At 70.5% G+C, this 113010-nt stretch carries 109 protein-coding genes, 1 tRNA gene and 1 other RNA gene (1 of these 111 only partly in view); 44 read left to right on the forward strand and 67 right to left on the reverse strand.

Translation table 11 applies throughout. The features are described from left to right. Window positions 1–242: 242 nt before the first annotated feature. From ACIA5G_RS06250 to ACIA5G_RS06275, 6 genes are all read left to right on the forward strand, one after another. A complete protein-coding gene (locus ACIA5G_RS06250; RefSeq protein ID WP_395921914.1) occupies window positions 243–1994 on the forward strand; it encodes a glycoside hydrolase family 3 protein in 1752 nt (583 codons plus the stop codon). Then, on the forward strand, window positions 1991–3277 hold the full coding sequence (locus ACIA5G_RS06255; protein ID WP_395921118.1) for an exo-beta-N-acetylmuramidase NamZ domain-containing protein: 1287 nt from the start codon (window positions 1991–1993) through the stop codon (window positions 3275–3277). The genes ACIA5G_RS06250 and ACIA5G_RS06255 overlap by 4 nt, the downstream gene beginning before the upstream one ends. Before the next feature lie 46 nt (window positions 3278–3323). Beyond that, window positions 3324–5048: a serine hydrolase gene (locus ACIA5G_RS06260; RefSeq protein ID WP_395921916.1), complete on the forward strand. Its 1725-nt coding sequence runs from the start codon at window positions 3324–3326 to the stop codon at window positions 5046–5048. Window positions 5049–5259: 211 nt separating this feature from the next. Then, entirely contained in the window at window positions 5260–6261 is a 1002-nt protein-coding gene (locus ACIA5G_RS06265; protein WP_395921119.1) for a MurR/RpiR family transcriptional regulator, read from the forward strand. Between the two features lie 23 nt (window positions 6262–6284). After that, the gene (locus ACIA5G_RS06270) at window positions 6285–7214 is read left to right on the forward strand and encodes an N-acetylmuramic acid 6-phosphate etherase (RefSeq protein WP_395921120.1); all 930 of its coding nucleotides are present in this window, start codon (window positions 6285–6287) and stop codon (window positions 7212–7214) included. A gap of 61 nt (window positions 7215–7275) precedes the next feature. Further along, window positions 7276–8364, forward strand: coding sequence for a HoxN/HupN/NixA family nickel/cobalt transporter (locus ACIA5G_RS06275; protein WP_395921121.1), 1089 nt, complete (start codon window positions 7276–7278; stop codon window positions 8362–8364). Here ACIA5G_RS06275 and ACIA5G_RS06280 read toward each other — a convergent pair. Then, on the reverse strand, window positions 8361–9083 hold the full coding sequence (locus ACIA5G_RS06280; protein ID WP_395921122.1) for an oxidoreductase: 723 nt from the start codon (window positions 9081–9083) through the stop codon (window positions 8361–8363). The two genes, ACIA5G_RS06275 and ACIA5G_RS06280, sit on opposite strands and share 4 nt — an antisense overlap. After that, complete coding sequence (locus ACIA5G_RS06285) at window positions 9080–9577, reverse strand: phosphoribosyltransferase (protein ID WP_395921123.1); 498 nt, start codon at window positions 9575–9577, stop codon at window positions 9080–9082. The genes ACIA5G_RS06280 and ACIA5G_RS06285 overlap by 4 nt, the downstream gene beginning before the upstream one ends. A gap of 113 nt (window positions 9578–9690) precedes the next feature. Between ACIA5G_RS06285 and ACIA5G_RS06290 the strand changes: the two genes are divergently transcribed. The 3 genes from ACIA5G_RS06290 to ACIA5G_RS06300 all read left to right on the forward strand — a co-directional run bounded on the left by ACIA5G_RS06290 (window position 9691) and on the right by ACIA5G_RS06300 (window position 13013). Then, window positions 9691–10293, forward strand: coding sequence for a GNAT family N-acetyltransferase (locus tag ACIA5G_RS06290; protein ID WP_395921124.1), 603 nt, complete (start codon window positions 9691–9693; stop codon window positions 10291–10293). Between the two features lie 100 nt (window positions 10294–10393). Next, the gene (gene acs / locus ACIA5G_RS06295; protein ID WP_395921125.1) at window positions 10394–12376 is read left to right on the forward strand and encodes an acetate--CoA ligase; all 1983 of its coding nucleotides are present in this window, start codon (window positions 10394–10396) and stop codon (window positions 12374–12376) included. A 142-nt stretch (window positions 12377–12518) separates the two neighbouring features. Further along, complete coding sequence (locus ACIA5G_RS06300) at window positions 12519–13013, forward strand: DUF6319 family protein (protein WP_395921126.1); 495 nt, start codon at window positions 12519–12521, stop codon at window positions 13011–13013. Window positions 13014–13206: 193 nt separating this feature from the next. On the opposite strand, the gene ACIA5G_RS06305 is transcribed toward ACIA5G_RS06300, so the two are convergent. Further along, on the reverse strand, window positions 13207–13548 hold the full coding sequence (locus ACIA5G_RS06305) for a cupin domain-containing protein (protein WP_395921127.1): 342 nt from the start codon (window positions 13546–13548) through the stop codon (window positions 13207–13209). Between the two features lie 131 nt (window positions 13549–13679). On the opposite strand from ACIA5G_RS06305, the gene ACIA5G_RS06310 reads away from it, so the two are divergent. Next, window positions 13680–14396: a VIT family protein gene (locus ACIA5G_RS06310; protein WP_395921128.1), complete on the forward strand. Its 717-nt coding sequence runs from the start codon at window positions 13680–13682 to the stop codon at window positions 14394–14396. Here ACIA5G_RS06310 and ACIA5G_RS06315 read toward each other — a convergent pair. Beyond that, entirely contained in the window at window positions 14393–15850 is a 1458-nt protein-coding gene (locus ACIA5G_RS06315; RefSeq protein WP_395921129.1) for a peptide MFS transporter, read from the reverse strand. The genes ACIA5G_RS06310 and ACIA5G_RS06315 overlap by 4 nt on opposite strands. Window positions 15851–16036: 186 nt before the next feature. Between ACIA5G_RS06315 and nhaA the strand changes: the two genes are divergently transcribed. The 3 genes from nhaA to ACIA5G_RS06330 are packed head-to-tail and all read left to right on the forward strand — an operon-like array spanning window position 16037 to window position 18700. Continuing rightward, a complete protein-coding gene (gene nhaA, locus ACIA5G_RS06320) occupies window positions 16037–17215 on the forward strand; it encodes a Na+/H+ antiporter NhaA (protein WP_395921130.1) in 1179 nt (392 codons plus the stop codon). Between the two features lie 59 nt (window positions 17216–17274). Next, complete coding sequence (locus tag ACIA5G_RS06325) at window positions 17275–17769, forward strand: phage holin family protein (RefSeq protein WP_395921131.1); 495 nt, start codon at window positions 17275–17277, stop codon at window positions 17767–17769. 4 nt (window positions 17770–17773) lie between these two features. Then, a complete protein-coding gene (locus ACIA5G_RS06330) occupies window positions 17774–18700 on the forward strand; it encodes an alpha/beta fold hydrolase (protein ID WP_395921132.1) in 927 nt (308 codons plus the stop codon). On the opposite strand, the gene ACIA5G_RS06335 is transcribed toward ACIA5G_RS06330, so the two are convergent. After that, complete coding sequence (locus ACIA5G_RS06335) at window positions 18687–19775, reverse strand: FAD-dependent monooxygenase (protein WP_395921133.1); 1089 nt, start codon at window positions 19773–19775, stop codon at window positions 18687–18689. The genes ACIA5G_RS06330 and ACIA5G_RS06335 overlap by 14 nt on opposite strands. Before the next feature lie 109 nt (window positions 19776–19884). Here ACIA5G_RS06335 and ACIA5G_RS06340 point away from each other — a divergent pair, with 109 nt between their 5' ends. After that, window positions 19885–20766, forward strand: coding sequence for a GntR family transcriptional regulator (locus tag ACIA5G_RS06340; protein ID WP_395921134.1), 882 nt, complete (start codon window positions 19885–19887; stop codon window positions 20764–20766). On the opposite strand, the gene ACIA5G_RS06345 is transcribed toward ACIA5G_RS06340, so the two are convergent. From ACIA5G_RS06345 to nth, 4 genes are read right to left on the reverse strand one after another with little or no spacing between them, the layout of a single operon-like run. Continuing rightward, complete coding sequence (locus tag ACIA5G_RS06345; RefSeq protein WP_395921135.1) at window positions 20763–21947, reverse strand: MarP family serine protease; 1185 nt, start codon at window positions 21945–21947, stop codon at window positions 20763–20765. The two genes, ACIA5G_RS06340 and ACIA5G_RS06345, sit on opposite strands and share 4 nt — an antisense overlap. 4 nt (window positions 21948–21951) lie before the next feature. Further along, window positions 21952–22650: an NUDIX hydrolase gene (locus ACIA5G_RS06350; protein WP_395921136.1), complete on the reverse strand. Its 699-nt coding sequence runs from the start codon at window positions 22648–22650 to the stop codon at window positions 21952–21954. Next, a complete protein-coding gene (locus ACIA5G_RS06355; protein ID WP_395921137.1) occupies window positions 22647–23246 on the reverse strand; it encodes a TlpA family protein disulfide reductase in 600 nt (199 codons plus the stop codon). Before ACIA5G_RS06355 ends, ACIA5G_RS06350 begins: the two co-directional genes overlap by 4 nt. Beyond that, entirely contained in the window at window positions 23243–23926 is a 684-nt protein-coding gene (nth, locus tag ACIA5G_RS06360; RefSeq protein ID WP_395921138.1) for an endonuclease III, read from the reverse strand. Before nth ends, ACIA5G_RS06355 begins: the two co-directional genes overlap by 4 nt. A gap of 225 nt (window positions 23927–24151) precedes the next feature. On the opposite strand from nth, the gene ACIA5G_RS06365 reads away from it, so the two are divergent. From ACIA5G_RS06365 to ACIA5G_RS06380, 4 genes are all read left to right on the forward strand, one after another. Further along, window positions 24152–24403 carry a hypothetical protein gene (locus tag ACIA5G_RS06365; protein WP_013230551.1) on the forward strand — a complete coding sequence of 84 codons (252 nt, stop codon included), beginning with the start codon at window positions 24152–24154 and terminating at the stop codon, window positions 24401–24403. A gap of 147 nt (window positions 24404–24550) precedes the next feature. Then, window positions 24551–25225 (forward strand): Crp/Fnr family transcriptional regulator, encoded by a 675-nt coding sequence (locus tag ACIA5G_RS06370; RefSeq protein ID WP_003081747.1) that lies wholly within the window; start codon window positions 24551–24553, stop codon window positions 25223–25225. Between the two features lie 404 nt (window positions 25226–25629). Beyond that, window positions 25630–26886 (forward strand): MFS transporter, encoded by a 1257-nt coding sequence (locus tag ACIA5G_RS06375; RefSeq protein ID WP_395921139.1) that lies wholly within the window; start codon window positions 25630–25632, stop codon window positions 26884–26886. A 63-nt stretch (window positions 26887–26949) separates the two neighbouring features. Beyond that, entirely contained in the window at window positions 26950–28014 is a 1065-nt protein-coding gene (locus ACIA5G_RS06380; protein ID WP_395921140.1) for a DNA polymerase III subunit beta, read from the forward strand. A gap of 76 nt (window positions 28015–28090) precedes the next feature. Here ACIA5G_RS06380 and ACIA5G_RS06385 read toward each other — a convergent pair whose 3' ends face one another. Then, the gene (locus ACIA5G_RS06385; protein ID WP_395921141.1) at window positions 28091–29056 is read right to left on the reverse strand and encodes an Lrp/AsnC family transcriptional regulator; all 966 of its coding nucleotides are present in this window, start codon (window positions 29054–29056) and stop codon (window positions 28091–28093) included. Window positions 29057–29139: 83 nt separating this feature from the next. Between ACIA5G_RS06385 and ACIA5G_RS06390 the strand changes: the two genes are divergently transcribed. After that, window positions 29140–29958, forward strand: a complete 819-nt coding sequence (locus ACIA5G_RS06390; RefSeq protein WP_395921142.1) for a VOC family protein — start codon at window positions 29140–29142, stop codon at window positions 29956–29958. Then, complete coding sequence (locus tag ACIA5G_RS06395) at window positions 29958–31148, forward strand: carboxylesterase family protein (protein ID WP_395921143.1); 1191 nt, start codon at window positions 29958–29960, stop codon at window positions 31146–31148. Before ACIA5G_RS06390 ends, ACIA5G_RS06395 begins: the two co-directional genes overlap by 1 nt. Here the strand turns inward: ACIA5G_RS06395 and ACIA5G_RS06400 are convergent. The 7 genes from ACIA5G_RS06400 to ACIA5G_RS06430 all read right to left on the reverse strand — a co-directional run bounded on the left by ACIA5G_RS06400 (window position 31129) and on the right by ACIA5G_RS06430 (window position 35509). Next, a complete protein-coding gene (locus tag ACIA5G_RS06400; RefSeq protein WP_395921144.1) occupies window positions 31129–31380 on the reverse strand; it encodes a glutaredoxin family protein in 252 nt (83 codons plus the stop codon). The two genes, ACIA5G_RS06395 and ACIA5G_RS06400, sit on opposite strands and share 20 nt — an antisense overlap. Continuing rightward, window positions 31377–32147, reverse strand: a complete 771-nt coding sequence (locus tag ACIA5G_RS06405; RefSeq protein WP_395921145.1) for an MBL fold metallo-hydrolase — start codon at window positions 32145–32147, stop codon at window positions 31377–31379. The genes ACIA5G_RS06400 and ACIA5G_RS06405 overlap by 4 nt, the downstream gene beginning before the upstream one ends. Beyond that, window positions 32144–32962 (reverse strand): NUDIX hydrolase, encoded by an 819-nt coding sequence (locus tag ACIA5G_RS06410; RefSeq protein ID WP_395921146.1) that lies wholly within the window; start codon window positions 32960–32962, stop codon window positions 32144–32146. The genes ACIA5G_RS06405 and ACIA5G_RS06410 overlap by 4 nt, the downstream gene beginning before the upstream one ends. Window positions 32963–33071: 109 nt before the next feature. Further along, a complete protein-coding gene (locus tag ACIA5G_RS06415) occupies window positions 33072–34223 on the reverse strand; it encodes a hypothetical protein (RefSeq protein ID WP_395921147.1) in 1152 nt (383 codons plus the stop codon). A 37-nt stretch (window positions 34224–34260) separates the two neighbouring features. Continuing rightward, entirely contained in the window at window positions 34261–34887 is a 627-nt protein-coding gene (locus ACIA5G_RS06420; RefSeq protein WP_247058879.1) for a hypothetical protein, read from the reverse strand. Then, a complete protein-coding gene (locus ACIA5G_RS06425) occupies window positions 34887–35342 on the reverse strand; it encodes a RidA family protein (RefSeq protein ID WP_395921148.1) in 456 nt (151 codons plus the stop codon). Before ACIA5G_RS06425 ends, ACIA5G_RS06420 begins: the two co-directional genes overlap by 1 nt. 5 nt (window positions 35343–35347) lie before the next feature. Beyond that, a complete protein-coding gene (locus tag ACIA5G_RS06430; protein ID WP_020642049.1) occupies window positions 35348–35509 on the reverse strand; it encodes a DUF4177 domain-containing protein in 162 nt (53 codons plus the stop codon). Window positions 35510–35614: 105 nt separating this feature from the next. Between ACIA5G_RS06430 and ACIA5G_RS06435 the strand changes: the two genes are divergently transcribed. Genes ACIA5G_RS06435 through ACIA5G_RS06445 form a run of 3 tightly spaced genes read left to right on the forward strand, consistent with a single transcriptional unit; the run spans window position 35615 to window position 37998 of the window. Then, entirely contained in the window at window positions 35615–35863 is a 249-nt protein-coding gene (locus ACIA5G_RS06435; RefSeq protein ID WP_395921149.1) for a hypothetical protein, read from the forward strand. Between the two features lie 21 nt (window positions 35864–35884). Next, a complete protein-coding gene (locus ACIA5G_RS06440; protein ID WP_395921150.1) occupies window positions 35885–36892 on the forward strand; it encodes an ArsA-related P-loop ATPase in 1008 nt (335 codons plus the stop codon). A gap of 20 nt (window positions 36893–36912) precedes the next feature. After that, entirely contained in the window at window positions 36913–37998 is a 1086-nt protein-coding gene (locus tag ACIA5G_RS06445; protein WP_395921918.1) for an ArsA family ATPase, read from the forward strand. Window positions 37999–38081: 83 nt separating this feature from the next. Here ACIA5G_RS06445 and ACIA5G_RS06450 read toward each other — a convergent pair whose 3' ends face one another. Further along, window positions 38082–38378: a WhiB family transcriptional regulator gene (locus ACIA5G_RS06450; RefSeq protein WP_395921151.1), complete on the reverse strand. Its 297-nt coding sequence runs from the start codon at window positions 38376–38378 to the stop codon at window positions 38082–38084. Between the two features lie 345 nt (window positions 38379–38723). On the opposite strand from ACIA5G_RS06450, the gene ACIA5G_RS06455 reads away from it, so the two are divergent. Next, a complete protein-coding gene (locus ACIA5G_RS06455; protein WP_395921152.1) occupies window positions 38724–40901 on the forward strand; it encodes a transglycosylase domain-containing protein in 2178 nt (725 codons plus the stop codon). 63 nt (window positions 40902–40964) lie between these two features. Here the strand turns inward: ACIA5G_RS06455 and ACIA5G_RS06460 are convergent, their stop codons facing one another. Beyond that, window positions 40965–41435: a hypothetical protein gene (locus ACIA5G_RS06460; protein WP_395921153.1), complete on the reverse strand. Its 471-nt coding sequence runs from the start codon at window positions 41433–41435 to the stop codon at window positions 40965–40967. Window positions 41436–41937: 502 nt separating this feature from the next. Between ACIA5G_RS06460 and ACIA5G_RS06465 the strand changes: the two genes are divergently transcribed. Further along, window positions 41938–45822, forward strand: a complete 3885-nt coding sequence (locus ACIA5G_RS06465; RefSeq protein WP_395921154.1) for an SGNH/GDSL hydrolase family protein — start codon at window positions 41938–41940, stop codon at window positions 45820–45822. A 51-nt stretch (window positions 45823–45873) separates the two neighbouring features. Beyond that, a complete protein-coding gene (locus tag ACIA5G_RS06470) occupies window positions 45874–46308 on the forward strand; it encodes a hypothetical protein (RefSeq protein ID WP_395921155.1) in 435 nt (144 codons plus the stop codon). Window positions 46309–46315: 7 nt separating this feature from the next. Here ACIA5G_RS06470 and ACIA5G_RS06475 read toward each other — a convergent pair whose 3' ends face one another. Beyond that, window positions 46316–48121: a protein kinase gene (locus ACIA5G_RS06475; protein WP_395921156.1), complete on the reverse strand. Its 1806-nt coding sequence runs from the start codon at window positions 48119–48121 to the stop codon at window positions 46316–46318. 181 nt (window positions 48122–48302) lie between these two features. On the opposite strand from ACIA5G_RS06475, the gene ACIA5G_RS06480 reads away from it, so the two are divergent. Beyond that, complete coding sequence (locus ACIA5G_RS06480; RefSeq protein WP_395921157.1) at window positions 48303–49283, forward strand: metallophosphoesterase; 981 nt, start codon at window positions 48303–48305, stop codon at window positions 49281–49283. A 29-nt stretch (window positions 49284–49312) separates the two neighbouring features. Further along, window positions 49313–49386: transfer RNA gene (locus ACIA5G_RS06485), tRNA-Pro, on the forward strand. Window positions 49387–49435: 49 nt separating this feature from the next. Here ACIA5G_RS06485 and ACIA5G_RS06490 read toward each other — a convergent pair. Then, entirely contained in the window at window positions 49436–50206 is a 771-nt protein-coding gene (locus ACIA5G_RS06490) for a methyltransferase domain-containing protein (protein WP_395921158.1), read from the reverse strand. A gap of 39 nt (window positions 50207–50245) precedes the next feature. Between ACIA5G_RS06490 and ACIA5G_RS06495 the strand changes: the two genes are divergently transcribed. Beyond that, on the forward strand, window positions 50246–52096 hold the full coding sequence (locus ACIA5G_RS06495; protein WP_395921159.1) for a prolyl oligopeptidase family serine peptidase: 1851 nt from the start codon (window positions 50246–50248) through the stop codon (window positions 52094–52096). A 63-nt stretch (window positions 52097–52159) separates the two neighbouring features. On the opposite strand, the gene ACIA5G_RS06500 is transcribed toward ACIA5G_RS06495, so the two are convergent. Next, complete coding sequence (locus ACIA5G_RS06500; protein WP_086859558.1) at window positions 52160–52345, reverse strand: tautomerase family protein; 186 nt, start codon at window positions 52343–52345, stop codon at window positions 52160–52162. A 10-nt stretch (window positions 52346–52355) separates the two neighbouring features. After that, entirely contained in the window at window positions 52356–52982 is a 627-nt protein-coding gene (locus ACIA5G_RS06505) for a TIGR03085 family metal-binding protein (protein ID WP_395921160.1), read from the reverse strand. 74 nt (window positions 52983–53056) lie between these two features. Between ACIA5G_RS06505 and ACIA5G_RS06510 the strand changes: the two genes are divergently transcribed. Further along, on the forward strand, window positions 53057–54118 hold the full coding sequence (locus tag ACIA5G_RS06510) for an NADH:flavin oxidoreductase/NADH oxidase (protein ID WP_395921161.1): 1062 nt from the start codon (window positions 53057–53059) through the stop codon (window positions 54116–54118). A 196-nt stretch (window positions 54119–54314) separates the two neighbouring features. Here the strand turns inward: ACIA5G_RS06510 and ACIA5G_RS06515 are convergent, their stop codons facing one another. From ACIA5G_RS06515 to ACIA5G_RS06530, 4 genes are all read right to left on the reverse strand, one after another. Beyond that, window positions 54315–55703 (reverse strand): glutamate decarboxylase, encoded by a 1389-nt coding sequence (locus tag ACIA5G_RS06515; RefSeq protein ID WP_395921162.1) that lies wholly within the window; start codon window positions 55701–55703, stop codon window positions 54315–54317. Window positions 55704–55775: 72 nt separating this feature from the next. Beyond that, window positions 55776–56252 (reverse strand): Dps family protein, encoded by a 477-nt coding sequence (locus ACIA5G_RS06520; protein ID WP_395921163.1) that lies wholly within the window; start codon window positions 56250–56252, stop codon window positions 55776–55778. Between the two features lie 35 nt (window positions 56253–56287). Beyond that, window positions 56288–56710, reverse strand: a complete 423-nt coding sequence (locus ACIA5G_RS06525) for an organic hydroperoxide resistance protein (protein WP_395921164.1) — start codon at window positions 56708–56710, stop codon at window positions 56288–56290. A gap of 135 nt (window positions 56711–56845) precedes the next feature. Next, window positions 56846–57418 (reverse strand): NADPH-dependent FMN reductase, encoded by a 573-nt coding sequence (locus tag ACIA5G_RS06530; RefSeq protein WP_395921165.1) that lies wholly within the window; start codon window positions 57416–57418, stop codon window positions 56846–56848. Window positions 57419–57544: 126 nt separating this feature from the next. On the opposite strand from ACIA5G_RS06530, the gene ACIA5G_RS06535 reads away from it, so the two are divergent. Beyond that, complete coding sequence (locus ACIA5G_RS06535; protein WP_395921166.1) at window positions 57545–58597, forward strand: alpha/beta hydrolase; 1053 nt, start codon at window positions 57545–57547, stop codon at window positions 58595–58597. A 109-nt stretch (window positions 58598–58706) separates the two neighbouring features. Here the strand turns inward: ACIA5G_RS06535 and ACIA5G_RS06540 are convergent, their stop codons facing one another. The 3 genes from ACIA5G_RS06540 to ACIA5G_RS06550 all read right to left on the reverse strand — a co-directional run bounded on the left by ACIA5G_RS06540 (window position 58707) and on the right by ACIA5G_RS06550 (window position 61737). After that, the gene (locus ACIA5G_RS06540) at window positions 58707–59237 is read right to left on the reverse strand and encodes a hypothetical protein (RefSeq protein WP_395921167.1); all 531 of its coding nucleotides are present in this window, start codon (window positions 59235–59237) and stop codon (window positions 58707–58709) included. Window positions 59238–59630: 393 nt separating this feature from the next. Continuing rightward, entirely contained in the window at window positions 59631–60230 is a 600-nt protein-coding gene (locus ACIA5G_RS06545) for a TetR family transcriptional regulator (RefSeq protein ID WP_395921168.1), read from the reverse strand. Continuing rightward, window positions 60211–61737 carry a DHA2 family efflux MFS transporter permease subunit gene (locus ACIA5G_RS06550; RefSeq protein WP_395921169.1) on the reverse strand — a complete coding sequence of 509 codons (1527 nt, stop codon included), beginning with the start codon at window positions 61735–61737 and terminating at the stop codon, window positions 60211–60213. Before ACIA5G_RS06550 ends, ACIA5G_RS06545 begins: the two co-directional genes overlap by 20 nt. Before the next feature lie 184 nt (window positions 61738–61921). Here ACIA5G_RS06550 and ACIA5G_RS06555 point away from each other — a divergent pair, with 184 nt between their 5' ends. Beyond that, window positions 61922–63076, forward strand: coding sequence for an MFS transporter (locus ACIA5G_RS06555; RefSeq protein WP_395921920.1), 1155 nt, complete (start codon window positions 61922–61924; stop codon window positions 63074–63076). Here ACIA5G_RS06555 and ACIA5G_RS06560 read toward each other — a convergent pair whose 3' ends face one another. From ACIA5G_RS06560 to ACIA5G_RS06575, 4 genes are all read right to left on the reverse strand, one after another. Further along, on the reverse strand, window positions 63077–63460 hold the full coding sequence (locus ACIA5G_RS06560; protein WP_395921170.1) for a hypothetical protein: 384 nt from the start codon (window positions 63458–63460) through the stop codon (window positions 63077–63079). It abuts the gene before it with no gap. A gap of 17 nt (window positions 63461–63477) precedes the next feature. Beyond that, window positions 63478–64659, reverse strand: a complete 1182-nt coding sequence (locus tag ACIA5G_RS06565) for an RtcB family protein (protein ID WP_395921171.1) — start codon at window positions 64657–64659, stop codon at window positions 63478–63480. Window positions 64660–64753: 94 nt separating this feature from the next. Further along, window positions 64754–65794 carry an aspartate-semialdehyde dehydrogenase gene (locus ACIA5G_RS06570; RefSeq protein WP_395921172.1) on the reverse strand — a complete coding sequence of 347 codons (1041 nt, stop codon included), beginning with the start codon at window positions 65792–65794 and terminating at the stop codon, window positions 64754–64756. After that, the gene (locus ACIA5G_RS06575; RefSeq protein WP_395921173.1) at window positions 65794–67059 is read right to left on the reverse strand and encodes an aspartate kinase; all 1266 of its coding nucleotides are present in this window, start codon (window positions 67057–67059) and stop codon (window positions 65794–65796) included. Before ACIA5G_RS06575 ends, ACIA5G_RS06570 begins: the two co-directional genes overlap by 1 nt. A 229-nt stretch (window positions 67060–67288) precedes the next feature. Here ACIA5G_RS06575 and ACIA5G_RS06580 point away from each other — a divergent pair, with 229 nt between their 5' ends. Continuing rightward, window positions 67289–67879 carry a nitroreductase family protein gene (locus tag ACIA5G_RS06580; protein WP_395921174.1) on the forward strand — a complete coding sequence of 197 codons (591 nt, stop codon included), beginning with the start codon at window positions 67289–67291 and terminating at the stop codon, window positions 67877–67879. Between the two features lie 188 nt (window positions 67880–68067). On the opposite strand, the gene ACIA5G_RS06585 is transcribed toward ACIA5G_RS06580, so the two are convergent. Further along, window positions 68068–68439, reverse strand: a complete 372-nt coding sequence (locus tag ACIA5G_RS06585) for a hypothetical protein (RefSeq protein WP_395921175.1) — start codon at window positions 68437–68439, stop codon at window positions 68068–68070. Between the two features lie 236 nt (window positions 68440–68675). Between ACIA5G_RS06585 and leuA the strand changes: the two genes are divergently transcribed. Both leuA and ACIA5G_RS06595 read left to right on the forward strand, forming a co-directional pair. Continuing rightward, a complete protein-coding gene (gene leuA, locus ACIA5G_RS06590) occupies window positions 68676–70439 on the forward strand; it encodes a 2-isopropylmalate synthase (RefSeq protein ID WP_395921176.1) in 1764 nt (587 codons plus the stop codon). After that, the gene (locus ACIA5G_RS06595) at window positions 70436–71413 is read left to right on the forward strand and encodes a helix-turn-helix transcriptional regulator (RefSeq protein ID WP_395921177.1); all 978 of its coding nucleotides are present in this window, start codon (window positions 70436–70438) and stop codon (window positions 71411–71413) included. The genes leuA and ACIA5G_RS06595 overlap by 4 nt, the downstream gene beginning before the upstream one ends. On the opposite strand, the gene ACIA5G_RS06600 is transcribed toward ACIA5G_RS06595, so the two are convergent. Next, window positions 71404–72306, reverse strand: coding sequence for an SDR family oxidoreductase (locus ACIA5G_RS06600; RefSeq protein WP_395921178.1), 903 nt, complete (start codon window positions 72304–72306; stop codon window positions 71404–71406). The genes ACIA5G_RS06595 and ACIA5G_RS06600 overlap by 10 nt on opposite strands. A gap of 130 nt (window positions 72307–72436) precedes the next feature. Here ACIA5G_RS06600 and ACIA5G_RS06605 point away from each other — a divergent pair, with 130 nt between their 5' ends. Beyond that, window positions 72437–72988, forward strand: a complete 552-nt coding sequence (locus ACIA5G_RS06605; protein WP_395921179.1) for a DedA family protein — start codon at window positions 72437–72439, stop codon at window positions 72986–72988. On the opposite strand, the gene ACIA5G_RS06610 is transcribed toward ACIA5G_RS06605, so the two are convergent. After that, window positions 72975–73595 carry a peroxiredoxin-like family protein gene (locus ACIA5G_RS06610; RefSeq protein ID WP_395921180.1) on the reverse strand — a complete coding sequence of 207 codons (621 nt, stop codon included), beginning with the start codon at window positions 73593–73595 and terminating at the stop codon, window positions 72975–72977. The genes ACIA5G_RS06605 and ACIA5G_RS06610 overlap by 14 nt on opposite strands. Window positions 73596–73654: 59 nt before the next feature. Between ACIA5G_RS06610 and ACIA5G_RS06615 the strand changes: the two genes are divergently transcribed. Beyond that, entirely contained in the window at window positions 73655–74260 is a 606-nt protein-coding gene (locus tag ACIA5G_RS06615) for a TetR/AcrR family transcriptional regulator (protein WP_395921181.1), read from the forward strand. Here ACIA5G_RS06615 and ACIA5G_RS06620 read toward each other — a convergent pair. After that, the gene (locus ACIA5G_RS06620; RefSeq protein ID WP_395921182.1) at window positions 74250–75155 is read right to left on the reverse strand and encodes a LysR family transcriptional regulator; all 906 of its coding nucleotides are present in this window, start codon (window positions 75153–75155) and stop codon (window positions 74250–74252) included. The two genes, ACIA5G_RS06615 and ACIA5G_RS06620, sit on opposite strands and share 11 nt — an antisense overlap. An 86-nt stretch (window positions 75156–75241) precedes the next feature. Between ACIA5G_RS06620 and ACIA5G_RS06625 the strand changes: the two genes are divergently transcribed. After that, window positions 75242–76150 carry an EamA family transporter gene (locus ACIA5G_RS06625; protein WP_395921183.1) on the forward strand — a complete coding sequence of 303 codons (909 nt, stop codon included), beginning with the start codon at window positions 75242–75244 and terminating at the stop codon, window positions 76148–76150. On the opposite strand, the gene ACIA5G_RS06630 is transcribed toward ACIA5G_RS06625, so the two are convergent. The 4 genes from ACIA5G_RS06630 to ACIA5G_RS06645 form a co-directional block, all read right to left on the reverse strand. Continuing rightward, the gene (locus ACIA5G_RS06630) at window positions 76147–76791 is read right to left on the reverse strand and encodes a DedA family protein (RefSeq protein ID WP_395921184.1); all 645 of its coding nucleotides are present in this window, start codon (window positions 76789–76791) and stop codon (window positions 76147–76149) included. The genes ACIA5G_RS06625 and ACIA5G_RS06630 overlap by 4 nt on opposite strands. A gap of 104 nt (window positions 76792–76895) precedes the next feature. Continuing rightward, a complete protein-coding gene (locus ACIA5G_RS06635) occupies window positions 76896–77537 on the reverse strand; it encodes an SDR family oxidoreductase (protein ID WP_395921185.1) in 642 nt (213 codons plus the stop codon). 725 nt (window positions 77538–78262) lie between these two features. Continuing rightward, window positions 78263–79441: an RNA polymerase sigma factor gene (locus ACIA5G_RS06640; protein WP_395921186.1), complete on the reverse strand. Its 1179-nt coding sequence runs from the start codon at window positions 79439–79441 to the stop codon at window positions 78263–78265. Continuing rightward, complete coding sequence (locus ACIA5G_RS06645; protein WP_395921187.1) at window positions 79438–79809, reverse strand: YciI family protein; 372 nt, start codon at window positions 79807–79809, stop codon at window positions 79438–79440. Before ACIA5G_RS06645 ends, ACIA5G_RS06640 begins: the two co-directional genes overlap by 4 nt. An 85-nt stretch (window positions 79810–79894) precedes the next feature. Here ACIA5G_RS06645 and ACIA5G_RS06650 point away from each other — a divergent pair, with 85 nt between their 5' ends. Next, entirely contained in the window at window positions 79895–80326 is a 432-nt protein-coding gene (locus tag ACIA5G_RS06650) for a YybH family protein (protein ID WP_395921188.1), read from the forward strand. A gap of 42 nt (window positions 80327–80368) precedes the next feature. Here ACIA5G_RS06650 and ACIA5G_RS06655 read toward each other — a convergent pair whose 3' ends face one another. The 9 genes from ACIA5G_RS06655 to ACIA5G_RS06695 form a co-directional block, all read right to left on the reverse strand. Next, the gene (locus ACIA5G_RS06655; RefSeq protein ID WP_395921189.1) at window positions 80369–81481 is read right to left on the reverse strand and encodes an ABC transporter ATP-binding protein; all 1113 of its coding nucleotides are present in this window, start codon (window positions 81479–81481) and stop codon (window positions 80369–80371) included. Further along, on the reverse strand, window positions 81478–82473 hold the full coding sequence (locus ACIA5G_RS06660; RefSeq protein WP_395921190.1) for an ABC transporter ATP-binding protein: 996 nt from the start codon (window positions 82471–82473) through the stop codon (window positions 81478–81480). Before ACIA5G_RS06660 ends, ACIA5G_RS06655 begins: the two co-directional genes overlap by 4 nt. A 6-nt stretch (window positions 82474–82479) precedes the next feature. Continuing rightward, the gene (locus tag ACIA5G_RS06665; protein WP_395921191.1) at window positions 82480–83403 is read right to left on the reverse strand and encodes an ABC transporter permease; all 924 of its coding nucleotides are present in this window, start codon (window positions 83401–83403) and stop codon (window positions 82480–82482) included. Next, a complete protein-coding gene (locus tag ACIA5G_RS06670) occupies window positions 83400–84401 on the reverse strand; it encodes an ABC transporter permease (protein WP_395921192.1) in 1002 nt (333 codons plus the stop codon). The genes ACIA5G_RS06665 and ACIA5G_RS06670 overlap by 4 nt, the downstream gene beginning before the upstream one ends. Before the next feature lie 86 nt (window positions 84402–84487). Next, on the reverse strand, window positions 84488–86158 hold the full coding sequence (locus tag ACIA5G_RS06675) for an ABC transporter substrate-binding protein (protein ID WP_395921193.1): 1671 nt from the start codon (window positions 86156–86158) through the stop codon (window positions 84488–84490). Between the two features lie 228 nt (window positions 86159–86386). Continuing rightward, window positions 86387–87022 carry a uridine kinase gene (locus ACIA5G_RS06680; RefSeq protein ID WP_395921194.1) on the reverse strand — a complete coding sequence of 212 codons (636 nt, stop codon included), beginning with the start codon at window positions 87020–87022 and terminating at the stop codon, window positions 86387–86389. A 4-nt stretch (window positions 87023–87026) separates the two neighbouring features. After that, entirely contained in the window at window positions 87027–87461 is a 435-nt protein-coding gene (locus tag ACIA5G_RS06685; protein WP_395921195.1) for a DUF2304 domain-containing protein, read from the reverse strand. Window positions 87462–87475: 14 nt separating this feature from the next. After that, window positions 87476–88177 carry a glycosyltransferase family 2 protein gene (locus ACIA5G_RS06690; RefSeq protein WP_395921922.1) on the reverse strand — a complete coding sequence of 234 codons (702 nt, stop codon included), beginning with the start codon at window positions 88175–88177 and terminating at the stop codon, window positions 87476–87478. 113 nt (window positions 88178–88290) lie between these two features. Beyond that, window positions 88291–90222: a DUF6541 family protein gene (locus ACIA5G_RS06695; protein WP_395921196.1), complete on the reverse strand. Its 1932-nt coding sequence runs from the start codon at window positions 90220–90222 to the stop codon at window positions 88291–88293. Between the two features lie 190 nt (window positions 90223–90412). Between ACIA5G_RS06695 and ACIA5G_RS06700 the strand changes: the two genes are divergently transcribed. After that, window positions 90413–92461, forward strand: a complete 2049-nt coding sequence (locus ACIA5G_RS06700; RefSeq protein ID WP_395921197.1) for a DUF6541 family protein — start codon at window positions 90413–90415, stop codon at window positions 92459–92461. A gap of 297 nt (window positions 92462–92758) precedes the next feature. Here ACIA5G_RS06700 and ACIA5G_RS06705 read toward each other — a convergent pair whose 3' ends face one another. Then, window positions 92759–94033: a hypothetical protein gene (locus ACIA5G_RS06705; RefSeq protein WP_395921198.1), complete on the reverse strand. Its 1275-nt coding sequence runs from the start codon at window positions 94031–94033 to the stop codon at window positions 92759–92761. Between the two features lie 8 nt (window positions 94034–94041). Beyond that, window positions 94042–95064 carry a glycosyltransferase family 2 protein gene (locus tag ACIA5G_RS06710; RefSeq protein WP_395921199.1) on the reverse strand — a complete coding sequence of 341 codons (1023 nt, stop codon included), beginning with the start codon at window positions 95062–95064 and terminating at the stop codon, window positions 94042–94044. 84 nt (window positions 95065–95148) lie between these two features. On the opposite strand from ACIA5G_RS06710, the gene ACIA5G_RS06715 reads away from it, so the two are divergent. Both ACIA5G_RS06715 and ACIA5G_RS06720 read left to right on the forward strand, forming a co-directional pair. Next, the gene (locus ACIA5G_RS06715; RefSeq protein WP_395921200.1) at window positions 95149–96246 is read left to right on the forward strand and encodes a UDP-N-acetylglucosamine 2-epimerase; all 1098 of its coding nucleotides are present in this window, start codon (window positions 95149–95151) and stop codon (window positions 96244–96246) included. 59 nt (window positions 96247–96305) lie between these two features. Next, window positions 96306–96860 (forward strand): glucosaminidase domain-containing protein, encoded by a 555-nt coding sequence (locus ACIA5G_RS06720; protein WP_395921201.1) that lies wholly within the window; start codon window positions 96306–96308, stop codon window positions 96858–96860. Here ACIA5G_RS06720 and ACIA5G_RS06725 read toward each other — a convergent pair. The 3 genes from ACIA5G_RS06725 to ACIA5G_RS06735 form a co-directional block, all read right to left on the reverse strand. Further along, entirely contained in the window at window positions 96817–97203 is a 387-nt protein-coding gene (locus ACIA5G_RS06725) for a hypothetical protein (protein ID WP_395921202.1), read from the reverse strand. The genes ACIA5G_RS06720 and ACIA5G_RS06725 overlap by 44 nt on opposite strands. 115 nt (window positions 97204–97318) lie before the next feature. Further along, complete coding sequence (gene recR, locus ACIA5G_RS06730; protein ID WP_328612972.1) at window positions 97319–97915, reverse strand: recombination mediator RecR; 597 nt, start codon at window positions 97913–97915, stop codon at window positions 97319–97321. A 5-nt stretch (window positions 97916–97920) separates the two neighbouring features. Then, on the reverse strand, window positions 97921–98283 hold the full coding sequence (locus ACIA5G_RS06735; RefSeq protein WP_395921203.1) for a YbaB/EbfC family nucleoid-associated protein: 363 nt from the start codon (window positions 98281–98283) through the stop codon (window positions 97921–97923). Between the two features lie 78 nt (window positions 98284–98361). Here ACIA5G_RS06735 and ACIA5G_RS06740 point away from each other — a divergent pair, with 78 nt between their 5' ends. Then, window positions 98362–99213, forward strand: coding sequence for an N-acetylmuramoyl-L-alanine amidase (locus ACIA5G_RS06740; protein WP_395921204.1), 852 nt, complete (start codon window positions 98362–98364; stop codon window positions 99211–99213). Window positions 99214–99365: 152 nt separating this feature from the next. Here ACIA5G_RS06740 and ACIA5G_RS06745 read toward each other — a convergent pair whose 3' ends face one another. Beyond that, window positions 99366–101609, reverse strand: a complete 2244-nt coding sequence (locus ACIA5G_RS06745) for a DNA polymerase III subunit gamma and tau (protein WP_395921205.1) — start codon at window positions 101607–101609, stop codon at window positions 99366–99368. 43 nt (window positions 101610–101652) lie between these two features. After that, window positions 101653–103212 carry an ALF repeat-containing protein gene (locus ACIA5G_RS06750; RefSeq protein WP_395921206.1) on the reverse strand — a complete coding sequence of 520 codons (1560 nt, stop codon included), beginning with the start codon at window positions 103210–103212 and terminating at the stop codon, window positions 101653–101655. Window positions 103213–103298: 86 nt separating this feature from the next. Between ACIA5G_RS06750 and ACIA5G_RS06755 the strand changes: the two genes are divergently transcribed. Continuing rightward, the gene (locus ACIA5G_RS06755) at window positions 103299–104150 is read left to right on the forward strand and encodes a spermidine synthase (RefSeq protein ID WP_395921207.1); all 852 of its coding nucleotides are present in this window, start codon (window positions 103299–103301) and stop codon (window positions 104148–104150) included. A 148-nt stretch (window positions 104151–104298) separates the two neighbouring features. On the opposite strand, the gene ffs is transcribed toward ACIA5G_RS06755, so the two are convergent. The 9 genes from ffs to ACIA5G_RS06800 form a co-directional block, all read right to left on the reverse strand. Next, window positions 104299–104393: signal recognition particle sRNA small type (gene ffs, locus ACIA5G_RS06760), an RNA gene on the reverse strand. A gap of 43 nt (window positions 104394–104436) precedes the next feature. After that, complete coding sequence (locus ACIA5G_RS06765; RefSeq protein ID WP_395921208.1) at window positions 104437–105036, reverse strand: GTP-binding protein; 600 nt, start codon at window positions 105034–105036, stop codon at window positions 104437–104439. Next, window positions 105014–105361: a DUF742 domain-containing protein gene (locus tag ACIA5G_RS06770; RefSeq protein ID WP_395921209.1), complete on the reverse strand. Its 348-nt coding sequence runs from the start codon at window positions 105359–105361 to the stop codon at window positions 105014–105016. The genes ACIA5G_RS06765 and ACIA5G_RS06770 overlap by 23 nt, the downstream gene beginning before the upstream one ends. Further along, window positions 105361–105795 (reverse strand): roadblock/LC7 domain-containing protein, encoded by a 435-nt coding sequence (locus ACIA5G_RS06775; protein WP_364378792.1) that lies wholly within the window; start codon window positions 105793–105795, stop codon window positions 105361–105363. The genes ACIA5G_RS06770 and ACIA5G_RS06775 overlap by 1 nt, the downstream gene beginning before the upstream one ends. Next, on the reverse strand, window positions 105792–108476 hold the full coding sequence (locus tag ACIA5G_RS06780; RefSeq protein WP_395921210.1) for a nitrate- and nitrite sensing domain-containing protein: 2685 nt from the start codon (window positions 108474–108476) through the stop codon (window positions 105792–105794). The genes ACIA5G_RS06775 and ACIA5G_RS06780 overlap by 4 nt, the downstream gene beginning before the upstream one ends. A gap of 25 nt (window positions 108477–108501) precedes the next feature. Beyond that, entirely contained in the window at window positions 108502–109290 is a 789-nt protein-coding gene (locus ACIA5G_RS06785; protein WP_395921211.1) for an ABC transporter ATP-binding protein, read from the reverse strand. Further along, entirely contained in the window at window positions 109287–110228 is a 942-nt protein-coding gene (locus ACIA5G_RS06790; RefSeq protein WP_395921212.1) for an ABC transporter permease, read from the reverse strand. Before ACIA5G_RS06790 ends, ACIA5G_RS06785 begins: the two co-directional genes overlap by 4 nt. Further along, the gene (locus ACIA5G_RS06795) at window positions 110225–111238 is read right to left on the reverse strand and encodes an ABC transporter substrate-binding protein (RefSeq protein ID WP_395921213.1); all 1014 of its coding nucleotides are present in this window, start codon (window positions 111236–111238) and stop codon (window positions 110225–110227) included. The genes ACIA5G_RS06790 and ACIA5G_RS06795 overlap by 4 nt, the downstream gene beginning before the upstream one ends. Before the next feature lie 544 nt (window positions 111239–111782). Beyond that, window positions 111783–113010: the 3' portion of an ArnT family glycosyltransferase gene (locus ACIA5G_RS06800; protein ID WP_395921214.1), read on the reverse strand. It continues 647 nt past the right edge of the window; the window shows 1228 of its 1875 coding nt (coding positions 648–1875); its start codon lies beyond the right edge, outside the window — the gene reads right to left on this strand; the stop codon is at window positions 111783–111785.

Below are 113010 nucleotides of genomic sequence, written 5' to 3' on the forward strand. Positions count from 1 at the left end.
GGTCCGCCCACCCATCCGGGGCAATCGCACGGTGCGAACGGCAACTTTCCTACCGATCCGGGTACGACTGGACCGTTGGTGCGGTCGGTCGATGGACATCGACGGATTCGGTGAGTAGCTTCCCGATACTGACGCTTCCGAGTGGACTTCTGACGTCCGCCGAGCGTCCGCAACTTTCTGGGAGGCTGGTCGTGACGACCCGAAATCGGAGGTTCCATGCGCTCGCCCTGCCCGTCGCGGGGGTGCTCGCGCTCACCGGTGTGGGTGTCGCGACCGCTGCGAGCGCACCGGCGAGCGCACCGAGGGTGAGTGCGGACGCGCAGGCGGAGGCCGCGGCGACACAGGCGCTGCGCGGGCTGACGCTCGAGCAGAAGGTCGGCCAGCTGTTCGTCACGTGGGTGAACGGCAAGACCGCCGACGAAGTGAACCCGAAGAACCAGACGGACTTCGGCGTCGACACCCCGGCCCAGGTCGTCCAGAAGTACCACCTCGGCGGTGTCATCTACTTCAACAACGACACCCGCGACAACTTCGACGACCCCGTCCAGGTCGCGAAGCTGTCGAACGGCCTCCAGAAGGCCGCCATCCTGAGCGGGGCGCACATCCCGCTGCAGATCGGCGCCGACCAGGAGGGCGGCACGGTGACCCGGATGGGCGCGCCGGCCACCGAGTTCCCCAACGCGATGGCCATCTCGGCCGGGCGTGACACCGGGCGCGCGACGAGTGCCGCGACGATCCTCGGCCAGGAGCTGCGGGCCGTCGGCATCAACCAGGACTTCGCGCCCGACTCGGACGTCAACTCCAACCCGGTCAACCCGGTCATCGGCGTCCGGTCCTTCGCCGGGCAGCCCGGCCTGGCCAGCGACTTCGTCACGGCCGAGATCAAGGGCTTCCAGAAGTCCGTGGCCGCGACCGCGAAGCACTTCCCCGGGCACGGCGCCGCGCCGACCGACAGCCACACCGGGCTGCCGCGGATCGACAGCACCGAGGCGCAGTGGCGGGCCACCGACGTGCCGCCGTTCAAGGCCGCCATCAAGGCCGGCATCACCTCGATCATGACCGCGCACATCCAGTTCCCGAGCCTCGACCCGTCGCTGGAGCCGGCAACCCTGTCGAAGCCGATCGTCACCGGCAAGTTGCGCAACGAACTCGGTTACAACGGCGTCGTCATCACCGACTCGCTGGAGATGCAGGGGGTGCGCGAGCTGCACAGCGACGCCGAGATCCCCGTCCTCGCCCTCAAGGCGGGTGTCGACCAGCTGCTCATGCCGGTGCACCTCGACGTCGCGATCAACTCGGTGCTCAACGCCGTGAAGACCGGGGACATCCCGATGCAGCGGATCGACCAGAGCGTGCTGCGCGTGCTGAAGCTGAAGTTCAAGAGCGGCATCCTGTTCTCGCCGTTCAACGACCCGAACCGGGTGATGAAGACCGTCGGCATCCCGGCGAGCCTCAAGACGGCGCAGGACATCGCCGACCGCGGCATCACGGCGGTCGCGAACGACGCCGGCCTCCTGCCGCTGAAGCAGAAGCCCGCGACGGCCCTCGTCACCGGCTGGGGCGTCTCCACGACGACGACGCTCGCGCAGAAGCTGACCGCCCACGGCACGGCCGCGACGGCGTACCAGACCGGCCAGGCCCCGACGGACGCCCAGATCACGCAGGCCGTCGCCAACGCCCAGAAGGCCGACCTGGTCGTGGTGCTGACCAACAACATCGGTGGCTTCCCGCTGCAGACCAAGCTGGTCGACGCCCTGCAGGCCACCGGGAAGCCGGTGATCGCGGTCGCCGCGCAGATCCCCTACGACGCCGGGTATCCCAGCAAGGTGCAGACCTGGCTGGCCACCTACGGCTACATCACGCCGACCCTGGAAGCGCTGGCCAAAGTGATCCTCGGCGAGACGAAGCCGGTCGGGAAGCTGCCGGTCGACATCCCGGCGGGCGCCGACGTGCAGACCGTGAAGTACCCGTTCGGCCACGGGCTGACCTGGTGAACCTGAACCGGCGCCACTTCCTCGGCGCGAGTGCGCTCGCGGTCCCGGCTCTGGCGGGCGGCTCCGCCGTAGCCGGGGCCCAGCCCGAGCAAGCCGGGCAACCCGGACAAGCCGCGCAGGCGCACGGCCGGGTGCTGACCGGCGCGGAGCAGCTGGCCGCGCAGGGCTGGCGGTCCTTCAAGGGCCGCAAGCTGGGCGTCCTGTCGAACCCGACCGGCGTGCTGCTGAACGGCGACCACATCGTCGACTCGATGGTCGAGGCCGGTGTGAAGCCGGTCGCCGCCTTCGGGCCCGAGCACGGCTTCCGCGGCAGCGCGCAGGCCGGCGGCTCCGAAGGCGACTACACCGACCCGAGGACCGGCGTACCGGTTTACGACGCGTACGGCGTTGACGCGACGAAGCTCGCTTCGCTGTTCACCAAGGCCGGCGTCGACACAGTCGTCTTCGACATCGCCGACGTCGGCGCGCGTTTCTACACCTACATCTGGTCGCTTTACACGGCGATGGTGGCCGCGGCGCAGGTCAAAGCCGCCTTCGTCGTCCTCGACCGGCCGAATCCGGTCGGCGGACGCGCGGCCGGGCCGCTGCTCGACCCGAAGTTCTCCTCGGGAATCGGGAAGAAGCCGATCGTCCAGCAACACGGCATGACCGTCGGCGAGCTCGCGCGCTTCTTCGCCGAAGAGTTCCTACCCGCCGAAGGCGTGAAGCTCGACCACCTCGACGTCGTCCAGGTACGCGGCTGGCAGCGCGACACGCTCTTCGCGCAGACCGGGCTCAACTGGGTGCTGCCGAGCCCGAACATGCCGACACCGGACACGGCGCTCGTCTACCCCGGCACCGGCATGTTCGAAGGCACGGTGTTCTCCGAGGGCCGCGGCACCACCCGGCCGTTCGAGATCATCGGCGCGCCCGGCCTCGACTGGCGCTGGCGCGAGAAGCTCGAGGACCTTGCGCTGCCCGGCGCCCGGTTCCGCGAGATCTACTTCGTCCCGACGTTCAGCAAGTTCGTCAACCAGACCTGCGGTGGTGTGCAGGTCAGCGTCGAGGACCCGCGGGTCTTCGACGCGATCCGGACCGCGGTCGCCATGCTCGTCACGGCGAAGGCGCTGCACCCGGACGTCTTCGCCTGGCGCCCCGACAACTACATCGACAAGCTCTCCGGGTCCGACCGGCTGCGGACCATGGTCGACGCCGGTGCGGGTGTCGACGAGGTCACCGGGGCCTGGCGCGCCGAGCTCGCCGAGTTCGACCGGAAACGTCGTCGCCACCTGCTCTACCGCTGAGGGGGAACTCGTGCGTGCTAGGAAGGTCATCGCCGCGGCCACCGGAGTGCTGGTCGCGCTGACCACCTTGACTTCGGGAGCCAGCGCCATCACGGGACGCCACGACGACGCGGGCCGCTTCGACCGGCCGCAGCAGGGGTTCGCCGCGCCGTGGACGACCCTGCGCGACGGCCGGCCGGGAGAGGTCGGCCTCGACCCGGCGCCGATCAAGGCCGCCGAGGACTTCCTCGCGAGCTGGACGAAGCCGGACGCCACCGGGCACCCGCACTTCTCCGGCGCGGTCGGCCTGCTGGCCCACGACGGTGTGGTCGTCGACCGGTACGCCGTCGGCGGCGCGCTGCGGTACGCCGATGCTGCGGGTACCGAACTGCCCACCGACCAGCAGGTCCCGATGCGCACCGACACCATCTTCGACATGGCGTCGATCTCGAAGCTGTTCACCTCGATCGCCGTGCTGCAGCTCGTCGAACGCGGCCGGCTGACGATCGACACCCCGGTGTCCCGCTTCTTCCCGGAGTTCGCGACCGGTGACAAGGCCGCCATCACGATCAAGATGCTGCTGACGCACGTCTCCGGGTTCGACGCCGACCCGATCCCGTCGCTGTGGGCCGGCTACCCGGACATCCCGTCGCGCCGGCAGGCCGTGCTCGACAGCCCGCTGAAGAACAAGCCGGGCACGACGTACCTCTACTCCGACATCAACCTGCTCACCCTCGGCTTCATCGTCGAGAAGCTGACGGGCCAGTCACTGGACAAGGTGGTCCACGACCGCATCACCGCGCCGCTCGGCATGGTCGACACGGGGTACAACCCGCCCGCGTCGAAGCTGAACCGGATCGCCGCGACGGAGTTCGAGGCGAACCCGCCGCGCGGGATGGTGCGCGGCAGCGTGCACGACGAGAACGCGTGGTCGCTCGGCGGGGTCGCCGGGCACGCCGGGGTGTTCAGCACCGCGAACGACATGGCCACCCTCGCCCAGACGATGCTCAACGGCGGCAGCTACCGCGGGCACCGGATCCTCGGCGAGGACACCGTGCGGCAGATGATGCTGACGAACTACAACCAGCAGTTCCCGGACGACGCGCACGGCCTGGGCTTCGAGCTCGACCAGCCCTGGTACATGGGCGCGCTGGCCTCCCCGGTCACCGCCGGGCACACCGGCTTCACCGGGACGACGCTGGTCATCGACCCGGAGTCGCGGTCGGTCGCGATCCTGCTCACCAACCGCGTCCACCCGACCCGGAACTGGGGCTCGATCAACACCGCCCGGCAGGTGTGGGCGACGTCGCTGGCCAGGGCCATGGCCGTGAAACCGGCGGCCGGGAAGGACGCGTGGACGAGCACGCTGGGTAACGCCGCCGTCGCCACGCTGAGTACGCGCCCTTTTACTACACAAAGTGATCAAGCGCGCGTGTCCTTCTACGCCTTCGTGGACACCGAGGGAAGTACTGATCCATTACAGCTGCAGGCGACCGCCGACGGGGTGAACTGGCAACCGATCACGCTATCGGTAACCGGGCCGGGAGCACCCTCCGGAGATGTGACGTCGCTCTCCGGACACGGGCACCGTGCCTGGTGGAAGGCGACTGGCGTGCTGCCGCAGGGTGCGGCGGTCAGCCTCCGGTGGCGTTACAGCACCGACCCGAACTACACGGGCCGCGGAGTTTCGGTAGACGGTGTGAAAGTCACCGAGAGCGGCCGATCACTCCTCGACGGTGAACGGAATCCGGCTGCTTTTGTCGCAGAGGGTTGGCAATTGAGCACTCGGTGACCCTCCGGTCGCTCGTTGTCGACTTTTGCCCCGACTCAGCCGTCCGCCCACCGTTTGCACCGCGACACTAAGTTGCCAAGTCGTTAGCTTGACCTCGTTAACAAGAGCGACCTGGTTGGCGACTTTCTGGTCAGTGATTAATCGCAAATCCAGATCCGCAGACACGGACGGGTTGCGATGAGACTGAAGGGTGTGGGTAGCCTTGTCGCAAATGCCAACGGTTAGTAACTTTCCGACGGTGAGTGATACCGAATCCGTAGTCGGCACGGCACCGTCCGAGCCCGTATCGGTCCAGACGACCGTGCGGGACGCGGACGCCAGCCCGCTGGTCCGGATCCGGTCCCTGCTCCCCGGCCTGGCCCGCGCCGAGCAGCGCGTGGCCAAGGTGGTGCTGGAAGATCCCGCGAAGGTCGCGAGACGCAGCATCACCGAGGTGGCCCTGGCCGCCAACACGAGCGAGACCACGGTGACGCGCTTCTGCAAGGCGGTCGGGGTCGGCGGGTACCCGCAGCTGCGCATCGCGCTGGCCGCGGACACCGCGCGCACCGAGGCGCGCACCACGCGCAACCTCGGCGGCGAGATCGGCCCGGAGGACGACCTGGCGGCCGTCATCGGGAAGGTCAGCTTCGCCGACGCGCGCGCCGTCGAAGAGACGGCCGAGCAGCTCGACGTCCCCACGCTCGAGCGCGTGATCGAGGTCGTCGCCAACGCCGGCCGCGCGGACGTCTACGGCGTGGGCGCCAGCGCGTTCGTCGCCGCGGACCTGCAGCAGAAGCTGCACCGCATCGGCCGCGTGTGCTTCTCGTGGTCGGACACGCACATCATGCTCACCTCGGCCGCGGTGCTGAGCCCCGGTGACGTCGCCATCGGCGTCTCGCACACCGGTGCGACCACCGACACCGTCGAGGCGCTGCGGGTGGCCCGGGAGCACGGCGCGATCACCATCGCCGTGACGAACTTCCCGCGGTCCCCGATCACCGAGGTCGCCGACTACGTTTTGACCACGGCTGCCCGGGAAACCACGTTCCGTTCGGGAGCGACGGCGAGCCGCATCGCCCAGCTCACCGTCATCGACTGCCTGTTCATCGGCGTCGCGCAGCGGCACATGGACGCGTCGGTCAACGCCCTGGACGCCACCAGGGACGCGGTCGGCTCGCACCGCCTGGGGGTCAGGCCGGACGGTCGTCGCCGTCCGCGGGAAACCGGCAAGTAATGACCGGAGAAAATGTGAGGCGCATGATGACCGTCCCCACGCAGGCGGTGCACGTCGATTCGCCGACCGAGACCCGCAATCCCCGCACCACGGACATCGACCTGATGTCCACGTCGGGGATCCTGGGCGCGATCAACGCCGAGGACCGCACGGTCGCCGGCGCCGTCGCCGCGGTGCTGCCCCAGGTGGCACGCGCGGTGGACTACGCGGTGGACGCCCTGCGGGCCGGCGGCCGAGTGCACTACGTCGGCGCGGGCACGTCCGGGCGCCTGGCCACCTTGGACGCGGCCGAGCTGGTGCCGACGTTCAACGTGCCGGGCGACTGGTTCATCGCGCACCACGCCGGCGGCGAGCGCGCCCTGCGCCAGGCCGTCGAAAACGCGGAGGACGACGACGGGGCCGGCGCGGCCGAGATGGCCGCCATGGTCCAGCCGGGTGACTTCGTGCTGGGGCTGACGGCGTCGGGCCGGACGCCGTACGTCTTGGGCGCGCTGCTCGCCGCACAGCGCCAGGGCGCCCACACCGGTCTCGTGTCGGGCAACGCGAAGGCCGCCAAGCCGCCGGGCGTCGACGTGCTCATCGCCGTCGACACCGGCCCGGAAGCGATCGCCGGCTCGACCCGGATGAAGGCGGGCACGGCGCAGAAGATGATCCTCACGTCGTTCTCCACCGCGACGATGATCAAGCTGGGCCGGACCTACTCCAACCTGATGGTCAGCATGCGGGCGACCAACGCGAAGCTGCGCGGCCGGACCATCCGGATCCTGCAGGAAGCCACCGGCATGACGATGGCGGACTGCTCCGACGCGCTCACCGAGGCCGGGGGCGACCTCAAGGTGGCGCTGGTGCACCTGCTCTCCGGGGAGGACGTCAAGAGCGCCGCGAAGGCGCTGCACGTCTCCGGCGGGCACGTCCGGAAGGCGCTCGATCTGGTGCGAGTGCGCGCCAGCTGAGATTCATTGCCTCCCATCTGTTCACCTGTCTAACCTCTCAGATGAGGGAAGGCGGGTGGCGATGGCGGGCACAGAGGACTCGCGGCGCGGGCTTTCGCGTCGCGAGTGGGTGTCGATCGGCGGGATGGCGGGGTTCATCCTGCTGCTCAACGTCGTGGGCTGGGTGGTGCTGGCGGCATTCGTCGCACCCCAGCACTATGCGCTGGGCACGTCGGGCGTGTTCGGGATCGGGCTCGGCGTCACGGCGTTCACCCTCGGCATGCGGCACGCGTTCGACGCCGACCACATCGCCGCGATCGACAACACCACCCGCAAGCTGATGGCCGACGGCCAGCGGCCGCTGTCGGTCGGCTTCTGGTTCTCGCTCGGGCACTCGACGATCGTCTTCGCGCTGTGCCTGCTGCTCTCCCTCGGCGTCCGCGCGCTGGCCGGCCAGGTCGAGGACGACTCCTCGGCCCTGCACAACACGACCGGCCTGATCGGGACGTCGGTGTCCGGCGTCTTCCTGTACGTGATCGCGATCCTCAACCTCGTGGTGCTGGTCGGCATCCTGCGGGTGTTCAAGCGGATGCGGCACGGCGAGTTCGACGAAGCCGCGCTGGAGCACCAGCTGGACAACCGCGGCGTGATGAACCGGTTGCTGCGCGGCGCGACGAAGGCCGTGCGGAAGCCGTGGCACATCTACCCCGTCGGCCTGCTGTTCGGGCTGGGCTTCGACACCGCGACCGAGATCGGGCTGCTCGTGCTCGCCGCGGGCGCCGCGACGTTCGCGCTCCCCTGGTACGCGATCCTCGTGCTGCCGATCCTCTTCGCCGCCGGGATGAGCCTGTTCGACACGGTGGACGGCTGCTTCATGAACTTCGCCTACGGCTGGGCGTTCGCGAAGCCGGTGCGCAAGATCTTCTACAACCTCACCGTGACCGCGCTGTCGGTCGCCGTCGCACTGCTGATCGGGACCATCGAGCTGGTGTCGATCCTGGCCGAGAAGCTCGACATCACGTCGGGGCCGCTGGCCGCGATCGCCTCGGTGGACCTGGACTACGTCGGGTTCGGGATCGTCGGGCTGTTCGTGCTGACCTGGGTCGTCGCGCTGGCGGTGTGGCGGTTCGGGCGGATCGAGGAGAAGTGGTCGGCGAAGCTGACCACCTAAGAAGCCGCGTCCGAGATGCTCTTCGCCTCGCGCGCGCCAGCTTCGAACGCTTCGCAGCAGAAGAGCAGCCACGCGCGGACACCTTCGGGCGTCCCGGTCGCGAACCCTTCGGCCGTTTCCAGGTACTTGGGCACCCGGCGGAAGAACGCCACCTCGGGCACGCTCAGCGCCTTCGGGTCGAGGCCCGTCGCGACCATCGTCAGCCGGGCGGCCGCCCGCGCCACGACGCCGTCCGCGCTGCCGAACGGCTTGAGCGCCAACAGTTCCCCGTGCACGACCGCCGTCAGGACCGGGCCCGGCACGGACGTCGCGCCGGTCACCAGCTGCGCCAGCATCTCCAGGCGGCCACCGCCGGAATGCGGGCGCCCCAACGCATCCGGGTCCTTGACGAGGTCCGCCGCGGCCAGGACGTGCAGCCGTGCCAAGGCTTGCATCGGCGCTCGGCGCCACGTCGGCAGCAGCGTCTCCAGCGTTTCCGCAACGCGTAGCGAGCCGGCGAGGATCGGGTCGCCGACCGCGCCGTCGGCGGGCAGTTCCGGGTTCGCGCCCTCGATCCCGGCGGAGGCGCGGGCGGCCCGCACCGACGCCTCGGCCGCCGTCGCCGCGCCGCCGCGGAGGTTGGCCGGGAGGCGGTGCACCGCGAACACGGCGTCCTGCGCGGACTTCGCCGCCGCCGCGACACCTTCGAGGTCGAGCAGGGGCTTCAGCGGGTCGTTCATGCGTCGAAAACCTGTCCTTCGCGCTTGACCACGGGCGGCAGCACCGACCACGGGAAGTTGATCCACTTGTCGGTGTGCCGCCAGACGTACTCGCACTTCACCGTGGAGTGCGGCTTCTGGTAGACGACCGCCGAGCGCACCTCGGCGACGTGGTCGAGGCAGAAGTCGCGGACCAGCTTGAGGGTGGCGCCGGTGTCGGCGACGTCGTCGGCGATCAGCACCTTCTTGCTCGTGAGGTCGACGACGTTGGGCACCGGCGGCAGCATCACCGGCAGGTCGAGGCGCTGGTCGACGCCGGTGTAGAACTCGACGTTCATCACGTGCAGGTTCTTCACGTCGAGCGCGTAGCCGAGCGCGCCGGCGACGAACAGGCCGCCGCGGGCGATGGACAGGACGAGGTCCGGCGCGAAGCCGTCGTCGGCGATGGTGTGAGCCAGTTCACGGCTCGCCGTGCCGAACAGCTCCCAGCTCAGCTCTTCCCGCTCTTCGGCCATCGATCTCGCCCTTCGTCGTGGTTCCGCCGAGCATAGGCAACGCCGAAGTGGACTCTGGAAATGCTCGGAAATTGGCTATCAGACACAGCCAATGGCGTGCCTAAGGTGATCACGTGAGCGACTGGAGCACCCGACCGACCCTGTCCGGCGAGCACGTCCGCCTGGAACCGCTGGCCCCCGACCATGCGAAGGGCCTGTTCGAAGCCGGCGCCGACCCGGGCATCTGGGCCTGGCTCAGCATCCGGCAGCCCGCCGACGTCCCGGCCGCCGAACGGATGATCCAGGACGCCCTCGGCGACCCCGCGCGCCGCGCGTTCGCGCAGATCGACGTCACCTCCGGCCGGGTCGCCGGGACGACGTCGTACTACCAGGTCGTCGAGCCGCACCGGATCCTCTCGATCGGGCACACCTGGATCGGCGCGGACTGGCAGCGCACCGGGCTCAACACCGAGTCGAAGCTACTGCTGCTCACGCACGCGTTCGAAACCCTTGGCGCGCAACGGGTCGCCTGGGAGACCGACATCCGCAACCTGCGCTCGCAACGCGCCATCGAGCGGCTTGGCGCGCTTCGCGAAGGAGTGCTGCGGGCGCACCGCATCCGGCCGGACGGCTCCTCGCGCGACACCGTCACCTATTCGATGCTGGCGCCGGAGTGGCCCGCGGCGAAGGCTCGGCTGAACGAACGCTTAGTCACCGGGTCTCGCCTGGCTCGGTGAACCGGCGGGGCAACGTGGGTGCAACCTTTTACAAGGCGGACTAACGTCGCTAGCGTGCCGCTAGCCGTCATGTCGGCGCACTACAGGAGGCCTTGCAACCATGACCGAGCAGTCCCCAGCCCTGGACAACCTGCTCACCGAGAGCCGCACCTTCCCGCCCGGCGACGAATTCGCTGGCCAGGCCAACGCGAAGGCCGATCTCTACGCCGAGGCGGACGCCGATCGCGAAGCGTTCTGGGCGAAGCAGGCGGAGCGGCTGACGTGGGACACGAAGTGGACCACGGTACTGGACTGGACCAATGCGCCGTTCGCGAAGTGGTTCGTCGGCGGCAAGCTGAACGTCGCGTACAACTGCGTCGACCGGCACGTCGAGTCCGGCCACGGCGACCAGGTCGCGATCCACTGGGTCGGCGAGCCGGGTGACACCCGGGACATCACCTACGCCGAGCTGAAGACCGAGGTTTCCAAGGCCGCCAACGCACTCGCGTCGCTGGGCGTCACCGCCGGCGACATCGTCGCGATCCAGCTGCAGATGGTCCCCGAGGCCATCTTCGCGATGCTCGCGTGCGCGCGGATCGGCGCGCTGCACAGCGTCGTCTTCGGCGGCTTCTCGCCGACGGCGCTGCGGGCCCGCGTCGACGACGCCGCCGCGAAGATCGTGATCACCTCCGACGGCCAGTTCCGCCGCGGCAAGGCCGCGCCGATGAAGGCCAACGTCGACGAAGCGCTCGAAGGCGCCGAAAGCGTCGAGAAGGTCATCGTCGTGCGGCGCACCGGCGACCAGCTCGAGGGCGACGTCCCGTGGACCGACGGCCGCGACCTCTGGTGGCACGAGCTCGTCGACGGACAGTCCGAAGAGCACACTCCCGAGGCGTTCGACAGCGAGCACCCGCTGTTCATTCTCTACACCTCCGGCACCACCGGGAAGCCGAAGGGCATCCTGCACACCTCCGGCGGTTACCTGACGCAGGTCGCATACACCCACCACAACGTCTTCGACCACAAGGCCGGCGAGGACGTCTACTGGTGCACCGCCGACATCGGCTGGATCACCGGCCACAGCTACATCGTCTACGGCCCGCTCGCGAACCGCGTCACGCAGGTCGTCTACGAAGGCACGCCGAACACCCCGCACGAGGGCCGGCACTGGGAGATCGTGCAGAAGCACAAGGTCTCCATCTACTACACCGCGCCGACGCTGATCCGCACGTTCATGAAGTGGGGCGCGGAAATCCCGGAGAAGTACGACCTGTCGTCGCTGCGGGTGCTGGGCTCGGTCGGCGAGCCGATCAACCCCGAAGCGTGGATCTGGTACCGCGAGAACATCGGCGCGGGCAAGGCGCCGATCGTCGACACGTGGTGGCAGACCGAGACCGGCGCGATCATGATCTCGCCGCTGCCGGGTGTCACCTCGACCAAGCCGGGCTCGGCGCAGCAGGCGCTGCCGGGCATCTCCGCGAAGGTCGTCGACGACCAGGGCGTCGAGGTCGGGCACGGCGGCGGCGGGTACCTGGTGCTCGACCAGCCGTGGCCGTCGATGCTGCGCGGCATCTGGGGCGACGAGGAGCGCTACAAGGACACCTACTGGTCGCGTTTCAAGGACCAGGGCTTCTACTTCGCCGGCGACGGCGCGAAGTACGACAACGACGGCGACGTCTGGCTGCTGGGCCGCGTCGACGACGTGATGAACGTGTCCGGCCACCGCATTTCGACGACCGAGGTCGAGTCGGCCCTCGTGTCGCACCCGACGGTCGCCGAGGCCGCGGTCGTCGGCGCGACCGACCCGACGACCGGCCAGGGCATCGTCGCGTTCGTCATCCTGCGCGGCAACGCGGTCGACGGCGGTGAGGAGGCCATCCAGGCGCTGCGCAACCACGTCGCGAAGGAGATCGGGCCGATCGCGAAGCCGCGGCAGATCATGGTCGTGCCGGAGCTGCCTAAGACGCGCTCGGGCAAGATCATGCGCCGTCTCCTGCGCGACGTCGCGGAGAACCGGCAGGTCGGCGACGTCACCACGCTGGCCGACTCGTCGGTGATGGATCTGATTTCGTCGGGCCTGAAGTCGGACAAGGCCGAGGAGTGAGCTAGCGTTGCTCCGTCAGAGCCCTTCCGGCTTCGCGCCGGGAGGGCTCTTTCATGAACCCCCCGAGCGGCGCACTTCGAACGCATGTTCTACACTGTGCCGCGAACCACACCCCCTTCCCGGGCAAGGAGACGACACGACGATGACCGTGGATGTCCTGACGCACGACGAGGAAACGGCCGAAGCTCCGGCGACCACCGAGGCGCCGGCCACCGACGTTCCCGCCGCCGAGGCGACGACCGTCACCGAGTCCGCGTCCCCGGCCGCTTCGGAGGACTCGGCTCCGGCTGAGCCCGCCGCCGAAGAGGCCCCCAAGCCGAAGCGTGGCCGCCCGAAGGGTGCGGCGGCCGCGTCGACGGCGAAGAAGACCCGCACGGTCGAGCTGATCCTGACCGTCACCGGCACCGCCGATGGCGAGTGGCAGGCCGAGCTGAAGAACGGCTCGAAGTGGGTCGCGAAGGGCCTGGAGATCCCCGCCGCCGCGGTGTCGCGCGCGGCGAAGGAGCTGCACTCCGACCTGTCCGGCCCGATCGACGAGGTGATCAACCAGGCCCGCGAAGCGCAGGCCGCGAAGGTCGCCGCGTTGGAAGCCGAGCTCGAGAAGGCCAAGCAGGCCCTCGCCGAGCTGGACGCCTGAGCTAATTTCCGGGAAGCGCCCGGTTCCGCTTCGAGCGGGGCCGGGCGTTTCCGCTTTCCTGGGTCGGCTCGCGTACCCGGACGGTCGGCTCGCGTACCCAGAGAGTCGGCTCGCGTACCTGGACGGTCGGCTCGCGTACCCGGACGGTCGGCTCGCGTACCCAGCGGGTCGGGTCGCGTGCCTGGAGGGTCGGCTAGGCGATGGGTGGGCGGGCCGGCAGGGGTGACTTGAACTCCACCCACATGGAGTCCGTCAGCGCCTCGACGTGGTGGGCCACCCCGCGCGGATGGACCACCGAATCCCCCGGCTCCAGCACCGCCTCGACGCCGTCGACCGCGCCGCGCAGCTTGCCCGACAGGACGTAGACGATCGAGTCGTGGTCGTGCGCGTGGGTCGGTGATGCCACGCCCGCCGGGTAGTGGATCAGGTACGCCAGGCCGCTCTCGGCCGTCTCCAGCAGGCGGAACCGGCCTTCGCCGCCCTCGAGCGGCAGGCCCTCGACCGTGACCAGCGGCTGCCACACTTGCTCGTCCATGCCGCCCATGATGACCCAGATCCGCTGAGAGTCCACACAGGACCGGCTTAGGTAAGGCAGTCATCAATTAGGCGAACCTGACCGGAAATTCGCATCTCGCCACGATTCCCGGTTCGTGTTTCACTGGTCCGGTGACCGAAACTGCCGTGCAGCACGCGCACGAACCGCACCAGGGTGTGGGCGGGAAGCTGAACTGGCTGCGGGCCGGGGTTCTCGGGGCCAACGACGGGATCGTGTCGGTCGCCGGCATCGTCGTCGGGGTGGCCGGCGCGACCACGGAAAGCACCACGATCCTCACCGCCGGAATCGCCGGGCTCGTCGCCGGCGCCTTTTCCATGGCCGGCGGGGAATACGTGTCCGTGAGCACCCAGCGCGACACCGAACAAGCCCTGCTCCGGCTGGAAAAGCAGGAGCTGACGACGATGCCGGACGCCGAGGAGCGCGAGCTCGCCGGGATCTACGAAGAAAAGGGCCTTTCGCCCGAACTGGCCAGCCGGGTCGCGCGCGAACTGACTGAGAAGGACGCGCTGCAGGCGCACGCCGAGGCCGAGCTCGGCATCGACCCGGACAACCTGACCAGCCCGTGGCAGGCGGCCTGGGCGTCCCTGCTGGCGTTCTCGGTCGGCGCGCTGCTGCCGATCCTGTCCATCGCCTGGGCCGGCGTGTCCCTGCGGGTGTGGGCGTGCGCGGCCGCGGTCGTCGTCGGCCTCACGCTGACCGGGTGGGTCAGCGCGAGGCTCGGCGACGCGAACGTGGGGCGCGCGATCCTGCGCAACGTCGGGGTCGGCGCCCTCACCATGGTGGTGACCTACTTCGTCGGGGTGATCTTCGGCGTCACCGTGGGCTAGTGCACACCCTTCATCAGCTTGCGGATGAAGGGGATGCCCAGGAACAACAGGATGCCGACACCGATCGCGACCCCGCCGACCGTGCTGAAGTACGGCGCTTCGTCATCGACCGAGTAGTACTCGGCGAGCTTGCCGGACATCGCGGTGCCGAACGAGATCGACAGGAAGTTCAGCGCCACCATCTGCGTCCGGAACGCCTCCGGCGCGAGCTTCGTCGACAGCGACAGCCCGACCGGGGAGAGACACAGCTCGGCGATCGTGAAGACGAACAGGATGCCGACCATCGCGAGCATCGGGCTCGCGTTCTTGCCGCTGCCCACCATCGGCAGGAACAGCAGGAACGCCGCGCCCATCAGCACCGTGCCGAGGACGAACTTCATCGGCGTCGACGGCTGGCGCTCGCCGAGCTTCGTCCACAGCGCCGCCAGCACCGGGGCGAACACGATGATGAACACCGGGTTGATCGAGTTGACCCAGGACACCGGCAGCTCCCAGCCGAACAGGTTCCGGTTCAGCCGCTGGTCGGTGTAGGCCGCGACGACCGTGAACTGCTGCTGGTAGAGCGAGAAGAACACCGCGCTGGCGATGAACATCGGGATGAACGAGAACACCCGGCTGCGCTCGTCGCCGGTGATCTTGCTGCTGGTCAGGATGACGAGGAAGTAGATCACCGAGATCACGCCGACCACCCAGACGACGACGTCGGCGAGGTTGCCCGGGTTGACAACACCGGTCAGCACCAGCAGCACGATCGCGGCGACCAGCAGGAGGGCGGCGCCGACCGCGAGCGCGCGCTGCGACGACGGGAGCGGGTTCGGGACCTCCTTGGCCTTGTCACCGAGGTTCTTGCGGCCGAACGTGTACTGGATCAGGCCGAGCGCCATGCCGATCGCGGCGAGGCCGAAGCCGAGGTGGAAGCCGACCTCCGTCTGCGCGAGCCCGGTCAGCAGCGGCCCGACGAACCCGCCGAGGTTGACGCCCATGTAGAAGATCGTGAAGCCGGCGTCGCGCCGCTCGTCACCTTCGGCGTAGAGCGTGCCGACGATCGCCGTCGCGTTGGACTTCAGCCCGCCACTGCCGACCGCGACGCAGACCAGGCCGACGCCGATGCCGCCCAGGCCCGGCAGCAGCGCCAGGCTGACGTGGCCGATCATGATCAGCACGGCGCTGTAGAACAGCGTGCGTTCGGAGCCGAGCAGCCGGTCGGCGACCCAGGCGCCGATGACGGCGGAGAGGTACACCAGGCCGCCGTACGCGCCGACGATGCCGAGCGCGGACTCCTGCGCCAGGCCCAGGCCGCCCTGCTCGACCTTGTAGTAGAGGTAGATCGGCAGGATGCCGAGCATCCCGTAGTAGGAGAAGCGCTCCCACATCTCCACGCCGAAGAGGTTCGCCAGCCCTCGTGGGTGCCCGAAGAACCTCGTGTCCTGCTGGACCTCGGTAGAGGTGCTCACAACTCTGTCTTCCTTTGTCTCGGACTTCGTTGTCGCTTGGCATGCTATGAGCACACCGTGTGACCCACCACCGGCACCCGGTGTGGCGGTGGCCATAACGATCCGTGACAAAGAGGTATTAAAATTCCGTCAAGGTGCGCCGGGAAGTCTGGTCGGCAACAGTGATCAGAGACCCCTGGAGCCGCCGTGTCCCGCCCGTTGACCGAGTTCGCGCGATACCTGCGCACCGAAACCACCGGCGGGATCATCCTGCTGGCGGCCACCGCCGTCGCCCTGATCTGGGCCAACTCACCCCTGCGGGACAGCTACTACGCGTTGCGCGACTTCCGGCTCGGCCCGGAGTTCCTGCACCTGAACCTCACGATCGGTGACTGGGCGAAGGACGGCCTCCTCGCCCTGTTCTTCTTCGTCGCCGGGCTGGAGCTCAAGCGTGAGCTCGTCATCGGTGAGCTGTCGCGGTTCAAGCAGGCCGTGCTGCCGGTCGTCGCCGCGATCGGCGGCATGGTCGTGCCCGCGCTCGTCGCGTTGAGCGTCGGCTGGGGGACGCCGGGAATCGACCGGGCGTGGGCGATCCCGGTCGCGACGGACATCGCGTTCGCGCTCGGCGTGCTCGCGCTGACCGCGTCGAACCTGCCCTCGAGCGCGCGGGTGTTCCTGCTGTCGCTGGCCGTCGTCGACGACCTCGGCGCGATCATCGTCATCGCCGTCCTGTTCACGACCGGCTTCGATCTGGTCGCGGTAGCCGTCGCGGTGGTGGCGCTCGCGCTGTACGCCTTCCTGCAGCACCGCCGCGTCCGGACGCCCTGGCTGTACGTGCCGCTCGCACTGATCACCTGGGTCGCGGTGCACTCGGCGGGCGTCCACGCGACGATCGCCGGCGTCGCGCTCGGCCTGCTCACCCGCGTCCGGCCCGACGAAGGTGAGGCCGAGGCGCCCGCGCTGCGGCTCGAGCACCGCCTCCAGCCGTGGTCGGCGACCGTCGCCGTGCCGGTGTTCGCGCTGTTCGCGGCCGGGATCTCGGTCAGCGGCGACTCGCTCGGCAAGGTGTTCACCACGGCGTTGCCGCTCGCGGTGCTGGCCGGGCTGCTCGGCGGCAAGGTGGTCGGGATCTTCGGGGCGAGCTGGCTCGCGGTGAAGCTCAAGGCCGCGGAAAAGCCGCGGGGTGTGGGCTGGCGCGACCTCGGCGCCTTGTCGGTGCTCGGCGGGGTCGGGTTCACAGTCAGCCTGCTGATCGCGGAGCTGGCGTTGCCCGGCGACACGAGCGAACTGGCGAAGGCGGCGGTGCTGATCGCCTCCGCGGTGGCGTCCCTGCTGGCCGCGGTGATGCTGCTGAAGCGGAGCCGTGTGCACGCCGAGGCGGATTGATCGCCGACACTCGGTGACTCCGCCGCGCCCGCTCCGGGGCGTCATGGCACGATGACCCGGTGAGCAGCCCCAAGCACGAACGCACCGGCCCCGACGGCGTGGGGGCCGTGCCTTACCTCCCGCTGTCCTCCGACACCGACGTCCCCGGCGACCAGTCGATCGGCAGGCTCGTCGGCGACGCGACCCAGCACATCTCGACCCTGGTCAGGGCCGAGATGGAGCTCGCGAAGTCCGAGCTGGTCGGCGAGGTGAAGAAGGGCCTCAAGGGGGCCGTCTACTTCCTGATCGCGCTGACGGTCTTCCTGTACAGCACGTTCTTCCTGTTCTTCTTCGCGGCCGAAGGCCTGGCGGAGTGGGTGCGCTACCGCTGGATCGCGTTCGGCATCGTGTTCTTCCTGATGCTGCTGGTCGCCGGCGCCGCGGGCTTCCTGGGCTACCGCAAGGTGAAGAAGTTCAAGGCACCGGAGCGGACCATCGCCAGCGTCAAGGAGACCGCCGCCGCGCTCAAGCCGCAGAAGGCGCCCGAAGCCGACTTGACCAGCACGCGCGACTGAGTCGTTGCACGCGTCCCCCGACCCGTCGACCGTCCGGCTCGACGGCCCGTGGGCCCATCGCGACGTCTCCGCGAACGGCATCCGGCTGCACGTCGCCGAGCTCGGTGACGGCCCGGTCGTGGTGCTGCTGCACGGGTTCGCCGAGTTCTGGTGGACCTGGCACCACCAGCTGACGGCGCTGGCCGACGCCGGCTTCCGCGCGGTCGCCGTCGACCTGCGCGGGTACGGCGACTCGGACAAGCCACCCCGCGGTTACGACGCCTGGACGCTCGCCGGCGACATCGGCGGCCTGGTCAAGTCGCTCGGGGCGCGGCGAGCGCACCTCGTCGGCCACGCCTGGGGCGGCATGCTCGCCTGGACGGTCGCCTCGCTGCACCCACGGCTGGTGGCTTCGGTGACGGCGATCGGGGCGGCCCACCCGCTCGCGCTGCGGTCGTCGGCGGCCCGCCCGTGGCGTGGCCAGGGCCGTGCGGCCGGGCACCTGTTCCGCTTCCAAGTGCCGATGGCGCCGGAGAAGTGGCTGCTGAAGAACGACGCCCAGGCCGTCGAGGATCTCTTCGGCGCCTGGTCCGGGAGCCGCTGGCGGTCCACTTCGGACTTCACCGAGAGCGTCGGCGCGTTCCGGCAGGCGATGCTCGTGCCCGGCGTCGCGCACAGCGCGCTCGAGTACTACCGGTGGGCGTTCCGCGCGCAGTTCCGCGGTGAGGGCCGCCGGTTCACCGACGCCGTCGACGCCCGGATCGCAGCGCCGACCCTGCAGCTGCACGGCGGGGACGACACCTGCATCCTGCCCGAGACGGCGACGTCGTCGGTCCGCTGGGCGGGCCCGCACGCCGAGCCGGAGATCTGGCCGGGCGTCGGGCACTTCCCCCACCTCGAGGCGCCGGACCGCACGTCGGCGGCCCTGGCGGACTTCCTCAGCCGAGCTTGATCGCGTTCTTCGCCCGCTCCACCGACTCCTCCGCCGGGCCCCCGGTCGGGTTCTCCGTGGCCAGCGCCTGGTTCAGCGCCACGAACGGCCGCATCCGCCGTTCGTAGGCCGCGAAGGCTTCTTCGTGGCCCGCCCGGCCGAGCTCCTCGGCGAGGACGTACGCGCCGACCAGCGCGAGGCTCGTTCCCTGCCCGGACAACGCCGACGCGCAATATCCCGCGTCGCCGACCAGCACGACCCGGCCCGCCGACCAGTGGTCCAGGTGGATCTGCGCCATGGCGTCGAAGTAGAAGACGTCCGCTTCGGCCATCGCAGCCAGGAGTTTCGGCACCTCCCAGCCGATCCCCGCGAGCCGCTCGGTGATCAGCCGCTTCTGGTCCGCGACAGCCAACGAGGGCAACGGCTCCGAGCCGAACCCGAGGGTCACGCGCAGCTCGGTGTTGTCCCGGACCGGGTAGATCGCGCCGCCGGTCTCCTCGTGCCGGAACCAGACCTGCCAGTCCTCGAGGCCGAGGAAGTTGGCCGTCGGGAAGATCGCCAGGTACTGCCCGAGGTGCGTGCCGAACCGCGCCTCCGGCCCGAAGGCCAGCCGCCGCACGGCCGAGTGCAGGCCGTCCGCGCCGACCACGAGGTCGAACGTCCGGAAGCCGCCGTGCTCGAACTCGACCCGCACACCGTGCGCTTCTTCCGTCAACGCCGTGATCGAATCGCCGAAGACGTACTCGACGTCGGTCGCCTCGTGCAGGATCGCCACGACGTCGTCACGCAGGATTTCGAAGTCGTCGCTGTCGAGCCGGCCGCTGCTGTAGGTGAACTCCTCGGACCGGAACAGCTCCTGCCCGGCGCCGTCCACCACGGACATCCCGCGCATGCGGGTGCGCACCGCCCGCATCCGCTCGCCGAGGCCCATCCGGTCGACGACGTCGAGCGCGGCTCCCCGCACGTCGATCGCCTGGCCGCCGGTGCGCGGGCCGGGCGCCCGCTCGACCGCGGTCACGGCCCAGCCGGCGCGGGCCAGGAACCAGGCCAGGGTGCCGCCGGCGACGCCGGCCCCCGAGATCAAGACGTTTCGCATGCTGCCTCCAGAGTCGTACGCTTGTCTGCACCACAGTGGAGTTCTCACAGCTCGAAGGCCATATCTGTGCTAGCACAGATGGTCAGCTGTACTAGGTCAGGAGACAGCGGTGAAGTACGTGGCCATCGCCGAGGAGCTGCGCGGCCGGATCACCCGTGGTGAGCTCCCGCCGGGAGCGCGGGTGCCCTCGACCCGGCGGCTCGCGACCGACCACGGTGTCGCGATGGCGACCGCGGCCAAGGCGCTCACGCTGCTGAGCCAGGAAGGGCTGGTGCGCGCCGAGCCGCGGTCCGGCACGGTGGTCGCCGACCGGGAACGCCGTGGTGACCGGCAGGCGGTAACGCGGGAGCGGATCGTGCGGGCCGCCATCACCATCGCCGACACCGAGGGCCTCGGCGCGCTGTCCATGCGCGGGGTCGCGGCCCGCCTCGGCATCGCGGCCATGGCGCCGTACCGGTACGTGCGGGGCAAGGACGAGCTGGTGCTGCTCATGGCCGACGCCGCGTTCGGCGAGCGCGGTTACCCCGCGATCCCGGCCGGCGACTGGCGCGAACGGCTGCTCCTCGGCGGCCGCACGCTGTGGTCGCTCTTCCGGCGCCACCCGTGGCTGGCGCAGCTCGGGCCGATCACGCGGCCGCTGCCCCTGCCCAACCTCGCCACGCACGGCGAGTGGGCCCTGTCCGCGCTGGCCGAGCTGGACGTCGACGCCGCGACCCTCTGCGACCTGCACGTGCTGTTCTTCAGCCACGTCCAAGGGCTGGCGATCCACCTGGAGCGCGAACAGAACGCGCTGGCGTCCTCGGGCCTGTCCGAAGAAGACTGGATGGACCGCCAGGGCCCCGCGGTGCTGGCGATGACGGCCGGGCACCCGACGTTCGCGAAGATGCTCGGCGACCTCACCGAAACCGGCTACGACCTGGTGCTCGACGACATCCTCGAGTCGGGCATGCGGGCGCTGCTGGACGGCCTCGCGCTGCGGTTCGGGCGTTAGGCGGCGCAGGAACCGGTGGACACGGTCGTCGTCTGCGACGGCGCCGCGTCCACTTCGCCGCGCACCTGCTCGGCCGTCAGCGTGAACCCGGTCTCCGGGTCTTCCACGGCCGCGCCGAACACCACGCCGATGACCTGGCCGTCCGGGGTGACCATCGGGCCGCCGGAGTTACCGCTGCGGATCTCGGCGCGGACCGTGAAGACGTCCCGCTGCACGGTGTTGGCCTCGTAGATGTCCGGGCCGCGCAGGTTGATCCGGCCGCGCACCCGCGCGGGCGTCGCCCGGTACGGGCCGTCGAGCGGGTAGCCGAGCACGATCGCGCTGTCGCTCGCCCGGGCCGTCTCCGCCGCGAACTGCAGCGCCGGGGCCCGCAGCCGCGGCACGGCGAGCACCGCGATGTCGACCTCCGGGTCGAAGTAGACGACGCTGGCCGGGTAGTCGCCCTGCGTCGTCTCGATGCCGACGGTGTCGGTGCCGGCCACGACGTGCGCGTTCGTCATCACCCGCTGCGGCGCGATCACGAACCCGCTGCCTTCCAGCGACCGCGAGCACGAGCTGGCGCTGCCGCGGATCTTGACCACGCTGCCGTGCAGCTGCTGGACGGTCGCGCTGCCCTGCAGGGCCGGGTCCGGCGGCGAGGTGTCCGCCGTCGGGGCCTTCTCGAACGGGTCCATGATCGACGGGAAGCCGGACGCGTCGAGCAGCTTGCGCAGCTGGCTCGGGAAGCCCTGCGCGGCCTCCGGCATGGTGTCGTTGACCTTGCCGAGCACCACCGAGTTGTTGATCGCCTTGGCCAGCCCGGGCAGGCCGGACACGGTGGTCAGCGGGGTCGCGATCAGCCACGCGACCACGAACACGACCACGGCCTGCACGATCGCGCCGAGCGTCTTGTCGATGCCGGAGAGCTTGTCCGGGTTGATCTTCTGCCGCAGCTTGCGGCCCACGTAGACGCCGATCGCCTCACCGAAGGCGACCAGGAACACCACGGTCGCGACGGCGAAGGCGACCTTCCACACCGGGTCGTCGAAGAACGCGACCACCACCGGCGCCAGCTTGATCCCGACGATCGCGCCGAGCACCACCCCGACCAGTGACGGCAGCGCGATGATCACGCCCTGGAACGCGCCGGACACGGCCGCCAGCAGGGCCAGCAGCAAGACCAGCACATCGACCCAGTTCACCGCTTCACTCCCCGCTCGCCAACCGCGCCTGGAACGCCTCCAGCGCTTCGTCGAGGTCCCGGACGTCGTCCGGGTCCCATTCGCGCTCCCAGCCTCCCAGGCCGAGCAGGACGGACAGCAACCCGGCGGTGAACCCCCAGACGAACAGGCCGCCCACCTCGAAGGCCGGCCCCTTCCACGGCATGCCGGCCTTCTGGATCATGAACCGGTTCGCCGGGTCGACCAGGTCGGCGATGGCGACCCGCGCGACGGACGCCGTCTCGCCCGGGTCGACGGCGTGCACCGGTGACGGCTCGGCCCAGTGCGCCAGCACCGGCGTCACGGCGAACCCGGACACCGGGACGAACAGCTCCGGCAGCACGGCGACCGGCCGGACGCCGGACGGGACGACCCCGGTCTCTTCCTCGGCCTCGCGCAGCGCGGTGCCGACCGGCCCGCCGTCACCGTCCTCGGCGCCGCCGCCCGGGAAGGCGACCTGGCCGGCGTGCGAGCCCAGCGTGTCGGCGCGGCGCTGCAGCAGGACGTCCGGCTCGCCGTCGGCCTCACGCTCGCCGAAGAGGATGAGCACGGCGGCCGGGCGCGTGTAGCCGTCCTCGGGCGGGCTGAACCGCGTGAACGTCTTCGAATCGACCTCGGCACTCACCTTGACCAGCGGCCGGAGCCACTCCGGAACCGACTCCGGCTCGACCAGCGGTCCGATCACGATGCCCCCTCGACTGCCGCGCGCACCTGGTCAGTGTTCCCGAACGTGCGTGGATTCGCGATGAACCGCACCTCACCCGCGGCGGTGACCAGGTAGGACGCCGGGAGCGACGACGGCACCTTCAGCGCCGTCCGGACCGGTCCGGACGGGCCGTCCCCGTCGAACACCGACGGTAGGTGCACGCCCAGCTTCGCCAGGAGGTTCAAGCCGTCCTCCGCCGGGCTCTGCACCTGGACGCCGACCACGCGCACGGCACCGGGCTGCTTCGCGTAGTCCTGGAGCACCGGCAGCTCGGTCCGGCACGGCTCGCACCACGACGCCCACACGTTGACCAGCACCGGAGCGCCGGCGAACGCACGTCCGACGTCGACGCTCGCGCCGTTGCCGAGGCAGTCCGCCTCGACCCCGTCGAGCTGCTTCACCGGCTGTGCCGCGCCCGGTGCCGGGCACGGCTGGAGCGCTGCCGCCGACCGGGCGGGCGCGAGGTCCCCGGCCGGTTTCGCGGCGGAGTCGTCACCCCCGCGGGGCAGCAGCGCGACGATGAGCGCCACCGCCAGCACGGCGGCGGCCAGCGCCCATTTGGTGACGGTTGTCACCGGGGCGCCGCCAGCGCCAGGATGTGGTCCTTTTCGACGCCTTTGACCAGCTTCGCGGCTTCTTCGAACCCGGTCGGGCCGGTGCCGTACGACGGGCAGTCCTTGGCCAGCGGGCAGGCGCCGCAGGCGGGCTTCTTGGCGTGGCAGACGCGCCGGCCGTGGAAGATCACCCGGTGCGAGAGCATCGTCCACTCCTTGCGGGGGATCAGCTCACCGACCGCGTGCTCGACCTTGACCGGGTCCTCCTCCGCCGTCCAGCCCCAGCGCCGGACCAGCCGGCCGAAGTGGGTGTCGACGGTGATCCCCGGCACGTCGAAGGCGTTGCCGAGCACGACGTTGGCGGTCTTGCGGCCGACGCCGGGCAGGGTGACGAGGTCGGCGAGCTTGCCGGGCACCTCACCGCCGAAGCGCTCGACGAGCGCCGCGCCGAGGCCCATCACGGAGTTCGCCTTCGCCCGGTAGAAGCCGGTCGAACGCAGGTACTCCTCGAGCTCGGGGCGGTCGGCGCCCGCGTAGTCGGCGGCGGTCCGGTAGCGCTTGAACAGCGCGGGCGTGACGAGGTTCACCCGGACGTCGGTGGTCTGCGCGGACAGCACGACCGCGACCAGCAGTTCCAGTGGCGTGGTGAAGTCGAGCTCACAGTGGGCGTCGGGATACACGTCGTCCAAGCAACGCTTCATCCGCCTGGCGCGTCTCACCAGAGCTAACCGGCTTTCACCAGCGCCCTCACGGGGGGCGTTCGTGGTGGCAGGTGGCACCCCGATAGCCTACGGGCGCCGTCGGACGAGCCGGTCAGTGCACCGGTGGACGTCACGACACGCCAGAGCGGACTCGGCGCAGTTCACGGCCGCCATGAGCGAGGATCTGGAGTAGATGCTTTTCATCGAGTGTTTCGGGGTCCGGTCATGACCGTCTGGTTCGTCATCCTGGTCCCCCTGGTGATCATGTTCTTCGCGCTCTTCATGGAGCGCGTCGAAAGCAGGCTCAAGCACGTCGCGGTGCAGGAGAACGAAGTCGAAGAGTTCCTCGAGCAGGCTCAGCCCAACGAGGTCCGGGCGCTCTACGGGCACGGCATCGGCCGCGCGCTGGAGCTGTTCCGGCTGCGTAGGCTGGGCGGACGGGCAGCCAGGCTACGCGCGCGTCGCGTGCGGAGTTAGGCTCCACGTTCGGACGAGATCGTTTGCCGCGCCGCGCGCCCGACAGGCGATCTCCCGAGTACGCCCTAGACTGACGCGCAAGTGACTGGCGTCACGCTCTGCGACCGACGCCGAGCGTGATCGTTTCTCGACGAGGAGGCACCCGAGGTGGACGAAACCCTGGCCCGTGCGGGCATTTTCCAGGGTGTGGAGCCGGCAGCGGCGGAGGCGCTGGCCCAGACCTTGGAATCCGTGGAGTTCCCCCGCGGCCACGTCATCTTCAACGAGGGTGAGCCCGGCGACAAGCTGTACATCATCCAGTCCGGCAAGGTGAAGATCGGCCGCAAGTCGCCGGACGGCCGCGAGAACCTGCTGGGCATCTTCGGCCCGTCCGACATGTTCGGCGAGCTGTCGATCTTCGACCCCGGGCCCCGGACGTCGAGCGCGACCACGGTCACCGAGGTCCGCGCCGTCACGATGGACCGCCCCGCCCTGCGGCAGTGGATCTCGACCCGGCCGGAGATCGCCGAGCAGCTGCTGCGCGTGGTCGCGCGCCGCCTGCGCCGGACGAACAACATGGTCGCCGAGCTGATCTTCACCGACGTCCCGGGCCGCGTGGCGCGGGCGCTGCTGCAGCTCGCGCAGCGGTTCGGCAGCCAGGAGGCAGGCCTGCTGCGGGTCACGCACGACCTGACGCAGGAAGAGATCGCCCAGTACGTCGGCGCCTCGCGCGAGACCGTCAACAAGGCGCTCGCCGACTTCGCGCACCGCGGTTGGCTGCGACTCGAGGGCAAGAGCGTGCTGATCCTGGACCCGGAGCGCCTGGCTCGCCGCGCTCGCTGAGTTCTTGCCGAAGAAGGCCTCCTGACCTGCAGGTCAGGAGGCCTTCTCAGTACACAAAACAAAGAGCCGGGCGCCACCCCCGACGTGGCGCACCGGCTCTTCGTTGTTGCGCGGACCATCCCCCGACGATCCGCGCTCCCCGCCCTCCGGATCAGGCCCCGACCCATATGCCGGAGGGAGCTGGGTTCTGTGCTGTTGTTCAACCATCACGGCCCATACCCACGAATTCAAGGCCATTCACTCTCAAGGACGCCGTGCCGGTCGTTTTGTTGCACGGGTTCACGGAGAATATCGTGAGTGTTACCTGATCGAGACCTCACCTGACCTACCTCCAGTCTGCCGGTGACGCACCTGACCGTCAAATAACTGGTACTTGCGTACCACTCTCCGGCATACTGGCTCGCGTGTCCCACTCCGAAGGTCGTACGTCTCTGGCCGACTACCGCAGCGCGCTGACGACCCGCGCGGCGCGGCGGCCCGCCGTCGCGTCCTTGCTCGCCCGGCTGCCGATCGCCATGATCGGCATTTCGGCCCTGCTCTACGTCCAGCGTGAGACCGGTTCCTTCGCCGCCGCCGGGCTCGTCTCGGCCGGTTCACTCGTCGGGGTGTCGGTGGGCGCGGTGATCCAGGGCAGGCTGATCGACCGGTTCGGGCCGACGCGGCCCCTGCTCACCACGGCCGTGCTGTCCGCGTTGTTGATGGCCGCCCTGGTCACGGCCATCGAATCGCACGCGGCGACCGCCGTGCTGGTTGCGTTCGGCGCGCTCACCGGGCTGTCGGAGCCGATGGTCGGATCGGCGTCCCGCGCGCTGTGGACACGCCTGCTGCCCCCGGGCGGCGCGCGCAACGCGGCCTTCTCGTACGAAGCGATCAGCATGGAGGTCTTCTTCATCCTCGGCCCCGGCGTCGCCGGGCTGCTGGTCCTGGCGCCGTGGGCGGGCACCGGCCTGGTGCTGGGGGTCGCCCTGCAGTTCACCGGCGCGATGCTGTTCGCGCTGAGCCCTTCGGTGCGTGCGTGGGGTCCGTCGAAGGGTTCGAAGGGATCACTGCTGGGCGCGCTGGCGAGCCCGGGCATGCGAACGCTGGCGCTGGCCGCGCTCGGTTTCGGCATCGTGATCGGGTTCGTCGAGGTCGCGGTCCCGGCGTCGGCGACGGAAGCCGGTTCCCCTTCGTTCGGTGGATTGCTGCTCTCGGCGTGGTCGCTGAGCTCGGTGGCGTTCGGCGTGGCGTACAGCCTGCGGCCGTGGCCGCGCCGGCTGGGCCTGCGCCTGCCGGCGCTGCTCGGCGCGTTCGGCGCGCTGGTGGCGCTGCTCGCGTGGCCGTCGTCGCTGTGGGGTCTTGCGCTGATGATGCTGCTGGCGGGCGCGTTGATCACCCCGCAGTCGACGGCCCATTCGGCGGCGATCGAGCTGGTCGCGCCGGCCGGCACCGCGGCCGAGGCGTTCGGCTGGGTGCTGACGGCGGTGACGATGGGGCTGGCCATGGGTCAGTCGGTCAGCGGGTACGTCGTGGAGCACGCGGGCCCGGGGGCGGCGTTCCTGGCCGCGAGTGTCGCGGGATTGCTGCTGGCGGTGGCGGTGTGGGCGTTGCGCGGGACGGTACGCCCGGCCGGGTCGCCGGCGGCGGTCGAGGAGCCTTCGCTCGTGGGTGTCGGCCGGTAAGTTTGTGCTGGTCAGACGGCGTGCGAACCGGTTTTGTCGGTGGTGCCCGCTAGCTTCGGCGGCATGGACGTCACCGCGCCTGCCCACCGCCTCTCGGCGGCCGTCTCCGCCGCTTCGCGCCTGCTGCCCGCCCGCGCCGGGCTGCGGCTGCGGGCGGGCGCGGGCGGGCTGACGGTCGCCGGCAGCGACCCGGATCTCGCCGTCCGGTTCGACTGCCCGGCGACCACGCACACGGACGGCTCGGTGGTCGTCCCCTCGGCCCCGCTGGCCGAGACGCTGCGCATGCTCGACACCGACCTGGTGCGCCTGGTCGTCGAAGGCAGCCGCCTGGCCCTGCGCCTGGACAACGCCCGGTTCGCGCTGCCGCTCCTCGCCACCGAGGGCGGCTCGTTCCCGGCCGAGCCACCCCTGGTGTCCGAAGTGGACGGAGCCGCGTTCGCCTCGGCGCTGCGGATCGTCGCGGGCACGGCGTCGAAGGACGACCCGCTCCCGCTGTTCACCGGCGTCCGGCTGCAGGCGGACGGTGACAGGCTGACGTTGACCGCGTCGGACCGCTACCGGATGGCGGTGGCCCGGCTGCCCCTGCGCGCGCCGGGTGCGCTCGACGTTCTGGTCCCGGCGGCGCTGCTCACGGAGGCCGCCCGCCAGGCCACCGGCGTGGTCGGACTGCACCTGAGCCCGGGCCGGTTCGGCTTGAGCTGGCCGGGCGGCCTGGTCGGCACGGCAGTGCTCGACGCGGGCTTCCTGTCCGAGGACTCGATCCCCTCGGGCGCGGTCGACACGACGGTGTCCCTGCCGGCGGACGCGCTCGCGGCAGCGGTCCGCCGCGTCGGGGTGTACGCGGAGGACCGCCGGGTGCTGACCCTGGAAGTCGGCGACACACAGGTCCGCCTGGCGAGCGCGCGGCAAGACACGGGCGAAGCGGAGGAGACGCTGAAGGCGGCGGTCCTCGGCGGCCGGACGTCACCGTCGTTCCAGGCGAGGTACCTGCTCGACGCGCTGCAGGCGTTCGCCGGGGAGGAAGTGGTGCTGTCGATCCAGCCGGGGATGCGGGCGTGCATCCTGCGAGCGGCCGAGCCCGGGGAGGTGGCGCTGACGTACTACCTGATGCCGATGCTGCCGCGGTAGCTCAGCCGACCTGCAGGAGCCGGGTCAGATCAACGAGGGCGACGTCGGCGGCCACTCGCGCACGGTCCATCGCGTGCTACACCGGGGTCACCGTGCCGAAGCGCTTCAGCGTGCGGATCATCGGTGCCGTCTCCACCTGCTGCACCCCTGGCAGCCCACCCAGGTCGTCAGCCAGATACGCGTACAGCGCGGCATCGTCGCGGCAGCCGACGTTCGCCACCAGGTTCGCCGGGCCCGTCGTAGCCGCGGCGAAGGCGACCTGCGGGTGCGAAGCCAACGCCTGACCAGCCGACTCCAACGCCGATGGCGCCACCGTCAGCCACAGGGTCGCCGTCAGCGGGTAGCCCAGCAGGGCCGCGTCCACCTCGACGTCGAAGTACAGCGCTCCCGATGACCGCAGCACCTCCAGGCGACGGCGGACCGTCGACTCCGAACGGCCCGAGGCCGCTGCCAGTGTCGACATGTCGGCACGGCCGTCGTGGGCCAAGGCGGCCAGTAGCTCCGAGTCGCCCGGCTCGGGACGGTACGGATCACCCGCAGGAGGGCGACGAAGGAGAGCCACCTCCGCGGCAGACAGCGCGTTCGACCGGCCCGACCACCCCGCCGGCCCGCCCGCGAAGCGCCGAAGCAGGCGGTACGCCGTCATCGACACCACCCGCGGGGTGCGGGGCAGCTGGCCGAGGAGCAGTCCGTCCGCCTGCTCGCGCAGCGGCGCCCTGATGAAACACACGATCTCCGTGCCGCCGGACATCAGGCTCACCCACTGGGTGTCGTCGCGCCGGGCGAGCGCCGCCGCGATCGTGGCCGCCGCGTCCGGGACGCACCGGAGGCGGACCAGCCAGTGCACCTGTCCGAGCGGCGCCGCCTCGGGGACGCCGACCACCCGCAGCACTCCGGACGACCGCAGCTTCCGGTAGCGCCGCGCCACCGTCTGGTCCGAGACGCCCAGCACCGACGCGATCGTGCTGAACGACGCCCGGCCGTCCAGCTGCAGCGCGTGCGCAAGACGGCGGTCCAGGTGGTCGAGCAAGCCGGATTCCACCAGATCACCCTCCACCGTGTCGGATTTGTGCACCGGACCGCCGTGAATGGAACTACGGCGCCACGATACCCACGCTGAAGAGCATGAACATCGATCACACGGTCTTCCTGACCCGGAACTACGACCAGGCCTGGCGCCGCTACGAAGAACTCGGCTTCACGCTCAGCCCGCCGTCACGGCACTTCGCGGCCTCCACCGACAAAACCGAACCGGTCCCGAGCTGCACGGCGAACCGCTGCGCCTACTTCGGCGACTCGTTCCTCGAGTTCATCGGCATCGTCGACGAGGCCGCCGGCGACCCCTGGCGGGTGCTGCCGATCCTGGACGACCGCGGTGACGGCCTCCACGGCTGCTCCTTCGGCGTCGACAACTCCGAAGAGGCCGAACGCAGGCTGCGCGAGGCCGGGCTCTCGACGTCGGGTGTGCTGAAGCTGCAGCGCGACGTCGAACTCCCCGAAGGCACGCGCACCGCACGCTTCCGCAGTGTCCACATCAGACGGGACCGCACGCCCGAGGGCATCCTGCACACCGCCGAGCACCGCACCCCCGAGTACGTCCACCAGCCGCGTTACCTCGACCACCCGAATGGCGCCCGCGGTGTGGCCGGGATCGTCCTCGTCGTGCCCGACAACGAGGTCGGCGAGTACCAGCAGCGCTACGACGTGATCACCCAGGGCCGGCGACTTGTCGACATCGTCGGCGTGAGCGACCTCAACACCGTCCTGCCCGGCGAAACCCCGCGCAAGCTGCCCTACTTCGCCGCCCACGGCGTGGTGGTTGCGGATCTGGCCAAAGCGCGGAAGCTGATCGAGGAGCACGTCCCGGCCACCACCCGCGGGAACGGGTTCTTCGTCCGCGCCGAGGACGCCGAAGGCGCCGCCGTGTACTTCGAGGAGGCATGATGATCGTCGAAACCACCGCCGGGCGCGTCCGTGGTGCGGCAGGCGCCTTCTGGGGAATCCCTTACGCAGAAGCAAAACGCTTCGAAGCACCCCACCAGCCGAAGCCGTGGACCGGCGTGCGCGACGCGATGGAAGCCGGGCCGGCCGCACCGCAGCCGCCGTCGCGGCTCGAGCACGCCCTGGGGCCGATTCCGCTGCCGCAGAGTGAGGACTGCCTGTCGCTCAACGTCTTCACGCCGTCGACCGCCGGGAGCCGCCCGGTGCTGGTGTGGATCCACGGCGGCGGGTTCTCCAGCGGTTCGGGCGGACAGATCTGGTACACCGGCACCCGCCTGGCCCGTGACGCGGACGCCGTCGTCGTGACGCTCAACTACCGGCTCGGCGCCCTCGGTTTCCTCGCCTTGGACGGCGTGCCGCCCAATCTCGGGATCGCCGACCAGCTCGCCGCGCTGGAGTGGGTCCGCGACAACATCGCCGCGTTCGGCGGGAACCCGGCCGAGGTCACGCTCGGCGGCCAGTCGGCCGGCGCACAGTCGACGCTCACTCTGTGGTCGTCGCCGCGAACCGAGAATCTCGTCAAGCGGATCGCCCTGCAGAGCGCACCCCTGGGCATGCGGCCGTCCACCTGGGACGACGCGAACCGGAACGCCTTGCTGCTGCAGCAAGAACTCGGTGAGGACATCCGCACGGCCACCACGGAACGGCTCCTGAAAGCCCAGCTGGCGGTCGCGGCCAAGACCGCGAAGCCGGGCTCCCTCGAACCGCCCTTCCAGCTGGTCGCCGACAACAACCTGGTCGCGAAGGACCTCATCGAAGCGGCACCAAAAGGCCCGGCGCTCATCAGCTGGACGCGCGACGAGCTGCGCGCGTTTGTGCCCGACGCTCCACAAGAGACGGTCGACGCCGCGAACGAAACCTTCTTCGCCGCTGACATCCCACGGCTCGCCGAGAGACTCGACGCTTTCGTCTACCGCTTCGACTGGCAGGCGCCGGGCAACACCTTCAAAGCCTGCCACTGCGTCGATCTGCCGTTCCTCTTCGGCACCCACGACGTCTGGGCCGCGCCGATGCTCGAAGGCGCCCCGAAGGGCCTCGAAGCGGAAACCGGCCTGCGCGAAGTCTGGGCCGCCTTCCTGCACGGAAAGCGGCCCAGCCCGGCGTGGGACGGGATCAGGCCGATGCGGCCTTGACCGCCGCCTCGACCTCGGCGAAGGAGGGGTTGACCATGGCGGTCGACCCGACGATCACGGTGGGCACGGTCTCGTTCCCGTTCGCGACCTCACGCACCCGCGCGGCGCCGTCCGGGTCCTCCCAGATGTTGATCTTCCGGATCTTGAAGCCGCTCTTCGACATCGGCCGGTCCAGCGCGGCGCAGAACCCGCACCCCGGCCGCCAGTAGAACTCGACCTCGACGTTGCTCATCCCTGGTCCTCCGACCGCAAGTAGTCCAGCTGCGCCTGCACGCTCAGTTCGGCGGGCGCCCACAGCGCCCGGTCGACGTCGGCGTACACCACCTCGACGACCTGGCGCGGGGTGGCGTCCGCACCGAGCTCCTTCAGTGCCGAACGCACCTGGTCCAGCCGCTGTTCCCGGTGCGCGAGGTAGTCACGGGCGGTGGCGGGCGGATCGGGCAGCTCCGGCCCGTGGCCGGGCAGCCCGAGCGTGCCCGCCGGCAGCTCGATCAGCTTCCGCAGCGAGCGCAGGTAGTCGCCGAGGTCGTGCAGCACCGTGGTGCCGCGGCCGAGCACGGTGTCGCCGGTCAGCACCTGGCCGTCGAGCACCAGCGACACGGAGTCGCCGGTGTGCCCGGGTGTGTGCAGCACCCGGATCGCCAGGCCACCGGCCGAAATCACTTCGCCGTCCACAAAGGACGACGCGTCGAGGCACAGCGCGGGATCGAAGGCCCGCACCGGCGCGCCGACGCGCTCGGCGAACCACGGCGCACCCTCGGCGTGGTCGGGGTGGAAGTGCGTCAACAGCACGAGTTCGACCTCGCCGACCGCGGCCAGCAGCTCCAGGTGCTCGAGGTCGCGGTACCCCGGGTCGACCACGACGGCCGGGGTGTCCGGCGTCGCCCGCAGCACCCAGCTGTTGGTGCCTTCGAGCGTCATCGACGACGGGTTGTTCTCCAGCAGCACCGAAGCGGTCTCGGACACCTGGCGCAGCACGCCGTAAGCGGGGGCGGTCATCGCTCCTCCAGCACTACGCGGACGTGGTCGCCCTCGCGGATGAGCGTCGGCGCAATCCGGACGATCTCGCGCGGCGCGCTCAGGACGTCGTCGGCCGTGGCGAACTCGGCCAGCTCGCTCAAGGTCAGCCAGGTCGGTGGCATGAGCATCCGGCGGCCTTCGCGCGCGTCCGCGATCGCGTCCTCCGGACGCTGCCAGCCGGAGCTCGACGCCTCCGACGTCGCGCCGTCGGCCTCCTGGCCTTCCGGCAGCTTCGCGACGTAGAACCGGGTGTCGTACCGGCGCGGCTCCGCCTCGGGCGTGATCCAGTGCGCCCACGGGCGCAGCAGGTCGGCCCGCAGCGTCAGCCCCGCGTCGGCGAGGAAGCCGGCGAGCGACACCTCGCGCGTCTCCAGGGCTTTGCGGGCGGCCGCGTACGGCGTGACGTCGGTGAGGACCGCGTCCGCACTGCCCGCGAGCAGCACGCCGGACTCCTCGAACGTCTCGCGCACGGCCGCACAGGTCAGCGCGCGGGCGAGGGCATCGTCACAGGCGAAGCGCGAAGCCCACCAGGACGCCTCCGGGCCGGCCCACGCGACCGACGCGTCGGCGTCGCGCTTGTCGACCCCGCCGCCCGGGAAGACGGTCATCCCGCCCGCGAACGGCATGCCCTTGACCCGGTGCTGCAGGAAGATCTCGACGCCGTCGGCGCCGTCCCGGACCAGGATCACGGTCGCCGCGTCCTTCGGCGTCGCCGGCGGGCCGTCGGCGTTGGCCCGCGTCGCGACGCCGGCTCCTACCGGGATGTCGAAGACGAACTCCGTTGGCTGCTCCACCCGGGAAACATACCTCCGGACCCCGACGTTCCGTCGCGCAGTTGTGGCGTCTCAGACAGTGAAAAGGCGGTGCTTCCCGGAGGAAGCACCGCCTTCTCTCGAAAGAGGACTAAGGAGCGGTCCAGCCGCGCTGGTCACCGCCGGAGCGGGAAGCGCCGTTGAGCCGCATCTTCGCCGCTTCGGCCCGCTCGCGCTCGGCCAGCTCCGCGTGCAGCTCACGCAGCAGCGCCCGGTCGCGCTCGCTCAGGCTCGGGTCGTCCAGGTCCAGCGCGGGCAGCTCGACGACCTCGTGCATCGACGGCTTGCCCGCGGCGATCTCGCGGCCCTTCTCCGGGTCCTCGGCCAGCGCCTGCCGCAGCTGCGCGACCTCGGCCGGGGTCAGGTCGGCGGTGCGCTCCGCCCGCGTCTCCGACCGCTCGGACGACCGCTCCGACCGCGACTGGCGGGGCGGCTCCGGGGCGGGCGGCGGCGGCGAAACGATCGGCACCACCGGGGCGACCGGCTCGGCCGGCGCCGTCGTGGTGGCGCTGGAGCGCATGCTATGCCGGCTGCCCGACTCCGCGACCGGTTCCGGCGTCACCGGGGCCGGCGCCTTGACCGGCTCCGGCCGGTACGGCGACGAAGCCTGCGTCGTGCCCCCGGTCACCCAGGCCGGCGACGAAGCTGCCGAAGCGGCCTGGTGGTACTCGGAGTGCGCCACGCCGGGGCCGCTGACCTCGACGACCGAGTGGATCCCGGCCCGGCGCAGTGCCGTGTCGACGCGGAAGGCGACGGCGGGCGGGTTGCCCTCCGGGCCCAGCTCGACCAGCACAACACGCTGCGGCAGCGCGCCCGGCACGCTCCCGGCGGGCGTGTTGCGCCACACCGCGTGCACCGAGCGGACGTCCGGCAGCACCTGCAGGGTGCGGTCGAGCGCCTCGGCGATGCCGAACTCCGGGGAGTTCTCGCCGCTGAAGCGGTGCGTGTTGACCGGCTCGGCCTCGTCGACCAGCAGGTCGTTCGCCAGCGTCGCGTCCGACCGGCTCATCTCGAGCACCAGCGCCAGTTCGCGCTGTTCGGCGGAGCTGACCGGGATCCGGCCCGCGATGAGCGTGCCGGTGGTCAGCTCGACGGCCTCGTCGATGTGCGCGCGGGCGATCAGCTCACGCGCCTCGGTGAGCGCGCTGTCGTCGATCCGGCCCGCCAAGGCCAGCAACAGGTTGTGCAGGCGCAGGGGCACCGAGAACCCGTCCATGGGCGGGCCGTCGTGGACCTCCACCATTGCCTTGCTCCCTCCCGGCTCGCTGGCGGAGCGAGCGTTAAGCGGCTACGAGCCGGTTGCCCGCCACCGCGCCCACGCAGACCAGCTCCGAATCAGCCAGCGCGGCCCGGTGGTAGCCCGGCAGGTCGAATCGCGGCGGGATGACCTCGACGCTGGGCTCTTCGTCACCCAGGACCCGCAGCACCCGCTGCAGTTCGCCGGTCAACCTCGGCAGCCCCGACAGCGCGGTGATCAGCAGGACACGCTTGGCCGTCCCTTGACCGACAACACCGACGTGTCGCCAGCTCTGCCGCACTTCCCCCACGTCCGGGCGTCCCCGCAACGTTGCGTGGATCAGCACGGACACGGAGTCGACCGAGTTAACCCATTCGGGCGCACTCGACGTGAATGTGTACCTGTTCTCGGTGACGTCGTCTACCCCCAGGGTCGAACTCACCTGGTGCCAGTCGGCGCCGTGCGGGATCAGGCCCGCCACGAGCAGGCGGTACTCCGTTTGGTCGAGGTCAATCCTGTGCTTAAGCAAAGACCTCGGCAGGGTCCGGGCGAGGGTGCCCATCGCACCTTCGCCGAGCCAGTCCCGGAAGCGCCACAGCAGCTGGTCGGGCAGCCGCCCGGCCAGCCGGAGCAGCAGCTCGTGGGTGGACTGCTCGATGTCCGGGTCCATCACTGCACCTCCACGATCAGTTCGACCTCGACCGGCGAGCCGATCGGCAGCTCCGCGACGCCGACGGCCGAGCGGGCGTGGACACCCGCGTCACCGAAGACTTCACCGAGCAGCTCGGACGCGCCGTTGACCACCGCGGGCTGGCCGGTGAAGCCCTCCGCGGAAGCCACGAAGCCGACAACCTTGACGATCCGCGTGACGTTGTCAATGCCCACCAAGGCGTGCACCGCCGCGAGCGCGTTGAGCGCCGACGTGCGGGCGTGGCCCTTCGCCTCTTCGGGGCTGATCTCCGCGCCGACCTTGCCGGTCGCGGCGAGCACGCCGTCGACGAAGGGCAGCTGGCCGGAGGTGTAGACGTGCGAGCCGCTCCGCACGGCGGGCACGTAGGCGGCCAGCGGGGCGGCCACGCCGGGCAGCTCGATGCCGAGCTCCTTCAGCCGTTCGCTCCAGCTCACGCGGATCAGCCCTTCGGACGCTTGAGGTACGCGACGTGCTGCTCGCCCGTCGGGTTCGGCAGGACGGTGACCAGCTCCCAGCCGTCCTCGCCCCACTGGTCGAGGATCTGCTTGGTCGCGTGGATCAGCAGAGGGACCGTCGAGTACTCCCACTTGGTGGCGCTCATGAACCGGGAGCGTAGCCAAGCGGGCAAGAGCGCCGGGGGCCACCGCCGGAAATCCGCGCGCGACGCGCCGCGGTGTGGTTCATCTCACGCCGCTAGCGTGGCGGGGTGGAAACGTGGCGCGTGATCGCGACCGCCCTGCTCGCGGCGGCCGGGTTGCCCCTGACGCTCGTCGTGATGGCCAAGGTGCGCGACCGGACGCAGAGCTCCGGCCAGGTCGCGCTCGGCGGGGTGGTCACCTTCACCCTGCTGGTCGTGCTCGGTGTGCTCATCCTCACGGTGCTGCCCGGGCTCGCGAGCTGGGTGCTCGTCGCGGGTGTCGGCGCTGCGGTCAGCGTCATGCTGCTGGCCAGCTGAGCACTGATTTAGGGTGAAGACGTGACCACTTCCCATGCCGGCTGGACCGACGAGCTTGCCCGCGCCCGGCTGCACTTCGTCACCGGCAAGGGCGGGACCGGCAAGACGACGCTGGCGGCCGCGCTCGGGCTCGCGCTCGCCCGCGAAGGCCGGCGGGTGCTGCTGATCGAGGTCGAGGGCCGGCAGGGCATCGCGCAGCTCTTCGACACCGAGCCGCTGCCCTACGCCGAGCAGCGCATCGCGTCCGTCCCGGGCGGTGGGGAGCTGCGCGCGCTGCACATCGACGTCGAAGCCGCGCTGCTCGAGTACTTCGAGATGTTCTACAACCTCGGTTTTGCCGGCCGGACGCTGCGGCGGATGGGCGCGATCGAGTTCGCGACCACGCTCGCGCCGGGCCTGCGGGACGTCCTGCTCACCGGGAAGATCAAGGAGTGCGTCGGGCGCACCGAGTCCGACGGGCGGCACACCTACGACGCCGTGGTCGTCGACTCGCCGCCGACCGGCCGGGTCGTCAAGTTCCTCGACGTCACCAAGGCCCTGACCGACCTCGCGAAGACCGGCCCGATCCGCGGCCAGGCCGACGGTGTCGTCCGGCTGCTGCACTCCGGCGAGACCGCCATCCACATCGCCACGCTGCTGGAGGAGATGCCGGTCCGCGAGACCGTCGAGGCCGTGGCCGAGCTGGACGGCGCCGACCTGCGCCCCGGCGCGGTGCTGGTCAACCGGGTCCGGCCGCCGCGGCTGCCCGCCCGCTCGGTGACCGCCGCCGCGGACGGGCGCGTCGACGCCTCCCGCGTCCGCTCCGGCCTCGCGGCGGCCGGGCTGAAGCTGCCGGACACCACCCTGGACGCGCTGGTCGAGGAGACCGTCGAGCACGCCGTCCGGGTGGCCGCCGAGCAGCGGGCGCGCGAGCAGCTCGCCGAAGCCGACCTGCCGACCCTCGAGCTGCCGGACCTGACCGACGGCGTCGACGTCGCGGCCCTCTACGACCTGGCCGAGGCCTTGACCGACCAGGGGGTGCGGTTGTGACCACCATCAACATCGACGCGATGCTCGACGACCCGGAGAGCCGCGTGATCGTCTGCTGCGGCTCCGGCGGTGTCGGCAAGACGACCACGGCGGCGGCGCTGGCGTTGCGCGCGGCCGAGCGCGGCCGCCAGACCGTCGTCCTCACCATCGACCCCGCGCGGCGGCTGGCGCAGGCGCTCGGGCTGCGCGAACTCGGCAACCACCCGAAGCAGGTACAGGTCGAAGGGTTCGAGCCGAAGGGCGAGCTGTGGGCGATGATGCTCGACATGCGCCGCACCTTCGACGACATGGTGCGCGTGCACGCCGGCCCGGAACGCGCCGAGCAGCTGCTGCAGAACCCCTTCTACCAGACCATTTCCACGTCGTTCTCCGGCACGCAGGAGTACATGGCGATGGAGAAGCTGGGCCAGCTCGCGGCCACCGGCGACTGGGACCTGATCATCGTCGACACCCCGCCGAGCCGCTCCGCGCTGGACTTCCTCGACGCGCCGACGCGGCTGTCGTCCGCTTTGGACGGACGGATGATCCGGCTGCTCACCGGCCCGGCGAAGGCCGGCGGCTGGGGCCTGCGCAAGGTGGTCAACGCCGGCTTCTCGATGTTCGCGAAGGCCGTGTCGACGATCATCGGCGGCCAGCTGCTGACCGACGCGTCCGCGTTCATGCAGGCCTTCGACAGCATGTTCGGCGGCTTCCGCGAGCGCGCGCGCAAGACCGCGGAGCTGCTGCGCTCGTCCGGGACGTCGTTCCTGGTCGTGGCCGCGCCGGAGCCGGACGCGCTGCGCGAGGCGTCCTACTTCGTCGAGCGGCTGTCTTCGGAGTCGATGCCGCTGGCCGGGCTGATCGCGAACCGGACGCACCCGGTGCTCGCTTCGCTGTCCGGCTCCGACGCGCGCGCGGCGGCCGACTCCCTGCAGGGCGCACCCCTGGCCGAGGCCGTGCTGCGGCTGCACGCCGACCGCGTCGACCTCGCGGCGCGCGAGGAACGGCTGCTCGCGCGGTTCACCCGGGCCCACCCCGAGGTGGCGCTGGCCCGGGTGCCCGCGCTGGCCGGTGACGTGCACGACCTCGACGGCCTGCGCGACATCGGCGTGAAGCTCGCCGGCTGAGGCGTTCTTTCGTTCACGACGCCGGCTCGGTGAACTGAGCGGCACGGGCGGCGCGGCAGCAGGACCGCACCGCCCGCGGCCGCTCAGCCGACTTCGACCCGCTCCACGGCGTCCCGCTTGGCTGCCTCGAGCAGGTCCGCCCAGCTCACCACGTCGGGACGGCGGCGCAGCAAGGCCCGCCGTTCCCGTTCGGTCATCCCACCCCATACGCCGAAGTTGATCCGGCCGTCGAGTGCTTCGGCGAGGCATTCCGTGCGGACCGGGCAGCCCATGCAGACGGCTTTCGCCCGGTTCTGCTCCGCACCCCGGACGAACAGGCCGTCCGGATCGGCGTCCCGGCAGGACGCGTTGATTCGCCAGCTCGACTGGTTGGTTTCCATACCCCCAGCTCCCTACCCTGGTGATCGACGCACCAGCGGGGGAAAGGCACTGCGCTCTTTGCCCCCGCGAGCGTGTCTCCCTCAGCTCACGTCGGTTACCCGGGCACCTCCCCGGTGCCGGTGCCGCCGTTCGGGCTAAGCGAGCTCCCACTCGCGCTAACCCGTCCGACGGCTTTTCTTCGTGAGACGTTGACGGACTGTAGGGGCCCTCGGTTCCCCCCGCCAAGACCTAGGATGCCTTCCGTTACCAGATGTCACCAAACGGGGTCGGTTTTGTCACTGAATTCACACCTCTGGAGACACGGCGTCACCGGGGCCTGACCCGGTCCGGGTAGCCTGGCCCTCGTGCGAAAAGCGGATGGTTTGTTCAAGCTCATCGGCCTCTGCCTGCTCGCGGGGGTGCTCGTCGCCGGCATGCTCTTCCCGGTCGTGGGGGCGGCCGGTGTCATGTCCAACCAGGCCAGCGAGACCGTGGAGAAGACGTCGTCCGATCTCGCGGACATCCCGCCGCCGCTGGTCACGACGGTCACCGACAGCACCGGCAAGCCCATCGCGACGCTGTACGACCAGTACCGGCTGCCGATCAACGAGACCCAGATCAACGAGGCCATGAAGTGGGCCCTGGTCTCGGTCGAGGACAAGCGGTTCTACGACCACCACGGCGTCGACTGGCAGGGCACGCTGCGCGCGGCGGTCAGCAACAGCACCGGCGCCGACACCCAGGGCGCCTCCACGCTCACGCAGCAGTACGTCAAGAACTACCTGATCAACGTCGTCTACCGGGGTGACCAGGTCGGCCAGAAGAAGGCCCAGGAGCAGTCGATCGCCCGCAAGCTGAAGGAAGCGCGGATCGCGATCCAGCTCGAGACGAAGCAGACCAAGCAGCAGATCTTGGCCGGCTACCTGAACATCGTCGAGTTCTCCCGGCAGATCTACGGTGTCGGCGCCGCCGCGCACGCCTACTTCAACACCACCCCGGAGAAGCTGACCGTGCCGCAGGCCGCGCTGCTGGCCGGGCTGGTGAACAACCCGATCAACAACGACCCGTGGAAGCACGCGGACAAGGCCACCGCGCGCCGCAACCTCGTCCTCGACCGGATGGTGGAGAACAAGAAGCTGGCGAAGGCCGACGCGGAGCGCTTCAAGGGCGAGCCGCTGGGCGTCGTGCCGGACTTCCCGGCGAAGCCGCCGGCCAACTGCATCGGCGCCGGCCCGGAGTCCGGGTTCTTCTGCCAGTACGTCGAGGACTACCTGCTCAAGTCGGGGATGAGCAAGGACCAGCTCTACACCGGTGGCTACACGATCAAGAGCACGCTGGACGAGCGCGCCAACCACGAGGCCAAGGTCTCGGCCGAGGCGCAGGTGAAGAAGACCCAGCCGTACGTGGCGAACACGTTGTCGCTGATCAAGCCGGGCAAGAACCGCCACGAGGTGGTCGCGCTGGCGGCGAACCGCGACTACGGCGGGGACCAGGACGCCGGCCAGACGACGTACACGCTGCCCGCGGGTGTCTACAACACCGGCGGCGCCGGGTCGACGTACAAGATCTTCACCTCGGCCGCGGTGCTCGACAAGGGCTTGGCGGGCATCTATTCCCCGGTCACCATGCCGGACAGCTACACCTCGCACGTGTTCTCGACCAGCAAGGGCGGGTGCAGCACCACCCCGACCGGGAAGCCCGCGACCTACTGGTACTGCGTCGGGAACGCGGGCGACTACAGCAAGGCCGGCGCGAACGCGACGCTCCAGACGGCCCTCGCGACCTCACCGAACACCACGTTCCTGGAGCTCGAAGACCGGCTCGGCAGCACGGGGCCGGGGATCGACATGGCCAAGCGACTCGGCATGCGCGACACGATGGCGAGCACGACCGGCGGCGGCCGGGTCGACCCGAACTCCACCGAGGCCGGCAAGAAGCTCAGCCAGGCGGAGGTCTACGGGCCCAACGGGAACAGCCCGGGCTACGGCGCGTTCACCCTGGGCTTCAGCCCGCTGAGCGGTCTGGAACTCGGCAACGTCGCGGCGACGATCCTGTCCGGCGGGGTCTGGTGCCCGCCGACGCCGATCGCCGGTGTGACCGACCGCAACGGCGCCCCGGTGCCGGTCAAGGAAGCCCCCTGTGAGCAGGCGGTACCCGAAGGCCTGGCGAACACCCTCGCCGTCGGCATGAGCAAAGACGACCAGCCCGGCGGCACCTCCTTCGCGGCGGCGAACGGCGTCGGCTGGGACCGCCCGATCATCGGCAAGACGGGCACGACGCAGGGCAACGTCTCGGCCACGTTCGTCGGCGGCACCCCGCAGCTCGCGGGCGCGGCGATGACGTTCAAGTTCGGCGGGGGCCAGGGTGGTATCTGCGACGCGGGACCGGGCAACGTCCGGGTCTGCGGCAGCGGGAACATCTTCGGCGGCAAGGCGCCGGCGCGGACGTGGTTCGGCGCGATGAAGAACATCATGGACGCGAGCCAGCCGAGAATCGAGCTGCCGCAACCGGATCCGCAATACATGGGCGGTGGCGGCCGCTAGCCGGCCCGGCACGCAAAAGGGGTGTCCGCGACTCTTCGCGGACACCCCTTTTGCGTTCCCTGGTCAGTACCAGCCGGTGAGGATCTGCTGGCCGTTGTGGTACCCGCCCGCCCGGAACACCCAGCTGGTGCTCGAGTTCGTCAGCTGGGCGGCGGAGGTGATGCTGGCCTTGTTCGCGGGGTTGCCGAAGGGGCCGCACTGCAGCCAGGTCCGCCCGCCGTCCCGCGACCAGTCCATCCAGACCGTGCCGGTCACGGGCACGTTCCAGGTGCCGTTCCACAGCTCGGCGTACCCGCGCGTCCGGCCGCCGAACGTCCCGAAGAACAGGTTCACGCGGGTCCCGTCGGACCACAGGAGCTCGGGTCCGACCGGGCGGTAGTCGGCCGCACCCCCGTCCGAAATGTCGATGAATCCGTTGGCTCCGCCCGCGCAGTCGGCCGCGCTCGCGGACGCCGTGCCCGTCGGGACGACCACGGCCGCGACCGCTGCGACCGCGGCGGCGAGCACCGCCAGCCTGCCGGAAACAATTCTCATCAACAGCCTCGATTCACTAATGGCGAAAACGTCGATACCCGACCGAAGACAGCGTTGAGCCGAAAAGTAATGAGCGCCGGAAGACCTCTCCCGAAAAGAACATAACCGCACTCGGCGGCACCGGCTCAATCCGCCGTCCGGGTGACGGGAAGGTCTCACGAAGTCGCCCGGCGACCGGTCAGCCGATCACCCGGACAGCCCTTGATCACGGCGAACGTGCACTGTTAGCGTCACACGCTGCGGCGTTCCCTTCGAGGGCAACCGCGGTCACCAACCCTGGGGAGGGGGCGCATGACCTTGGCGCGTTCGGACCATGAGTCGATCACTCGTTCGAAATACGGGTCGATCCGCACGTAGCCGGCGGATCCACAATTCGGACATAGCGCAGATTTCAGTCCGCCGAGGTCATCCCGCACCTGAATTCCTTCACGTTTCACGACCGTCATCGACGCTCATTCTCGTGATGGTTCCTGCCGTCACGCGCTCCAGGAAGGCTCACCACATGCACAAGGTCTCCAGACCTGTGTACCGGTCACCGAGATGGCTGTCCCTGACCACCGCCGCAACCCTGGTCTCCGCACTCGCGACCGGCCAGGCCCACGCAGCCGCACCGGCCGCGCAACCACCACCGCCCGCCGCCGGACCGCAGGCTTCGCAGTCCGTGCCACCGGAGCAGCGCACCGCCCAGCTCGGTCCCGGCTGGGCGGCTTCCGCCGACCGCGCCGTGGCCACCGCCGGCGACACCACCGGGTTTCACGTCCTCGTCGCCGACGCGAAAGACGGCTACACCTGGCGCACCGCGGCGACGCTCACCGAGCCCGGCGCCGAGACCAGCCAGTGGATCGGGCAGGAGTGCGTGACCGCGTCGGGCCGGTTCGCCGCCGTCGTCTACGCACCGCGCGAAGCGGTTAACCACGAGGAGCAGTTCCGCGCCGGCGGGCTCGCCGCCGTTGTCGACCTCACCAGCGGTGCGGTGCGCAAACTGCCGTTCACGGTCAACCTCGCCTACTACAACCCGGGTTGCGGTGCGGGCGACCAGGTCGTCTTCACCGGCAACCTCACCTCGGGCGACAAGTACGAGTCCCGGCTGACCACCGTCGACGCCACCACCGCGAAGGTGGTGCGGCAAACCGGCGCGATCGGCCAGGTCACCTCGGCGGTGCCCTTCGGCGACGGTGTGCTCGCCGCCGCGGCGGACGGCCTCGCCACCGTCGAACCGGACGGGCGGCTGCGGCACGTCACCGACACCACCGGCACACCGTTCCGGCTGAGCGCGGACAAGGCCGGCGGCGTCGGCTACGAAGTCCGCACAACAGCGGGCACCGAACTCCACCGCTACACCACGGCCGGTGACACCCGGATCGCCGTGGCACCCCTGGATTCCGTGCGGCTGAGCCAGGTTGCCGGCCACGTGGTCGTGGCGGGCCGGACGGCCACGCCGCTCCCGGCCGGCTGGCAGGCCGCCGACGTGCCGGCCGGCGCCACCCTGTCGACCACGGGCGCGCTGGCCGTGCTGTCCGCGACGAACGTCGCCGAAGCGCCCGGCCAGCCCGGTGACGCGGCCCCGGTCACCATCAGCACCCAGGTGCTGAAAACCGGTGCGCGGCCGAAGTTCTCGGTACAGCCGAACGCGCTCGTGGCGTCGGCCGGGCGAGCGAGCTCCCCCGCCCTCGGCACCGCGCCCGCGGCCGGGAACCGCGCGGCCGCCGTCGATCCGTCCACCACCACGACCGACCCCGACCGGGCGTGCGCGGTACCGCGCAACGACCCCAAGATCCAGTCGCTGCAGGCCACTCCGGAAATGGGCGAGTGGGCGGCCGACCTCGCGGTCAAGGGGCAGCTCACCGTCTCGCGGCCGGCCGGCTGGAACGGCTCGACCCTGCCCGCCTACACCCCGCAGGGCCTGTTCCCGCTGCACGCGCTCACCGGTGGCGGGCAGGTGCCCGCCCAGGTGCTGCTCGGGGTGATGGCGCAGGAGTCGAACATGTGGCAGTCGGGCATGAACACCGTGGACGGCGAAAGCGGCAACTTCAACCAGGGCGGCTTCTACGGCAAGGGGGTCGGCGTCAACAGCGTGAACTTCGGCAACGTCGACTGCGGTTACGGCGCGACCCAGGTGACCACCGGCATGCGGGTCAGCGAAGGCACCTCGGTCTACACGCCGACCCAGCAGGTCGCCCTGACCGTCGACTACGCCGCCAACATCGCGGCCGGGCTCAACATCCTGATCGACAAGTGGAACCAGATGAAGCAGGTCGGGATCACGGTCAACAACGCCGACCCCGCCAAGGTCGAGAACTGGTGGTACGCGCTCTGGGCGTACAACAGCGGCTGGCACGCGCCGGGCGAGCCGAACGCCAACGGGGCCTACGGCCTCGGCTGGGCCAACAACGTCGCCAACGAGGACTTCCCGGTCGACCGTGGCGGCTTCCTCGACGAGAGCTACGACGACGCGAAGTACCCCAACCACTGGTCGTACCCGGAGCGTGTGCTCGGCTGGGCGAAGCACCCGCTGCTGAGGCTGGACTGGAAAGCGGGCACGTACGACATCGCCTACCGGCCCGCCCTCTGGCCGGGCGGTGGGACGCCGCAGCGGCCGACGCTGGGCACGTTCTGCACCACCGCGGTGTCCTGCGACATGAACCAGATCCACAAGCCGTCGCAGTACCCGGACGACCAGGGCAGCCACTGCCTGCGTGACGACCTGCGCTGCTGGTGGCACACCTCGGCGACCTGGACCACCTGCTCGAACTCGTGCGGCGGGGAATACGCGACCTACGCGCCGGGCACCCCCGAACCGGCGCTGGCGGCGTCGAAGGTGCTCTACCGGCCGGACTGCACGGACGCCGCGCAGCTGCCCGCCGGATCGCTGATCATCGACGACGTCCCCGGTGACGTCACGACCTACCGCGGCTGTAACAAGGACTGGACCAACCACGGTTCGCTGACGTTCAAGTTCGCCGCCGACAGCGTCGGGCACTACCCGTCGAAGATCGACTTCCACCAGGTGGACGGCGGCTTCGGCGGGCACATGTGGAGCGCGCACGCCTGGAACAGCCAGGATCCGAACAACGCCAAGCACAAAGTGACCGGAACGTGGACGCTGGATCGCCAGGTCAACGGCTGGGCCCGGGTGCTCGTTTACATCCCGGACCACCGGGCTCGGACCCCCCAGGCGTTCTACACCGTGAACGGCTCCGACTCGACCTCGAAGACCCGCTCGATCGTGGAGGGGAACTACCTCGACGACGGCCGCAATCCGGCCGCGGGGCACTGGGAGTCGCTCGGCGCGTTCAACTTCACCGGCACCCCGAGCGTTTCCTTGGACAACTTCACACACGCGGGGGTCGACGATTCCTGGAAGGACGCGTACGAAGGAATCCGGGACGTGCCGTGGGACGCGGTCGCCTTCCAGCTGTTGCCGGGCAAGCCGGCGAACCAGGTGGTCGCGCTGGGCGACTCCTACGCCTCCGGTGAAGGAGCCAGCAACGATCCGGTGAACGGCGTCTGGAACTACGATCGGGCGAGCGACCACGACGGCCGCGCCGAGCACGGCGACGATCCCGTGTTGCGCAATGCCTGTCATCGTTCGCCCGGTTCGTGGGCACGCCAGTCGACCTTGCCGGACAACCCCGGACGAACTGTCGGGTCTCGTGCGGACTCGCTGGATCCGACGCTGAACTACCACATGTCGGCTTGTGCCGGTGCGACGACGGGGAACCTGCAGCCGGGCGGATCCGGGCAGTACCAGGAGGGAAAGCAGGTCGAGCAGGGGTTCCTCGATCAGTACACGACCCTGGTGACGTTTTCCGCCGGCGGGAACGACGCCCGGTTCACGCAGATATTCCAGCAATGCGTCCTGTCGGTGACCCTGTGCCAGGACCAGGTGTACGGCAACGACGGTGAGCCGTTGTCCACGGCAGAGCCCAAGGTGATCGATTCGATCGGCACAGCGGCGCTGAACGTGCTGAGAACCCTCAAGAGCCGCGCGCCGAACGCAAAGTTCCTGGTGATGGGCTATCCCATTCTGCTGGAACACAACGGTCAGTGCATACCGGGCATCGGAACGTCCGAAGCGCCCTGGATCAACGAGATGAACAACCGTCTCGACGAAGTCCTGCACACGGCGGTGACCAATGCAAAAGCCGAGGGAATCGCGGCGACCTGGGCCGATCCGCGATCGGCGTTCGCCGGCCGGGGCGCCTGCGGAAACAGCGGGAGCGGACCGGATCTGATCCACACGCTCGTGCTGTCGCTGACCCGGGGTGACAACACCGGTTTCCGGCTCGGGGACTCGGGATTCATTTCCCAGCAGTCGTTGCATCCGACCCTGCAGGGCGCACAGGCCTATGCGAACGTCGCAACCGCGGCGATCGCGGGGATGTAGGCTGGCGGGATGAGGCCGAGGACGGGGCTGGCCGGGCTGTGCGGCGCGATCGTGTTGTCGACGTGCTGCGCGGCCTGCGCCAGTCCCGCCGACCAGCTCCGGCCCCGCGTCGCCGAAGCCGCTCGAGAGCACGCAACCAGCGCGCTCCATCAGCTGCAAACCGTGACTCCTTTGACGCGGGAATCGCTCACGCGGGCCATCACGGAGATCCCGCGGAACGAAAACCGGGTCGGCGGGACGGTGCTGATCCGAAAAGACGTGCCGGCCGGTGGGAAATACACCGCGCAATACGCGTTTGTCGCGCTGATCGGCGACGGTTTCACCGGCGGCGCGTACGAACAGCTCGCCCTACGGCTTTGTGTGACCTACACCGGTGACCTCAGCCGGCCAGGCGCGGTGGAAATGGCCGATCTGACGTGCCCGCCCGGGCTGCCGGGTCCGGACAACGGCGTTCCGGTGGAGCGGGAAATAAAACTCGCCGATTGAACTCTCGTCAGTTTCCGGCCATGTCCACCAGGATCCCGGTGTTCCACCACTCGTAAAGGTCTGCCAGCTCCGCGTTGTTCTTCACCTTGGTCGACAGCAGCACCCCGGCGACGAGGTTCTGCTGCGTCCACACGAGCTGGGCCGGGTCGCCGAGGAAGCACGTCAGGAACTCGCCGGGTTTCGGGGCCGCCGCCCGGTAGTAGGTGCCCCAGATCTTCGGGTACGTCTCCGGGCGGCACGCGCCTTGGGCGTCGTTGCGGGTGAGGCCCTCGGTCTTGACGATGTTCTGGAAGAACGCGTCCATCGCCGCCGCGTCGGCGAACCGGAGGAACCGCGCCCCCGTCGGCTCCGGGAACACCACGTTGCCCGACTTGATGTCGCCGACGTTCGAAGCCTGGCACTCCACCGCCGCCACCGCACCGGCCGGCACGGCCGCGTCGACGCACGAGTTCATCTTGTAGATCGCCGGAAGCGCGGCGTACAGCTTCTCGTCGTGGGCCGGCTTGGATTCCGAAGTGGACGGTGGGGTCGTCTCGGACGACGGTGCCGGCGTGTCCGAGGCCTCGGTGACGGTCTTGGGCACGAGCGGGGTCGTGGTCGGGCTGCCCGTCTGCGTCGTTTTGTCCTTGGTCACCAGGTACGTGACCAGCAACGCGACCACCACGATGCCGGCGAGCGCGCCGCACAGCGCGATCCACCGGTTCCGCTGGGACGTCGGCGACCGGGGCGTGGCCGGGGCGACCTTGCCCGACGGCGCGGTGAACGGCCGCGGGCCCGTCGGCGGGCCGGGGTACGAGGCGGTCGGCGGGCCGCCGAACTGTCCGGTCGGGACGGGCGTCGCCCGCGGCGGGGTCATCGGCGCCGACATCGGTGTGGACATCGGCAGGCCCGTCGGCGTCATCGGCCCGGACGAAGTGGACGGCGCCACCAGGGTCGGCGGCGGTGTGGGCTGCCACGCCGGGGCCGGCAGGGTCTGCTGCCACGTCGGGTGCGGGGCGGCGGGCGCGGTCACCGCGGCGCGCGCGGCTTCGGCCAGCGCGGCCGCCGTCGGGTAGCGGTCGGCCGGGTTCTTCGCCATCCCGCGCGCCACCACCGCGTCCAGCGCCGGCGGGAGCCCCGGGCGCACCTGCGACGGCACGGGCGGCGGCGCGGTCAGGTGCGCGCCCATCTGCGCGGCCGCGCCCTCGGCGGGGAACGGGCGGGTCCCGGTGAGACATTCGAACAGCACACACGCGAGCGCGTAGACGTCGACGAGCCCGGTGATCGGCGCGTCACCGAAGCGTTCCGGCGCCATGTAGTCGAGCGTGCCGATCACGTTGCCGGTGCCGGTGATCGACGTGCCCTCGGCGCTCATCGACCGCGCGATGCCGAAGTCCACGAGGTACACGAAGTCGGCGCTCGTCACGAGCACGTTCGACGGCTTGACGTCGCGGTGCACCAGGCCGTCCGCGTGGGCGGCGTCGAGCGCGCCGGCGACCTGCTCGACGATCCCGGCGGCCCGGGCCGGGTCGAGCGGGCCGTCTTCGAGGAGCTCCTTGAGGTCGCGGCCCTCGACGAGCCGCATGTCGAGGTAGAGCCGGTCGTCGATCTCGCCGTAGGCGTGGATCGGGATCACGTGCGGCTCCCGCAGCCGCGCGACGATCTGCGACTCGCGGCGGAACCGCGCGCGGAACGCCTCGTCCGCGACGAACGGGTCGGACAACAGCTTCAGCGCGACCACGCGGTCGTGCGCGGTGTCGTAGGCGCGGTGGACCTCGCCCATCCCGCCGCGGCCGAGCAGGCCCTCGATCCGGTACGGCCCGAACTGCTCCATCGTTCTCCCCAAGCCCCCCGGCTCGTGACCCGTGACAACCGGGGCTTCGCCCCGGGCCGGGGGCTCCGCCACCCGGAACCCCCGAAAGAAACCCGTCTTCGGGCCGACGCAAATGCTAAGCGGCAGGTTCCCCGTAACGGCGGCGAAGTCATCCAACCGTTGAGCACGTATCCTGGACCTCGTGAGCACGCTCAGTAACAAATCCACGTCGGGGGCGACAGCGGCACGCCTCGCCGCGGGGACGCTGGCGCTCGGCGCCGCGACCCTCGGTTACGCCGTCGGCATCGAACGGCGCCGCTGGACCCTCCGCACCGCCGAGCTGCCGGTGCTGGCGCCCGGGTCGCGGCCGTTCACCATCCTGCACATCTCGGACCTGCACATGCTGCCGAGCCACCGGAGCAAGCAGCGCTGGGTCGCCGCGCTGAACGAGCTCGAGCCGGACCTCGTGGTCAACACCGGTGACAACCTCTCGCACCGGCAGGCGGTCCCGTCGGTGCTGCGCGCACTCGGCCCGCTGCTCGACCGGCCCGGCCTGTTCGTCTTCGGCAGCAACGACTACTACGCGCCGAAACCCAAGAACCCGGCGCGGTACCTGATGCCGAAGGGCAAGAAGAAGCGCATCCACGGCGTCCAGCTGCCGTGGCGCGACCTGCGCGCGGCGTTCGTCGAGCACGGCTGGACCGACCTGACCCACGTCCGCCGCACGATCGACGTCCGCGGGCAGCCGGTCTTCGCGGCCGGCGTCGACGACCCGCACCTGCGCCGCGACCGCTACCCCGACATCGCGGGCCCGGCGGACAGCGGCGCGGCGGTCCGCATCGGCGTCACGCACTCGCCGGAGCCGCGGGTCCTCGACACCTTCGCCACGGACGGTTACGACCTGGTGCTCGCCGGCCACACCCACGGCGGCCAGCTCCGGCTCCCGGGTTACGGCGCGATCGTCACCAACTGTGAGCTGGATCGCACCCGGGCCCGCGGCGCCTCCCGCTGGGGCGCCCACATGTGGCTCCACGTTTCGGCCGGCTTGGGGACGTCGCCGTGGGCGCCGGCACGGTTCGCCTGCCCGCCCGAAGCGAGCTTGTTGACGCTGGTCCCGCGCGGATCGGGAGCCGACGAGCCGCGAAAGTCGGCCCGCCGAAAAGCCCGCGACACCGTCCGCTAGACTTCTCCACGACCCGTTAAGCAGTACCTCGGGGTGTGGCGCAGCTTGGTAGCGTGCCTCGTTCGGGTCGAGGAGGTCGTGGGTTCGAATCCCGCCACCCCGACGAGTAAGAGCCGGTGTCTTCGGACACCGGCTCTTCTGGTTTCCGGGGGCTACCGGGTCGCCGTCACCTCGACCCAGCACTGGCTGAAGTCGCCGTCGCCGCTGCGGACCCAGGTCAACGCCGAACGGGCCGCACTGGCCAGCTGGTCTCGATCGCGGCCGAACGACGGATCCGCGACCGCCGCGTCCAGCCGGGACTCGACGTACTTCGCCAGATCCCGGTACGTCATGTCCGCGCGGTAGCGGGCGCGCGAGACCACGTCCGTGAAGCCCGCCGTCGCGCACTGCTCGGCGATCACCCGGCCCGCGAACGGGTTGCCACCCGCCCGGCGGCGCACCAGGTAGTGGCCGCGCAGGGCCGCGTCGACGTTCGCCGTCTTCGGGCGCAGGCGGGCCTTGCTCCAGTCCGAAGTGGACAGCGCGAGCCGGCCACCCGGCTTCAGCACCCGGCGCAGTTCCGCCAAGGCGTCCAGCGGCGCGGCCAGGTGCTCGAACAGCGCGTGGGAGAAAGCCACGTCCACACTCGCGTCACCGAACGGCAGGTCGTACGCCGACGCCACCAGGAAGTCCACTGTGGACCTTCCGGCCCGGCGGGCCGCCGAGCGCGCCATGGCCACCTGGCCCGCGTCGAGGTCGACGCCCGTCACCCGGGACTCGGCGGCGAGCCCCAGGGTGATCGAGCCCGGACCGCAGCCCAGGTCGACCGCCCACATGCCCGGCTTGAACAAGGGCTGCGCGAACGTCGCGCGTTCCGCGGCGGTGCGCGCGGACATCATCGAAACCGCGTCTCGCCCGTAGCCCGGCGCGTAACCCTCCAGCACCCCGCACACAGTACGGCCAGAAGGTGGCAGGATCGAGGGGTGAGCACGCAGTCAGCCAACCAATATCCGCCCGCGGTGGTCCCGGACCGGCTGTTCGACGAGGCCGAAGCCGAAACCCGCTGGCGCGCCCGCTTCCACGCACCGCGCATCTCCGTGCCCGACTGGGCTCGCGACGCCCCCGATTCGAACGTCTACGTCTCCAACGCCAGTGGCGTCTGGGAGGTCTACGCCTGGAACCGCGCCACCGGCGAGCACCGCCGCGTCACCGACCGGCCGAACGGCACCCTGCACTCGACCCCGTCGCCGGACGGCGAGTGGATCTGGTGGTTCGACGACACCGACGGCGACGAGTTCGGCTCGTGGGTGCGCGAGCCGTTCGCCGCGACCGAGGGCAGCAAGCCCGAGAAGGCCGTGCCGGACGTCCACGACGGTTACCCGGCCGGCCTCGAGATCGGCGCGAAGCTCGTCGCGATCGGCGTCTCGACCGACGACGGCAGTGAGCTGTTCGCCCGGATCGACGGCGAGACCCACCGCTTCTACAACCACGCCGACGACGCCGGCATCGCGTCGCTTTCGCGCGACGAGAGCCTCATCGCGATCTCGCACTCCGAACACGGCGACTCGCGCCACCCCGCGCTGCGGGTGCTCGCGACCGACGGGTTCGGCGCCGTCTCGGAGAAGTGGGACGGCGAGGGCAAGGGCCTGACCGCCCTCGAGTTCTCCCCGCTGCCCGGCGACCAGCGCCTGCTGGTGCTGCACGAGCGGCGGGGCCGTGAGGAGCTGCTCGTCTGGGACGTTCGCGAGGACACCGAGACGGAGCTCGAGCTCGACCTGCCCGGCGAAGTCGTCGCGGGCTGGTACCCGGACGCGCGCGCCCTGCTGGTCGTGCACTTCCACGAAGGCCGCAGCTCGTTGTACCGCTACGACCTCGACACGGCCGAGCTGTCCTCTGTGGACACGCCGGCCGGCCGGATCGGCGGCGCCGGCGTCCGCCCGGACGGCACCGTCGAGTACTCCTGGTCGAGCGCCGCCGAGCCGGCCGCGGTCCGCGCGCGCACGGCCGACGGCGCCGACTCCGTGCTGCTCGAGCCGCCGGGTGACCGGGCGCCGGGGTCCGAGCCGGTGACCGACGCGTTTGTCGAGGGGGTCGGCGGCCGGATCCACGCGCTGGTCTCGCGGCCTTCGAACGCGCCGGAGGGGCCGCTGCCGACGGTGTTCTCCCTGCACGGCGGCCCGCACGCGGCGGACGAGGACCGCTTCTCCGCGTATCGGGCGACCTGGCTCGACGCGGGGTTCGCCGTGGTCGAGGTCAACTACCGCGGCTCGACCGGCTACGGCTCGGCCTGGCGCGACGCCATCGAGGGCCGGCCCGGCCTGACCGAGCTGGAAGACGTCGCGTCGGTGCACGACTGGGCCGTCCAAAGTGGACTCAGCGACCCGAAGAAGTGTGTTGTCAACGGCGCTTCGTGGGGCGGTTACCTGTCGCTGCTGGCGATCGGCACCCAGCCGACGCGGTGGGCGGCGGCGGTCGCCGGGGTACCGGTGGCGGACTACGTCGCCGCGTACGAGGACGAGATGGAGCAGCTGCGCTCGTTCGACCGCGCGCTCTTCGGCGGCTCACCGGAGGACGTGCCCGCGGTGTACCAGGAGTGCTCGCCGATCACCTACGTCGACGCCGTCACGGCGCCGGTGCTCGTGCTCGCGGGTGACAACGACCCGCGCTGCCCGATCCGCCAGATCGAGAACTACCTCGACCGGCTCGGCGGCCGCGAGCTGCACCACGAGTTCTACCGGTACGACGCCGGCCACGGCTCGCTGGTGATCGCCGAGACGATCAAGCAGACGTCGATCGAGGTCCACTTCGCGCTGCGGGCCCTCGGCCTGCGCTGACCCGACCGCCGTTAAGGCCACCTTGCGGGCGTCTGACGCCCGCAAGGTGGCCTTAACGGCACTTCAGCGTTCGGAGTGCAGGACGCCGCCGGTGGCCCAGTGGTCGGCGCCGATCTCGACCAGCGTCACCTGGACACCCTCGGGCTTGCCGCCGCAGGTGCGGACGAACGCGTCCGTCAGCTCGCGGACCAGGGCGCTCTTCTGGGCGGGCGTGCGGCCGGGGAACATGGCAACGCTGATCATCGGCATGACCCGCAGCCTAAAGGCCGCGGTTCACCGACTGCAGACGGCTGACCGCGGCCGCGTCCCCCTCGAAGTCGAGGTGGACGGCGTCCCGGCCGAAGATGAACAGCAGCAGGTCCACCGGCTCGCCGACGATCGTGACCGGGTCCGGCCCGGTCTTCACGGCGGCCTCCCGGCCGTCTTTCGTGCGAAGCGTCACGCCGACCGGCGACTTGCGCAGGTTGAGCTTCGCGGCGCCCTTCACCGAGCGCCACGCGGCCGCGTCCCGGGTGGGGTCCGCCGGTCGCGGCGTCCACTCCGGCTGCGCACGCCGGACGTCTTCGTGGTGGACGAGGAACTCCGCGGTGTTGGTCAGCTCGTCGAGCCGGCCGATCGCGGTGGGCCAGAACTTCGACGGCCCCCGGCGCACCTGCCCGACGAGATCCGTCCACGGCTTCGCGGCGTAGCGGTCCTGGACCTTCTGCGTGTACCCGGCGAGCGCGGGCACCACGATGCCCGGCGCGGCGTCCGGCCGGTGCTCGCGCACGACCAGGTGCGCGGCGAGATCCCGCGTCTTCCAGCCTTCGCACAACGTCGGCGCGTCGGGCCCGAGGTCTTCGAAGAGCGAGCTCAACGCCTGGCGTTCGTCAGCAGCGACACCCATGTGACTGACGTTACTCGCCGGTACCCGCCCCTGGCGACGGGAAGAGACGGCAAGCACGTGTCGTTGATCCGGAAGTGAGCCGACTCTTCAGCCCCATCACCGTCCGCGGCCTGACCCTGCCGAACCGCGCGTGGGTGTCGCCGATGTGCCAGTACTCCGCCACCGACGGCCTGCCCGGCGACTGGCACCTCGTCCACCTGGGCCAGTTCGCCACCGGCGGCGCCGGGCTCGTCATGACCGAAGCGACCGCCGTGGTCCCCGAGGGCCGGATCAGTCCGCAGGACACCGGCATCTGGAGCGAGGCCCACGCCGACGCGTGGCGCCGCATCGTCGACTTCGTGCACGGCCAGGGCACGGCGATCGGCATGCAGCTCGGCCACGCCGGGCGCAAGGGCTCGGCGCACCGACCGTGGGAGGGTCCCGGCAGCGTCCCGGCCGAGGAGGGCGGCTGGCCGAGCGTCGGCGCGGACGCGCAGCCGTTCGGCTCGTACGCCCCGGCCCGGCCGCTGACCACGGACGAGGTCAGCGCGCTCCCGGCGGCGTTCGCGGCGGGTGCGCGGCGGGCGCTGGACGCCGGGTTCGACCTGCTCGAGCTGCACTTCGCGCACGGCTACCTGGTGCACCAGTTCCTGTCCCCGCTGTCGAACACCCGCACCGACGCCTACGGCGGCGACTTCGAGGGCCGCACCCGGCTGGCGCTGGAGATCGCGGACGCGGTGCGCGCCGAAGTGAGCGTCCCGCTGTTCGCCCGGCTGTCGGCGACGGACTGGGCCGAGGGCGGCTGGACGCTCGACGAGTCCGTCCGGCTGACGAAGCTCCTCGCCGAACGCGGGATCGACCTGATCGACACGTCCACCGGCGGCAACGTCCCGAACCCGGACATTCCGGTCGGCCCGGGTTACCAGGTCCCGTTCGCCGAGCGCATCCGCACCGAGACGGGCCTCCCGACCGGCGCGGTCGGCATGATCACCGACCCGGAGCAGGCGGAGGAGATCGTGGCGTCGGGCTCGGCGGACGCGGTGTTCCTGGCCCGCGCCCTGCTGCGCGACCCGCATTGGCCGCTGCGAGCGGCGAACGCCCTCGGCGGCGAGGTCCGGTGGCCGGACCAGTACGCGCGGGCCAAGTCCTGGCACTGACGCGCTGTCCGTAACTCGCGTGATCCCGCACGGAACTCGCGTGATCAGACCCGGAACTCGCGTGATCAGACCCGGAACTCGCGCTGACCGGCGAGCACCGGCCCGGGCGGCCCACTTCCGGCTCCCATCACGCGAGTTCCGGCTTCGATCACGCGAGATCCGGGCTCGATCACGCGGGCCACGCCAAGTCCTGGCACTAGTGGTGGAAGGCGGTCGCCTTCGCAGGGTCCTTCGGGCGGCCGCCCTCCTTCTCCAGGTCCGGCAGGACCCGCGCCAGGTCCGCCAGCAGCAGGTCCGCCAGGTCGTGCGTGAAGCCGTTGCGGACGACGATCCGCAGCCCCGCCAGGTCCGTCCGGTTTTCCGGGAACGTGTACGCCGGCACGAGCCAGCCGCGCTCGCGCAGGCGGCGTGACACGTCGAAGACGTCGAAGCCGGCGTCCGCGCGGGTCGTGAACGCGAACACCGGCAGCTGGTCGCCCTTCGTCAACAACAAGAACGGCCCCAGCGAGGCGATCCCGGCCGACAGGTGTGTCGCGACGTCGCGCGAAGCCTGTTGCACCGCACGGAATCCGTCACGGCCCAGCCGGACGAACGTGTAGTACTGGGCCGCGACCTCGGCCCCCGGGCGGGAGAAGTTCAGCGCGAACGTCGGCATGTCACCGCCGAGGTAGTTCACGTTGAACACCAGCTCCGAGGGCAACGCCGCCTGGTTGCGCCAGATCACCCAGCCGACACCCGGGTACACGAGCCCGTACTTGTGCCCCGAGGTGTTGATCGACGCAACACGCGGCAGCCGGAAGTCCCACACCAGGTCGGGGTCGAGGAACGGCGCGATCATCGCGCCCGAAGCGCCGTCGACGTGGATCGGGATGTCCCAGCCGGTGCGCGCGGAAAGCGCGTCGAGCGCCGCGGCGATCTCCGCGACCGGCTCGTAGCTGCCGTCGAAGGTGGACCCGAGGATCGCGACCACGCCGATCGTGTTCTCGTCACACCGGGCCACGGCTTCGTCGGCGGTCAGGTGGTACCGGTCGCCGTCCATCGGCACCAGCCGCGGCTCGACCTCCCAGTACTCGCAGAACTTCTCCCAGCACACCTGGACGTTGGCGCCCATCACCAGGTTCGGCTTGCCGCTGCGCCCCAACCGGGACCAGCGCCGCTTCAGCGCCATTCCGGCGAGCATGCACGCTTCGGACGAACCGGTCGTCGAGCAGCCCATGATGTCGGCCGGGTCGGGCGCGTGCCAGAGGTCGGCGAGGATGTTCACGCAGCGGCGCTCCAGCTCGGCCGTCTGCGGGTACTCGTCCTTGTCGATCATGTTCTTGTCGACGCACTCGGCCATCAGCTCACGCGCCTGCGGCTCCATCCACGTCGTGACGAACGTGGCGAGGTTGAGCCGCGCGTTGCCGTCGAGCATCAGCTCGTCGCGCACCAGCTGCAGCGCGGTGTCCGGCGGCAGCGAGTCCTCGAGCAGCTTGTCGTGCGGCATGACGAACCCCGCCGCCAATGCCGGATTCGCCCCGGCGTAGAGCGGGTTCGTGCCGCCGACGCGGTCCGGGCGGTCGGCTTTCCCCTGATGCAGCACCATGCCTTCGAAACTACTGCGAAGAGACGCGAAAGGGGCCGTTCCGCAGTGGAACGGCCCCGTTCGCGGGACGGGTCAGGCCTGCTGGGCCTGCCACATCCAGTGCGCCTCTTCGAGCGCACGGGTGATCTCGATCAGCAGGTCCTGCGTCACGAGGTCACTCTTGTCGGTCTCGTCGATGCGGGCGCGCAGCCGCTCGATGAGCGCGGACAGGATGTCGACGATCGCGGCGACCGTGGACTCGACGGACTGCCAGTTGTCGGGGTACTCGGGCACACCCGAACTCTCGACGACGGTCTTCGCCTTGCCGTTCGGCGAGACGCCGATGGCGTTGGCGCGCTCGGCGACCTCGTCGACGTACTGCCGCGCGGTGTTCACGAGCTCGTCGAGCTGCAGGTGCGCGCTGCGGAAGTTCGAGCCGACGACGTTCCAGTGCGCCTGCTTCGCGATCAGCGAAAGGTCGACCAGGTCGACCAGCGTCGCCTGGAGGGCGTTGCCGGTGATCTCCTTGTCGGCCTCGGAAAGCGGGCTCTTGATCGGAGACTTGCTCATCTCTGGTGATCCTTCCTGGTGCTTGACCGAGGGGTTCAGACGGTGGCGGAGAGTGCGACCTCGATGTTCCCGCGGGTCGCGTTCGAGTACGGGCAGACCTGGTGGGCCTGCTCGACCAGCTGGTCGGCCTGGGCCTGCTCGAGGCCCGGCAGCGAGACGTTCAGCGCGACGCCAAGGCCGAAGCCGACGTCCTGCTTGAGGACGCTGACCTCGGCGGTCACGGTCGAACCGTTCAGCGTCACCTTGGCCTGGCGCGCGACCAGCTGCAGCGCGCTGTGGAAGCAGGCCGAGTAGCCGGCGGCGAAGAGCTGCTCGGGGTTGGTCTTGTCCCCGCCGGGGCCGCCCATCTCCTTGGGGATGGCCAGGGACTCGTCGATGACGCCGTCCGAGGAGGTCACCTCGCCGTTGCGGCCGTCGCCGCGCGCCGTCGCCACCGCCGTGTAGATCGCCTGACCCATGCTCAGCCTGCCTTCTGTCCGTGGACGCTCCACAGCGAGCGTCTCACTGGGCACAACATCCCGCACCCGCGGAATCGTGCCCCCACATGGCAGGCATCACGTGGTTCGGTTACCCGGCGGCATCCGGGTGAAACTTCACGCGGCGCGCGTCACCGCGAACTCCGCGACCTGGCGCCCGATCAGGCGGAGGGTGCGGACGCTCTTCTCGTCGGACGCGCCGCCGCCTTCGTCGAACTTGGTTTCGGCGGAGTTGATGGAACCCCCCAGCGGGGTGGGCCAGCCGCGCAGCGCGTGCGTGATCGTGCGCAGCTGCTCCAGCGTCGTCACCGCCGCCTGCCAGCCGTAGGCGACGGCGGCCAGGCCGACCGCGCGGCCGTCGAGGTAGGGCCGCTGGTCGTCGCGCAGGTCCTCGACGTAGTCCAGGGCGTTCTTGACCAGGCCGGACAGCGCGCCGTGGTAACCCGGCGAGACGACGATGAGCCCGTCCGCCTGCCGGATCGCCTCGATGAGCCGCGTCGCGCGGGCGTCGCGCTCCGGCTCACCGGCGTCGTAGAACGGCAACACCAGTTCGGGCCCGGTGAGCAGCTGGACCCGGACGCCGGTTTCGGCGGCGCCGTCGAGCGCGATGTGCAGCGCGCGTTCGGACTGCGAGCCCTCGCGCAGAGAGCCGCCGATCCCGAGCACATTGACCGTCCTGGCTGAAGTCACGTTTTCCAGGCTAACCCCTCCACTTCACTGGAGGACCAGACTCTGGGACGGAGGTCCTGGTCACAGCTGGACCAGTTATCTACTGGCAAGTAACGTCCTGGTCGGCACCGACGCTCAGGAGGAACCATGGCCATCCCGCTCCCGATCCGCGTCCAGGCGGCCGCGTCCCAGCTCGCGTTCTGGCTGCCGTCGCCGGTCCGGCGGGCGCTGGCGGGACGCCCGGTCCGCCTCGACGGCCAGGACCTCGCACTCGACGCCCAGCTGCTGCTCCGGCTGCAGAAGCTCTCCGGCGCCGAGCTGGTGCAGGGCTCGGTCGAGAAGTCCCGCGCGCTGCTCGACGTCGGACGGCACCTGGTCAGCGGCAAGCCGATCGAACCCGTCTCGGTGCGGGAGATCGCCGTGCCGACACCGGACGGCGATCTGCCGGCGACGCTCTACACGCCGGTCGGACTGCCCGAAAAGTCACCGCTGCTGGTGTTCTTCCACGGCGGCGGCTGGGTGATCGGCACCCGCGCGAGCCACGACAACGCCGTCCGCTTCCTGGCGAAGCACGCCGGGGTGCGGGTGCTGTCGATCGAGTACCGGCTGGCCCCGGAGTTCCCGTTCCCGGCGGCCGCGGAAGACGCGCTCGCGGCGTTCGAGTACGCGGTGGCGAAGGCGGGCGACCTCGGCGCCGACCCGGCGCGGATCGCCGTCGGCGGTGACAGCGCGGGCGGCAACCTCGCCGCCGTGACGGCGCAGCAGGCGGTGCGGCGCGGCGGCCCGGCCCCGGCGTTCCAGCTGCTGATCTACCCGGCGACGGACTTCGCGCAGCGCTACCGCTCGCAGGACCTGTTCGCCGAGGACCTGTTCCTCACCGACGTGCACATGAAGTGGTTCGAAGGCCACTACGTGCCGGAGGGCACCGACCTGACCGACCCGCGGCTCTCCCCGCTGCGCGCGGCCGACCTGAGCGGCCTGCCGCCGGCCCTGGTCGTCACGGCCGGGTTCGACCCGTTGCGCGACGAAGGCGAGGCGTACGCGAAGAAGCTCGCCGAAGCCGGCGTCGACGTCGCCCTGCGGCGCCACGAGGACCTGATCCACGGGTTCATCAACTTCACCGGCGTCGGCAGCCGGTTCCGCGAAGCACTGGCCGAAATGGCCGGCGCGCTGCGGCAGGGCTTGTCCAAACAGGACTGACCGCGGCCCGGCGACGGTCGTGCGCCGCCCACCGGGAAACGACCCGGAGCCCGGCGCGGAGAAATGTCCGCGGCCGGGCTCCGGGCCCCCCTGTTTCCCTTTGCCGGAGTCAGCCCGCCGGTGCGGGCAGCGGGGGCACCGGCAGCGGTGGCACCGGAAGACCGCCGAGCAACCCGCCCAAGATGCCGGTAACCGCGGCGAGCAGGGCTTTCACCAGGTCGCTGACGATCTTCAGCGGACCCGGCAGGTCCGGCAGCGACGGGATCGGCAACGGCAGCGGGGGCAGCTGGCGCGCCTTGGCCGTCGGGTCGGCCAGCAGCCGGCTGGACTCGTCGGCGCGGCCCTTGGCCAGACCGGCGAGCTGCTCGGTGTCGGTCTGGATCGTGTAGCGCTTCCCGGCGGCGATGTCCGCCATCACCGGGCTCATCCGGCCCAGGTCGGACCGGGTGGCACCGACGTTGCCCGCGTAAGCCACCTTGGTCAGGTCGTCACGCATCTGGAGCACCTGTGCGGCGAGGGCCTGGGTGCTGGAGGAACCCTTGCCCCCGTCCGGGCTCGCCGAAGCGATCCCCGCCATTCCGACCGCCAGCAGACTGCTCGCGGCTACCAGGGCGATGGACCGCCCGAACTTGCCTTTCATTTCCTACCTCCTGGCCTCGGGAGACCTGACGGGTTAAATCGATACCCCCCGTATCGGAGATAAGCCACCCGATCACCGGTTAGGGACGTTTTCTAACCCTTACGTGCCGGATGCGGAGGCGGTGAACTGACCCGCAATTGATTAACGTCGAAACCTTGCCCATCCCCCCGAAGATCAACTTAAGTGATCATGACCGTCACTGCTGGTGACGGCCGTCCACTGTGGAACATTTCGGTCACCCATGCGGGCGTAAACGGTGATCAATTGGCTTCATCACTCCGTCGGACTGCGTGTCGAGACTGCTCCAGACAGGGCGTCCCCCACGTTCGCACCGCCACCCACAAGGTTCGGCCCGTGGTGAAGACAGAAATGCGAAATCAATTCCCGAACCGGTCAAAGCGGCAGGCCGGATTCCAGGTGGACCAGCGCTTCGTCGAGCAGCACCAGGTAGTCGCTGCCGGGATCACCCGCCGCCTTGACGAACGCCGCCAGCAGCACTCCTACCACCGCCCCGGCCCAGTTGCGCACCTGGAAGTCGTCCGGCGCCCGGCCGGTGCGCCGCGCGGCGACGCCGGCGATCAGCTCGATCCCCTCGGCGAACTGGTCCATGGTCGCGGCCCGCAGCTCGGGCTCGCGGAACACCATCAGCTGCCGCTGGCGGATGTCCTCCATCTCCTCCTCGGAGAACCGCGCGAGGACGTCGGCCACCGTCGCCCGCATGGCCGGGATCAGGCCGAGCTCGGCGGGCTGCGCGATCGCGGTCGCGATGAAGACCGGGTCGACGGGGTCGTAGAGGACCGCCGCCTCCTTCGTCGCGAAGTAGCGGAAGAAGGTGCTGGGCGAGATCTCCGCCGCGGCCGCGATCTGGTCGACCGTCGTCGCGCTGTACCCCTGCTCCCGGAACAGCCGCAACGCGTGCCGCTGGATCGCGGCCCGCGTCCTGGCCTTCTTCCGCTCCCGCAGCCCCATGGGCTCAGATGGCGACGACGTCATGCTCCGATTCTCGCCGTTGCGCCGCCGCGGCCGTCCGCCCGGGCAGGAACAGCAGCGCCAGCAGCGCGCCGGCCACGCCGAGCCCGGCGCACACCCACAGCGTCGCGGCCATGCCGTCGGTGAACGCGAGCCGCGCGGAGTCGGCGAGCGCGGGCAGGTGCAGCTTCCCGGCGACGGCGATCGCGCCGGAAGCGCTTCCGCGCGCCGCGTCCGCCACCTGGGCCGGCAGGCCGCCGGTGGCGACGCCGTCGCGGTAGACGCCGTTGAGGACGGTGCCCAGCACCGCGACGCCGATGGTCCCGCCGACCTGGCGCAGCACCTGGATCAGCGCCGAACCGGCGCCCGAGCGGCCCTCGGTGAGCGCGCCCATCGCCATCGACATCAGCGGGGTCAGCGTGCACCCCGTGCCGAGGCCGATGACGAGCTCCCAGCCGACGGTGGCGCCGTAGCCGTCCGACGGCGTGGTTGCCGAACCCCAGGCCAGCCCGGCCGCGAGCAGCACGAACCCGGCGGTGACGACCACCCGCACACCGAGCGCGGCGACCAGCCGTTCGGCGATCTTCGACGCGACGAGCATCCCGGCGATCAGCGGCAGCAGCCGGACCCCGGTCTGCAGCGCGTCGGCCCCCTGCACCGCCTGGAACAGCTGCGGCAGCACGAACATCACGCCCATCAGCGCGAAGGAGGCTACGGTCGCGAGCACCGCACCCCAGACGAACCGCGGCTCGCGGAACAACACCAGGTCGGCCAGGGGCGAGGCCACCCGCGTCTGCGTCCAGCAGAACACCCCGAGCAGCGCGGCGCCGAGCGCGAGCAGGCCGTACGTCGCCGGGGCGGCCCAGCCGTGCTCGCCGGCGTAGACGAAGCCGTAGGTGAGGGCGACCAGCCCGGCGGCCGAGAGCACGATGCCCCGGAAGTCGATCGCGCCCCGGCCGGAGCCACGGGTCAGCGGCACCAGGAACAGCACCGCGACCAGGCCGACCACGGTCAGCGGGACGTTGATGAGGAACACCGAGCCCCACGCGAAGTGGTCGAGCAGCCAGCCGCCGAGCAGCGGCCCGAGCGGGATGCCGGCGAACGTCGCCATCACCCAGGTCGTCAGCGCCTTCGCCCGCTCCTCCGGCGGGAACAGGATGTTCAGCAGGGAGAGCGAAAGCGGGATGAGGAACGCGGCCCCGACACCGAGCACGACCCGGGCGGCGATCAGCTGGCCGGGCGAACCGGCGTAGGCGCACCCCAGCGAGGCCAGGCCGAACACGGCCAGCGCGCCGAGCAGCAGCTTCTTCGGGCCGAACCGGTCGCCCAGCAGGCCCGCCGGCAGCAGCAGCGCGGCCAGCGCCAGCGTGTAGGCGTTGCCGAACCACTGCAGCTGCGTCGTCGTGGCGCCGAGGTCGACGGCCAGCGTCGGCACGGCGACGTTCAGCACGGTCAGGTCGAGCCCGACGGTCAGCAGGCTCACCGCGAGCGCTCCAAGCGCCCACCACCTGCGCGGATAGATCTCAGTCATAGTGACCCCCATTTGGTAGTTACCACCAAATGAGAGTAGCTCTCAAAATTTCTTCGCGCCAGGGAGAGTGACCGGGGAAATATGTTGCACGCGCGTACCACCTTGGGTTCTCATCGAAGGCGTGCCACTGCAGCCGTACCGCCGAGTCCTCGCCGTGCCCCGGGTCCCCTCGACGATGGCCCTGATGTTCCTGGCGCGGCTGCCGATGACGATGAACGGCGTGCTGATGACGCTGTACGTCGTCACCGGGCTCGGCCGTGGTTACGGCGCCGCCGGGCTGGTCGGCGCCGGTGTCACCCTCGGGATGGCCCTCGGCGCGCCGCTGCTCGGCCGCTGCTTCGACAAGTACGGGCTGCGGCCGATCGTCGCCGTCTGCGGGATCGGCACCACGGTGTTCTGGATCGCGGCGCCGCACCTGCCGTACGAGGCGCTCGCCGCGGTCGCGGTCCCGGCCGGGATGCTCTCGGTGCCGGCGGGCTCGCTGGCGCGGCAGGTCCTGGCCGCGCTCGTGCCGGCCGGGGAGCTGCGCGCGGCGTACTCCCTCGACACCATCTCGATCGAAGCGACGTTCATGATCGGCCCCGCGGCCGGCATCGCGGCGATCACCACGTTCTCCCCGGCCTGGACGCTCAGCGCGCTCGGCGTGCTGTTCGGCGGCACGGCGTTCCTGATCTGGCTGGTGAACCCGCCGATCCGGGAGGTGGTGGCCGACCCGGTCGCGCCCGGCCCCCGGCCGCGGCTGCGGAGCTGGCTCACCGGCCGCCTGCTGGCGACGCTGATGATCGCGGCCGGCGCGTTGTTCGTGCTGGTCGGCACCGAACTGGCGACCCTCGCGGCGCTGCGTGCGAACGGCGACCTCGGGGCGACCGGGCTGGTCATCGCGGTGATGTGCGCGGCGTCCATCCTCGGCGGCATCGTGCACGGCGCGGTGAAGCGGTCGCTGCCGCAGGGTGTGCTGATGCTGCTGCTCGCGCTGCTGGTGGTGCCGGTCGGGCTGGCCGACCAGCCGTGGTGGCTGCTGATGCTGGTGCTGATCCCGACGAACCTGCTCTGCGCGCCGACCCTCGCGGCGACCACCGAGACGGTCAGCCGGATCGCCCCGCCACAGGTCCGCGGCGAGGCGATGGGCCTGCAGGACGCGTCGACCCGGCTGGGCCTGGCGCTCGGCAGCCCGGTGGTCGGCTTCGCGATCGACCACTCGAGCCCGGCGTGGGGTTTCGCCGCGGCCGGGCTCGGCGGCCTGCTGATCGCTTCGGCCGGGCTGCTGCACCGGCGGACGCCGGAGCCGGCCGCGGACCCGGCCCCCGCGCTGGCGGCCGCGGCGGCCGGTCCCGAGTGATCAGCCGCCGCAGGCCGCGCGCAGGGCGTCGAGCTTCTTGACGTTGCGCTGCACCCACTGGGCCACGACCCCGGCGTCTTCGATGCGTTCCTTCTGCACCTCGACGTAGGAGTCGGCCATGCCGAACAGCGCGTTCTTGACGTCCTGGTCCTGGACGCTCCCCGCAAGCTCGCGCAGCCGCTTTTCCTTGTCCTCGGCGCGCGCCTTGAGCTTCGCCGGATCAACCAGCGGGTTCAGGTCGGCGAGCCCGAGTGCCTCGGAACACGCGCTCACCTTGTCCGCGGTCTTCGCCCCCTGGTCGACCGCGTTGCCGACCTGGTCGCACCCGCTCAGCAGCAGTGCGGCCCCGGCCAGCAGCGCGGCCGTCGTTCCACCCCTCGTCATGAATCCAACGTACCGCTTCAGCCCTTGACGCAGACGACCTGCTTGAGCTGCGCCACGACCTCGACCAGGTCCGTCTGGGCCCGGATCACCGAGTCGATGTCCTTGTACGCGGCCGGGATCTCGTCGACCACACCGGAGTCCTTGCGGCACTCGACCCCGGCCGTCTGCGCCGCGAGGTCGTCGGCCGTGAACAGCTTCTTGGCCTTGTTGCGCGACATCCGGCGCCCGGCGCCGTGCGACGCCGACTCGAAGGACGACTTGTTGCCCAGCCCGCGGACGATGTACGAACCGGTCCCCATGCTGCCCGGGATGATCCCGAGATCACCCGATCCGGCGCGGATCGCGCCCTTCCGGGTGACGAGCAGCTCAACACCGTCGTAGCTCTCCTCGGCGACGTAGTTGTGGTGGCAGGAGATCGCGTCGTCGAAGGTCGTGCCCGGCACGACGTCCGCCAGCGCCTGCTTCACGAGCGCGACCATGGTGGCGCGGTTGCGCGCCGCGTAGTCCTGCGCCCAGAACAGGTCGCGCCGGTAGGCCGCCATCTCCGGCGTGCCGGCGACGAACACCGCGAGGTCCCGGTCGGGCAGGTCGGCGTTGTGCGGCAGCTTGCGCGCGACGGCCATGTGCCGCTCCGCCAGCTCCTTGCCGATGTTGCGCGAACCCGAGTGCAGCATCAGCCAGACCCGGCCGACGCCTTCCTCGAGGCAGACCTCGATGAAGTGGTTCCCGCCCCCGAGGCTCCCGATCTGCCGCGCGGCCCGGTCGTGCAGCTCCTGGACACCGCTGTGCAGCTCACCGAAGCCCTTCCAGAACGTGTCCCAGCCGCCGACCCCGTGCACCTTGGCCGGGTTCACCGGCGTCTTGTGCAGGCCGAAGCCCACCGGAACGGCGCTCTCGATGCGCCGGCGCAGCTTCCCGAGGTCGTCCGGCAGGTCACTCGCGGAGAGCGACGTCCGGACGGCGCTCATCCCGCACCCGATGTCAACACCGACCGCGGCGGGCGAAACGGCGTCACGCATGGCGATGACACTGCCGACGGTGGCGCCCTTGCCGTAGTGCACATCGGGCATCACGGCGACGCCGTGCACCCACGGCAGGTTCGCGACGTTGTGCAGCTGCCGCATGGCCTGATCTTCGACGGACGCCGGATCCGCCCACATCCGAATCGGAACACGCGCGCCGTCGACGGCGGTGTACATGGTTTCCTCCCCTGAAACGCTTTTGCGGTGCCCAGGATCCCCCGGGCACCGCAAGAACGACAAGGCGTTTTTCAGTTGTCCACTGTGTACCGGCTCAGAGCTGCTGCGCCACCAGCTCCGCGAGCTGCACCGTGTTGAGCGCCGCGCCCTTGCGCAGGTTGTCGTTCGAGATGAACAGCGCCAGCCCGCGGCCGCCCTCGACACCCTGGTCGACGCGGATGCGGCCGACGTAGCTCGGGTCGTTGCCCGCCGCCTGCAGCGGGGTCGGGATCTCCGACAGCTCGACACCCGGCGCGTGTGTCAGCAGCTCCGTCGCGCGCTCGACCGTCAAGGCCCGCTCGAACTCGACGTTGACCGAGATCGAGTGCCCCGAGAACACCGGCACGCGCACGCACGTGCAGGACACGCCGAGCCCCGGGATGCTCAGGATCTTGCGGCTCTCGTTGCGGAACTTCTTCTCTTCGTCCGTCTCGAACTCACCGTCGTCCACAATGGACCCGGCCATCGGCAGGACGTTGAACGCGATCGGCCGGACGTACTTGTTCGGCGCCGGGAACTCGATCGCCGCGCCGTCGTGCGTCAGCAGGGAAGCGTGCTCGGCCGCCGCGCGGACCTGGCCCGCGAGCTCGTCCACGCCGGCCAGCCCGCTGCCGGACACCGCCTGGTACGTCGACGCGACCAGCCGCACCAGCCCGGCCTCGTCGTGCAGCGGCTTCAGCACCGGCATCGCGGCCATGGTGGTGCAGTTGGGGTTCGCGATGATCCCCTTCCGCGCCTCCTTGATCGCCTCCGGGTTGACCTCGCTGACGACCAGCGGCACGTCCGGGTCCATCCGGAACGCCGAAGAGTTGTCGATCACCGTGACGCCGGCCTCGGCGAACCGCGGCGCCTGCGCCTTCGAGGTCGACCCGCCCGCGGAGAACAGCGCGATGTCCAAACCGGACGGATCCGCCGTTTCCGCGTCCTCGACGGTGATCTCGGTGTCGCGCCACGGCAGCTTCGACCCCGCCGAGCGCGCCGAAGCGAAATACCGCAGCTCGGCGACCGGGAACTCCCGCTCCGCCAGCAGCTTGCGCATCACCGCACCGACCTGGCCGGTCGCGCCGACCACCCCGATCCGCAGTCCGTCCGCCATCAGCGACCACTCCCCGCGTAGACGACGGCTTCTTCGTCGCCGCCGAGTTCGAACGCCTCGTGGATCGCGCGCACGGCGTCGTCGAGCTGCGCGTCCCGGATCAGCACCGAGATGCGGATCTCCGAGGTGTTGATGATTTCGATGTTGACGCCGGACTGGGCCAGCGCTTCGCAGAACGTCGCCGTGACACCCGGGTGCGAGCGCATCCCGGCGCCGACCAGCGAGACCTTGCCGACGTGGTCGTCGTAGAGCACCGACTCGAAGCCGATCTCCGCCTTGACCTTCTCCAGCTCCTTGACCGCCTTGGCGCCGTTGGCCTTCGACAGCGTGAACGTGATGTCCGTGCGGCCGGACACCGTGCTGGACACGTTCTGCAGCACCATGTCGATGTCGATCTCGGCGTCGGCGATCACGCGGAAGATCCGCGCCGCGGCACCGGCGTGGTCCGGCACCCCGGTGACCGTGATCTTCGCTTCGGAGCGGTCGTGCGCCACACCGGTGATCAGGGCTTGTTCCACGGGGATCTCCTCGATAGAACCGGTCACCGTCGTGCCCGGCTTGTCACTGTAGGAAGAACGGACTCGGATCGGCACGCCGTACCGGCGCGCGTACTCGACCGAACGCAGGTGCAGGATCTTCGACCCGCTCGCCGCGAGCTCGAGCATCTCCTCGTACGGGATGGTGTCGAGCTTCCGCGCGTCCGGGACGATTCGCGGGTCGGCGGAGTACACACCGTCCACATCGGAGTAGATCTCGCAGACGTCGGCGTTCAGCGCGGCGGCCAGCGCGACGGCGGTGGTGTCCGAGCCGCCGCGGCCCAGCGTGGTGATGTCCTTGGTGTCCTGCGCGACGCCCTGGAAGCCCGCCACCAGCGCGACGTAACCCTGCTCGAGGGCTTCGGTGACGCGGCTCGGCGTGACGTCGATGATGCGCGCGTTGCCGTGCACCGACGTCGTGACGACGCCGGCCTGCGAACCGGTGAACGACCACGCCTCCGCGCCCTGGGCCGAGATGGCCATGGCGACCAGCGAGTTCGAGATGCGCTCACCCGCGGTGAGCAGCATGTCCATCTCCCGCTCCGGCGGCGCCGGGTTGACCTGCTGCGCCAGGTCGAGCAGCTCGTCGGTGGTGTCACCCATCGCCGAGCAGACCACCACGACGTCGTTGCCGGCCTTCTTCGTGGCGACGATCCGTTCCGCGACGCGCTTGATCCGGTCGGCACTTTCCAGCGACGATCCGCCGTACTTCTGGACCACGAGGGCCACGCCCGAACCTCCTAGACGGGCCGGGTCTGCTCCCTGGTGGGCACCGGAGAGCCCCCGCGTCCCATATTTGAGAAGGAGCCTACCGGGGGTTCCGCGGCCCGCCACCCTCTTGACGTGGGGCGGGCGCCGGATGCGGGCGGCCCGGAAGTAAATCTTCCGTAACACCAACGAAATGCGCGGAGCCCTTCCTTTCGAGTGATGCAGCGCACGCCTGGGTACCGTGTTGATCGTGCGCAAACCAGCTGTGACGAGCATCCCGATCGCTGCCCTGATGGCCGAGCGGTGGAGCCCCCGGGCCTACGACGCGTCCTTTGTCATCACCTCGGAGCAGGTGAGAGCCCTCCTGGAAGCGGCCCGCTGGGCGCCGTCGTTCGGCAACACCCAGCCGGCCCGCTACCTGGTGGGCGTCCGCGGCACCCCGGCGTTCGAAGCGATCCTGGCGACGCTCAACTCCGGCAACCGGGCATGGGCACACCGGGCGAGCCTGCTGCTGATCGGCGTGATGGTGACGACGAACGAGAAGGGCGCGGTGCCGTACGCCGAGTACGGGCTGGGGCTGGCTTCGGAGAACCTCGTGCTGCAGGCGGTGGAGCTCGGCCTGGTGGCGCACCAGATGGCGGGCTTCTCCGCGGACGCGGTCCGGGCGGCGTTCTCGTTGCCGTCCGACGCCGTCCCGAAGGTGGCGATCGCGGTCGGGGCGCCGGGTCACCCGGACGTGCTGGAGGAGGACTGGCGGATCGAGCGGGAGAAGGCGGAGCGAGAGCGGCTGCCGCTCGAGGAGTTCGCGTTCACCGACGAGTGGGGAAAGCCGGCCCTTTAGACCGGCAGGACCCGGAACTCGCGTGATCGCCGACGTGATTCGCGTGATTGGGGCCGGAACTCGCGAGTTACGCCTCCAGTCACGCCGGATACGGCTCTGATCACGCGAGGCACGAGTTCACGCGTCGCAATCGGGTCCGCGAATCGCGCCATTCGCCGCGGACGGCGCGTTCGAAGCGGCGCGCCGCGTCAGGAAGCCCCGCCCACCCGGCGGATCACCTTGGCGAGGATGCCCGACACCACGAGCCAGAAGAGCGCCGCGATGCCGTAGTTCACCAGCACGCGCAGCTTTTCGTCACTCGGCGTGAACAGGTCGCTGAAGCCCAGCGCCAAGCCGTCCGCCCAGGAGTGGACGAACGACACGATCCCGTTGTCCGGGTTCGCCGAGCCGACCGTGAAGATCACGTGGATCACCAGGATCGCCGCGAAGACCAGTCCCACCCAGCGGACGATCGACGCCACCACGGACGCGACGCGGCCGCCGGTCCGGCGCCAGTCGACGGGGGCGCGGCGGGAGACCTCCGTCTCCTTCGACGCTGACGACTCTGCGTGTTCAGCCATGTCCGCAGTTTCGCACGGCACTGGGCCGATTGCTACCCGCTGGTAACACCAACGGCCCATCCCACGTAACAGTTGAATCGCGGCCCGGCTTCCCCCTGGCGGCGTTCCGTGGTTATGGTGGGGGCGTGGCGCGTGCTCTCCTGCTTCGCTGCCGCGACGGGGCCTGACCGGACCGGCTCCCCGTCGCGGGGCTTCGTGGTGCCGGTCGCACCCGTCGAGCTGGAGACACCCCTTTCATGAGTTCGCGCATCCGCAAACCCTCTCGTCCCGCGCCCGCTGACCAGCCCGCTTGGAACACCCAGCGCGGCACGTCCATGCCGGTCCACCGCTACCGCCCCTGGTACGACCTCGTCGAGAACATCGACCTGCCCGACCGCACCTGGCCGGAAAAGCGCATCGACCGCGCGCCACTGTGGTGCGCCGTCGACCTGCGGGACGGCAACCAGGCGCTGATCGACCCGATGTCGCCCGCGCGCAAGCGCAAGTTCTTCGACCTGCTCGTACGCATGGGCTACAAGGAGATCGAGGTCGGCTTCCCGGCCGCGTCGCAGACCGACTTCGACTTCGTCCGCGAGATCATCGACGAAGGCGCCATCCCGGACGACGTCAGCATCCAGGTGCTGACCCAGTGCCGCCACGAGCTGATCGAGCGGACCTTCCAGGCCCTCGAAGGCGCGCCGCGCGCGATCGTCCACATCTACAACTCGACGTCGATCCTGCAGCGCCGTGTCGTCTTCCGCGAGGAGCGCGAAGGCATCAAGAAGATCGCGACGCAGGCCGCGGAACTGGTCGTCGAGCTGGCCGCGAAGCAGCCCGACACCGACTTCCGGTTCCAGTACTCGCCCGAGTCCTACACCGGCACCGAGCTGTCGTACGCGCTCGAGGTCTGCAACGCCGTCACCGAAATCTGGCAGCCGACGCCGGAGAAGCCGGTGATCCTGAACCTGCCGGCGACCGTCGAGATGGCGACGCCGAACGTCTACGCCGACTCGATCGAGTGGATGAGCCGGAACCTGGAGCGCCGCGACTCGGTGATCCTGTCGCTGCACCCGCACAACGACCGCGGCACCGGCATCGCCGCCGCCGAGCTGGGGTACCAGGCCGGCGCGGACCGGATCGAAGGCTGCCTTTTCGGCAACGGCGAGCGCACCGGCAACGTCGACCTCGTCGCGCTGGGCATGAACCTCTACAGCCAGGGCATCGACCCGCAGATCGACTTCTCCGACATGGACGAGATCAAGCGGACCGTCGAGTACTGCAACCAGCTGCCCGTGCCGGAACGCTCGCCGTGGGGCGGCGACCTGGTGTTCACCGCCTTCTCGGGCTCGCACCAGGACGCGATCAACAAGGGCCTCGACGCGCTGAAGGACGCCGCCGGCAAGCAGGGCGTGCCGGTCGACGAGTACCCGTGGGAGGTCCCGTACCTGCCGATCGACCCGAAGGACGTCGGCCGCACGTACGAGGCCGTGATCCGGGTGAACTCGCAGTCCGGCAAGGGCGGCGTCGCCTACATCATGAAGGCCGAGCACCAGCTCGACCTGCCGCGGCGCCTGCAGATCGAGTTCTCGAAGGTCATCCAGCGCTACACCGACACCGAGGGCGGCGAGGTCGACCCGACCACGATGTACAACGCCTTCGCGACCGAGTACCTGGAGCTGAAGACGCCGCTGGAGCTGGTCCGCCAGCACGTCCGCGACAACGGGGACGGCGAGTACGACATCACCGCGACCGTGCGGGTGGAAGGTGACGAGCACGAGGTCACCGGCCGCGGCAACGGCCCGATCGCGGCGTTCTTCGACGCGCTGTCGACCGTCGGCTTCGACCTGCGGCTCCTGGACTACAGCGAGCACACGCTCTCGCCGGGCGACGACGCGCGCGCCGCGTCGTACATCGAGTGCGCGATCTCGGACCGGGTGTTCTGGGGCATCGGGATCGACCCGTCGATCGTCACGGCGTCGCTGCGTGCGGTCGTCTCGGCGGTGAACCGCGCCAACCGGTGAAAGCCGAGCGGCTGGTCGCGCTGTTGTTCACGTTGCAACGCCGGCGCAGCGCGACCGCCGCGGAGCTGGCCGAGGAGCTCGGCGTCTCCGAACGCACCATGCACCGGGACCTGGCCGCGCTGCGCGACGCCGGCGTTCCACTGTGGACCGAGCAGGGCCGCCACGGCGGCTTCCGGCTGGTCGACGGCTGGCGCGCGGGTCTCGACGGTCTCACCGCGCGCGAAGCCGTCGCGCTCTTCGCACTCGGGGTGCCGGAGGCGCTCGCCGGGCTCGGCCTCGGCACCGCGGGCAGCGCGGCGCGGGCGAAGGTGTCCGCCGGCATGCCGGCGGAGCAGCAGGAGCACGCCGCGCTGGTCGCCGGGCGCTTCCACCTGGACGCGCCCGGCTGGTTCGGCGGCGCCGACGAGCCGCCGGTGCTGGCCACGGTTGTCCACGCGGTCTGGGCGCAGCGGCAGCTCTCTGTTGCTTATCGACGTCGTGACAAGGTCGCCTCGCGGCTGCTCGAGCCGCTGGGGCTCGTGCTCAAGGCGGGCGTCTGGTACTTGGTCGCGCGGGTGCCGGAGGACAACGCGTTCCGGACGTACCGCGTCTCACGGATCCTGAACGCCGCTTCTTCGGAGGTCGCGTTCGACCGGCCGGCGGACTTCGACCTGGCCCGCTGGTGGCGCGCGTCATCGGCGACGTTCGAGCAGGTCGCACGCCCCTTGCGGGTCACTGCCCGGCTGAACCGGCTGGCGGTGCGCGAGCTGCGCCGCGTCTTCGGCGGCGAGCACCTCGCGGACACGGTGGTGTCCCTGGGCGAGCCGGACGTCGACGGCTGGGCCGAAGCCGAACTCGCCCTGGAAGGTGACGAGATCGGCCTCGGCCAGCTGGTCGCGCTCAGCCCCGGCGTCGAAGTGCTCGACCCACCGGAAGTGCGGACGGCGCTCGCCGCGATCGGCGCCGAGCTGGCCGCCCGCAACGCTCAGCGGTAGCCGGTCGTGTCCGCCGCCTTCCCCGCGTCGGCGACCTCGACCATGTACCGCCAAGCGTCCGGCCGGCTGCCGTCGACGTCGTCCACCCCGTACTCCTTCGCCAGCTGTCCGCTGCTCAACGTCTGCCCGGACCACCGATTCCGCGCAGGATCCGCCGCCAGCGCGACAACCGTGCGGCCGCAGAACGTCGGCGTCTCCGAGATCGCGAAATGCGGCACCTGCGCGCACGCGTCGCGCCAGTTGTCCTCGGTGACGCCGTAGATGTCCAGCATCATCTCCGAACGCAGGTACCCCGGGGTGAACGCGACCGCGGTCGCCCCGTGCGAAGCCAGCTCGGCCGCTTCGCCGATCGCGATCAGGTGCGCCGACGCCTTCGCGACGTAGAACGGCAGCGAAGTCCCTTCGCGGTACTTCGCGTTGTATTCGGCCGTGCCGTCCGTCATCTCGACCACCAGCCCGCCCGGGCGCTTGATCAGCAGCGGCAGCAGGAAGTGGCTGGTGATCAGGTGCGCGTCGATGCCGAGGCGGAGCATCCGCAGGCCGGCGTCCAGGTCGTGCTCCCACACCGGCTTGCCCCAGCCGAGGTGCTGGTCGCCGCCCCAGAGGCCGTCGACCAGGATGTCGAGCGGACCGACCTGGTCGGCCAGCGCGGCGACCTCGTCCGGCACCAGGTGGTCGACGCGGATCGCCTTCGCCTGCCCGCCCGCCGCTTCGATCAGCTCGGCGGTCTCCTCGATGGTTTCGGGACGGTCCACTTCGGACCGCCCGGCGCGGGTCGACCGGCCGGTCACGTAGACGAACGCGCCCGCCCGGCCCAGCTCGACCGCGATCGCCCGGCTCGCCCCGCGTGTCCCGCCCGCGACCAGGGCGACTTTTCCCGTGAGTGTGCTCATGAGAACGACCTTCGCGCCGAACCATGACAACTCCTGTCATGGTTCCCGCAGTCTGTGGGCGAGCTGTCGGCTTCCTGTGAGTCCCCGGTGATCGGGCATGATCCGCGCCGGACGGGCGGTTAATGGAGGTGTGGACGCGACTACGGCGGGACTCCTGGTGCTGTTCGTCGTCTCGCTGGTGCCACTGCTGCCCACCGAGGTGACGCTCCTCGGCATGGGCATCGCGGCGGCGCAGGGCGGGACTTCGCTGGCGCTGGTGATCACCGTGGCCTCGGCCGGGTGCCTGGTCTCGGACCAGGTGCTCTACGTCCTCGGCCGGTTCGGCGGCCGGGCGGCGCTGGACCGGCTGAGCCGGCGGAAGAAGATCGCCGCCGGCATCGGCTGGCTCAACGGGCGCCTGCAGCGCCACCCCCGGCCGGTGCTGGTGGCGGCCCGCTGGCTGCCGTCGGGCGGGACGATCGGCGCCCTGCTCGCCGGCTCGCTCCGGTGGCCGGTGGCGGAGTTCTTCACCGCTTCCGCCATCGGCGTCACGCTCTGGACGTCGTACGTGGCCTTCCTCGGCTACGCGGGCGGCCAGATCATCACCGAACCCGGGATCAGCATGCTGCTCTCCCTCGGCGTCGCCCTGATCCTGGGTTCGGTGATCACCTACGGCGTGAAGCGCGGCGCTAAAGCGATTTGACCGCTTCGAGGATCTGCGCCGGCTCGGTGCGCGTGACGAAGTCCGGATGGACGTCGACGAACCGGACGACACGGTCCCGATCGACCACGACGACCGCCGGGTGGACCAGCTCCCAGGTGCCGTTGACCTCTTCGAGGTCCGTGCCGAGTGTTTCCATGGCCTCGCGCACGGGAGCGGAAACCGGGTAGCTCAGCCCGAGCCCCCGCGCGACGGTGCTGCCGGCATCCGAAAGCACCGGGAACTCCAGCTCGGCCACCGGCACCGAGCCGTCCGGCCGCTGCGGGCTGATCGCCGCCAGGGTCGCGCCGAGCGTCGTCAGCTCGGGCAGGAGTTCCTGCTGGTAGGTGCGCAGGGTCAGGTTGCAGTACGGGCACCACTGGCCGCGGTAGAACACGAGCACCGCCGGCCCGGCCGCGACGAGCTCGCCCAGGCTCGACGGCGCTCCGTCGGCCCCCGGCAGCTCGAAGTCCTCAACTTTGGTGCCCACCTCGGCGAACTCCGTCTTCCGGGCGCGGCGCCGGTCGGCTTCGAGGACGTCGAAGATCTCCGGCGGCAGCACCCCGCGAAGGTGGTCGTTCACTCCGGTCAGGGCGGTTTCGAGTGTCATGGATCCCCCTAGCTGGTTGTACTGATTGGTACAGTGAAGCAGACTGTACTATCCGGTACATGGAGGCGCAAGCGGCAGCCACGACTGCGCGTGGCAAGCGGACCCGCGACACGATCGTCGACGCGGCGGCCGGGCTGATGTACGTCAACGGCGTCTCGGGCACGAGCCTCGACAAGGTGCTCGCCGCGAGCGGGGCCGGGAAATCGCAGATGTACCACTACTTCAAGAACAAGGATCAGCTGGTCGGGGCCGTGATCGACCGCTACCTGGAGCAGATCCTCGCCAACCAGCCCGCGATCTTCGAGCTGACGTCCTGGGCGGACCTCGAGACGTGGACCGAGCAGCTGCTGGACGTCCAGCGCCGGGCGGGCGGGCCGATCGCCTGCCCGCTGGGCAACCTCGCCGGCGAGGTGGGCGACAACCCGAAGCTCGCCCCGCTGGTCGACCAGGCGTACCGGAAGTGGGAATCCCACCTGGAGCGCGGGCTGGTCACGCTGCGGGACCGGGGCGAGCTGGCACCCGGCGCCGACCCGGCACGGCTGGCGCAGGCGGCGATGACGTCCGTCCAAGGTGGACTGCTGCTGGCCCACATCCGGCACGACATCACGGCATTGGAGGACGCGCTGCAGATCGCGCTGGGCTACCTCCGCAGTTTCAAGCCGTGAGCTGAGCGATCTCCGCGCGCAGCTCGTCGATCACCTTCGCGACGGCCGGGCGCTGCAGCGCACCCGTGCGGCACACCGCCTCCACCAGCCGCGCCGCGCGGATCCCCGCCAGGGGCCGCCCGACCAGGCCGCTGCCGCGGCGGGTGTTCATCGTGTACCGCGGCAGCAGCGCGATCCCGTGACCGGCGGCGACCAGCCGTTCGGTGATCCGGAAGTCGTTGATCCGCTGCACCACGACCGGCCGGACGCCGGTGCGGACGGTCAGCGAGCGCAGCACGTCGTCCACCGGGAAGCCGAAGTCGACGCTGATCCAGCGTTCGTCCGCGAGCTCCGCCAGCTCGACCCGACGGTGCCCGGCGAGCCGGTGACCGGCAGGAAGTGCGACGTCCAGCGGCTCCCGCAGCAGCGGCACGACGTCGAGGCGATCCTGGTCGAACTCCGGCGCGTGCTCGTCGCGGTGCGCCACGACGACGTCGTAGTCCGCGACCAGGCCGGGCACCTCCGGCGGGGTCATGTCGACGTCCCGGACGTCGACCTCCAGGCCCTCGTAGCCGGCGACGCGGGTCAGCAGCCCCGGCAGCAGCATCAGCCCGGCCGACTGGAAGATCGCGAGCCGCACCCGGCCGCGCGGTGCGCTGCGGTAGGTGTCCAGTTCGGACTCGGCGCGCTCGAGCGCGGCCAGCACCTCGTCGGCGCGGGCGACCAGCGCGCGGCCCGCGTCGGTCAGCCGCAGGCCGCGGCCCGCCGGTTCGGTGAGCGGCAGCCCGACCTCCCCCTGCAGCGCGCGCAGCTGCTGCGAAACGGCGGACGGCGTGCAGTGCAGCGCCCGCGCGGCCGCCGTCACGCTCCCGCGGTCGGCGAACTCACGCAACGTGCGAAGGCGACCCAGATCCACCCCGGCAGCATATGTGAAGCACGGCTACAAGATTCCTGCAGATATTCTCGCTGGTCCTTCACGGTCCGAATCGTCACAGTGGAGGCATGCCCACCCGTGACCGCCTGATCGCGGTGCTCGTCGCCGTCCTCTGGGGCCTCAACTTCCTCGCCATCCACGCCACGCTCGGCCAGTTCCCGCCGGTGTTCGCGGGTGCGCTGCGGTTCGCCGTGATCGCCGTGCCGACGATCCTGTTCGTGCCGTGGCCGAAGGTGAAGGTGCGGCACCTGCTCGGGTACGGCCTCGGGTTCGGCACCGGGCAGTTCGCGTTCCTGTTCATCGCGATGGACACCGGGATGCCGACCGGGCTCGCGTCGCTGGTGCTGCAGGCGTCGGCGCCGTTCACGGTGCTGCTCGGCGCCGTCTTCCTGCGTGAACGCGTCACGCCGCACCAGCTGGCCGGGATCGCGCTGGCCGTCGCCGGGATGGTGGCGATCGCGTGGCAGCAGTCCGGGCACGCCGCCCTGCTGCCGATGATCCTGACCCTGCTGGCCGCGCTGAGCTGGGCGTTCGGCAACCTCAGCACCCGCAAGGCCGAGCCCGACAACCCGCTGCACTTCACGCTGTGGATGTCGGTCGTGCCGCCGCTGCCGATGTTCGCGCTTTCGCTGGTCATGGAGGGCCCGGCCGCGCAGTGGCGATCGTTGACGACGCTGGGCACGCCGACCGGGCTGACCGCGCTCGGCGGGCTGGCGTACGTCGTGCTGATCGGCACCGTGGTCGGGTCGGGCCTGTGGACCACGCTGATGCGGCGCAACCCGGCCGGCGTCGTCTCGCCGTTCTCGCTGCTCGTGCCGGTGGTCGGGCTGACGGCGTCGTTCCTGCTGCTGGGCGAGCGGCCGACCGGCCTGGAGATCGGCGCCGCCGTTGTGGTGATCGCCGGGGTGCTGCTCGGCTCGATCCGGCGGGCGCGCAAGCCCGACCCGGAGCTGCTGCCCGAAGAGGTGCCGGCCTAGGCCGCCTTCTCTTCCTGGGGCTCGGGCGTCTCCTCGTCGTGCTTGCGGCCGAGCCGCTTCTTCATCACGAAGAAGACGACCACGCCGATGACGATCGCGGCGACCAGACCGAACTTGGAGAACCGGCCGAGCCACTCTTCGGCGACAACCCCGAGGTAGTAGACGGCGGCCGTCGTGCCACCCGCCCAGACGATGCCGCCGGCCGCGTTCGCCAGCAGGAACTTCGGGTAGTGCATGCGCAGCGACCCGGCGAGCGGGCCGGCGAGGATACGCAGGAACGCGATGAACCGGCCGAGGAAGACCGCCCACACCCCGCGTTTGTCGAAGATGCGTTCGGCGTTGGCGAGATGCGTCGGACCGAAATGCTTCGGGAATTTCCGGCCGGCCCACGCGAACAGCCGTTGCCCGCCGGTCTTTCCGATCAGATAACCGATGCTGTCACCGATGATGGCGCCGGCACTGGCCAGGATGCCGATCCACAGCGGATTGAGGTTACTGTGCTGCGAGGCCAGCAGAGCCGCGCTGACCAGCACGATCTCACCCGGGAGCGGGATGCCGAGGCTCTCGATCATGATCACCGCGCCGACGATCAGGTACACCGAGAGCGGCGGGATCGCCTCCAGCCATTGGTCGATGTGCACTACCCGTACCCCCTGCTTGGAAGATCTGCTTTCCGCAGGGTACCGGGGACGGCCTTACCGGGGCGGCCTACTCAGGTATAACCGCGAGTACGACTTAAGTAGCGTCAGTCGAGCGTCGCGAGGGCGGACCCGACCGGGAAATCCCCGGAAACGACGTCGAAACCGCGGTTTTCGGTGAGCGGCTCAGCGAGGGCCCCGACGAGCACGGCGGCGACGTCCTGCCGCGCGATCCGCCCCGGCTCGAGGTGCCCGGCGGCCTTGACGCGGCCGGTCGCGGGCCCGTCGGTGAGCGTGCCGGGCCGGACGATCGTCCAGGTCAGCGCGGACCGCTGCAGGACGCTGTCGGAGACCTGCTTGGCCAGCAGGATCGACCGCACGAGCCGGTCACCCTGGTCGGGCGAGTCGGCGAACTGCGCGGAGAGCTGGATGAAGCGGGCAACGCCGGCCTTCTCGGCGGCGCGCATGGCGGTGATGGCCCCGTCCCGGTCGACAAGATTCACCGATTCGGGTTCCGGATCGGGCGCGCCGATGGCGTTGATGACCACTTCGGAGTTCTTGAAGGCCTCGACGAGGTCTTCGGGATCGGCGGTGACGTCGGCAACGACCGGATCGGCCTTGACGTCCCGAAAGACCTCGGCCCGCTTCCGGCTGCGAAGCCCGGCCCGGACGGTGTGACCCCTGGCGATGAGCAGGCGGACAACGTGGAACCCGGTCCGCCCCGACGCGCCCAGCACGGTGACCTGCATGGCCTGATCCTCCCGCAGGACCGGGGACTTTGCCCAGTGCCGGAGTTGTCCACAGGCTCTGCCCCCATGTGGACAACTGCTGCGGAGGAGGCGCCGATGGGGCGGTTCACTTCCGGGGCGCCCGGTCCGTGGTGGCAGCCAGGTGATGCACCCAATGTGGCGTTCGGTGCGTCAGATGCACCCAATGCCACATTGGGTGCATCGCGCCTCGGCACAGCGACCTCAAACCTCTGCAGTCACGCCGATCACGTGCTCAATGAGCCGTCAGCGACACGCGCCACCTTGGCTACGGCCGAGCTGTGGCCGGCATGACCGGGGCTGGAGCCTGTTCAGCCGCGGCAGGAGTCGACCGACCGGACCGCAACTCTGCCTTGGCAGGGCGGGTGGTGCTCTGAGCGGGTCGGCCCCCGGCAAAGTCGACCGCCGATCGCGAGGCATCTCCGGTGCAGGAACCTCCGGGGCCCCGGTCCTTGGCGATAGCCAGGTGATGCACCCAATGTGGCGTTCGGTGCGTCAGATGCACCGAACGCCACATTGGGTGCATCGCGCCTCGAACCCCTGTAGTCACGCCGGCAGGGCGTGGGAGGTTACAGCGCTCGGCAAGGTCGGTCCCCTCGCCTGCTCAGCGAGGGTCAGTATCGGGAGCGAGTCGAGCGTCGCGAACCCGGCCAAGCACGCCGGCAAATCGACCAGGCCCGGAACCCATCGCCGAACCACGGCAGCCGTCAGGGCTGCAGGCGCGCCGCCCGGGACTGGAGGTAGGACTGCTCCGGCAGGCTCAACGTCCGCCGAGCCGCGGCCAGGTAAGCCTCCCGTGCCCCAGCCGAATCACCCGACAACTCCAGCAGATGCCCCCGCACCGCATCCACCCGATGATGCGCCGACAAAGCCGGATCCGAAGCAACCCCAGCGAGCTCCGCCAACCCCGCCGAAGCCCCATGGACCTGCGCAAACGCCACCACCCGATTCAAGGTCACCATCGGCCCCGGCGCCACCACGTGCAGCAGATCGTACAACGTAAGAATCTCCGCCCAGTCCGTCTCATCGGCAGAAGCAGCCTCATCGTGAACAGCCGCAATAGCCGCCTGAAGCTGATAAGGCCCCACCGGCGCCGAAGAGAGCGCGCCCGTAATCAGCGCAACCCCCTCCTCGATGAATCCCCGGTTCCAAAGCGAACGGTCCTGCAAAGCCAGCGGCACCAAAGCGCCGTCCGAAGACACCCGAGCCGGACGACGGGCCTCCGTCAGCAGCATCAACGCCAGCAGCCCGATGACTTCCCCGGACGAAGGAAGCTCGGACCGCAGCTGCCGGACCAAGCGGATCGCCTCGGTCGTCAGCTCCACCCGGTTCAGCGCGTCACCCGAACTGGCCGTATGCCCCTCCGTGAAGATCAGGTACAGCACCTGAAGCACCGAAGCGAGCCGCGAAGGGTCCGAAGCAGAGACGAACCGCTCGCCACGCAAGGACCGCTTCGCCCGGCTGATCCGCTGGCCGATCGTGGCCTCGGGAACCAGGAACGCCCGCGCGATCTCCGCCGTGGTCAAGCCGCCGACCGCGCGCAGGGTCAGCGCCACCTGGGACGGCCGGGTCAGCGACGGGTGGCAGCAGAGCAGCAGCAACGTCAGCGTGTCGTCGACGGCCACCGGTTCCGGCTCCGACGGAGAAGCCAGCGCCGCCGCCTCTTCACGGCGCTGGCGGGCCGTATCGCTGCGCAGCTGCTCGATCCGTCGGCGGGACGCCGTCGTGATCAGCCAGCCCTTGGGGTTGTCCGGCAGTCCCGATGACGGCCACTGCACCGACGCCGCCAGCAGTGCTTCCTGGACGGCGTCCTCGCAGGCTTCGAAGTCGCCGTAGCGCCGGACCAGCGCCGCGAGGACCTGCGGTGCGAGCGAGCGGAGGTTCACAGCTCCGGCCCGTGCAGCCCCATCACCGGGCGCACCTCCACCACCCCGAACGACGCCTCGGGCACCCGCCCGGCGATCTCGACCGCGCGCTCGAAGCTCTCGCAGTCCAGCAGGTAGAAGCCCGCGAGGAACTCCTTGACCTCGGCGAACGGCCCGTCGGTGGTCAGTGGGCCGCCGTCGCCGACGCTGACCTGCTTCGTCAGCTCCGGGTAGGCGAGCCGCTCGGAGACGATGCGCTCGCCGGACGCGTCGAGGTCGTCGTTGAGCTGCTGGTAGTACGCGAGCCCGGCCGCCCGCTGCTCGTCGCTCATCCCCTCCCACACCTGGCGCGACTCGGGGTTGCCGTAGATCAGGACCACATATTTCACCAAGGCCTCCCGGAGGATGTCGAAATCCGCGCGGCGGCTTCTACGTCTCCCGTGAAAGGCACCACCGGCACCTCAGGAGGATGGCATGACCGAGCACGACGAGAAGCAGATCCGCGATCTCATGGCGGTTCGCGCGCAGGCGATGACCAGCCGTGACGCCGAGACGCTGGCGGGGCAGTACGCGCCGGACGTCGTCGCGTTCACCCTCGCCCCGCCGCTCGTGCACCACGGTGAAGACCTCGAAGCGCGCAAGGCCTGGTTCGCCACCTTCGACGGCCCGATCGAGTACGAGATCCGGGACCTCAAGGTCACCGTCGGCGGCGACATCGCGTTCAGCCACGCGCTCAACCGGCTTTCGACGACGCCGAAGGGGATGCCGCAGCCGTTCGAGCTGTGGTTCCGCTCCACCGTCTGCTTCCGCAAGGGGGACGACGGCTGGCGGATCACCCACGTGCACGACTCGACGCCGTTCTACATGGACGGTTCGATGAGCGCGGCGCTCGACCTCAAGCCGTGAAACGAAAGCCGGCCGGGCACCAGGTGCCCGGCCGGCTCGTCGTCACAGGATTTCGGCGGACGTGCCGATGTCCGGCGGGCCCAGGTCGGGGTTCAGCGCCCCGGTGAGCTCCACCAGCTCCGCCTTCACCTCGTGCGGCTGGATGCGCCCGTCGCGGATGTCCTCCGCGTAGTGGCACGCCACCCGGTGACCGCCGCCGATCTCCCGCAGCTGCGGGCGGTCGGTGTCGCACAGGCTCGCCTGCTTCCACGGGCAACGCGTGTGGAAGCGGCAGCCCGACGGCGGGTTCGCCGGCGAAGGCAGGTCACCGGCGAGCAGGATCTGCTCGCGGGTGTCCTCGACCTGCGGGTCCGGCACCGGGATCGCCGACAGCAGCGCCCGTGTGTACGGGTGCAGCGGTTCCCGGTACAGCGAGTCCGCGTCGGTCTCCTCGACCAGCGCACCCAGGTACATCACGCCGATGCGGTCGGAGATGTGCCGCACCACCGCGAGGTCGTGCGCGATCACGACGTAGGTCAGGCCGAGCTGGTCCTGCAGGTCCTCCAGCAGGTTCACCACCTGGGCCTGCACCGAAACGTCCAATGCGGACACCGGCTCGTCGGCGACGATCAGGTCCGGCTCCACCGCCAGCGCCCGCGCGATGCCGATGCGCTGGCGCTGCCCGCCCGAGAACTCGTGCGGATACTTCCGCAGCGACGTCTCCGGCAGGCCGACCGCGGACAGCAGCTCCCGCAGCCGCCGCTGGGTGGCTTCCTTGTCCTTGTCGAGGCCGTGCGCGTGCATGCCCTCGAGCAGGATCGACTCCACCGACTGCCGCGGGTCCAAACTGGACAGCGGGTCCTGGAAGATCATCTGCATCCGGCGCCGGGCCTTCCGCAGCTCCTCACCCTTGAGCTTCGCGACGTCGGTGCCGTCGAAGACGACCGAACCGGCGGTCGGCTCGCTGAGCCGCAGGATCGCCCGGCCCAACGTGGACTTGCCGCAGCCGGACTCGCCCACCAGGCCGTAGGTCTCGCCGCGGCGGATGGCCAGGTCGACACCGTCGACCGCGAAGACGTGGCCGACCGTCCGATCGAACACGACGCCGCTCTTGATCGGGAAGTGCACCTTGAGGTCGGTGACCTCCAGCAGCACGTCGCCAGCAGGACGGGTCATCGGGCTCCTCCTCCCGCAGCGACCGCCGGCCGCACGGGGTTGTGACAGCGCAGCAGCCCACCCTGGTCGGGCACCAGCTGCGGCGAAACCTCACGGCAGACCGGCAGCGCGTTCGGGCATCGGGGCGCGAACGCGCAGCCGCCCTCCCACGGGATGTTGTCGGCCACGGAACCGCGGATGGGGACCAGCTTCTCGCCGCGGCCCGCGTCGAGGCGCGGGATCGAGGCGAGCAAGCCGTGGGTGTACGGGTGCCGCGGCTCGGCGAACAGCTGGTGCCGCTGCGCCCGCTCCACGATCCGGCCGCCGTAGAGCACGTTGACCTCGTCGCACAGCCCGGCGACCACACCGAGGTCGTGCGTGATCATGATCAGCGCGGTGCCGGTGTCCTGCACCAGTTCCCGCAGCAGCGCCAGGATCTGCGCCTGAATGGTGACGTCCAGTGCGGTGGTCGGCTCGTCGGCGATGAGCAGCCGCGGCCGGCACGCCAGCGCGATCGCGATCAGCGCGCGCTGCCGCATCCCGCCGGACAGCTGGTGCGGGTACTCGGTGAGCCGCCGCGCCGGGTCCGGGATGCCGACCTTGTCCAGCAGGTCCGTCGCTTCGACGGTCGCCGCCTTGCGCGACATCCCGCGGTGGCGCTCCAGCACCTCGGTGATCTGCAGCCCGATCGGGATGACCGGGTTCAGCGAGGACAGCGGGTCCTGGAACACCATGCCGAGGTCGCGGCCGCGGCGGTCGCGCATGTCCTTGTCGGACAGCTTGAGCAGGTCGGTGCCTTCGAAGCGCACCGAACCGCTGACCTTGTTGCCGCGCCGGGCCAGCAGCCGCATGATCGCCAGCGACGTCACCGACTTGCCGCAACCGGACTCGCCGACCAGGCCGACGGTCTGGCCCGGTTCGACGTCGAAACTGACGCCGTCGACCGCGGTGAAATTCCGCTCGCCGCGGCGGACGAAGTTGACCGTGAGGTCACGGACTTCAAGGAGTGCCACGGTGGTTCACCGCCTGTTCTTCGGGTCGAGGGCTTCACGGAGGGACTCGCCGAGCAGCGTGAACCCGAGCGCCACGATGATGATCGCGATCGCCGGGTAGTACGCGAGCTCCGGGCGGACGTCGAGGAACTGGTGCGAGGCCTTGCCCAGCATCAGTCCCCACTCCGCCCGCGACGGGTCCGGGTCGCCCAGACCGAGGAACGACAGTGCCGCGGCCTCCAGGATCGACGTCGCCAGGGTCAGCGTCGCCTGCACGATGACCGGGCCGAGCGAGTTCGGCAGCATGTGCCGGAACACGATCGCCCAGCGCTTGACGCCGAGCGACCTCGCGGCCAGCACGTGGTCGGCGTCCCGCTGCGACAGCATGGAACCGCGCAGCAGCCGGGCGAAGATCGGCACACCGATCATCGACACGGCCAGGATGACCGTCCACTGGCTCGGCTTCGCGAACAGCGCCGCGATCGAGATGGCCAGCAGCAGCGACGGGAACGCCAGCATGACGTCGACCAGTCGCATGAGGACGGTGTCGACCCAGCCGCCGAAGGCACCCGCCAGGCCACCGATGATCACGCCGATGAGCACGCCGACGATCGTGGCGAGCACACCGACGATCAGCGTCTGCTGGGCGCCGGCGATCAGCCGCGACAGGAAGTCGCGGCCGAAGTCGTCCACGCCGAGCGGGAACCCGGACTGCGCGCCCGGGATGTAGTTCGGCCGGACCTGGTCGCCGAGGTACTGGACGTCCGGGTCCTTCGGCTCCAGCAGGGGCGCGAAGATCGCGACGATGAGGAACACACCGGTGATGACGCCACCGGTGATCGCGACCGGGCTGCGCAGCATCCGGCGGATCGCTTCCCCGCCGAGGCTGCGGCCGCTCGCCGCGGCGAGCTTGTCGATCGGTTCCTTCTTCTTGTTGAGCAGAGTGTTCATCGCACACGCACCCTCGGGTCGATGATCCCGTACGAGATGTCGACCAGCATGTTCACCAGGACGTAGACCACGGCACCGAACAGCAGGAGTGCCTGCAGCCGGGGGTAGTCACGCCGTTCGATGCCTTCGGCCAGGAGGAAGCCGAGGCCGCGGAAGTTGAACACCCGCTCGGTCAGCACGGCGCCGCCGAGCAGCGCGCCGGTCTGCAGGCCGATGGTGGTGACCACCGGCAGCAGGCCGTTGCGCAGGACGTGCCGGGTGCGCACCACCTGCTGGGTCAGGCCCTTGGAGTTGGCCGTGCGGATGAAGTCCTCGTTGAGGACGTCCAGCACCGACGCGCGGGTGATCCGGGTGATCACCGCGAGCGGGATGGTGGCGAGGGCGAACGCGGGCAGGATCAGGTGCTTGATCGCGTCCCAGACGGCGTCCCACTCGCTCGTCATGATGCCGTCGAGGATGGCGAAGTTCGTGATGGCCGTGGCGTCGAGCCCGGCGGCCTGGCGGCCCTGGGACGGCAGGCCCAGCGGTGCGGCCAGGAGGTCTTGCATCATGTAGCCGAGGAAGAAGACCGGCACCGCGACGCCGATCAGGCTCAGCACGATGACACCGTTGTCAACGGGCCCACCGCGGTACCGCGCGGAAAGGTAGCCGGCCGGGATGCCGACGATGATCGCGATGATCATCGCCGAGAGGCCCAGCTCGATGGTCGCCGGCAGGAAGGTGACGATCTCGCCCATCACGGGCTGGGTCGACACGAGCGAGTTGCCGAAGTCGCCGGTGAGCGCCCGGCCGAGGAACCCGAAGTACTGCACGAAGATCGGCTGGTCGAGGCCGAGCACGTGGTTGAGGTTGGCGATCTTCTCCGGCGTTGCCTTGTCACCCAGCAGAGCGGCGGCGGGACCGCCGGGCAGGGACCGGAGCCAAGCGAAGACCAGGATGGACAGGATGAAGAGCGTCGGAATTGCTTGTAGCAGCCGACGCACGAGGAAACGAAGCACTTGCAGTCCTTTGTTGCCAGCCCGGGATCAGGCGCAGGGGGTGGGTGCGGTAGCACCCACCCCCTGCCTTTGGCTGAAATCCAGAATCAGCTCACGGTCACGGTGTTGAAACGCTCGTCGGTGAGCGGGCTCGCCACCAGACCCTTGACCTTCGGGCCGACCACGATCGCCGGGGTCGGGTAAGCGATCGGGATCGCCGGGAGGAAGTCCATGATCTTCTTGTTGACTTCCTGGTACGCCTTGGCGTGGGCGTCACCGGCGGGCGAAGCGTCCGCCGCGCTCAGAGCCGAGAAGAGCTCCGGGTTGTTGAACCCGAACTCCTTCTTCTCGCGACCGAAGAACGTGCCGACGAAGTTGCCGGCGTCGTTGTAGTCACCGGTCCAGCCGAGCAGGTGGAGGTCCTGCTTACCGGCCTTCTGCACGTCGTCCTTGTAACCACCGTTCCACGGCTCGGCGTGGGCTTCGATGTTGACGCCGATCTTCTTGAGGTCCTCGGAGATCGCGGTGAAGGTGTCCGCCGGGTTCGGCATGTACGGCCGGCTGACCTCGGTCGGGTAGTAGAACTTCAGCGTCAGGTTCTCGGCACCGGCCTGCTTCAGCAGGTCCTTCGCCTTGTTCACGTCGTACGGGTACTTCGTGACGTCGTCGGTGTAGCCCGAGATGACCTTCGGGACGAACTCGGTCGCGACCTCGGAACCCTCGGCCAGCTTCGACTTCACGAACTGCTCGCGGTTGATGCCGTACGCCAGCGCCTGGCGGACCTTGACGTCCTTGAGCTTCGGGTTGTTGGCCTGGTTGATGCCCAGGTACAGCACGTTGAACGACGGGCGGATGAGCACCTGCTCGCCGTCGTTGCGCAGCAGGCCGTAGTCCGCCGGGCTCGGGTAGTCGTAGCCGTTGATGTCGCCGGCCTTGAGCGCCTGCTTGCGGGCGTTCTCGTCCGGGATCACCTTGAAGATCAGCTTGTCGAGCTTCGCCGGCGACGGGCTGCTGTCGTTGCGCACCAGGGTGATCTCACCCTTGGCCTGGTCCCAGCTCTCGAACTTGAACGGCCCGGTGCCGGTCGGGAACTTGTTCGCGTACTCGCTGTACGTGAACGAGTCGCCACTCTGGGTGACCTGGTCGGCGTTGTGCGCCTTGAGCGCGGTCGGGCTCTCGATCGAGAAGGACGGCAGTGTGAACGCCGACGGGAACGCACCCTTGGCCTTGTTGAGGTTCAGGACCGCGGTTGTCGGGTCCTTCGCCTCGCAGCTCTTGTAGACCGGCTCGCCGCTCGCGTCGCCCTCGTTCTTGGCGAAGCCCTCGAAGACGTCGCCGTAGTAGATCATCTGGCTCTGGGCGGCGGCGCCCTTCATGTTGTACCAGCGGTCGAAGTTGTAGCAGACCGCCGTGGCGTCCATCGGGGTGCCGTCGGAGAACTTCACGCCGGACTTCAGAGTGAACGTCCAGGTCTTGCCCTCGGCGCTCGACTCCCACTTCTCGGCGAGAGAAGGTTCGAGATCGGCGGTGCCCGGCTTGTTCTGGATCAGCGTGTCGTAGATCTGCCGCGTGATCCGGAAGGTCTCGCCCTCGTCGTTGAACGCGGGGTCGAACATCTTCGGGTTACCGGCTGCGCCGAAGATCATCGTGCCTCCGGAACCACCCCCGGCGCCCTCTTCACGCTTGGATTCCGCACAGGCGGACAGCGAAACCGCGAGCGCGCCGGCGAGCCCGATCAGGGCCACGCGGCGTGTTCGGGTCAGCCGCAATTGCTGCATCTGGCACCCCTTGGGAGATGTTCGGGTTCTAAGTCACCGTCCGGTCGGTCAGGAACTCGACGGACGGTCGGTGTGCTCGCCGACACTAGCGGGAACTCGGCTCGCACTTAAGCACGTGAGGTTACGATCGCGCTACGTGGGCGTCGATTTGACCGCAATGTGTCCGTAAATCACGACAGAATGTGACTGTTTCCCGGTCCTGACTGCACCCGGTGCCGGATCACTAACTCAGATGGCGGTACCCACGTTAGGCCAGCCGTGTTGGCGCGTTCGACTCGCTTGATCGATCCGGAGCGGTGCGCGCACGGAGCGTGACCGATCCGTTTCCGACGAAAGTCGGGTGCCGGCGGCCTCGGCGGTGCCGTCGACGGCGAACCAGCCGCACTCGAACCGTTGCCAGCGGCCCAGTTCGGCCCGTGCGGCCTCGCCGTCCCGCGCCACGGCCTTCGCCAGCCGCTCGGCCGCCGAGCCGCCGGAGATCCAGCAGAGGTCCGAAAGCAGGGGTCTTACCGAAGCCCGGCCGCACGAAACACCCTCCAGCACCAGGACGTCCGGCACGGCCACCCGAACGAGCTCACCCGGCCGGGGTGCCCCGGTGGACCAGTCCACTCGCCGGTAAGCGCCTTCGAGACCGTCCGCCAGGGGACGCAGGACGCCGTCGACCAGCTGGGGCCACCACGCGACGGGGTCGTCCCACGTCGCGAAGGCGTCGGTGCTCACCAGTTCCGTCCGGCACCCGCGAGACCGCAGGTCTTCGACGACTTGGGCGGCCAGCGTGGACTTCCCGGCGCCGGAAGGGCCGTCGATCGCCAGGACACGAACCCCGCCGAGCCGGGCGGGCGCGGCGAGCAGTGCTCCGATCAAGGCGTCACTTGGAGACGCGCTCGACCTCCGGGAGCCCTTTGACGTCGTCCGGGGCCGCCGTCTTCGCCTCGAGCTCGGCGATCCGGCGCTCCAGCTCGTGCTTGGTGTCCTCGAGCTCGCAGCGCAGCAGCGCCGTCTCCTCGACCGACGTGCGCACCTCTTCCTCCAGGTGGCCGACCTCGGTCGACAGGTGCAGGGACACCAGGGCCAGCACGACGCCGGCCAAGAGGAAGACGAAGTTCGACGGCGTCTGCACGCCGGTGTGCTTGGCCAGGAATTCGGCCGCCTGCGGGAGCACCGCGAGGACGACGACGCCGACCGCGACGACGAGCCACACACCCGCGTACTTCTCGCGCAGCTTCCGCCGCCGCATCATCTCGAGGACGACGAACAGCACCACGCCCGCGACGACGATGCTGAGGATGCGCCAACCGTCCATTTCCACTTCCCCTTTTAGGCCGAGTCGGACGAGTCGACGGCCGGCCGGCGGCGCACCAGCGCCAGCAGCAGCGCGAGCCCGGCCCGGCTGAGGTAGACGGCCGACTTCACGGGCGAGTGACTGGGCGTGCCGCCCGCCCGCTCCCGCATGACGACCGGGATCTCCCGGATGGTCAGCTTGGCCCGGATGGCCATGACCAGCGACTCCACCGTGTCCCCGAGGTACTCCGCGGGGTAGTAGCCGGCGAACAGCCGGATCGCGCGCGGCCCCATCGCCTTGAAGCCCGACGTGACGTCGGTGAGCTTGGTCTTCGCCAGCCGCGAGAACACCAGCGAAAGCGCGACCATGGCGTACTTGCGCGGGCCGCTCGCCTTGTACGAGCCCTTGCCGGCGAACCGGGAGCCGATCACGATGTCCGCGTCGTCCAGGCCGCGCAGCAGCGCGTCGAGCTCGTCGGGGTCGTGCTGGCCGTCCGCGTCCACCTGCACGACGACGTCGTAACCGCGGGCCGCGGCGTAACGGAAGCCGGTGCGCATCGCGCCGCCGACCCCCAGGTTCACCGCGAGGCGGGCCACCTCGGCCCCGGCCGCGCGGGCCAGCTTGGCGGTGTCGTCGACCGAGCCGTCGTCGACGACCAGCAGATCGCCACCCGGCAGGGCGCGCTTCACCTGCTCGATGACCGACGCGACGCTCGCCGACTCGTTCAGCGCGGGCATCACGATGAGCACCCGGCGGCCGGTCACGGAGGTCGCAGACGTCACTGACACGCGATCACTTTAGCCCGTCCTTCTGGGGCCGGGCCCCAGACCCCGGCGGGGAAGCCGGGGCGTCACTGCCCGTCACCCGGCCCGGAACCCGGTGCAACCGCGCCCTCGATCCGGTAGACGGCGGCGTCGGCGTTGCGGAAGACCTGGCGGAACCCCGGCGTCCGGTCGAGACCGGCGAGGCCGACCGAGTTGCGCAGGTTCGGCGTCGCGGTGCCGGACCCGACGAAGACGTAGCGGACGCCGAGCGCGGTCAGCGTCCGGCGGACCTTCGGGTACCGGTCGAGGTCGTTGAGGAACACGCTCAGGTACGCCGCGTCCGTACCCGGATCGGCGCCGTAGAACGTCCACTCGACCGGGCGGAGTCCCTCCAGCGCGTACATCCAGACCGAACCGTCCGCGCGGTCGTTCATCACGCGCTCACCCGGCACGGTGTGCTGCCCGAGCCAGCCGAGAGCGGTCCGCTCGCCGTCGCTCAGCGCCGGGAAGCCGCGGTACCCGACGTTGACGTGCACCGTGTTGAGGCCCACGTAGCCGCCGCGGCTGCCCGCGCCGATCACGAGCGCGAGCACGGTGAGCGCCACGAGCGGGGCGGCCCGCAGCTTCGGCGACCACTTCCGCAGGCGCGCGGCGGACCAGGTGGCCGCGCTGAACGCGAACTCGCCGAAAGCCACCGCGCCGATGAGCGGGAGCAGCGCGGCGATCCGGTAGTAGTCGTTGTAGAAGGGCCCGCTCACCAGGCTGACCAGGCGGTTGTCCAGCGACGCCGTGGCCGCGTAGAGACCGCCGAAGACGACGTAGCCGGCGGCGATCCACACCAGCCTCCGGTGCCGGACCAGCAGCACGACGCCGATCAGCGCGGGCACCCCGATCCACCACTGCGGGAAGCCGGCCATCGGCGAGAAGGTCACGGTCTGCCCGACGGCTTCGGTCACCGACGCCACGGTCGGCCACTCCGCGGACGTGACACCACCGGCGTTGTAGAGCGACGGCAGCACCTGGGGAAGCCCGAACAGGACGGCGAGCACCGCGGTCGCGGCGATCGACGGCCAGGCCGCGCGCCAGTCGATCACCTCGAGCTTGACCACCAGCGCGCCGAGCAGCAGCACGAAGTAGACCAACGCCACGAAGACGACACTGGTGTGCAGGCCGGCGAGACCGGCGACCCCGACGGCGATCGTCACCGGCCCGGCGATGCCGCGCGGGACCAGCAGCAGGCGGCCGAGCGTCAACAGTGCCGGCACCAGGGCGACCCCCGCCGCGTACGGCCAGACGGGACCGTGCCACATCAGGTCGTACGGGAACGCGGTGAAGCAGGACGCGGCCACCGCCGCGGCCGCGGCCCCGATCGCCGGCATTCCCCACACCCGGCACAGCGCCGCCACCCCGAGCGGGAACGCGAGGACCACGGCCAGCGAGGCGAGGTTCACGATCGACACGACGTCGAGCCCGCCGTGGCCGACGAGCAGCGCGAGCAGGGCGTGGTAGGTATCGGGGTAGAAGTAGTGGTGCTCGTCCGGCAGGTTCGCGATCGTCCCGACGGTGGCCGGGCGCGCGTCCCCGTGCTCGGCGATCCAGCGCACCAGGTTGGCGTGGAACGGCGCGTCGAAGTCCTGGTTGACGTTGCCGGGCGTCCGGATTCCGCGCAGCGTCGCGACCGCGCCCACGGCCATGCCGGCCAGCACACCCGCGCCGATCAGCAGGTGTTCGCCGGCTTTGCCCTTCGCCGCCGCCTCGGGACCGGGTGCGTCCCGCCGGATCCGGCGCACCACCAGGCCGAGCGCGAAGGCGACGACGGTGAGCACAGCCGTCCAACCGGCCACCGACACGACGTCCCAGCGGATGCCCAGCCCGCCGAGCACCGGGATGCCGAGCGCCACGATGCCGAAGGTCAGCAGCGGCGCTCCGGCGGCGAGCGTCCAGCCGCGCAGGCCGGCGGCCGCGCCGAACACCGCGCCCGGCAGCCAGAACGCCAGCAGCACCAGCAAGAAACCCATGCGCGGTATCCGTCCGTCTCAGAGAAGGGGTCAGCGTAGGAAGAACCGTGTTCACCCTGGCATCCGCCAGGTGGCGATGCGACGCAGGTCACATTTCACGAGGGAGCCGTACCTCGTCATCCCCATTCGCGGGAGCCGAAAGGCCTCTGAATAGACTTTTCACGATTTTCGTCGTGGCGGTGGGGAGAGAATGGTGTCCGAGGGTCTCCTGCTTCTCGTCGGCGTGCTGGTGATGTTCGTTCCCGGCCTCGCCCTCCTGATCGCCTTCGGCGTCCGCGAACGGCTTTGGCTGGCCGGCCTCTCCGCGCCCCTCACCACCGGTTTTGTCCTGCTGGTCTCGCTGCTGACCGGCGTCACCGGCCTGCGCTACGGGCTGCTGTCCGTGACGGTTTCGCTGGTCGTGGTCGTCCTCGCCGGCGCGGGCGTGCGGTTTCTCCTGCGGCGCCGTCGCGCGGTCGCCGAACCGGCCGAAGACCTGCGGTTCGTCGCCGGCGCCGCCGGTCGCTGGGTGCAGCTCGCCGGTCTGGCCATCGGCGTCGTCGGCGTCCTGCTCGGGGTCCGGACCTGGCACACCGGGCTGGGCTCGTGGGCCACGCCGACGCAGGAGCACGACACGGTCACCCACGCCGTCTTGACGGCGTTCACGCACTTCACCGGCCAGGCCGCGCCGTGGCAGGTGCTGCCCGTCGACGTGGTGCACGACACGGCCGTCCAGTTCTACCCGCCGGGCTTCACCGACCTCGCGGCCCTGCTCACGAACATCTTCGGCGACACGATGCTGTCGCTGAACCTGGTCACGGTCGTGTTCTCGGTCGTCGTCCTGCCCCTGTCGGTCGCCGCCCTCACGGCCGCGGTGCTGCGGCACGCGCGGCTCGGCCGCGGGTGGGTCGAACTCGGCGCCGGCGTCGCCGCGCTCGTCGCCGTGCAGCTGTACCGGCCGGGCATCGCGTTCGCCCACGACGGCGGTGTCCTGCCGAACGCGGCCGCGATGGCGCTCGCCCCCGGCCTGACCGCCGTCACGCTGGTGATCGGCCGCCGCAACCTGGGCCGGGCGGTGCTCGTCGGCATCGCGCTCGCGGGCGCGATCAACGTGCACCCGAGCGCGCTGACCACCGCGGCGCTGACGACCGTCGCCGCGATGGTGGGCCTGCTGTTCACCCGCCGGGGCCGGATCGCGTTCGTCCGCTCGCTGCCGCCGCTGGTGCTGGCCGGGGTGGTGACGGTGGTGGTCGCCCTGCCCGACGTGTTCGCGCTGCTGCGGCTCAGCGGCGGCACGGTGGTCGACGCGCCGGCCACCATCCCGCCCCAGTCACTGGGCAAGGCGGTGGGCGTGGTCGTGCGGCTGCCCTACAGCGGCTACTTCGACCTCACGGGCACGCTGGGCCAGGTCGGCCTGGGCGTGCTCGGCCTGATCGGCGCCGCGGTCGCGATCGTTTCCCGGCGGTGCTGGCCCCTGGTGACGGCGTGGCTGTTCTGGACCGCGGTGATCATCACCTTCCACCTCTCCCCGAACACGGGCTTCGGCGCGACCGTCGCCCGGTACTACTACCGGGCCGCCGGCCGCGTCGACACGCACATCTACCTCATGATCCCGGTTCTCGCCGGGGCGCTGTTCGCCTTGCTGGGCCTCGCTTTCGCGTCGACGCGGCTGCGCTTCCCGGTGCCGGTCCGCACGCGGCCGGTGGTCGCGGCGGCGCTGACGGTGGCGCTGCTGGCGGCGCTGACCCTGACGACGTTCCGCGGCTACATGAACACCGGCGCGCTCTCGCTGAGCCAGCGCTACGCAACACCGCAGTTCGTCCGCTACGACGCGGCGGACGACGCGGCGGCCAAGTGGCTGCACGAACACGCGGCGCCGGGCGAAACGATCCTGAACAACGCGAACGACGGGTCGACGATCCTGTACGTGGACTACGACCTGCCGATCCTGAACATCGTCCCGGACGGCCACAGCCCGATCACCGACAACGTGACGCTGCTGGCGATGTTCAACTCGTTCCCGGACAACCCGACGGTCCAGGACATCCTGCGGCGCAAGAACGTCAAGTGGGTCTACGCGGACTCGCAGGCGCCGACGGTCGGGACCGACGGGAACCACTGGACGGGGAGGCGGTCGTTCAGCCTGGCGCCGGGCCTGGAGAAGCTGACCGGCTTGCCCGGGCTGACCAAGGTGTTCAGCCAGGGCACCGTCTCGGTGTACCGCCTGGACCTGCCACCGCAGAACCCGCCGCAGGGCTGAGAGTCCACCAAAGGGCGTCAGTCGCGCGAAGCCGCCGGACGTCGCAACACGAACACCAACACGACGGCCAACCCCAGCGTAGGGGCCACGGCCAGCCCGGCGACGGCCTTGAAGACCGGGTCACCCGGCGCCACCAGCAACACAACGGCGGCGGTCGTTCAGCCAGGCGCCGGGCCTGGAGAAACTGACCGGCTTGCCCGGGCTGACCAAGGTGTTCAGCCAGGGCACCGTCTCGGTGTACCGCCTGGACCTGCCACCGCAGAACCCGCCGCAGGGCTGAGAACCCACCAAAGAACGTCAGTCGCGCGAAGCCGCCGGACGTCGCAACACGAACACCAACACGACGGCCAACCCCAGCGTAGGGGCCACGGCCAGCCCGGCGACGGCCTTGAAGACCGGGTCACCCGGCGCCACCAGCAACACGACGGCGGTCGTCACGGCGACCACCGCCCAGGTGACGAGCACCTTGTTCGCCTGCTTGCGCGCCACCAGCACGGCGGTCATCAGCTGCAGCGCGGTGAGCAGGACCGCGCCCCACACCATCCAGGCCACCCACCAGCCCTGCGCCACGAACTTCGAGCCGTAGAGCAGCGAGACCAGCCACGGCCCGATGAGCCAGCCGACCAGCGCGCCGACCACACCGAGGGCGACCGTGCCGAGCGCGCCGAGCGCGAGCAGCCGTCGCAGCCGGTGCACACCGTCGGCGGTGCCGGAAAGCCGGACGACCGTCGGCACCGCGAGCGCCTGCAGCGGCGAGAGCAGCAGCAGCGGCACGCGCGACACCGTGAGCGTCGCGAAGAGAACGCCGACGTCGGCGTCGGACCCGCCCGGCGCGAGCAGGCTGACCATCGCCGGGTAGCCGGTGATGACGCTGGCGGTGAGGCCGGCGCCGGCCATCAGGATCAGGATCCGCGCGGTGACCGGCCCCCAGCCCTCCCCCTCGGCGTGCGGGTCGACCAGCCCGGCGACCGGGCGGACGAACAGCAGCCAGGCGAACGAGCCGGCCGCGGCCGCGATCGCGAACGACGTCAGGCCGGTCAGGCCGGCGAAGAAGACGCCGAACAGGACGAGCACGCGGACCGCCGCCTCGGCGACGACCAGCCCCGAATACGGCTTGATCCGCTGCTGCCCGACGAGCAGGCCGCGAGCGGCGAACTGGCAGGCGAACGCGATCGCCCCGCACAGCACGACCACACCGAGACCGGTCTGCCCGGCGTAGAGCCGATCCGACAGCACCGGCACGACGAGCGTCAGGGCCGCGACCACGGCGACGGTCACCGCGCCGACGGTGAGGGCCCGCAGCGCGGGCTTGCCGGCCCGGCCGCCGTCGATCGCGGCCACCGCGGACTGGCGGGACAGCTCCTGCTCGAGCGGCGAAAGCGCGCTGCCGAGGCCCATCAGGATGCCCCAGAACGACAGGTAGACCTTGCTGTTCTCCGGCCCGAGCCAGCGGGTGGCCAGCAGCGTCAGCACGTAGCCGAGCGCGATCGCGACCAGCAGCGAGATGCCGATCTTCCCGGCCGAGCGGCCGGTCTCCTTGGCCAGGCTGCGGCTGTCCGCCTCGTCGGTCATCGGCGAGCTCATCGGTCCCGCCGCCGCCGGGCACGCAGGGCCATCACCAGGCCACGCACGGCACCGGCGCCGAAGCCGGCGCCGAACACCGGGGCCAGCTTCGCGACGGCCTTGGCCTCGGCGGTCGTCGCGCCGAAGCGGGTCACGGCCGCGCCCGCGGCGGCGGACCCGGCGGTCGCGAGCAGCACGGCCGTCTTCGGCCGCCGCAGCGCCACACCGAGGCCGAGCACACCGACGCCGAACGCGGCGAACAGGCCGTTGCGGGCGGGGCCGGGCGACCCGAGGTAGGAGTCGACGAACGTCGTCCCGCGGAAGTACGACTGGGCCAGGAACTTCTTGAAGCTGTCGCGCCCGTGGTAGGTCGCGGAGAACTCCGGGGCCAGGAAGATGCGGTGCCGCTCGGCGATCCAGCGCAGGACGCCGGTGTCGTCACTGGCGAAGCGCACGTCGTCGAACAGCGAGACAAAAGCGTCGGAAGCCGCTTCGAGCACGGCACGCGGCGCCGAAAAGAATCCGGTGCCCTTGGGGAACAGGTCGAACTGCTCGATGCCGAAGGACATCAGGCGCGGGTTCGCGCAGTACCGGCGCCAGGGGATCTTCACCAGCCCGGCCATGAACCCGGCGTACGGGTTGTGCTCGGAAGCGACGTTGATGTGCCCGTTCCAGACCGTCCGCTCGGGATGGTCGACCAGCTGGTCACGCAGGAACGTCAGCGAGCCGGTGTCCACCACCACGCGGCTGTCGAGCAGCAGGATCTGCTCCCCGCCCGCCTTGGCGATGCCCGCCCGCCGGGCCTCGAACCGGCCCGAGTTGGCTTGGCTGAGCACCGTGATGCCGTGGCGTTCCCGCAGCTCGTCGAGCCGCGAAGGCGTGGCGTCGGTGCTGCCGTCGTCGACGACGACGACCTCGATCGGCCAGTTCGCCTCCTCGGCCGAGGCGAGCAGCGCGCCGACACTGCGTTCGACCCAGTCCTGCTCGTTGTAGACCGGGATCACGACGCTGAGCGAGGGGAGGAGCGGGTTCGCACTCACCGGGCCGAGGCTACCCGGCGGCCCCGGCGGTGGGTCGGCCAGTATCCTTGCGCCACCGCACCCGACCAGAAATGGGCCTTCACGGTGATTTCCTTCATTCTCGGCACCACCGCGGAACTGATCAAGATCGCGCCCGTCTACCACGGGATCCGCGAGCGCGGGATGCGGCCGAAGATCTGGTTCACCGCGCAGCACGTCGACGAGGTCGCCGACGTCCTCGCCGACCTGAACATGCCGGCGCCCGACGTCTGGCTGGTGCCGGAGGACAAGGCGCACAACCTCGAGTCGCCGGCGCAGGTGCCGGGCTGGGCCGCGCAGGTGCTGCGCACCGCGTGGAGCCGCCGCCACGAGCTGCGCGCCGCGCTGACCGAGGACGGCCGTCCCCCGCTGGTGCTGGTGCACGGCGACACGTTCACCACGCCGTACGGCTCGCTGATCGGGAAGCGGATCCTCAAGTCCCGCGTCGGGCACGTCGAGGCGGGCGCGCGGTCGGGCAGCATTCTCTCGCCGCTGCCGGAAGAGCTGAACCGCAAGATCGCCGCGAAGATCGTCGACATGCACTTCGCGCCGAGCATCCGCGAGGTGAACAACCTCCGGAACGCCCGCGGCGTTGTCGTCGACACCGAGGCGAACACCGCGATCGACGCGATGCGCCTGGCCATCAACCAGCCGCTGGACGTGCCGAACCTGCCGGAGAAGTTCGGCCTCGCCACGCTGCACCGCTTCGAGCTGGTCTCGCGCCCGGACAAGTACCGCGAGGCGCTGGAGATCCTGCGCGAGCAGAGCCGCAAGATGCCGATCCTGTACATGGCCGGCGCGCCGGAGCGCGAGAAGATCCGCGCGCTGGGCATCGGGAACATCTTCGACGACCAGTTCATCGTCCAGCCGAAGATGCGGTACCTGAAGTTCCTCCCGCTGGTCGCGCGCGCCGAGTACGTCGTCACCGACTCGGGTGGTCTTTCGGCGGAGTGCTACTACCTCGGCCTGCCCTGCGCGGTGCACCGCGAGCGCACCGAGACGCCGCAGCATCTCGGCGAGACGGTGGTGCTGACCGAAATGCGCGGCGACAAGCTGCAGAACTTCCTCGACACGTACGAGAGCCGTCGTGGTGAGTCCTGGATGGACAAGTACCACCCGTCCGAGATCATCGTCGACACCCTGGTGCAGCTCGGCTACTGCTGAGGCGCTCTTCCGGGTGATCCCGGTCGCCACTTCCGCGGCGATCGGGCAGCTTGGCCTCCATGATCCACATCGGACGGGCGGCCGTCCTCCTGGTCGTTCCCCCGATCGACCAGGTCTCGGTTCGGGACGCGGCGCTGAGCGCGGGCTTCCAGGAGGCGTACGTCGGCGCGGCGGGTCCGATCGCCCTGCGGATCCACGCCGCGTACGACATCCCGGCATCGGTCACGGTGGCGCAGTCGATCCTGGAGTCGAACTGGGGCCGCAGCAAGCTGTCCACGGCCGAGCGCAACTACTTCGGCTTCAAGTGCGTGACACCGACGAGCCCGGGGCCGCTTGCGTTGCGCTGCGCGCGGTACCCGACCACGGAGTGCATTCCGGCGCCGTGCCATCCGGTGGACGCGTTTTTCCGGTCCTACGCGTCTGTTGACGACTCATTCCGTGATTACGGGCGGCTGTTGACAACTTCGTCGAATTACGCGGCGGCGTTGCCGGTCCGGTCCGATCCGGACGCGTTCATCCGGGCGGTGGCGCGGAAGTACGCCACCGACCCGGAGTACGCGAACAAGGTGATCAGGCTGATGGACCTGTACGACCTGAGGCGGTTCGACCGGTGAGCTTGGTGATGTCCTGGTCGTAGAAGCCGCCGGTCAGCTTCCCCAGCTTTTCGAAGAACTCGACGCCGCCCACGGCGAGCGCGGCGAGAAGATCTTCCTCGCCGGTGACGGCGGTCCGGCGCGGGCCGCCGTCGAACGCCAGGGTGAACCGCACCAGACCGCCCGGGACCGACTCGAGCCGGAGCACACCGGACTCCTCCCACAGCGGGGTCTCCGCCCGGCCCTCCTGGCGGTACTGCGCCACGAGGTCGGCGATGTCGCGCCACAGCCGCTCGACGTCCGCGTGGAAGTTCCGGTCGAAGACCGTGACCTCTCCGACGGTCAGCTCGATCACCCCGGACATGGGGTGAACCCGCCTCGACCGGGGTAGCTCGGCGCAGTCCAGGATGTCGACGAGCTCCGGCGTTCTCCCCTGCACGGCGAGCATGAACGTCCGGACCGGCGCTACCGGGAGGCCGTTATAGGACACGGCGGCCCGAGAGCGCGCGGCCCAGCGTCAGCTCGTCCGCGAACTCCAGGTCACCGCCCATCGGCAGCCCCGACGCCAACCTCGTCACGCTCAGGCCCGGGAAGTCGCGCAGCATCCGCACCAGGTACGTCGCCGTCGCTTCGCCCTCGGTGTTGGGGTCCGTCGCGATGATGATCTCGGTGATGTCCGCCTCGCCGATGCGCTTGAGCAGCTCGCGCATCCGCAGCTGCTCCGGGCCGATGCCCGACAACGGATCGAGGGCGCCACCCAGCACGTGGTAGCGGCCCTTGAACTCGCGCGTGCGCTCGACCGCCAGGACGTCCTTCGGCTCCTCGACGACGCAGATGACCGTGAGGTCGCGGCGCTCGTCGCGGCAGATGCGGCACTTCTGCTGCTCCGAGACGTTGCCGCAGACCTCGCAGAACTGGACGCCCTCCTTGACCTTGCCGAGGACGTCCTGCAGCCGCGAGATGTCCACCGGGTCCGCGGCCAGCAGGTGGAACGCGATCCGCTGGGCGCTCTTCGGCCCGACCCCGGGCAGCCGCCCGAGCTCGTCGATCAGGTCCTGGACGACACCTTCGTACAAGTTCGTCAGCCGCCGAAGCCGAGGGCGCCGAGGTCGGGCATGCCGCCGCCACCGCCGCCGAGGCCGCCGGCCAGCGGGCCGAGCTTCTGCTCGGTGAGCTTCTGGGCGCTCGCCGACGCGTCGCGGACCGCCGCCACGATCAGGTCGGACAGCGTTTCGACGTCGTCCGGGTCGACGACCTTCGGGTCGATCTGCAGGCTCTTCAGCTGGCTGTCACCGGAGACGGTCGCGGTGACCAGCCCACCACCGGCGGTGCCGGTGACCTCGGTGTTGGCGAGCTCCTCCTGGGCCTCGACGAGCTTCTGCTGCATCTGCTGGGCCTGCTGCATCAGCTGGGAAATGTCGAAGCCGCCGCCGGGTTGCACCATGATCGCACTCGGTCCTCTCTGCACGCCTGTGTCACCACCAGGGTAGTCGCGCCACGGGTGGGCCCGGGTTGTGGCACCGTGGTCGCCGTGCGACGCGCGATTGTCCCCCTGCTGCTGGCCGGTGCCCTGCTGCTCACCGGCTGCGAAGACGAGGCCCCGGCAGCACCGGCGCCGGCTCCCGTGACGACGCGGACGGTCACGCCGGCGCCGACGACGGTGACGTCCGCTCCGCCACCTCCGCCGTCGCCGTCTTCGGTCACCGCGCCGCCGCCGGTCGCGGCCGGGAAGGTCGTCGTCCTCGACCCCGGGCACAACGGCGGCAACGGCTCCCACCCCGCGGAAATCAACCGGCAGGTGCCGGCCGGGCGCGGCCAGACCAAGCCGTGCAACACCACCGGCACCGCCACCAACGCCGGGTACCCCGAGCACGCGTTCACCTGGGACGTCTCCCAGCGGGTCGGGCAAGCGTTGGCGGCCAAGGGAATCCGGGTTGTCTACACGCGACAGAACGACACCGGCGTCGGCCCGTGCGTCGACCAGCGGGCCGCGATCGGCAACACCGCGAACGCCGACGCCGTCGTCTCGATCCACGCCGACGGTTCGACCGCGGCCGGGGCGAACGGCTTCCACGTCGCGTATTCGTCACCGCCGCTGAACGCGGCGCAGGGCGCGCCGTCGACGCGGCTGGCCCAGACCCTGCGCGACACGATGCGCACCGGCGGCTTCAGCACGTCGAACTACATCGGCGGCAACGGCCTCTCGGCGCGCGCGGACCTCGGCGGGCTGAACCTCTCGACGCGGCCCACGGTGCTGGTGGAGTGCGGAAACATGCGCAACGCGGCCGAAGCGGCGCGGATGACGAGCGCGGAAGGGCGCCAGCAGTTCGCTTCGGCCATCACCGCGGCGATCGAGGCCTACCTGGCCTCCTGAGCCGCCACGACGGCCTCGCCGTGCCGCCGCGGCTGAGCGCGAACACGACGACGACCGCCCACTTACCTGTCGGGTTCCTGGTTTCGAGAGGTCACGATCAACCCGGACGGCTCGCCGCAGACGTCGATGGTCCGGGCCGGCCGCGACCTTGGTCAGTCCAGGGGGCGGGCGCCGAGGTGGTCGGAGAGCAGCTTGCGGGCCAGCTCGTCCGGGTCCTGGTCCGGCGGCGGTGGGGGCGGTGGCGGCGCCGGGCTGGCGTCCTCGTTGTAGAGGTCTTCGTCGTCCTCGCCGGCAGGTTCCGGGGGCAACGGGATGTCCGGCTCGGAGGTGGTGACCTTCGGACGCGCCGGCGGGGGTGTGGGCGCGGGCCGGGACGGCTGCTGGGCCGGAGCCGGCGGCGCTGCGGGCGCGGCCGCCGACTGGCGCGTGAACGAGCGCTCCGGCGCGGGTGCCGCCTGCTGCGGACGCGCGGCGGATGCCGCCGGGGCGTTGCCGTGGACGCAGCGGACCTGCCACTCGCCGCCCAGGACTTCGGTCAGCGCGCCGGCGATCTTGCGGGCGTTGTCCTGGTCGGACAGGCGGCGGGCGAGCGGCTCGGACTTGTGGGTCAGCGTCAGGGCGTTGCCCTCGACCGTGGCGACTGTGGCCTGGGTGAGCATCGCCTCGAGGCTGCGGCCGCCGGTGAACTTGCGCAGCGCGGTCATCAGCTGCGGCCAGACGTTCCGGATCGCGGCGGCGTCCAGCCCGCCCGACGCCGTGGGCGCGGGCGCCGGGGGTTCTTCGGCGGCGGGCGCCGCGGCCGGGGCGGGTGTGCTGCCGCCGGGGGCACGGGTGGCCCCCCAGCCGCTGTTGTCGGCCGGTTCGGCCGCGGGCGCCGCGGCCGGGGCAGGCGTGCCGCCGCCGGGGGTACGCGGGGTTCCCCAGCCGCCATCCGCGGACTGGGCCGGGGCGCCACCCGAAGCCGCCGCCGGAGCGCCGCCGGCCGGCGTGCCACCACCCGGGGTGCGCGAGGCACCATCTACGGACTGGGCCGGAGCTGCTGCCGGAGCGGCCGTCGCACCGCCACCCTCGGCGGGCCTGGCTGCCGGGGCCGGTTCGGCCTGGGGCGGCTCGGGCACCACGACCGGAGCCGGACCCGCCGACGCCGCCCGCTGCGAAGGCCGTGAGAACTCCTTCTCCGGCGCCGCCCGCACCGGCGGCTCGACGCCACCTTCCGCGGGCGCGCCACCCCCGCCGGCCAGGGTCGCCCGGCGCTCCAGCCGCTCGATCCGGGCCAGCAGCGCCTTTTCCGCCTCGGTGACCGACGGCAGCAGCATCCGCGCGCACAGCAGCTCGAGCACCAGCCGCGGCGACGTCGCGCCGCGCATCTCCAAGAGTCCATTGTGGACGATATCGGCGTACCGCGAGAGCGTGCCGAGGCCGAGCCGCTCGGCCTGCGCGACCATCCGCGACAGCTCTTCCTCCGGCGCGGACACCAGCCCGCCCGCGGACTCCGGCACCGCGCGCAGCAGCACCAGGTCACGCAGCCGGTCGAGCAGGTCGGTGGCGAACCGCCGCGGGTCGTGCCCGGCCTCCGTGACCTTCTCGACCGTGCCGAACACCGTGCCGGCGTCGTCGGTCGAAAGCGCATCGACCATGTCGTCGATCAGCGCGACGTCGGTGACGCCCAGCAGCGACACCGCGCGGCTGTAGGAAACACCGTCCGGCCCGGCGCCGGCGAGCAGCTGGTCGAGCACCGACTGCGTGTCACGCGCCGAGCCACCGCCCGCCCGGATGACCAGCGGGTACACCGCGGGCTCGACTTCGACGCCCTCGGCAGCGACGTTGCTTTCCAGCAGCGTCCGCATCGCGCCCGGCGGGATCAGCCGGAACGGGTAGTGGTGCGTGCGCGAGCGGATGGTGGTGAGCACCTTGTCCGGCTCGGTGGTCGCGAAGATGAAGATGACGTGTTCCGGCGGCTCTTCCACGATCTTCAGCAGGGCGTTGAAGCCCTGCGTGGTGACCATGTGCGCCTCGTCGATGATGAACACGCGGTAGCGCGACTCGGCGGGCGCGTAGAACGCCTTGTCCCGCAGCTCGCGGGCGTCGTCGACACCACCGTGGCTCGCCGCGTCGAGCTCCGTGACGTCGACGCTGCCCGAACCCTCCGGCGCGAGCGCCTTGCACGAGTTGCACTCGCCGCACGGGTCGGGTGTCGGCCCCTTCACGCAGTTCAGCGAGCGCGCCATGATGCGCGCGCTCGACGTCTTCCCGCAGCCGCGCGGGCCGGAGAAGAGGTAGGCGTGGTTGATCCGCCCGGCGGCCAGCGCCGTGCGGAGGGGTTCGGTCACATGCTCCTGCCCGACGACCTCGGCGAAGGTTGCCGGACGGTACTTGCGGTACAGCGCGAGAGCCACGCCGCGAGACTACCGGGGAGGTCCGACAACCTTCGCCGTGCGGTCAGACCAGGGCGTTCACCTTGGCGACCAGAGCGTTCACCTTGGCGACGTGCTGCGTGGTGAAGGCGTCCCGCGCCCGCGCCTTGCCCAGCTCGCCGGCCAGGTACGGCGCCAGGAACGAGTCCGGGCCGTCGAGCACACCCTGCGCGACGGCGTTGACCTCGGGACCGTCCGACAGCGTCTGGGCCACCTTGATCCGCAGGTCGTGCCGCTGCGCCACGAACCGGCCGGTGGTCAGGAAGGCGCGGACGTCGGCGGGGGTGCCGTCGAGCGCCGTCTGCGCGGCGCGCTGGGTGGCCGGGCCGCCGGTCGCCATGATCCGGCCGACCTCGACGCGGTCGTCGGTGTCGCGGCCCGGGTAGTCCCCGGTGCGCAGCAGCGCGGCAACGCCGGCGTACGGCCCGGCGAGCGCGTCACGAGCGGCCTGGCGCAGCCCCGGCCGGGCGTTCGGGTCCGCCGCGATGACCGCGACGGCGGCGCGGTCGTCGGACTCCTGCGCAACGGCGAGGCCGCTACGCACGAACGTGACGACGTCGTCGTCCGAGCCGTTCAGCGCGGCGCGGGCGGCGTCCTTGACCGCGGACCCGCCGGTGCGCAGCAGGTAGACCGCCGCGCGACGGCCGTTCGGCACGGTCAGCGCCGGGTCTGCGGTGTCGGCGAGCAGCTTGTCGTTGTCCGTTTTGGCCTGCGCGGCGCGAGCCGCGGCGTCACGGGCCTGCTGCTGCGCGGCGGCTTCGGCGCCCGCGGCGGCCTGGGCGTCCTGCTGGGCCTTGCCCTGCTGGGTGGTGAGCCGGTCGGTGTCGGCCTTGCGCGCGTCCGAGGCGATCGTCGCGGCGCGGCTCTTGGCGAGGTTCACGCCGAGGGCGCTGTGCTTGGCCGCGGCCGCCTTGCCGAAGTCGAGCTGGGCCTGGACCGCGGCGACCTCCGTGTCGCCGTCCGCCGCGACCTTCCGCCACAGGTCGAGGAAGTAGCGGATGTCGGCCGGGGTGCCGTCGAGCGCGGTCTGCGCGGCGGCCTTGACCTCCGGGCCGCCGGCGGCCATGGCCTGGGCGGCCAGCACCCGGTCGTCGATGTCCTTCGCCTGCTGCAGGCCGGTTTCGAGGAACGCGCGGACGTCGGCGGGCGTGCCGTCGAGCGCGGTCTGGGCCCGCTCGTCGACGGTCGGGCCGCCGGCGCTCATGGCCTGGCCGACCGCGATCCGGTCGTCGGCCACCCGGGCCTGGGCCAGGCCGTGCGCGAGGAACTCGCGGACGTCGGCGATGGTGCCGTCGAGCGCCTTCTGCGCGGCGCGCTTGGTGGCCGGGCCGCCGGTCGACAGGGCCTGGGTGACCAGGACCCGGTCGTCGTCGTCCTGGGCCTGGTAGCGGCCGGTGGTCAGGAAGGACTGCAGGTCGGCGGGTGTGCCGAGCAACGCCGTTTCGGCGGCTCTGGCCACGCCGGGGCCACCGGACTCCAGCAGCTGGACGGCCTGGGCCCGCTCGGGCAGGACGTCCGCGGCCGCCGGCGTCACGAAGACCCCGGCGGCGAGTGCCGCGGCGACGATTACTGCGTTCGCACGCAAGGAAAACCCCCTCGATCGATGATCGTTCCGCTCCCTTATCGGCGCGGCGGGCGGAATGTTTCCGACCGCCGCTAGGCTCGGTCGTCGTGGGTCGTGCGCGGAAGGCGGAGCCGGTGCCCGGGCAGTACCCGGTGCGGTTCGGGACGGCGGAGCTGCTCCGCGACGTCGACCGGGGCAACGCCTGGCTGCTGTCGGTGGAGGGCGTCGCGCAGTCGTACGTCGACCTCGACGACCCGGCCAACCTGGAGTTCGACTACGTCCGCCGGTTCGGGGACGTGGTGGACCAGCTGCCGCCGGGCCCGCTGGAGGCGCTGCACATCGGCGGCGCGGCCTGCACGCTGCCGCGGTACGTCGAGGCGACGCGCCCGGGGTCGCGGCAGCTGGTGTTCGACGCCGACGGGGAGCTGGTGGAGCTGGTCCGCGCCCAGCTGGGGCTGCGCGTGCCGGGCCTGCGCGTCCGGGTCACGGACGGTCGCACCGGCCTGACGACCCGCCGCGAGGACTCGGCGGACCTGGTGGTGGTCGACGCGTTCGAGCGCGCCACCCTGGCCGGCGGCCTGGCAACGCTGGAGGCCACGCGCGCGATCGGAGGGATCCTCCGCACCCCGGGCCTCTACCTCGCCAACATCACGGACGGCTCGGGCCTGCCGTTCGCCCGCCGCTTCGTGGCGACGCTGCGAGCGGTGTTCCCGGAGGTGATGCTGCTGGCCGACCCGGCGGTGCTGAAGGGCCGCCGCTTCGGCAACCTGGTGGCAGCGGCCTCGGCAACCGAACTCCCGGCCACGGCGATCGCCGCCCGCACGGCGTCGGCGGCGTTCCCGGCACGGTGCGTGTACGGCGCGGAGCTGGAGAAACTGGCGGGCCGGGCGAAGCCGATCACGGACGAAGACCTGCCGCCGGTGCCGCAGCCGCCGGACGACATGCTGGGCGTGTTCTAAAAATCTCACCCCACGAAGCACGAGAAATGCCGCGGCAGCGCTGATAGGCCGCAACTTCGGCACCGTGGGGGTCCGGGGGCTCGGCCCCCGGGCAAAAGGACGAAGTGAAGGCCCGGCGAAGGGCGAAGCCCAAGAGCCGGAGCCGAAAAGAAGGGGACCCCGCGCACCCGTCAGAGCCTGCTTATCCTTGCTGCCTTCCGGCCCTGGGGAAGTTCACAGGGTGGACGCCGCGCGGGGTCCGTGGATCAGTGTAGCGGGCGGTCCGGCAAGGACGCCGGAACCCCTCCTAAGCCCCCGCGCCCGCCTGGGCCCTGGCCCGCTTGAACGTGTTCCGCAGCACCGCCAGCAGCGCGTCCCGCACCGAAAGCTTCTGCCGCGCGTCGAACGTGATCAGCGGGACGTCCTCGCTCACCGCCAAGGCCCACCGCACGTCCTCGAGGTTGTGCCCGAGGGACCCGTCGAACATGTTCACCGCCACCACGAACGGCAGGCCCGCGTTCTCGAAGTAGTCGACCGCCGGGTAGCAGTCGTCCATGCGGCGGGTGTCGACGATGACCAGCGCGCCCAGTGCGCCGTGGACCAGGTCCTGCCACATGAAGCCGAAGCGGTCCTGGCCGGGCGTGCCGAACAGGTACAGCTTGACCTCGTCGTCGATGGTGATGCAGCCGAAGTCCAAAGCCACCGTCGTGGTGGTCTTGGCCGGGACGTGGCCCGTGCGGTCCACCGAAGCCGCCACCGAGGTGATCGCGGCTTCGGTCGTCAGCGGCTTGATCTCCGAAATGGACGACACGGCCGTCGTCTTGCCGACGCCAAAGCCGCCCGCGATGACGATCTTGACCGGGGCCGGCGGCCGGGTGCCCGGTTCAGTGAATGGCTTCGAGTCCACGAATGACCCTTTCGATCATGCCGAGGTCTTGCGAGTTGTGGTTCGCCGGCCGCCGGACGACGACGTAGCCCAGTTCGGCGAGGTCGGCCACCAGGACGCGGGCGACGCCGATGTGCAGGCCGAGCATGGCGGCCACCTCGGCGACCGACATGGTGCTCCGGCACAGGGAGACGATCTCCTGGCGCTCGAACGTGAGCTTCGGGTGGGACGCCGCGCCCAGGCGGGACGTCATGACCTGGGCCTCGATCTCGAGGCTCTGGTCCACCGGCTGGGCGCGCCCCGAGGTCATCAGGTACGGCCGCAGGAGCGAAGGTTCCTCGGTCATCACGAACCTACGGTGTTCTTGAGCTCCTCGATCAGGCCGGGCGTGAGGACCTCGGTGGCGCGGTTGGCGAACATCGCCATCTCGTAGGCGATCGTGCCGAGGCTGGCCTGCTTGTTGGCGAGGACGCCGAGCGAGCAGCCGATGCTGATGGTGCAGACCAGCAGGTACCCGTGCTCGAGCTCGATGATCACCTTGTCGGGCGAGCCGAGCGGGTGGCTTTCGGAGACACCGTGGGCGAGGCCGAGCATGGCGGAGGAGATCGCGGCGAGGCGGTCGGCGTTGGAGCGCTCGAGCTCCGACGACACGGCGATCAGCAGACCGTCGGCCGAGACCGCGATGGCGGCTATCGCGCCCGCGGTGTGCTGCGCGAAGCGGCTCACCAGCCAGTTGAAGTTCTGGGCTTCGACACTGACGCCAGCTGCGGGGATGCTCATTTCCTGCTCTCTTCTCCTCGTTCCATCACACGACCGGCGACCACGCCTCGGGGCGGGCTGTCTGCCGTAACCACGTCCTCCGCCTTGGCGAGGCCGGCGGCGAACGAGTCGAACGCCGCCCGCTCGGCCGCCGGGTCCCGCCGGGGGCGGTTCACGACGGCTCGGGCGGCCGGCCGGCCCACGGACGTTTGCGGACGCAGGCCCGGGGCGAGCTGGGCGCCGGGGACGCGGCGGATCAGGCCGTCCCGCGACGGCGGGTCGGCCACGACCGGCACGCGCACCGGGAGCGAGACGGGCTCGGTGACCACGGTCGGCGGTGCGGCCGGCGGGTCGTTCTCCATCGCGCCGACCTCGGCGGCCTTCGCGAAGGCGCTCTGGAACCCGTCCATGGCGGCCTTGGTCGCCTCCGGGTCGTGCCGCGGTTTGCCCTCCTCCACCGGCGCCGTGGTGCCCGGGCTGGGCAGCTGGGCGCCGCGGACGCGCCGGCGCAGGCCACCCCGGGCTTCGGCTTCTTCGGGCTCCGGAGCGGGCTTGACGTCGGGTTCGGCGTCGGGCCAGGCCGGCTCGAGCTGGTTGAACCAGCGGAAGCCGTTGCCGCGGATCGTGCCGAGCAGCGCCGGGATCGCCGGCATCGGCAGTTCGGTCTGCGGCGCCACCGGCCGGAGTTCGTCCAATGTGGACACCGAGGCGGCCACCGCCACGGCTTCGGCGGGACGCGGTTTCGGCTTGGGCGCGGCCTGCGCCGGGATCACCGGCGCCGGGTCGGGCTTCGCGAACCCGCTGCGGTGGCTGAACAGCGACGGCGGGATGGTCAGCCGCGCGGTCACGCCGCCGGTGGTCGGCGTCGCGAGCAGCTCGACACCCAGGTCGTGGCGGCGCGCCAGGCGGCCGACCACGAACAGGCCGAGCACACTGGTCGGCGCGAGCTCGAGGCGTTCGCGCTCGACGAGCCGCTTGTTCTCCTCGGCCACCTTCGCCGCGGTCATGCCGATGCCGTGGTCGACGATGCTGACCAGGCAGGAGCCGTCGGCGAGGAACATCGTGTCCACCTCGACCGTCGAGCCCGGCGGCGAGAACGACGTCGCGTTTTCCAGCAGCTCGGCGAACACCAGCACGAGGTCGGCGCCCAGCGCCGACGACAGCAGGATCTCCGCGATGACGCCGAGCTTGACGCGCTGGTAGTCCTCGATCTCGGCGAGCGCCGAGCGCAGCGCCGTGGACAGCTCGATCGGGCCGGCGATGCGCGTCTCGTCGCGGGTGCCGGACACCACGAGCAGGTTGTCGGCGTTGCGGCGCAGGCGGGTGGAGAGGTGGTCGAGCCGGTAGAGGCTGGCCAGCAGCCGGGTGTCCTGCTCGTTGCGCTCGACCTCGTCGATCAGCGCGAGCTGGCGGCCGACGAGGTTCTGCGTGCGCTTCGCGACGTTCGCGAACATCAGGCTGGTGTTGCGCCGGGTGAGCGCCTGCCGCTCGACCAGCTCGGCCGCGGTGGTCTGGACCCGGTTGAACGCCGCCGCCAGCTTGCCCAGCTCGTCGCTCGAGACGACGTCGATGGTGGCCAGTCGCGGCACCTGCTCCTCGGCCTCTTCGGTGTCGGTCACCCGGACGAGCTCGGTGCCGGCGAGGTCGGCGACCGACGTCGCCGCGGTGGTCAGCCGGCGCAGCGGCCGGGCGATCGAGCGGGACACCGCGACGGCGAGGAAGGCCACCAGCAGGAACAGCAGGCCCGCGCCGACACCGACCAGCCACGCCAGCCGGGTGCCCGCGTCGGCACGGTCGGTCGCCGCGTCGGCGATCTCGCCGGTGACCCGTTCCTGGATCAGTTTGCGTTGCCCCGCCTGGCTTTCCGACGCGGCGAGGACGTCGGCGACGTACTGGGTGGTCGCCCCGGCGTCACGCGGGTTGCCGACCAGGCCGGCGAGCTCGTCGATGCGCCGGCCCGCGTCACCCTGCTCGACGTTGACGACCAGCGCGGACTGCTCGCTGTCTGCCTGCTGGACGAAGCGGTCGGTGAAGATCGGCGCCTGCTGGGTCGCGTCGTCGAGGATGGTCCGGCCGGATTCGGGCGCCACCGCGGTCACGATCAGCGCCATGCCGCGCAACGAGTTCTCCTCGTTCGCGCGCAGCAGCGCTTCGAGCGCGGTGAGCTCCCGGGTGCCTTCGGCGTCACTGGTGAGCTGCGGGACGAGCCGCAGTGAATCGATTACCGCGCCGATCACCGCGTGGTAGGTGCGGGCGACGCTGTCGAGGGCGACCCCGCGGCGTTCGGCGTTCTGCCGCAGCTCGGCGAGCGAGCCGATCCGCGTCAGCGCCGCGGACAGCTCGTCGGGCGCGTCGGCGCCGAGGGACGAGCGCACGCTCTCGACCGTCGAGTCGACCGTCTTCCGCTGCTGGAGCATCTGGTCGGCGGACATCGACGGCGTCGCGACGAACGCGCCGGTCAGCAGCCGCTCCCGCTGCAGCTGCAGCACCAGGCCGCCGAGCTGCTGGGTGTGCCGCGCCACCGTCGCCGACTGCGTCGCGGCCAGCGCGCTGTTCGCCTGCGTCAGCACGAACGGCACCGACACCAGCACCACCGCGACCAGCGGGGGCAGGAGCAGCAGGTTCAGCTTGCCGCGAATGCCGAGCCGGGTGAGCAAACCCCCGCCGCCGGCCCGTTCCGCGGTCGCCCTGCCGTGCCTCATCCCGCCACCTTCCCGTCTTCCGTTCTCACTCCGCCGCGGCCACCCGCTTGACGTGGCCGCGGTGCGGCTCGCGGACCAGGTCCTCGATCCGGGCGCGCAGCGCGAGGAACCCCGGTTCGCGCTTCACCGCCAGGCCCCGCTCGGCGGGCAGCGTCACCTCGACGTCGGCGGCGATGCGGCCCGGGTCGGAGGCGAGCACCACCACCCGGCCGCCCAGGAACACCGCTTCCTCGACGTCGTGGGTGACCATCAGCACCGTGGTGCCGGTGTCGGCCCACACCTGGCGGACCATCACCTGCATGTCCTCTTTGGTCTGGACGTCCAGCGCGCCGAAGGGTTCGTCCAGCAGCAGGACTTCCGGCTCGCACGCCAGCGCCCGCGCGATCGCGACACGCTGCTTCTGCCCGCCCGAAAGCTGTTTCGGCAGCGAGCGGCGCACGGCGTCGAGCCCGGTCTCGGCGAGGTACCAGTCCACGCGCTTGGCCCGCTCGGCCGCGTCGACCGGGAGCAGCTCGAGCCCGAACGCGACGTTCTTCTCGACACTGCGCCACGGGTAGAGCGCGCCGTGCTGGAAGACGAGCCCGCGGTCCGGGCCGGGCCCGGTCACCGGGACGCCGTCGAGCCGGATCTCGCCTTCGGTCGGGCTGCTCAGCCCGGCCACCAGCGAAAGCAGCGTCGACTTGCCCGAGCCGCTCGCACCGACGACGCAGACGAACTCGCCGCGCAACACTTCGAGGTCGACCCCGTCGAGAGCGCGGGTCACCTTGCCGCGGACGTGGTAGTCCTTGGCGACACCCCGCAGTTCCAGCGTCATACCGCCCACTTCCCGACCTGGGTGCGCAGCAGGCGCAGCAGGACGTCGATGGTCAGGCCGGCGACCCCGATCACCACCAGCACCGCGAAGATCTTGTCCGTCTGCAGGAACCGCTGCGCCCGCACGATCCGGTAGCCGAGGCCGGCCTGCGAGTTGATCAGCTCGGCGACGACGACGAAGTTCCACGCCGCGGCGGCGTTGACCCGGACCGCGTCGATCATGCCGGGCAGCGAGTGCGGCACGACGACCTTGCGCAGCACCTCGCCGCGGCGCGCCCCCAGCGTGTAGGAGACGTCGATGAGCGGGGCCGGCACCGCGCGGACGACGTCGGCGGTCATCAGGGTGTTGAAGAAGACCGTCCCGATGAACAGGATCGCGATCTTCGACGGCTCGCCCAGGCCCAGCCAGATGATCAGCAGCGGGATGAACGCGCTCGCCGGCAGGTAGCGCAGCAGCCCGATCAGCGGCTCGAAGAACGCCTGGCCCGCGGTGAACGTGCCCATCAGGATGCCGAGCGGCACCGAGACGAGCACCGCGAGCCCGAAGCCTTCGAGCACCCGCTGGGTCGTCGCCCAGAGGTCGTCGAACAGCTCGCCGGTGCCGGCCATGTCCAGCCCGGCCTTGAGCACCGCGGCCGGGGACGGCAGGAACGTCGAATCCACGACCCCGCTGACGCTCAGCACGACCCAGGCGAGGAACGGGATCGCGAACGACAGCACCGCCAGCGTCCAGCGGGCCGACGCGGAAATCGGCGTGCGCAGGGAAAACAGCGGTGACGCGGGTTTCGGCGCGGCCCGCCGCGGCAGCGGCGCCCAGGCGGGACGGCCCCGGCCGGACTCCTGCCGCTCGGCGAGCCGCTGTTCGGCCTCCAGCGCCTCGGCCGCGCGTTCGTCGGCCGGGGCGCCGGAGGACGCCGTGCGCTGGGTCGGACCGGTCACTGCGGCGCGGCCTTCACGAACTGGTCGTCGAACAGCCCGTCGAGCGAGGGCCGCTGCTGGGCGAGCCCGGTGTTCACGATGAAGTCGACGATCTTGTTCGCGGAGAAGTCGAGGTGCTGGGCGGTGACCCCCGGGGTGAACGCGTCGAGGTTCTGCTGGCGCGTGAAGATCGTGGTCCCGGCGTCGTAGGTCTTGTACTCGGCGTCGCTGACCCCGCCGCGCTTGGCCATGATCTGCACGGCCGCGTCCTTGTTGTTCTTGATCCAGGTCAGCGTCTCGAACCAGGTGTTGACCAGCGCCTGGACGTCCTTCGGGTGCTCCTTGACCAGCTTCTGCGACGTGACGAGGTGGTCCGGGATGGCGCCGGGGAACTCCGCCGACGACGAGATCGCGCGGCTGCCCGGGCGCTCGAGGGCCTTGGTGGTGAACGGCGCGAACGCGCCCACCGCGTCGACCTGGCCGGCGACGAACGCGGCCGCGGCGGCGTCGGTCGGCAGGTTGACCAGCTCGATGTCCTTTTCGGTCAGCTTCGCCTCCTGCAGCGCGAGCAGCAGCAGGTAGTGGTCGACGGTGCCCTGCTCGACCGCGACCTTCTTGCCCTTCAGGTCGGCGACGGCGTTGATCCCGTCCCGCGCGATGATCTTGTCGTTGCCGGTCGAGTTGTCGTTCACCAGCACGATCGACAGCTTCGCGCCGCCGGAAGCCGACGAGAGCGTGTCGTTGAGGGTCTGGCTGTTCGCGTCGATCGCCCCGCTCGACAGCGCGTTGATGCTGTCGGTGTAGTTGTCGAACCACTTGAGGTCGACGTTCACGCCGTTCTTCGCGAAGAGGCCCTGCTCCTGCGCGACCTGCCAGGGGAACCAGCCCGGCCAGGCGCTGAACCCGAGGGTGATCTTGCTGCCGCTGCCGGCGGCGTCGCTGTCACTGCACCCTGAAAGCGCGGTGACCCCGACGAGGGTCAGCAAGGTCAGGAGCACCGTCAGCAGACGGGGGCGGGGACGGGAAGTCACAGCGAAACTCCAAGAGGCGGGGGAAGTGGAGTGTTGGGGCGCTGAAAGCGCACAGTCATCGCTGCTCTCTTCCAGACGCACCTGATCGGGTCACGGATGAGACAACGCGGACAGGGATCACCCACACCCAGTGAGATCCGGTCCGTCAGCGCACCGGATCAGCTACCCCTTGTCCCTCACCCGGCGGAGAGCCTAGCGAGGGGCACAAGATCACCACAATGCCCCGAGGATGCAGCCGAACGAGTGATCCCTGCCTGGGCCAACCAGCGCCATCGACACTTTCGACGGGCCCCGCGGACCGGCTTTCTGTCGGCCGCCCGGCCAAGATCGCGACGGCGGGCGCGTGCAGCTGCACGGGCTGTAGTCCCTCGTCGTTACACCACACCGTGATCATCACTGAGCGCTATTCACCGGAACCGAACAATCGTTCGGAATGCGTCGGGCATTCGAACAAGTGTGCGCCTCCGCTGTTATCGCACCGGCCCCGGATCCACGAATGATTCCTCGACTGTTAACACGCTGGAAACAATTGATCGAATTTCGATCAATTGACAGATTTTGTGAGGTCGTAAACGGTCGTGCCGCCGACGGTCTGCGCCGCGAAGTTCTGCTCGACCCAGGTCTGGATCTCACCCGAGGTCCCCCGGCCGCCGCCGAAGCCACCCCGGCCACCGGCGACGTAGTAGTGGACGTCGCCCGCGGCGACGTACTGCTGGAACTGCTCGAGCGTCGGCGCCGGGTCACTGCCGCTGAAGCCGCCGATCGCGAGCACCGGCCGTCCGCTCGACAGCGCCAGCCCGGCCGACTGCATCGCGCCGCTCTGCGCCGCGGCCCACTTCGTCGTGGTGTTCTTCAGCAGGGTGATCACCGCGGCGTCGGTCTGGCCTTCGCCGAAACCGCCCCGGCCACCGAACCCGCGTCCACTCGCGACGGCCGGCCCGGACGACGGGGTCCCGCCGGCGTGCGCGGTCGCCGCCGTGGCCAGCGTGAACGACGTCGTCCCGACCAGCGCGCCACAGAGGCCGAGTACGGCCACGACCGGGCCGAGCCGCCGGAATCGGTCGGCCCCGAAGAGCAGGGCCAGCACCGCCGCGGCGGCCGGCACGAGCAGGGTGTAGCGGATCCACGGCTGCCAGTCCGGCGTCCGCGCGAGCAGCACAAAACCCCAGACCGCCGTCACCGCGACCATGACGGCGAGCACCGCGCGCGCCGCGAAGTTCGTCCGGCCGCGCCAGAGCTCCCGGGCGGAGATCCCCAGCGTGCCGGCGATCCCCGGGGCGAGGGCGACCGTGTAGTACGGGTGGATGATGCCGCTCATGTAGCTGAACACCAGCGCGGTGACCACCAGCCAGCCGCCCCACAGCAGCAGTGCGGCCCGCGTCCGGTCGGTACGCGGCGCGCGCCGGGTGAACCACAGCCCGGCGACCAGGCCGATCACCGCGGCGGGCAGCAGCCACGACGCTTCGCCGCCGAACTCGCCGCTGAACAACCGCGTCAGCCCGGTCTCGCCGCCGAACCCACCACCGAAACCGCGGCCCGCTCCGGACGGCGGGGCGAACGTCCCACCGCCGCCTCCGCCGCGGCCTTCACCGAAGATCCGGCCGAGGCCGTTGTAGCCGAAAGCCAGCTCCAGCACGGTGTTGTCGGTCGACCCGCTGATGTAGGGCCGGTCGGCGACCGGCCACAGCGCGACGGCCACGATCCACCAGCCGGCCGAGACGAGCACCGCGCCCGCCGCCGCGAACAGCTGGCCGACACGACGCCCGAGCGAC

The organism is Amycolatopsis sp. NPDC051758 (genome assembly GCF_044453095.1).
In the GTDB taxonomy this organism is placed as follows: domain Bacteria; phylum Actinomycetota; class Actinomycetes; order Mycobacteriales; family Pseudonocardiaceae; genus Amycolatopsis.

Excerpts from the sequence above, each read along its gene's own strand:
- ACIA5G_RS06265 (WP_395921119.1), top strand. The coding sequence starts at position 5,260 with ATGCCAACGGTTAGTAACTTTCCGACGGTGAGTGATACCGAATCCGTA.
- ACIA5G_RS06270 (WP_395921120.1), top strand. The coding sequence starts at position 6,285 with ATGATGACCGTCCCCACGCAGGCGGTGCACGTCGATTCGCCGACCGAG.
- ACIA5G_RS06275 (WP_395921121.1), top strand. The coding sequence starts at position 7,276 with ATGGCGGGCACAGAGGACTCGCGGCGCGGGCTTTCGCGTCGCGAGTGG.
- ACIA5G_RS06280 (WP_395921122.1), bottom strand. The coding sequence starts at position 9,083 with ATGAACGACCCGCTGAAGCCCCTGCTCGACCTCGAAGGTGTCGCGGCG.
- ACIA5G_RS06285 (WP_395921123.1), bottom strand. The coding sequence starts at position 9,577 with ATGGCCGAAGAGCGGGAAGAGCTGAGCTGGGAGCTGTTCGGCACGGCG.
- acs (WP_395921125.1), top strand. The coding sequence starts at position 10,394 with ATGACCGAGCAGTCCCCAGCCCTGGACAACCTGCTCACCGAGAGCCGC.
- ACIA5G_RS06300 (WP_395921126.1), top strand. The coding sequence starts at position 12,519 with ATGACCGTGGATGTCCTGACGCACGACGAGGAAACGGCCGAAGCTCCG.
- ACIA5G_RS06305 (WP_395921127.1), bottom strand. The coding sequence starts at position 13,548 with ATGGACGAGCAAGTGTGGCAGCCGCTGGTCACGGTCGAGGGCCTGCCG.
- ACIA5G_RS06335 (WP_395921133.1), bottom strand. The coding sequence starts at position 19,775 with ATGCGAAACGTCTTGATCTCGGGGGCCGGCGTCGCCGGCGGCACCCTG.
- nth (WP_395921138.1), bottom strand. The coding sequence starts at position 23,926 with ATGAAGCGTTGCTTGGACGACGTGTATCCCGACGCCCACTGTGAGCTC.
- ACIA5G_RS06365 (WP_013230551.1), top strand. The coding sequence starts at position 24,152 with ATGACCGTCTGGTTCGTCATCCTGGTCCCCCTGGTGATCATGTTCTTC.
- ACIA5G_RS06380 (WP_395921140.1), top strand. The coding sequence starts at position 26,950 with ATGGACGTCACCGCGCCTGCCCACCGCCTCTCGGCGGCCGTCTCCGCC.
- ACIA5G_RS06390 (WP_395921142.1), top strand. The coding sequence starts at position 29,140 with ATGAACATCGATCACACGGTCTTCCTGACCCGGAACTACGACCAGGCC.
- ACIA5G_RS06395 (WP_395921143.1), top strand. The coding sequence starts at position 29,958 with ATGATCGTCGAAACCACCGCCGGGCGCGTCCGTGGTGCGGCAGGCGCC.
- ACIA5G_RS06400 (WP_395921144.1), bottom strand. The coding sequence starts at position 31,380 with ATGAGCAACGTCGAGGTCGAGTTCTACTGGCGGCCGGGGTGCGGGTTC.
- ACIA5G_RS06405 (WP_395921145.1), bottom strand. The coding sequence starts at position 32,147 with ATGACCGCCCCCGCTTACGGCGTGCTGCGCCAGGTGTCCGAGACCGCT.
- ACIA5G_RS06415 (WP_395921147.1), bottom strand. The coding sequence starts at position 34,223 with ATGGTGGAGGTCCACGACGGCCCGCCCATGGACGGGTTCTCGGTGCCC.
- ACIA5G_RS06420 (WP_247058879.1), bottom strand. The coding sequence starts at position 34,887 with ATGGACCCGGACATCGAGCAGTCCACCCACGAGCTGCTGCTCCGGCTG.
- ACIA5G_RS06430 (WP_020642049.1), bottom strand. The coding sequence starts at position 35,509 with ATGAGCGCCACCAAGTGGGAGTACTCGACGGTCCCTCTGCTGATCCAC.
- ACIA5G_RS06445 (WP_395921918.1), top strand. The coding sequence starts at position 36,913 with ATGCTCGACGACCCGGAGAGCCGCGTGATCGTCTGCTGCGGCTCCGGC.
- ACIA5G_RS06450 (WP_395921151.1), bottom strand. The coding sequence starts at position 38,378 with ATGGAAACCAACCAGTCGAGCTGGCGAATCAACGCGTCCTGCCGGGAC.
- ACIA5G_RS06460 (WP_395921153.1), bottom strand. The coding sequence starts at position 41,435 with ATGAGAATTGTTTCCGGCAGGCTGGCGGTGCTCGCCGCCGCGGTCGCA.
- ACIA5G_RS06465 (WP_395921154.1), top strand. The coding sequence starts at position 41,938 with ATGCACAAGGTCTCCAGACCTGTGTACCGGTCACCGAGATGGCTGTCC.
- ACIA5G_RS06475 (WP_395921156.1), bottom strand. The coding sequence starts at position 48,121 with ATGGAGCAGTTCGGGCCGTACCGGATCGAGGGCCTGCTCGGCCGCGGC.
- ACIA5G_RS06500 (WP_086859558.1), bottom strand. The coding sequence starts at position 52,345 with ATGCCGATGATCAGCGTTGCCATGTTCCCCGGCCGCACGCCCGCCCAG.
- ACIA5G_RS06505 (WP_395921160.1), bottom strand. The coding sequence starts at position 52,982 with ATGGGTGTCGCTGCTGACGAACGCCAGGCGTTGAGCTCGCTCTTCGAA.
- ACIA5G_RS06515 (WP_395921162.1), bottom strand. The coding sequence starts at position 55,703 with ATGGTGCTGCATCAGGGGAAAGCCGACCGCCCGGACCGCGTCGGCGGC.
- ACIA5G_RS06520 (WP_395921163.1), bottom strand. The coding sequence starts at position 56,252 with ATGAGCAAGTCTCCGATCAAGAGCCCGCTTTCCGAGGCCGACAAGGAG.
- ACIA5G_RS06525 (WP_395921164.1), bottom strand. The coding sequence starts at position 56,710 with ATGGGTCAGGCGATCTACACGGCGGTGGCGACGGCGCGCGGCGACGGC.
- ACIA5G_RS06535 (WP_395921166.1), top strand. The coding sequence starts at position 57,545 with ATGGCCATCCCGCTCCCGATCCGCGTCCAGGCGGCCGCGTCCCAGCTC.
- ACIA5G_RS06540 (WP_395921167.1), bottom strand. The coding sequence starts at position 59,237 with ATGAAAGGCAAGTTCGGGCGGTCCATCGCCCTGGTAGCCGCGAGCAGT.
- ACIA5G_RS06545 (WP_395921168.1), bottom strand. The coding sequence starts at position 60,230 with ATGACGTCGTCGCCATCTGAGCCCATGGGGCTGCGGGAGCGGAAGAAG.
- ACIA5G_RS06550 (WP_395921169.1), bottom strand. The coding sequence starts at position 61,737 with ATGACTGAGATCTATCCGCGCAGGTGGTGGGCGCTTGGAGCGCTCGCG.
- ACIA5G_RS06555 (WP_395921920.1), top strand. The coding sequence starts at position 61,922 with ATGTTCCTGGCGCGGCTGCCGATGACGATGAACGGCGTGCTGATGACG.
- ACIA5G_RS06560 (WP_395921170.1), bottom strand. The coding sequence starts at position 63,460 with ATGACGAGGGGTGGAACGACGGCCGCGCTGCTGGCCGGGGCCGCACTG.
- ACIA5G_RS06565 (WP_395921171.1), bottom strand. The coding sequence starts at position 64,659 with ATGTACACCGCCGTCGACGGCGCGCGTGTTCCGATTCGGATGTGGGCG.
- ACIA5G_RS06570 (WP_395921172.1), bottom strand. The coding sequence starts at position 65,794 with ATGGCGGACGGACTGCGGATCGGGGTGGTCGGCGCGACCGGCCAGGTC.
- ACIA5G_RS06585 (WP_395921175.1), bottom strand. The coding sequence starts at position 68,439 with ATGGCTGAACACGCAGAGTCGTCAGCGTCGAAGGAGACGGAGGTCTCC.
- leuA (WP_395921176.1), top strand. The coding sequence starts at position 68,676 with ATGAGTTCGCGCATCCGCAAACCCTCTCGTCCCGCGCCCGCTGACCAG.
- ACIA5G_RS06600 (WP_395921178.1), bottom strand. The coding sequence starts at position 72,306 with ATGAGCACACTCACGGGAAAAGTCGCCCTGGTCGCGGGCGGGACACGC.
- ACIA5G_RS06610 (WP_395921180.1), bottom strand. The coding sequence starts at position 73,595 with ATGACACTCGAAACCGCCCTGACCGGAGTGAACGACCACCTTCGCGGG.
- ACIA5G_RS06615 (WP_395921181.1), top strand. The coding sequence starts at position 73,655 with ATGGAGGCGCAAGCGGCAGCCACGACTGCGCGTGGCAAGCGGACCCGC.
- ACIA5G_RS06625 (WP_395921183.1), top strand. The coding sequence starts at position 75,242 with ATGCCCACCCGTGACCGCCTGATCGCGGTGCTCGTCGCCGTCCTCTGG.
- ACIA5G_RS06635 (WP_395921185.1), bottom strand. The coding sequence starts at position 77,537 with ATGCAGGTCACCGTGCTGGGCGCGTCGGGGCGGACCGGGTTCCACGTT.
- ACIA5G_RS06650 (WP_395921188.1), top strand. The coding sequence starts at position 79,895 with ATGACCGAGCACGACGAGAAGCAGATCCGCGATCTCATGGCGGTTCGC.
- ACIA5G_RS06655 (WP_395921189.1), bottom strand. The coding sequence starts at position 81,481 with ATGACCCGTCCTGCTGGCGACGTGCTGCTGGAGGTCACCGACCTCAAG.
- ACIA5G_RS06665 (WP_395921191.1), bottom strand. The coding sequence starts at position 83,403 with ATGAACACTCTGCTCAACAAGAAGAAGGAACCGATCGACAAGCTCGCC.
- ACIA5G_RS06675 (WP_395921193.1), bottom strand. The coding sequence starts at position 86,158 with ATGCAGCAATTGCGGCTGACCCGAACACGCCGCGTGGCCCTGATCGGG.
- ACIA5G_RS06685 (WP_395921195.1), bottom strand. The coding sequence starts at position 87,461 with ATGGACGGTTGGCGCATCCTCAGCATCGTCGTCGCGGGCGTGGTGCTG.
- ACIA5G_RS06690 (WP_395921922.1), bottom strand. The coding sequence starts at position 88,177 with ATGCCCGCGCTGAACGAGTCGGCGAGCGTCGCGTCGGTCATCGAGCAG.
- ACIA5G_RS06695 (WP_395921196.1), bottom strand. The coding sequence starts at position 90,222 with ATGGGTTTCTTGCTGGTGCTGCTGGCGTTCTGGCTGCCGGGCGCGGTG.
- ACIA5G_RS06700 (WP_395921197.1), top strand. The coding sequence starts at position 90,413 with ATGGTGTCCGAGGGTCTCCTGCTTCTCGTCGGCGTGCTGGTGATGTTC.
- ACIA5G_RS06705 (WP_395921198.1), bottom strand. The coding sequence starts at position 94,033 with ATGACCGACGAGGCGGACAGCCGCAGCCTGGCCAAGGAGACCGGCCGC.
- ACIA5G_RS06720 (WP_395921201.1), top strand. The coding sequence starts at position 96,306 with ATGATCCACATCGGACGGGCGGCCGTCCTCCTGGTCGTTCCCCCGATC.
- ACIA5G_RS06725 (WP_395921202.1), bottom strand. The coding sequence starts at position 97,203 with ATGTCCGGGGTGATCGAGCTGACCGTCGGAGAGGTCACGGTCTTCGAC.
- ACIA5G_RS06735 (WP_395921203.1), bottom strand. The coding sequence starts at position 98,283 with ATGGTGCAACCCGGCGGCGGCTTCGACATTTCCCAGCTGATGCAGCAG.
- ACIA5G_RS06770 (WP_395921209.1), bottom strand. The coding sequence starts at position 105,361 with ATGACCGAGGAACCTTCGCTCCTGCGGCCGTACCTGATGACCTCGGGG.
- ACIA5G_RS06775 (WP_364378792.1), bottom strand. The coding sequence starts at position 105,795 with ATGAGCATCCCCGCAGCTGGCGTCAGTGTCGAAGCCCAGAACTTCAAC.
- ACIA5G_RS06780 (WP_395921210.1), bottom strand. The coding sequence starts at position 108,476 with ATGAGGCACGGCAGGGCGACCGCGGAACGGGCCGGCGGCGGGGGTTTG.
- ACIA5G_RS06785 (WP_395921211.1), bottom strand. The coding sequence starts at position 109,290 with ATGACGCTGGAACTGCGGGGTGTCGCCAAGGACTACCACGTCCGCGGC.